The organism is Kitasatospora sp. Xyl93, from assembly GCF_055383135.1.
Window position 1 is genome coordinate 5,037,018 of sequence record NZ_AP029185.1, and the last position, 114,161, is coordinate 5,151,178.

General features: G+C 72.9%; 95 protein-coding genes, 1 tRNA gene, 1 pseudogene and 2 riboswitches (2 of these 99 cut by a window edge). Of the genes and pseudogenes, 48 read left to right on the forward strand and 49 right to left on the reverse strand.

The features are described 5' to 3' along the window. Positions 1–636: the 5' portion of a ThiF family adenylyltransferase gene (locus ACZ5GH_RS22530; protein WP_387750013.1), read on the reverse strand. Its footprint begins 453 nt before the window's first position; 636 of the gene's 1,089 nt are visible here — the first part of the coding sequence; it begins with the start codon at positions 634–636; the stop codon falls past the left edge of the window. 402 nt (positions 637–1,038) lie between these two features. Here ACZ5GH_RS22530 and ACZ5GH_RS22535 point away from each other — a divergent pair, with 402 nt between their 5' ends. Then, positions 1,039–1,623: a M48 metallopeptidase family protein gene (locus ACZ5GH_RS22535; RefSeq protein ID WP_387750016.1), complete on the forward strand. Its 585-nt coding sequence runs from the start codon at positions 1,039–1,041 to the stop codon at positions 1,621–1,623. A gap of 123 nt (positions 1,624–1,746) precedes the next feature. Here ACZ5GH_RS22535 and ACZ5GH_RS22540 read toward each other — a convergent pair whose 3' ends face one another. After that, a complete protein-coding gene (locus ACZ5GH_RS22540) occupies positions 1,747–2,364 on the reverse strand; it encodes an NUDIX hydrolase (protein WP_464335118.1) in 618 nt (205 codons plus the stop codon). Next, the gene (locus ACZ5GH_RS22545; RefSeq protein ID WP_464335119.1) at positions 2,361–3,875 is read right to left on the reverse strand and encodes a zinc-dependent metalloprotease; all 1,515 of its coding nucleotides are present in this window, start codon (positions 3,873–3,875) and stop codon (positions 2,361–2,363) included. The genes ACZ5GH_RS22540 and ACZ5GH_RS22545 overlap by 4 nt, the downstream gene beginning before the upstream one ends. Positions 3,876–4,074: 199 nt before the next feature. Here ACZ5GH_RS22545 and ACZ5GH_RS22550 point away from each other — a divergent pair, with 199 nt between their 5' ends. The 4 genes from ACZ5GH_RS22550 (at position 4,075) to ACZ5GH_RS22565 (ending at position 7,330) form a co-directional block, all read left to right on the forward strand. Further along, on the forward strand, positions 4,075–5,223 hold the full coding sequence (locus ACZ5GH_RS22550; protein ID WP_387750025.1) for an NAD-dependent epimerase/dehydratase family protein: 1,149 nt from the start codon (positions 4,075–4,077) through the stop codon (positions 5,221–5,223). A 110-nt stretch (positions 5,224–5,333) separates the two neighbouring features. Next, complete coding sequence (locus ACZ5GH_RS22555) at positions 5,334–5,774, forward strand: molybdenum cofactor biosynthesis protein MoaE (protein ID WP_387750028.1); 441 nt, start codon at positions 5,334–5,336, stop codon at positions 5,772–5,774. 212 nt (positions 5,775–5,986) lie between these two features. After that, on the forward strand, positions 5,987–6,178 hold the full coding sequence (locus ACZ5GH_RS22560; RefSeq protein ID WP_387750031.1) for a hypothetical protein: 192 nt from the start codon (positions 5,987–5,989) through the stop codon (positions 6,176–6,178). Between the two features lie 42 nt (positions 6,179–6,220). Next, positions 6,221–7,330: a YlbL family protein gene (locus ACZ5GH_RS22565; protein WP_387750034.1), complete on the forward strand. Its 1,110-nt coding sequence runs from the start codon at positions 6,221–6,223 to the stop codon at positions 7,328–7,330. A 92-nt stretch (positions 7,331–7,422) separates the two neighbouring features. Here the strand turns inward: ACZ5GH_RS22565 and ACZ5GH_RS22570 are convergent, their stop codons facing one another. Further along, positions 7,423–7,995 (reverse strand): PPA1309 family protein, encoded by a 573-nt coding sequence (locus ACZ5GH_RS22570; RefSeq protein ID WP_387750037.1) that lies wholly within the window; start codon positions 7,993–7,995, stop codon positions 7,423–7,425. A 264-nt stretch (positions 7,996–8,259) separates the two neighbouring features. On the opposite strand from ACZ5GH_RS22570, the gene ACZ5GH_RS22575 reads away from it, so the two are divergent. The 3 genes from ACZ5GH_RS22575 to ACZ5GH_RS22585 all read left to right on the forward strand — a co-directional run bounded on the left by ACZ5GH_RS22575 (position 8,260) and on the right by ACZ5GH_RS22585 (position 13,712). Continuing rightward, positions 8,260–11,217: a UPF0182 family membrane protein gene (locus ACZ5GH_RS22575; RefSeq protein WP_387750040.1), complete on the forward strand. Its 2,958-nt coding sequence runs from the start codon at positions 8,260–8,262 to the stop codon at positions 11,215–11,217. A 63-nt stretch (positions 11,218–11,280) separates the two neighbouring features. Then, positions 11,281–11,354 (forward strand) — tRNA-Met (locus tag ACZ5GH_RS22580). Between the two features lie 390 nt (positions 11,355–11,744). Beyond that, positions 11,745–13,712, forward strand: coding sequence for a tetratricopeptide repeat protein (locus ACZ5GH_RS22585; RefSeq protein WP_387750043.1), 1,968 nt, complete (start codon positions 11,745–11,747; stop codon positions 13,710–13,712). Positions 13,713–13,776: 64 nt separating this feature from the next. Here ACZ5GH_RS22585 and ACZ5GH_RS22590 read toward each other — a convergent pair whose 3' ends face one another. Beyond that, entirely contained in the window at positions 13,777–14,190 is a 414-nt protein-coding gene (locus tag ACZ5GH_RS22590; protein ID WP_464335120.1) for a Fur family transcriptional regulator, read from the reverse strand. A 104-nt stretch (positions 14,191–14,294) separates the two neighbouring features. On the opposite strand from ACZ5GH_RS22590, the gene ACZ5GH_RS22595 reads away from it, so the two are divergent. Continuing rightward, positions 14,295–15,770 (forward strand): catalase, encoded by a 1,476-nt coding sequence (locus ACZ5GH_RS22595; RefSeq protein WP_464335121.1) that lies wholly within the window; start codon positions 14,295–14,297, stop codon positions 15,768–15,770. Between the two features lie 67 nt (positions 15,771–15,837). Here ACZ5GH_RS22595 and hisN read toward each other — a convergent pair whose 3' ends face one another. The 5 genes from hisN to ACZ5GH_RS22620 form a co-directional block, all read right to left on the reverse strand. After that, entirely contained in the window at positions 15,838–16,635 is a 798-nt protein-coding gene (gene hisN / locus ACZ5GH_RS22600) for a histidinol-phosphatase (RefSeq protein WP_387750052.1), read from the reverse strand. 143 nt (positions 16,636–16,778) lie between these two features. Then, complete coding sequence (locus tag ACZ5GH_RS22605; RefSeq protein ID WP_387750055.1) at positions 16,779–17,102, reverse strand: DMT family transporter; 324 nt, start codon at positions 17,100–17,102, stop codon at positions 16,779–16,781. A gap of 128 nt (positions 17,103–17,230) precedes the next feature. Next, entirely contained in the window at positions 17,231–18,283 is a 1,053-nt protein-coding gene (rsgA, locus tag ACZ5GH_RS22610) for a ribosome small subunit-dependent GTPase A (RefSeq protein WP_387750058.1), read from the reverse strand. A 15-nt stretch (positions 18,284–18,298) separates the two neighbouring features. Beyond that, a complete protein-coding gene (gene aroA / locus ACZ5GH_RS22615; protein ID WP_464335122.1) occupies positions 18,299–19,630 on the reverse strand; it encodes a 3-phosphoshikimate 1-carboxyvinyltransferase in 1,332 nt (443 codons plus the stop codon). 164 nt (positions 19,631–19,794) lie between these two features. Next, positions 19,795–20,520, reverse strand: coding sequence for a M50 family metallopeptidase (locus tag ACZ5GH_RS22620; protein WP_387750064.1), 726 nt, complete (start codon positions 20,518–20,520; stop codon positions 19,795–19,797). Between the two features lie 151 nt (positions 20,521–20,671). On the opposite strand from ACZ5GH_RS22620, the gene ACZ5GH_RS22625 reads away from it, so the two are divergent. The 8 genes from ACZ5GH_RS22625 to def all read left to right on the forward strand — a co-directional run bounded on the left by ACZ5GH_RS22625 (position 20,672) and on the right by def (position 28,866). Continuing rightward, positions 20,672–21,424 (forward strand): SOS response-associated peptidase, encoded by a 753-nt coding sequence (locus ACZ5GH_RS22625; RefSeq protein ID WP_464335123.1) that lies wholly within the window; start codon positions 20,672–20,674, stop codon positions 21,422–21,424. Positions 21,425–21,504: 80 nt separating this feature from the next. Continuing rightward, the gene (locus ACZ5GH_RS22630) at positions 21,505–22,143 is read left to right on the forward strand and encodes an alpha/beta hydrolase family protein (protein ID WP_401110651.1); all 639 of its coding nucleotides are present in this window, start codon (positions 21,505–21,507) and stop codon (positions 22,141–22,143) included. Between the two features lie 289 nt (positions 22,144–22,432). After that, positions 22,433–23,176: a sigma-70 family RNA polymerase sigma factor gene (locus ACZ5GH_RS22635; protein WP_387750071.1), complete on the forward strand. Its 744-nt coding sequence runs from the start codon at positions 22,433–22,435 to the stop codon at positions 23,174–23,176. Beyond that, entirely contained in the window at positions 23,173–23,583 is a 411-nt protein-coding gene (gene rsrA / locus ACZ5GH_RS22640) for a mycothiol system anti-sigma-R factor (RefSeq protein WP_387750073.1), read from the forward strand. The genes ACZ5GH_RS22635 and rsrA overlap by 4 nt, the downstream gene beginning before the upstream one ends. 393 nt (positions 23,584–23,976) lie before the next feature. Further along, complete coding sequence (locus ACZ5GH_RS22645) at positions 23,977–25,410, forward strand: HD-GYP domain-containing protein (RefSeq protein ID WP_464335124.1); 1,434 nt, start codon at positions 23,977–23,979, stop codon at positions 25,408–25,410. Between the two features lie 116 nt (positions 25,411–25,526). Continuing rightward, complete coding sequence (locus ACZ5GH_RS22650; protein ID WP_464335125.1) at positions 25,527–26,900, forward strand: HD-GYP domain-containing protein; 1,374 nt, start codon at positions 25,527–25,529, stop codon at positions 26,898–26,900. A 288-nt stretch (positions 26,901–27,188) separates the two neighbouring features. Continuing rightward, the gene (locus ACZ5GH_RS22655; RefSeq protein WP_387750078.1) at positions 27,189–28,181 is read left to right on the forward strand and encodes a tetratricopeptide repeat protein; all 993 of its coding nucleotides are present in this window, start codon (positions 27,189–27,191) and stop codon (positions 28,179–28,181) included. Positions 28,182–28,224: 43 nt separating this feature from the next. After that, positions 28,225–28,866 carry a peptide deformylase gene (gene def / locus ACZ5GH_RS22660; protein WP_387750080.1) on the forward strand — a complete coding sequence of 214 codons (642 nt, stop codon included), beginning with the start codon at positions 28,225–28,227 and terminating at the stop codon, positions 28,864–28,866. A gap of 238 nt (positions 28,867–29,104) precedes the next feature. On the opposite strand, the gene ACZ5GH_RS22665 is transcribed toward def, so the two are convergent. The 5 genes from ACZ5GH_RS22665 to ACZ5GH_RS22685 form a co-directional block, all read right to left on the reverse strand. Next, the gene (locus ACZ5GH_RS22665) at positions 29,105–30,088 is read right to left on the reverse strand and encodes an NAD-dependent epimerase/dehydratase family protein (RefSeq protein ID WP_387750083.1); all 984 of its coding nucleotides are present in this window, start codon (positions 30,086–30,088) and stop codon (positions 29,105–29,107) included. Positions 30,089–30,229: 141 nt separating this feature from the next. Continuing rightward, complete coding sequence (locus ACZ5GH_RS22670) at positions 30,230–31,282, reverse strand: ferritin-like domain-containing protein (RefSeq protein WP_387750086.1); 1,053 nt, start codon at positions 31,280–31,282, stop codon at positions 30,230–30,232. Between the two features lie 157 nt (positions 31,283–31,439). Then, positions 31,440–31,577 carry a hypothetical protein gene (locus tag ACZ5GH_RS22675; protein WP_387750089.1) on the reverse strand — a complete coding sequence of 46 codons (138 nt, stop codon included), beginning with the start codon at positions 31,575–31,577 and terminating at the stop codon, positions 31,440–31,442. 76 nt (positions 31,578–31,653) lie between these two features. Beyond that, on the reverse strand, positions 31,654–32,673 hold the full coding sequence (locus ACZ5GH_RS22680) for a ribonucleotide-diphosphate reductase subunit beta (protein ID WP_387750092.1): 1,020 nt from the start codon (positions 32,671–32,673) through the stop codon (positions 31,654–31,656). Further along, positions 32,673–35,084: a ribonucleoside-diphosphate reductase subunit alpha gene (locus ACZ5GH_RS22685; protein WP_387750593.1), complete on the reverse strand. Its 2,412-nt coding sequence runs from the start codon at positions 35,082–35,084 to the stop codon at positions 32,673–32,675. Before ACZ5GH_RS22685 ends, ACZ5GH_RS22680 begins: the two co-directional genes overlap by 1 nt. A gap of 192 nt (positions 35,085–35,276) precedes the next feature. Next, positions 35,277–35,402: riboswitch (cobalamin riboswitch) on the reverse strand. A gap of 401 nt (positions 35,403–35,803) precedes the next feature. Between ACZ5GH_RS22685 and ACZ5GH_RS22690 the strand changes: the two genes are divergently transcribed. The 5 genes from ACZ5GH_RS22690 (at position 35,804) to ACZ5GH_RS22710 (ending at position 42,027) form a co-directional block, all read left to right on the forward strand. Continuing rightward, positions 35,804–36,748 carry a hypothetical protein gene (locus ACZ5GH_RS22690; protein ID WP_387750094.1) on the forward strand — a complete coding sequence of 315 codons (945 nt, stop codon included), beginning with the start codon at positions 35,804–35,806 and terminating at the stop codon, positions 36,746–36,748. A gap of 179 nt (positions 36,749–36,927) precedes the next feature. Continuing rightward, a complete protein-coding gene (locus ACZ5GH_RS22695) occupies positions 36,928–38,382 on the forward strand; it encodes a glycoside hydrolase family 26 protein (protein WP_387750097.1) in 1,455 nt (484 codons plus the stop codon). Positions 38,383–38,549: 167 nt separating this feature from the next. Continuing rightward, positions 38,550–39,284 carry a hypothetical protein gene (locus tag ACZ5GH_RS22700; RefSeq protein ID WP_464335126.1) on the forward strand — a complete coding sequence of 245 codons (735 nt, stop codon included), beginning with the start codon at positions 38,550–38,552 and terminating at the stop codon, positions 39,282–39,284. A gap of 79 nt (positions 39,285–39,363) precedes the next feature. Further along, a complete protein-coding gene (locus tag ACZ5GH_RS22705) occupies positions 39,364–40,815 on the forward strand; it encodes a glycosyltransferase family 2 protein (protein WP_387750102.1) in 1,452 nt (483 codons plus the stop codon). A 15-nt stretch (positions 40,816–40,830) separates the two neighbouring features. Next, a complete protein-coding gene (locus ACZ5GH_RS22710; protein ID WP_387750105.1) occupies positions 40,831–42,027 on the forward strand; it encodes a glycoside hydrolase family 113 in 1,197 nt (398 codons plus the stop codon). A 29-nt stretch (positions 42,028–42,056) separates the two neighbouring features. Here the strand turns inward: ACZ5GH_RS22710 and ACZ5GH_RS22715 are convergent, their stop codons facing one another. The 6 genes from ACZ5GH_RS22715 to ACZ5GH_RS22740 all read right to left on the reverse strand — a co-directional run bounded on the left by ACZ5GH_RS22715 (position 42,057) and on the right by ACZ5GH_RS22740 (position 49,178). After that, positions 42,057–44,186 carry an acyltransferase family protein gene (locus tag ACZ5GH_RS22715; protein WP_387750108.1) on the reverse strand — a complete coding sequence of 710 codons (2,130 nt, stop codon included), beginning with the start codon at positions 44,184–44,186 and terminating at the stop codon, positions 42,057–42,059. A gap of 208 nt (positions 44,187–44,394) precedes the next feature. Next, complete coding sequence (locus tag ACZ5GH_RS22720; RefSeq protein ID WP_387750111.1) at positions 44,395–44,889, reverse strand: GNAT family N-acetyltransferase; 495 nt, start codon at positions 44,887–44,889, stop codon at positions 44,395–44,397. Positions 44,890–45,007: 118 nt separating this feature from the next. Then, positions 45,008–45,907 carry a histidine phosphatase family protein gene (locus tag ACZ5GH_RS22725; RefSeq protein WP_464335127.1) on the reverse strand — a complete coding sequence of 300 codons (900 nt, stop codon included), beginning with the start codon at positions 45,905–45,907 and terminating at the stop codon, positions 45,008–45,010. Positions 45,908–46,061: 154 nt separating this feature from the next. Next, complete coding sequence (gene mctP, locus ACZ5GH_RS22730) at positions 46,062–47,672, reverse strand: monocarboxylate uptake permease MctP (protein ID WP_387750117.1); 1,611 nt, start codon at positions 47,670–47,672, stop codon at positions 46,062–46,064. Continuing rightward, positions 47,669–47,932 carry a DUF3311 domain-containing protein gene (locus ACZ5GH_RS22735; RefSeq protein WP_464335128.1) on the reverse strand — a complete coding sequence of 88 codons (264 nt, stop codon included), beginning with the start codon at positions 47,930–47,932 and terminating at the stop codon, positions 47,669–47,671. Before ACZ5GH_RS22735 ends, mctP begins: the two co-directional genes overlap by 4 nt. Before the next feature lie 454 nt (positions 47,933–48,386). After that, on the reverse strand, positions 48,387–49,178 hold the full coding sequence (locus ACZ5GH_RS22740) for a GntR family transcriptional regulator (protein WP_387750122.1): 792 nt from the start codon (positions 49,176–49,178) through the stop codon (positions 48,387–48,389). Positions 49,179–49,515: 337 nt separating this feature from the next. Between ACZ5GH_RS22740 and ACZ5GH_RS22745 the strand changes: the two genes are divergently transcribed. From ACZ5GH_RS22745 to ACZ5GH_RS22775, 7 genes are all read left to right on the forward strand, one after another. After that, complete coding sequence (locus ACZ5GH_RS22745; protein ID WP_387750124.1) at positions 49,516–50,805, forward strand: extracellular solute-binding protein; 1,290 nt, start codon at positions 49,516–49,518, stop codon at positions 50,803–50,805. 89 nt (positions 50,806–50,894) lie between these two features. Next, positions 50,895–51,923 (forward strand): carbohydrate ABC transporter permease, encoded by a 1,029-nt coding sequence (locus tag ACZ5GH_RS22750; RefSeq protein WP_464335129.1) that lies wholly within the window; start codon positions 50,895–50,897, stop codon positions 51,921–51,923. Further along, positions 51,920–52,747 (forward strand): carbohydrate ABC transporter permease, encoded by an 828-nt coding sequence (locus tag ACZ5GH_RS22755; RefSeq protein WP_387750130.1) that lies wholly within the window; start codon positions 51,920–51,922, stop codon positions 52,745–52,747. The genes ACZ5GH_RS22750 and ACZ5GH_RS22755 overlap by 4 nt, the downstream gene beginning before the upstream one ends. Positions 52,748–52,753: 6 nt before the next feature. Next, positions 52,754–54,307, forward strand: a complete 1,554-nt coding sequence (locus tag ACZ5GH_RS22760; RefSeq protein ID WP_387750134.1) for a glycoside hydrolase family 3 protein — start codon at positions 52,754–52,756, stop codon at positions 54,305–54,307. A 437-nt stretch (positions 54,308–54,744) separates the two neighbouring features. Next, positions 54,745–56,040, forward strand: coding sequence for an extracellular solute-binding protein (locus ACZ5GH_RS22765; RefSeq protein WP_387750595.1), 1,296 nt, complete (start codon positions 54,745–54,747; stop codon positions 56,038–56,040). A 277-nt stretch (positions 56,041–56,317) separates the two neighbouring features. Continuing rightward, positions 56,318–57,370, forward strand: a complete 1,053-nt coding sequence (locus ACZ5GH_RS22770) for an SIS domain-containing protein (protein WP_387750137.1) — start codon at positions 56,318–56,320, stop codon at positions 57,368–57,370. Between the two features lie 529 nt (positions 57,371–57,899). Beyond that, entirely contained in the window at positions 57,900–59,420 is a 1,521-nt protein-coding gene (locus ACZ5GH_RS22775; protein ID WP_464335130.1) for a sensor histidine kinase, read from the forward strand. Between the two features lie 437 nt (positions 59,421–59,857). Here ACZ5GH_RS22775 and ACZ5GH_RS22780 read toward each other — a convergent pair whose 3' ends face one another. Next, positions 59,858–60,109, reverse strand: coding sequence for a WhiB family transcriptional regulator (locus ACZ5GH_RS22780; RefSeq protein ID WP_014138019.1), 252 nt, complete (start codon positions 60,107–60,109; stop codon positions 59,858–59,860). Positions 60,110–60,478: 369 nt separating this feature from the next. Further along, a complete protein-coding gene (locus tag ACZ5GH_RS22785; RefSeq protein ID WP_387750143.1) occupies positions 60,479–61,450 on the reverse strand; it encodes a diacylglycerol/lipid kinase family protein in 972 nt (323 codons plus the stop codon). Between the two features lie 50 nt (positions 61,451–61,500). On the opposite strand from ACZ5GH_RS22785, the gene ACZ5GH_RS22790 reads away from it, so the two are divergent. Beyond that, positions 61,501–61,929 carry a hypothetical protein gene (locus tag ACZ5GH_RS22790; protein ID WP_387750146.1) on the forward strand — a complete coding sequence of 143 codons (429 nt, stop codon included), beginning with the start codon at positions 61,501–61,503 and terminating at the stop codon, positions 61,927–61,929. Positions 61,930–62,151: 222 nt separating this feature from the next. Here the strand turns inward: ACZ5GH_RS22790 and ACZ5GH_RS22795 are convergent, their stop codons facing one another. From ACZ5GH_RS22795 to sodN, 8 genes are all read right to left on the reverse strand, one after another. Then, positions 62,152–63,195 (reverse strand): RNA polymerase sigma factor SigF, encoded by a 1,044-nt coding sequence (locus ACZ5GH_RS22795; RefSeq protein ID WP_387750149.1) that lies wholly within the window; start codon positions 63,193–63,195, stop codon positions 62,152–62,154. A 179-nt stretch (positions 63,196–63,374) separates the two neighbouring features. Then, positions 63,375–63,785 (reverse strand): ATP-binding protein, encoded by a 411-nt coding sequence (locus tag ACZ5GH_RS22800; RefSeq protein WP_387750151.1) that lies wholly within the window; start codon positions 63,783–63,785, stop codon positions 63,375–63,377. 188 nt (positions 63,786–63,973) lie between these two features. Next, positions 63,974–64,450, reverse strand: a complete 477-nt coding sequence (locus ACZ5GH_RS22805; RefSeq protein WP_387750154.1) for a GNAT family N-acetyltransferase — start codon at positions 64,448–64,450, stop codon at positions 63,974–63,976. 10 nt (positions 64,451–64,460) lie between these two features. Next, positions 64,461–64,844: a nuclear transport factor 2 family protein gene (locus ACZ5GH_RS22810; RefSeq protein ID WP_464335131.1), complete on the reverse strand. Its 384-nt coding sequence runs from the start codon at positions 64,842–64,844 to the stop codon at positions 64,461–64,463. An 88-nt stretch (positions 64,845–64,932) separates the two neighbouring features. Continuing rightward, positions 64,933–65,925 (reverse strand): ABC transporter substrate-binding protein, encoded by a 993-nt coding sequence (locus ACZ5GH_RS22815; RefSeq protein WP_464335132.1) that lies wholly within the window; start codon positions 65,923–65,925, stop codon positions 64,933–64,935. Between the two features lie 22 nt (positions 65,926–65,947). Continuing rightward, positions 65,948–66,772: an ABC transporter ATP-binding protein gene (locus ACZ5GH_RS22820; RefSeq protein ID WP_464335133.1), complete on the reverse strand. Its 825-nt coding sequence runs from the start codon at positions 66,770–66,772 to the stop codon at positions 65,948–65,950. Then, positions 66,769–67,848, reverse strand: coding sequence for a FecCD family ABC transporter permease (locus tag ACZ5GH_RS22825; RefSeq protein WP_464335134.1), 1,080 nt, complete (start codon positions 67,846–67,848; stop codon positions 66,769–66,771). Before ACZ5GH_RS22825 ends, ACZ5GH_RS22820 begins: the two co-directional genes overlap by 4 nt. A gap of 111 nt (positions 67,849–67,959) precedes the next feature. After that, positions 67,960–68,090, reverse strand: a riboswitch (cobalamin riboswitch). Between the two features lie 90 nt (positions 68,091–68,180). Next, on the reverse strand, positions 68,181–68,576 hold the full coding sequence (gene sodN / locus ACZ5GH_RS22830) for a superoxide dismutase, Ni (RefSeq protein ID WP_045699892.1): 396 nt from the start codon (positions 68,574–68,576) through the stop codon (positions 68,181–68,183). Between the two features lie 273 nt (positions 68,577–68,849). On the opposite strand from sodN, the gene sodX reads away from it, so the two are divergent. Beyond that, on the forward strand, positions 68,850–69,212 hold the full coding sequence (sodX, locus tag ACZ5GH_RS22835) for a nickel-type superoxide dismutase maturation protease (protein ID WP_387750598.1): 363 nt from the start codon (positions 68,850–68,852) through the stop codon (positions 69,210–69,212). A 3-nt stretch (positions 69,213–69,215) separates the two neighbouring features. On the opposite strand, the gene ACZ5GH_RS22840 is transcribed toward sodX, so the two are convergent. The 5 genes from ACZ5GH_RS22840 to ACZ5GH_RS22860 all read right to left on the reverse strand — a co-directional run bounded on the left by ACZ5GH_RS22840 (position 69,216) and on the right by ACZ5GH_RS22860 (position 74,014). Continuing rightward, positions 69,216–69,797, reverse strand: coding sequence for a CGNR zinc finger domain-containing protein (locus tag ACZ5GH_RS22840; protein ID WP_387750169.1), 582 nt, complete (start codon positions 69,795–69,797; stop codon positions 69,216–69,218). A 135-nt stretch (positions 69,798–69,932) separates the two neighbouring features. Further along, entirely contained in the window at positions 69,933–70,736 is an 804-nt protein-coding gene (locus ACZ5GH_RS22845) for an amino acid ABC transporter ATP-binding protein (protein ID WP_387750171.1), read from the reverse strand. Next, the gene (locus ACZ5GH_RS22850) at positions 70,733–71,707 is read right to left on the reverse strand and encodes an amino acid ABC transporter permease (RefSeq protein ID WP_387750174.1); all 975 of its coding nucleotides are present in this window, start codon (positions 71,705–71,707) and stop codon (positions 70,733–70,735) included. Before ACZ5GH_RS22850 ends, ACZ5GH_RS22845 begins: the two co-directional genes overlap by 4 nt. A 37-nt stretch (positions 71,708–71,744) precedes the next feature. Next, a complete protein-coding gene (locus tag ACZ5GH_RS22855; protein WP_387750177.1) occupies positions 71,745–72,668 on the reverse strand; it encodes an ABC transporter substrate-binding protein in 924 nt (307 codons plus the stop codon). Between the two features lie 422 nt (positions 72,669–73,090). Continuing rightward, positions 73,091–74,014 (reverse strand): ABC transporter substrate-binding protein, encoded by a 924-nt coding sequence (locus ACZ5GH_RS22860; RefSeq protein WP_387750179.1) that lies wholly within the window; start codon positions 74,012–74,014, stop codon positions 73,091–73,093. 583 nt (positions 74,015–74,597) lie between these two features. On the opposite strand from ACZ5GH_RS22860, the gene ACZ5GH_RS22865 reads away from it, so the two are divergent. Beyond that, the gene (locus ACZ5GH_RS22865) at positions 74,598–75,791 is read left to right on the forward strand and encodes an NAD(P)-dependent malic enzyme (RefSeq protein WP_387750181.1); all 1,194 of its coding nucleotides are present in this window, start codon (positions 74,598–74,600) and stop codon (positions 75,789–75,791) included. Between the two features lie 176 nt (positions 75,792–75,967). Next, positions 75,968–76,930 carry a zinc-binding dehydrogenase gene (locus tag ACZ5GH_RS22870; protein ID WP_464335135.1) on the forward strand — a complete coding sequence of 321 codons (963 nt, stop codon included), beginning with the start codon at positions 75,968–75,970 and terminating at the stop codon, positions 76,928–76,930. A gap of 136 nt (positions 76,931–77,066) precedes the next feature. On the opposite strand, the gene ACZ5GH_RS22875 is transcribed toward ACZ5GH_RS22870, so the two are convergent. From ACZ5GH_RS22875 to ACZ5GH_RS22905, 7 genes are all read right to left on the reverse strand, one after another. Then, positions 77,067–78,101 carry a helix-turn-helix transcriptional regulator gene (locus tag ACZ5GH_RS22875; protein WP_387750186.1) on the reverse strand — a complete coding sequence of 345 codons (1,035 nt, stop codon included), beginning with the start codon at positions 78,099–78,101 and terminating at the stop codon, positions 77,067–77,069. 1 nt (position 78,102) lies between these two features. Then, entirely contained in the window at positions 78,103–79,011 is a 909-nt protein-coding gene (locus ACZ5GH_RS22880) for a DUF4097 family beta strand repeat-containing protein (protein ID WP_387750188.1), read from the reverse strand. Between the two features lie 212 nt (positions 79,012–79,223). Then, positions 79,224–79,403, reverse strand: a complete 180-nt coding sequence (locus ACZ5GH_RS22885; RefSeq protein ID WP_049649445.1) for a DUF6104 family protein — start codon at positions 79,401–79,403, stop codon at positions 79,224–79,226. Positions 79,404–79,449: 46 nt separating this feature from the next. Beyond that, a complete protein-coding gene (locus ACZ5GH_RS22890; protein WP_387750190.1) occupies positions 79,450–81,435 on the reverse strand; it encodes a protein kinase domain-containing protein in 1,986 nt (661 codons plus the stop codon). Positions 81,436–81,687: 252 nt separating this feature from the next. Next, the gene (locus ACZ5GH_RS22895) at positions 81,688–85,431 is read right to left on the reverse strand and encodes a multifunctional oxoglutarate decarboxylase/oxoglutarate dehydrogenase thiamine pyrophosphate-binding subunit/dihydrolipoyllysine-residue succinyltransferase subunit (RefSeq protein ID WP_464335136.1); all 3,744 of its coding nucleotides are present in this window, start codon (positions 85,429–85,431) and stop codon (positions 81,688–81,690) included. 233 nt (positions 85,432–85,664) lie between these two features. Further along, positions 85,665–86,852, reverse strand: coding sequence for a sensor histidine kinase (locus tag ACZ5GH_RS22900; RefSeq protein ID WP_387750194.1), 1,188 nt, complete (start codon positions 86,850–86,852; stop codon positions 85,665–85,667). A gap of 98 nt (positions 86,853–86,950) precedes the next feature. Continuing rightward, entirely contained in the window at positions 86,951–87,688 is a 738-nt protein-coding gene (locus ACZ5GH_RS22905; RefSeq protein ID WP_030057574.1) for a response regulator transcription factor, read from the reverse strand. 560 nt (positions 87,689–88,248) lie between these two features. On the opposite strand from ACZ5GH_RS22905, the gene ACZ5GH_RS22910 reads away from it, so the two are divergent. The 4 genes from ACZ5GH_RS22910 to ACZ5GH_RS22925 all read left to right on the forward strand — a co-directional run bounded on the left by ACZ5GH_RS22910 (position 88,249) and on the right by ACZ5GH_RS22925 (position 93,572). Further along, positions 88,249–89,016 (forward strand): rhomboid-like protein, encoded by a 768-nt coding sequence (locus tag ACZ5GH_RS22910; RefSeq protein ID WP_387750196.1) that lies wholly within the window; start codon positions 88,249–88,251, stop codon positions 89,014–89,016. Between the two features lie 217 nt (positions 89,017–89,233). Further along, a complete protein-coding gene (gene lon / locus ACZ5GH_RS22915; RefSeq protein ID WP_464335137.1) occupies positions 89,234–91,630 on the forward strand; it encodes an endopeptidase La in 2,397 nt (798 codons plus the stop codon). Positions 91,631–91,781: 151 nt separating this feature from the next. After that, on the forward strand, positions 91,782–92,345 hold the full coding sequence (locus ACZ5GH_RS22920) for a GtrA family protein (RefSeq protein WP_387750202.1): 564 nt from the start codon (positions 91,782–91,784) through the stop codon (positions 92,343–92,345). 18 nt (positions 92,346–92,363) lie between these two features. Continuing rightward, on the forward strand, positions 92,364–93,572 hold the full coding sequence (locus ACZ5GH_RS22925) for an ROK family transcriptional regulator (RefSeq protein WP_464335138.1): 1,209 nt from the start codon (positions 92,364–92,366) through the stop codon (positions 93,570–93,572). Between the two features lie 137 nt (positions 93,573–93,709). Here the strand turns inward: ACZ5GH_RS22925 and ACZ5GH_RS22930 are convergent, their stop codons facing one another. Beyond that, complete coding sequence (locus ACZ5GH_RS22930) at positions 93,710–94,744, reverse strand: ABC transporter permease (RefSeq protein WP_464335139.1); 1,035 nt, start codon at positions 94,742–94,744, stop codon at positions 93,710–93,712. A gap of 126 nt (positions 94,745–94,870) precedes the next feature. Between ACZ5GH_RS22930 and ACZ5GH_RS22935 the strand changes: the two genes are divergently transcribed. Further along, positions 94,871–95,320, forward strand: a complete 450-nt coding sequence (locus ACZ5GH_RS22935) for a MarR family winged helix-turn-helix transcriptional regulator (RefSeq protein WP_387750211.1) — start codon at positions 94,871–94,873, stop codon at positions 95,318–95,320. A 212-nt stretch (positions 95,321–95,532) separates the two neighbouring features. Then, the gene (locus ACZ5GH_RS22940; protein ID WP_464336853.1) at positions 95,533–97,032 is read left to right on the forward strand and encodes an MDR family MFS transporter; all 1,500 of its coding nucleotides are present in this window, start codon (positions 95,533–95,535) and stop codon (positions 97,030–97,032) included. 126 nt (positions 97,033–97,158) lie between these two features. On the opposite strand, the gene ACZ5GH_RS22945 is transcribed toward ACZ5GH_RS22940, so the two are convergent. Together ACZ5GH_RS22945 and ACZ5GH_RS22950 are read right to left on the reverse strand one after the other, a co-directional pair. Further along, positions 97,159–97,413, reverse strand: coding sequence for a hypothetical protein (locus tag ACZ5GH_RS22945; RefSeq protein ID WP_464335140.1), 255 nt, complete (start codon positions 97,411–97,413; stop codon positions 97,159–97,161). A 26-nt stretch (positions 97,414–97,439) separates the two neighbouring features. Further along, positions 97,440–98,618 (reverse strand): inorganic phosphate transporter, encoded by a 1,179-nt coding sequence (locus ACZ5GH_RS22950; protein ID WP_387750220.1) that lies wholly within the window; start codon positions 98,616–98,618, stop codon positions 97,440–97,442. A 337-nt stretch (positions 98,619–98,955) separates the two neighbouring features. Between ACZ5GH_RS22950 and ACZ5GH_RS22955 the strand changes: the two genes are divergently transcribed. Continuing rightward, the gene (locus ACZ5GH_RS22955) at positions 98,956–100,530 is read left to right on the forward strand and encodes a C40 family peptidase (protein ID WP_464335141.1); all 1,575 of its coding nucleotides are present in this window, start codon (positions 98,956–98,958) and stop codon (positions 100,528–100,530) included. An 85-nt stretch (positions 100,531–100,615) separates the two neighbouring features. Here ACZ5GH_RS22955 and ACZ5GH_RS22960 read toward each other — a convergent pair whose 3' ends face one another. The 3 genes from ACZ5GH_RS22960 to ACZ5GH_RS22970 form a co-directional block, all read right to left on the reverse strand. Further along, positions 100,616–102,895 carry an FdhF/YdeP family oxidoreductase gene (locus ACZ5GH_RS22960; RefSeq protein WP_464335142.1) on the reverse strand — a complete coding sequence of 760 codons (2,280 nt, stop codon included), beginning with the start codon at positions 102,893–102,895 and terminating at the stop codon, positions 100,616–100,618. Positions 102,896–103,145: 250 nt separating this feature from the next. Next, a complete protein-coding gene (locus ACZ5GH_RS22965; protein ID WP_464335143.1) occupies positions 103,146–105,074 on the reverse strand; it encodes an FAD/NAD(P)-binding protein in 1,929 nt (642 codons plus the stop codon). Then, complete coding sequence (locus ACZ5GH_RS22970; protein ID WP_387750231.1) at positions 105,071–106,024, reverse strand: amino acid ABC transporter permease; 954 nt, start codon at positions 106,022–106,024, stop codon at positions 105,071–105,073. Before ACZ5GH_RS22970 ends, ACZ5GH_RS22965 begins: the two co-directional genes overlap by 4 nt. Positions 106,025–106,626: 602 nt before the next feature. On the opposite strand from ACZ5GH_RS22970, the gene ACZ5GH_RS22975 reads away from it, so the two are divergent. From ACZ5GH_RS22975 to ACZ5GH_RS23010, 8 genes and pseudogenes are all read left to right on the forward strand, one after another. After that, entirely contained in the window at positions 106,627–107,787 is a 1,161-nt protein-coding gene (locus ACZ5GH_RS22975) for an LLM class flavin-dependent oxidoreductase (RefSeq protein WP_464335144.1), read from the forward strand. Beyond that, positions 107,784–108,257, forward strand: a pseudogene (locus tag ACZ5GH_RS22980) (GNAT family N-acetyltransferase); the annotation flags it as partial. The gene ACZ5GH_RS22975 and the pseudogene ACZ5GH_RS22980, both read left to right, overlap by 4 nt. A gap of 175 nt (positions 108,258–108,432) precedes the next feature. Further along, positions 108,433–109,377, forward strand: a complete 945-nt coding sequence (locus ACZ5GH_RS22985) for an ABC transporter substrate-binding protein (protein WP_387750238.1) — start codon at positions 108,433–108,435, stop codon at positions 109,375–109,377. 26 nt (positions 109,378–109,403) lie between these two features. After that, positions 109,404–110,426 carry an amino acid ABC transporter permease gene (locus ACZ5GH_RS22990; RefSeq protein ID WP_387750240.1) on the forward strand — a complete coding sequence of 341 codons (1,023 nt, stop codon included), beginning with the start codon at positions 109,404–109,406 and terminating at the stop codon, positions 110,424–110,426. A gap of 53 nt (positions 110,427–110,479) precedes the next feature. Continuing rightward, a complete protein-coding gene (locus ACZ5GH_RS22995) occupies positions 110,480–111,232 on the forward strand; it encodes an amino acid ABC transporter ATP-binding protein (RefSeq protein ID WP_387750601.1) in 753 nt (250 codons plus the stop codon). Between the two features lie 44 nt (positions 111,233–111,276). Then, positions 111,277–112,260, forward strand: a complete 984-nt coding sequence (locus ACZ5GH_RS23000) for an ABC transporter substrate-binding protein (protein ID WP_387750243.1) — start codon at positions 111,277–111,279, stop codon at positions 112,258–112,260. A gap of 112 nt (positions 112,261–112,372) precedes the next feature. Then, entirely contained in the window at positions 112,373–113,590 is a 1,218-nt protein-coding gene (locus ACZ5GH_RS23005) for a serine/threonine-protein kinase (RefSeq protein WP_464335145.1), read from the forward strand. Between the two features lie 257 nt (positions 113,591–113,847). Next, positions 113,848–114,161: the 5' portion of a fumarylacetoacetate hydrolase family protein gene (locus ACZ5GH_RS23010; protein ID WP_387750249.1), read on the forward strand. It continues 538 nt past the right edge of the window; only the first 314 of its 852 coding nucleotides appear in the window; it begins with the start codon at positions 113,848–113,850; its stop codon lies off the right edge, out of view.

A 114,161-nucleotide genomic window follows, 5' to 3' on the forward strand; every position in this document is an offset into this window, starting at 1 on the left:
GTCCGGTGGCGGGTCCCCGGGCCGGCGCCGGGGCACCGGAGCCGGAGGCCGGCCGGCGGCGCGCTGCACCGCCTCCCGGGCCGCCGTCGAGCGCAGCCGTCCGACGTCCCCGGGCGTCAGCCCGGCCGGGGAGCAGTCGCCGGGCTTCACCCGGCCGCCGTCCGCGACCGTGACCGTCCCGGTGCCGCCGGCGGCGAGCACCGCCGCCACGGCGGCGCCGACCCGGCCCGCGCCGCGCACCTCGATCCGGGTGTCGGCCCGGCGGCCCAGGACGGCCGGTGCGGCGCCCGGCCCGGAGTGGACCAGGGAGAGCGAGGCGAGGTCCGGTTCGAGGACGGCCCGCTGCTGCGAGGGGAAGCGGGCCAGTGCCCGGGCGCCAGCCTCGGCGTCGTCCAGCAGGCCGGTCTCCTCCAGCCCGGTGAGCAGGGCGTCGGCCGGTTCGCGGCCGAGCCCGATGCGTTCGCCCTCGTCGAGGAGCTCCGGTCGGTCGCGCGTCCCGTCGAGCAGCGCGAGGAAGTCGCAGAGGGTCTTGTCGGCGTTGCCGAGCACCCCGGCGAACCGGGTGACGGTGCCGAACTGCAGGGTTTCCGAGTCCCGCCAGCTGCGGGACAGCGCGGGCTTGAGGGCGAGGCGCACGACGATCTCCCTTCCGATCGTTTCCGGACGGCTGACCGCAGCTTGCCCCATCGCGGCGGTGTCGTGCGGAAAGTTATCCACAGGGGCGTGCATATGATCACGCCATCCGTTCGCACGCCCTGTGGATAACCGGCCATCCTCCCCGGCGTCGGTTTCCGGACACCCGCCGTCGACTTTTCGTTCCCGATCACTCCATGAAAGATTCCGGCCATGGCAGCGGACTTCTGTCCGTGGTACGGGGTAACGTCGTGTGCCATGGCAGCCGAGCGGGACTCCCATCCACCGGCGTCGCGTCGGCGTGCCCGTGCCGCGTCCGGGTCGCAGGTCGCGGCGCCGAACACGCGCGGGCGCCCGGACCAGCGGCAGCAGCCGAGGCCGGCCCCGCCGCCGCCCACCGGCGCCGTGCCCCCCGAGGCGCACGACCGCGGCCGGGTCGAGGTGCGGCGCAGCGCCCGCCGCAGCCGTACCGTCTCCGCCTACCGCGAGGGCGACCGCACCGTCGTGCTGATTCCGGCCCGGATGTCGCACGCCGAGGAGCAGCGCTGGGTCGCGCAGATGCTGGAGAAGCTCGCCGCCCAGGAGTCCCGGCGGATCCCCGGTGACGAGGCCCTGATGGCCCGGGCCCGCGAGCTGTCGGCGGCGTACCTGGATGACCGCGCCCGGCCCAGCCTGGTCCGCTGGGTCACCAACCAGAATTCCCGCTGGGGCTCCTGCACCCCCAGCGAGGGGACGATCCGCCTCTCCCACCGTCTCCAGGGCATGCCCGAGTACGTGCTGGACTACGTGCTGCTGCACGAGCTGGCGCACCTGCTGGTGCCGGACCACGGTCCGGCGTTCTGGGCCCTGCTGGAGGCCTACCCGCGGACCGAGCGGGCCCGCGGCTACCTGGAGGGCGTGGTCTCCGCCGCCCGGTTGCCGCACATCCCCGGCGCGCGGAACGCGGCCCCGAGTCCGACCGGGCCGGATCCGGCGGCCTCCTGCGGCTGAGGCCGCGGCGGGTTCAGGTCCGGGGCCGGAGCGGTGTGAGCCGCAGGCCGGTCGGTTCGACCGGAGGAACGACGGAAGGGGGCGCGGACCGACAAGGTCCGCGCCCCCTTCCGCTGTCGCACCTCAGCTGGTCAGCTGCCGTGCCCGCGCCACCAGGTCGCGCACCGAGTGGTCGGTGAGCTCCGGCAGCCGGTCGTAGTCGAACCAGCGCAGGTCCAGCGACTCCTCGCTGATCAGCGCCTGCGCGCCGACCGGGGCCAGCGCGATGTACTGGACGTCCAGGTGGGTGTTCTCCGGCCGGTCCTTGCCGGTGCAGCGGACCAGGTGCCGGTCCAGCTTGGCCGGCACCGGGGCGCCGCCGCTCTCCAGCAGCACCAGGTCGGGGATGCCGGACTCCTCGACGGCCTCGCGCAGCGCGGCCGAGGCGAGGTCGCGGTCGCCGGGCTCGCAGTGCCCGCCCATCTGGAGCCACATGCCGACCTTGGGGTGCAGGGTGAGCAGCACCCGCCCGGCGGCCGCGTCGACGACCGCCGCGCTCGCCGTGATGTGCGCGGGCAGGCAGGAGCGGTAGAGGCCCTCCGGCTGCGCGGCGAGGTGCTCCAGGTAGTCGAGCCGCAGCCGCTCCTGGTCCTGGTCGGCGGGCCGCCACCCGGTCAGCGTGCGGACGGCGTCCGCGTGCAGGCCGGCGGCGGGGGTTCCGGTGTCGGGGGCCCCGGTGGCGGTCGTCTCGGTGGCCGTCATGCGGTGGGCTCGCCCTTTCCGTCGGTGCCGTCCTCGTCGTCCTTCGGCTGCTCGTCCTTCTTGGTGAGGTCGGGCTTGCCGGCCGCGGCCTCGCCGAGCAGCTTGTCGAAGGCGTCGAAGTCGATGCCGCCCTCCAGGTCGTCGGCGGAGCCCCGGTGCACGAAGGCGTCCGGGTCGTCCAGGTCGGCGGCGGTGGGCAGCATGTCCGGGTGCTCCCAGAGCGCGTCGCGGCCCTCGATGCCGCGGGCGTCGGCGAGCAGCGCCCAGAGCCGGGAGGCGTCGCGCAGCCGGCGCGGGCGCAGTTCCAGGCCGACGAGGGTGGCGAAGGTCTGCTCGGCGGGCCCGCCGGCCGCGCGGCGGCGGCGGACGGTCTCGCGCAGCGCGCCGGCCTGCGGCAGGTGCGGTGCGGCGGCGGCGTGCACGACGGCGTCGACCCAGCCCTCGACCAGGGCGAGGGCGGTCTCCAGGCGGGCGAGCGCGGCCTTCTGCTCGGGGGTGTCCTCGGGCTGGAGCAGGCCGCCGGCCAGCGCCTCCTGGAGGGCCTCCGGGTTGGTCGGGTCGAGTTGGCCGACCAGTTCCTCCATCCGGGAGGTGTCGACCTTGATGCCGCGGGCGTAGGCCTCGACGGCGCCCAGCAGGTGGGCCCGCAGCCACGGCACGTGGGCGAAGAGCCGCTGGTGGGCGGCCTCGCGCAGGGCGAGGTAGAGGCGGACCTCGTCGGCGGGCACGTTCAGGCCCTCGCCGAACTCGGCGACGTTCTGCGGCAGCAGCGCGGCCTTGCCGGCCGGGGCGAGCGGCAGGCCGACGTCGGCGGAGCCGACCACCTCGCCGGCGAGCGCGCCGAGCGCCTGGCCGATCTGGGTGCCGAACATGGCGCCGCCCATCGAGCGCATCACGCCCATCAGCGGGCCGGCCATGGCCTGCATCTCCTCGGGCAGGACGCCGCCCATGGCGTTGCCGACCCGCTCGGCGACCGGGTCCACCAGGTCCTTCCAGACCGGGAGGGTGGCCTCGATCCACTCGGCGCGGCTCCAGGCGACGGCGGTGCCGGCGCCGGAGGGGAACTCGGTGGAGCCGTCGAGCCACAGGTCGGCCAGGCGGACGGCCTCGACGACGGCGGAGCGCTCGGCCGCGCTGACCGAGCGGTCCTTGCTCTTGCCCTCGGCGGGCTCGGCGACCACGGTCTGGCGGGCGATGTTGGTGGCGAGGTCCCAGTTCACCGGGCCGCCCTCGAACGAGAGCATCTGGCCGAGCTGCTGGAAGGCGGCGCCGAGGTCGCCCGGGTTCATGCCGCCGAACATCGCCGCGAAGGGGTTGTCGGCGCCGGGGCCGCCCGGGGCGCCGGGCATCCCGAACATCGCGCCGAAGGGGTTGCCGCCGCCGAAGCCGAACGGCTGCGGACCGCTGCCGGACTGCTCCTGGTCCTTCTTCTTCTGCGCGTCGTCGGGCTTGGCCTTGCCGTCCTCGGGCTCCTCGGGAGGAACGCCGAATCCGAAGGGAAGGTCGCTCACGGGGTCCTCGATCCGGTCGGCCGTCATGCGGGTGTGGCGGAAAAGTCTGCGCCCGGGGCGGCGGCGGAGTGGGGGACTCGGGGACGGCTCCCGTGCGGCAGGCCCGCGCCGGGTGCACCGCCGGGCCTTCGCCTCGGGCAGGATGGACGTACGTGACACACGTCCGTACGCACATAAAGCTAACCGTGGAGGATGGCCGGTGAGTTCCCCGCCCTCGGACGTTCGCTCTGGGCTGACCGGAGGAGAGGACGCGCCGGACACCACGGCGCCGCCGTCTCCAGCCTACGGCGGACGGCCGCTGACCGTGGCGGTCACCGGCGCCGCGGGTGTCCTCGGCGAGCGGGTGGCCGCCCGGCTGGTGGCGTCCCCGCACGTGCGCAGGGTCCTCGCGGTGGACGACCGGCGCGGCGACGTGCCGGGCGTCCAGTGGCGGGTGCTCGACGTGCGCGACCCGGCGGTGGCCGAGCGGCTGGCCGGGGTCGACGTGGTGGTGCACCTGGCGATGGACTTCGGCATGGAGTCCGACGCCCGGGCCCGCAGCGCCTACAACGTGCGCGGCGCCCAGACGGTGCTGACCGCGGCCGCGGCCGCCGGGGTGCACCGGGTGGTGCTGTGCACCTCGGCGATGGTCTACGGCGCGCTGGCCGACAACGAGGTGCCGCTGGCGGAGGACTCCGAGCTGCGGGCCACCGAGGAGGCCTCGCTGGTCGGGGACCTGCTGGAGATCGAGCGGCTGGCCCGCCGGGCGCCGCGCGCCCACCCGGGCCTCCAGGTGACGGTGCTGCGCCCGGCCGTGGTGGTGGGCCCCGGCGTGGACACCGTGCTGACCAGGCACTTCGAGGCGCCCCGGCTGCTGGTGGTGGCCGGTTCCCGGCCGTGCTGGCAGTTCTGCCACGTGGACGACCTGGCGGCGGCGCTGGAGTACGCGGCGCTGGGCCTGGTCGAGGGCGAGGTGACGGTCGGCTGCGACGGCTGGCTGGAGCAGGAGGACGTCGAGCGGCTGTCCGGGATCCGGCGGATGGAGCTGCCGGCCTCGCTGGCGCTGGGCACGGCGGCGCGGCTGCACCGGCTGGGCCTGACCCCGGCCCCGGCCGGCGACCTCGCGTACACGATGTACCCGTGGGTGGTGTCCGGCAGCCGGCTGCACGAGGCGGGCTGGCGCCCGGCGCACACCAACGAGCGGGTGCTGGCCGAGCTGCTGGAGCAGGTGTCGGGCAAGCACGCGGTGGCCGGGCGGCGGCTGGGCGGCAAGGAGGCGGCGACCAGCCTGGGGGCGGCCGGGGCGACGGTGGCGCTGGTCGGTACGGCGGCGCTGGTGCGCCGGGCCCGAAAGCGGCGGAGGTTCTGACCGGCCGCGCGAGCCGGTCGACCGACGCCGTTTCTCACGATGCGAAATCTCCCCGTCGTGATGCGGAAGGCTCTTGCCGTGGACCGTCCCGGATGGGCAATCATGGGGTCATGTCCGAGAACCACGACCCCATCCGGCTGCTCGCCGTCCGCGACACCCCGCTCTCGCTGGACGAGGTGTACGAGGCGGTCGGCGACGACGCGGCCGGCGGCACCACCGTCTTCGTCGGGACGGTCCGGGACCACGACGGCGGCAAGTCGGTCTCCGTGCTGGAGTACAGCTGCCACCCCACCGCCGAGCGGGAGATGCGCCGGATCGCCGAGAAGGTGGCCGCGGACTTCCCGGTCCGGGCGCTCGCCGCGGTCCACCGGGTGGGCCGGCTGGGGATCGGTGACAAGGCCGTGATCGTCGCCGTCTCCTGCGACCACCGCGGCGAGGCCTTCGCGGCCGCCCGCCGGCTGATCGACGACCTCAAGCACGAGGTGCCGATCTGGAAGCACCAGGTCTTCGCCGACGGCGAGGAGGAGTGGGTCGGGGCCGGCGGCTGCTGAGACCGGTCGCGGTGCGCCGGAACCGGGAGGCACGACTCGCGCGTCCGTCGGGGCAGGCGCGCCGGGCCGTCACTCCAACGGGTCCGCGGCGGCGCTGCGAATACTCCCTGGAAGTGAGCCGATCGGCCGTCCCGTAACCCGGACGGCGCCGGCCGCGTTGTCCGCCGGAGTGGTTAATCTGCTCATAGACACGACGAGCTGGGAGTACTGGTATGGGTGCGCTGGCCTGGCTGATCATTCCGGGTGTCGCCGGCATCGCCGCCGGCCTCTGGGCGGTGTGGGCCCAGCGGGAGCCGCGGGCCACCGGGGATCCGGCCTCACTCGCCGAGCACCGGCGCTTCATGGCCGCCATGGAGCGCACCACCGCGGGCACCGCCGCCCCCGGTGAGGGCTCCGGCAGGTAGCCCGGCGGGCGCCCGTCGAGGCGGGTCCCGTACTGTCGAGGCATGCCACGCCGCTCCGCGACGATGCTCGCTGCCACCCTGCTGCTCATAGCGCTGCTCTGCGTCTCGGTGCTGATGAAGGTGCCGTACACGGAGATGAGCCCGGGGCCGACGTACAACACGCTCGGCAGCCAGGGCGGCAAGCCGGTGATCAGCATCAGCGGGCACGAGTCGTACCCGACGAGCGGTCACCTCAACATGACCACCGTCCAGGTCACCGGGGCCAAGTACGAACCCAGCCTGGTCAACGCGGTGGTCGGCTGGCTGCGGGACGACGTGCTGGTGGTGCCGCACGACAACGTCTACCCCAAGGGGCAGTCGGACGCGGAGGCCAAGAAGCAGAACGCCGAGGAGTTCGCCTCCTCCGAGGACAGCGCCCGCACCGCGGCGCTCAAGCAGCTGGGCATCCCGGTCGGCAGCGAGCTGATCGTGAAGTCGGTCACCGCGGGCGCCCCGGCCGAGGGCCGGCTGCACGCGGGCGACCAGATCGTGGCCGTGGACGGCGTGCCGGCCGGCTCGGTCGAGCAGGTGGTCGCGGCCGTCACCAAGCACAAGCCGGGCGAGTCGGCGGTCTTCACCGTCGTGCCGCGGGTCAAGGACGCGAACGGCGCCGCCGCGGCGGGCGGGAGGACCGACGTCGCCGTCCCGACCGTACGGGCCAAGGACCTCGACCCCAAGGCCCCGGCCGAGCGGGCCGAGCTCGCGGTGGTGGGCATCGGCACCGGGATCCGGCACACCTACCCGTTCCAGATCGACATCGGCCTGCAGGACGTCGGCGGCCCGAGCGCCGGCCTGATGTTCTCGCTCGGCATCATCGACAAGCTCACCCCGGGCGGCGACCTCACCGGCGGCAAGTTCGTGGCCGGCACCGGGACCATCGACGACGACGGCAAGGTCGGCCCGATCGGCGGCATCTCGATGAAGCTGATCGCCGCCCGGGACGCCGGGGCCGAGTACTTCTTCACCCCGTCCTCGAACTGCGCCGAGGCGGGCAAGAACGTCCCGTCCGGGCTGACCCTGATCAGGACGGACACGCTGGACGGCGCGCTGAAGTCGCTGGAGCAGATCCGCTCCGGGCAGACCTCCGCGCTGCCGTCCTGCGCGGCCAAGTAGCGGCCGAGTAACGGCGGCCAGCGGCCGGGTGGCGGCGAAGCAGCCGCCGGACAGCGGCCGCCGGCCGCCGCCGGCAGCTGCCGGGGAAGGCGTCAGGCGAAGGTCGCCAGCAGCGCGTCGGTCAGGCCGGGCACCAGGTCGGGGCCGGTCAGCACCTCGCGGGCGACGTCCTTGGAACGCAGCCGCAGGGCGATCTCCTTCTTGCCGTCGCGGAGCACCGCGGCGGTGATCCGCACCTCCTCGCGCTTGGGGTGGTTGGCCACCCACTCGGCGAGCTGGGCGTCGCTGGCACCGCGCGGGCGGGACTGCTCGGCGCCCGGGGGCAGCATCAGGCGCTCGACGACCAGGGCGCAGCCGGCCACGGAGTCGGGCCAGGCGATGGTGCCGAGGAACTTGTCGAGCTCCATGCCGGCCGGCAGCTCGTCCTGCTCGATCGGGGTCAGGCCGGCCTGGTCGTCCTCGGCGAGGCCGAGCTGCTTGGCGATCTTCGGGTTGGCCTTGCGCAGGGCGGCGCTGTCCACCAGGGCGAACAGCCGGGCCGGGAGGTCCCAGCCGAGGGTGGCGGCGTACTCGTCGATCTCCAGCGCGGCCCGGGTCAGCGGGGTGGCGGCCGGGAGCTTGGAGACGTCGTCGGGGGAGTTGTTCAGATCAGACGCGTCGGACATGCCTCAATCCTCACACGCCGGGCGGGCCGCGCTCGCCGGGCGGTGCGCCAGGAGGGCGGCCGGCAGTGCGGTCGGCAGCGTGGTCGGGGGGGACGGCGGGGAGGCGGCCGGGGTGGCCGGAGGAGCCGGGGCGGCGACGGCCGGCCGCGGTCGGATGTCGTAACCGTCTGCTAACGGTGGGAACTCGGCCAAAGCCTGGTTAAGTTTCTCTGACGACCGGACCCATTCAGACGACACAGCCGAGGTGCCACCGTGGTCTTCCAGATGCCCGAACGCTCAGGGCCGGGTTTCCGGCGCAGGGTAGGCCCGCCCTCCCGGCGGGCGCGGGTGGCCCTGCTGACCCTGGGCGTGCTCGCGGTGCTGTTCCTGCTGTTCGTCATGTTCGCGGGCTTCTGGACGGACTGGCTGTGGTTCAGGTCGGTCCACTTCTCCTCGGTGTTCACCACCCAGCTGTGGACGAAGACCGGCCTGTTCGCGGTGTTCGGCGTGCTGATGGCGGTGATCGTCGGCCTCAACATCTGGCTGGCGCACCGGCTGCGGCCGCCGCTGTCGGCGATGTCGGTGGAGCAGCAGAGCCTCGACCGCTACCGGGCCGGGCTGGCGCCGTTCAAGCGCTGGGCGCTGATCGGGATCTCGCTGGTGATCGGCCTGGTGGCCGGGGCCGCGGCCTCCGGGCAGTGGCGGACCTGGTTGATGTGGACGAACTCGACCTCCTTCGGTGAGAAGGACTCCCAGTTCGGCATGGACGTCTCGTTCTACGCCTTCGACCTGCCGTTCTACGAGTTCGTGCTGGGTTTCGCGTTCAGCGCGGTGATCGTCTCGCTGCTGACCTCGGCGCTGGTGCACTACCTGTACGGCGGGCTGCGGCTCCAGGGCCCGGGCCGCCGGGCGAGCGCGGGCGCGCAGGGGCACCTGGCGGTGCTGCTGGGCGTGTTCGTGCTGCTGAAGGCCGTCGCGTACTGGCTGGACCGGTACGCGCTGGCGGTGAAGACCGGCGCGTACAAGGGCGTCTCCGGCTGGACCGGCCTGCGCTACGTGGACGCCAACGCGTTCCTGCCGGCCAAGACCATCCTGTTCTTCGTCGCGATCATCTGCGCGGTGCTGTTCTTCCTGACCCCGATCCGCCGCACCTGGGCCCCGGCCCTGATCGGCCTGGGGCTGATGGTGCTGTCGGCGGTGCTGATCGGCGGGCTGTACCCGGCGATCGTGCAGCAGTTCCAGGTCAAGCCGAACGAGCAGGCCAAGGAGACGCCGTACATCCAGAAGAACATCGACGCCACCCGCCAGGCGTACGGGATCGCGGACGCGCAGACCACCCAGTACACCCCGCAGGGCACCACCAACGCCGACGCGCTCAAGCCGGACGCGCAGACCGTCGCGGACATCCGGCTGCTGGACCCGAACGTGGTCTCGCCGGCGTTCCAGTCGCTGGAGCAGCAGCGCAACTACTACGCCTTCCCGAACACGCTGGACGTGGACCGCTACGGCACCGGGCAGGGCAAGCAGGACAGCGTGATCGGCCTGCGCGAGCTCGACCTGAACGGCGTGCAGCGCAACTGGATCAACGACCACTTCAAGTACACCCACGGCTACGGCGCGGTGGTCGCCAAGGGCAACCAGGTCGACGACAAGGGCCAGCCGGTGTTCACCGAGTCGGGCCTGCCGGCCACCGGGACGCTGGGCGACTACCAGCAGCGGATCTACTACGGCGAGAAGACCACCACGTACTCGATCGTGGGCGGCGCCAACAAGGAGATCGACTACACCGATCCCAAGACCGGCCAGAACGCCGAGTACACCTACTCCGGCGGCAGCGGGGTCTCGCTGGACAACCCGCTGACCCGGGCGGCGTACGCGGTGCGCTTCGCCGAGCCGCAGATCCTCTACGCGGGGGCGATCACCGACGGCGCCAAGGTGATCTACAACCGGACGCCGAAGGAGCGGGTGGAGAAGGTCGCCCCGTGGCTGTCGATCGACGCCGACCCGTACCCGGTGGTGCAGGACGGCCGGGTGCTGTGGGTGCTGGACGGCTACACCACCTCGGACGGCTTCCCGTTCTCCTCGAAGACGACGCTGGGCGCCGCCACCAAGGACTCGCTGACCAACCAGCGCGGTGAGCTGCTGACCGTCGCCAACCAGGTCAACTACATCCGCAACTCGGTGAAGGCCACGGTGGACGCCTACACCGGCGAGGTGAAGCTCTACCAGTGGGACGAGAAGGACCCGGTCCTGAAGACCTGGATGAAGGCCTTCCCGGGCACGGTCGAGCCGAAGGCGGACATCCCGCAGACGCTGCTGCCGCACCTGCGCTACCCGCAGGACATGTTCAAGGTGCAGCGCGACCTGCTCGGCCAGTACCACGTCACCGACGCCAACTCCTTCTTCAACGGCAGTGACATCTGGCAGGTCCCGGTGGACCCGACCAGCGACACCAAGCAGGTCCAGCCGCCGTACTACGTGACGGTGCGGATGCCGGACACCAACGCCGCGAGCTTCTCGCTCACCAGCACCTTCGTGCCCAACCAGCGGCCCAACCTGGCGGCGTTCATGGCCGTCAACGCGGACCCGGGCGACGACTACGGGAAGATCCGCGTCCTGAAGATGACGGGCGAGAGCGGCGCCCCCGGCCCCGGCCTGGTGCAGTCGAAGTTCAACTCCCGCCAGGAGGTGGCCTCGCAGATCTTCGCGTTGAAGAGCGGCGGGGACGCCGAGTTGGAGTACGGAAACCTGCTGACCCTGCCGGTCGGCGGCGGGCTGCTCAACATCGAGCCGGTGTACGTGCGCGGACGCGGGGCCAAGTACCCGACGATGCAGAAGGTCCTGGCGGTGTACGGGGACGACAACGTGGCGTTCGAGGACACCCTGGAGGCCGCGCTGAAGAAGGTGTTCGGCGGGGCGCCGCCGGCGACCACCCCGACCGTGCCGTCCACGCCGGGCACCCCGACCACCCCGACCACCCCGACCGCGCCCGCCACGCCGGCGCCGGGCGGGACGATCTCGCCGGAGCTGCAGAAGGCGCTCTCGGACGCGGGGAAGGCGTACAACGACAGCCAGGCCGCGTTCAAGAACGGCGACTGGGTGGCCTACGGCAACGCCCAGAAGGCGCTCGGCGACGCCCTGAAGGCCGCCGAGGCGGCCCGCGGCGGCAGCCCGGCGCCCGCCCCCACCGGCACGCCCGCCCCGGGTGCCACGGGCGGCGGCGCGCCCAGCCCGCAGCCGTAGCCGCTGAGCTGCGGCGACCGTTTTCCGTTCCACCCCGCGTCCGTGCTAGGGTTCAACCACCGACGCGGGGTGGAGCAGCTCGGTAGCTCGCTGGGCTCATAACCCAGAGGTCGCAGGTTCAAATCCTGTCCCCGCTACAAAGGCCAGAGGCCCGGAGGATCCTTCCTCCGGGCCTCTGGTGTTTCCCCCGCCGTCCGCCCGCCGCTCCCGTGGCGTTCCTCGTCCCGAAGCGGCGGGAACCGCTCCGGTACTATCGACCGTCGCCAAGGAGGACGGCAGCGGGGTTTGTGAGGTTGAAGTGTCGGGAAATCGACAAAGCGCCGAAGCAATTTCGTCGGCTTCGGGTCGGCCCCGCCGGAATTCGGCCGGGGCAGGTGTACGCGGGTACTGGGTGATGCGACGATGGGACACATGGGGGACGGTGCACGGCCGCTGACCGGCCGTCGGGTCCGGCGCCTCTCCTGGGAGTCCCCCCGGTCGCACGCCGGGGCACGATGCCGCGACACTCTGGGGGAGCGGGAGTCGGCATGAGGCTGATCGGCAAGTCAGGCGCCAGGTCCGCGGCGGCCGCCGAGGCGGACACCGACGCCTGGGCGGAGAGCACCGCCAGCCGCCCCGGAGCCCTGCCCGCCCAGCGCACCAGCGGACTGTCCGAACGCCCCCCGACCGCGGGCTACGGCCCAGACAGCCTCGTCCACGTGTCGACCCGTCAGTTCGCCTCCGCCGTGGGCGCGTACGGGGAGCGGCCCGGCGCGGAGCAGGCCGCCGGCGCCGCGCTCGACCCGGCCGGCCTCGACTCGACCAGCTTCGAGACCGCCCTCGCCGCCCGCGAGTCCGCCGCCCTGGAGGCCCGCCACCGGCAGGCCGCCGACGGCGGCGACCCGGACGCCGCCGGCCGGCTCGGCACCCTGCTGCTGCGCCGCGGCGAACTGGAGGACGCCGAGCCCTACCTGCGCGCCGCCGCGGCCGCCGGGGTGCGCGCCGCCGCCAACAACCTCGGCGTGCTGCTGCACCAGCAGGGCCACCGGGCCGAGGCCGGCCAGTGGTGGCGCCAGGCGGCCGTGGCCGGCAGCGCGCCGGCCGCGCACGCGCTCGGGCTGCAGCTGCGCGACCAGGGCGAGGAGGAGGCCGCCGAGTACTGGCTGCACTTCGCCGCCGACCACGGCCACCCGCTGGGCGCCTACGCGCTGGGCGACCTGATGGAGCACCGGCGCGACGTGCGCGCCGAGCGCTGGTTCAAGGTGTCCGCCGACGCCGGGCACCGGGAGGCCTCCTACCGGCTGGCCCGGATGCGCGAGGCCGCCGGGGACAAGGAGACCGCCGAGACCTGGTACCGCACGGCCGCCGCGCGCAGCCACGCCCGCGCCGCGCTGCGGCTGGGCGTGCTGCTGGAGGAGCGCGCCCGCACCGACCGGTCGCTGCTGGAGGAGGCGGCCCGCTGGTACCGGCAGGCCGCGCAGAACGGGGAGCCGCGCGCGGCCTGCGCGCTGGGCTTCCTGCTGCGCGACTCCGGGGACCAGGCGGCCGCCGCCGAGTGGTGGCAGGAGGCCGCCGAGGCCGGGGACGGCAACGCCGCCAACGCGCTGGGCGCGCTGCACGCGAGCCGGGGCGAGGCCGCCGAGGCCGAGCGCTGGTACCGCGTGGCGCTGGACGCCGGCGACCAGAACGGCGCCTTCAACCTCGGCCTGCTCTGCGCCGGGACCGGCCGCGAGCAGCAGGCCGAGCAGTGGTACCGCCGGGCCGCGTACGCGGGGCACCGGGAGGCCTGCAACGCGCTGGCCGTGGTGCTGCTGCAGCGCGGTGACGAGTCCGGTGCCCAGCCCTGGTTCTCCAAGGCGGCCGAGGCCGGCAGCGTGGACGGCGCGTTCAACCTCGGCGTGCTGCACGCCGGGCGCGGCGAGCACCGGCAGGCCCAGGAGTGGTACGCGCGGGCCGCGGCCGAGGGGCACGGCGAGGCGGCCCTGCAGCTCGCGGTCGTCCAGGAGCAGCGCGGCAACCTGGCCGGGGCGCTGGAGCGCTACCGGCAGGCGGCGGCCGGCGGGTCGGCGGAGGGCGCGTTCCGGCTGGCCTCGCTGCTGGACCGGCGCGGGGACGCGGACGCCGAGGCCGAGCACTGGTACGCGGTGGCGGCCGACGCCGGGCACCGCCGGGCGCAGGTGCGGATGGGCGTGCGGGCGGCCGAGCGCGGGGCGCTGGAGATCGCCGAGAGCTGGTACCGGCGGGCCGCCGAGGCGGGCAGCCGCAGCGCGGCGTTCAACCTCGGGCTGCTGCTGGCCCGGCAGGACAGCGAGGCCGAGGCGATGCTCTGGTACACCCGGGCCGCCGACGCCGGGCACGGCCGGGCGGCGCTGCGCCTGGCGCTGCTGGCGCTGCGCCGCGGGGAGCCGGTGCACGCGGAGAACTGGTGCCGGCGGGCGATCGACTCCGGGCCGGCCGAGGTGGCCGAGCGGGCGGGGCGCTTGCTGGGCGCGCTGAGCGCCGAGCTGAGCGCGTAGCCCCCCGGTCGGGCCGGGCGCCGCTGGGCGCGCCGAACGCCGCGCTGGTCGCACGACTCCGCGGTCAGGGGCGGCAGTTCGGGCACAGGCCGCGGTAGGTGACCTCGGCGGCGGTGACCGTGAAGCCGAAGCGTTCGGCGGCGGGGAGGGCGGCGAGCGGGTCGCCGTGCGGGTGGACGTCGCGGATCGCGCCGCAGTCCGAGCAGATCAGGTGCTGGTGGGCGCGGTGGGCGTTGGGGTCGTAGCGCTTGGCGCGGCCGTCGGTGGCGACCTCCAGGACCTCGCCGAGGCCGACGAGTTCGCCGAGCGTGTTGTAGACGGTGGCGCGGCTGATCTCGGGCAGTCGGGCGGTCGCCCGGGCGTGCACCTCGTCCGCGGTGAGGTGGACGTGGTCGCCGTCCAGGACCTCGGCGACGACCCGGCGTTGCGAGGTCAGTCGCCAGCCTCTTGCGCGCAGTCTCTCCAGCAGGTCGCTCATGCCATCCAGAGTAGGTCAGGCTCCGAGACTGGTTCCAGTATTGACTTGGACAAAGTCCAAGTTAGGATCGTGTCATCGAGACCGGATACCGCGGAGGCACTCCCATGACAGCCCAGGACGAGCTGCGCCCGACCCTGACCACGGAGGCGGGTGCCCCCGTCGCCGACAACCAGAACACCGAGACGGCGGGCGTCGGGGGCCCCGCGCTCATCCAGGACCAGCTCCTGTTCGAGAAGCTCGCGCACTTCAACCGCGAGCGGATCCCGGAGCGCGTGGTGCACGCCCGCGGCGCCGGCGCGTACGGCACCTTCACCGTGACCGCCGACGTGACGCCCTGGACCCGGGCGGCGTTCCTGTCCGCGGTCGGCAAGCAGACCGAGGTCTTCCTGCGCTTCTCCACCGTGGCGGGCAACCTCGGCGCGGCCGACGCGGTGCGCGACCCGCGCGGCTTCGCGCTGAAGTTCTACACCGAGGAGGGCAACTACGACCTCGTCGGCAACAACACCCCGGTGTTCTTCATCAGGGACGCCATCAAGTTCCCCGACTTCATCCACACCCAGAAGCGGGACCCGTACACCGGCTCGCAGGAGGCGGACAACGTCTGGGACTTCTGGGGCCTGTCGCCCGAGGCCACCCACCAGGTGACCTGGCTGTTCGGCGACCGCGGCATCCCGGCCTCGTACCGGCACATGAACGGCTACGGCTCGCACACCTACCAGTGGCAGAACGAGGCCGGCGAGCACTTCTGGGTCAAGTACCACTTCAAGACCGACCAGGGCATCCGCAACCTCACCCAGGCCGAGGCCAACACCCTCGCCGGCGAGGACCCGGACAGCCACCAGCGCGACCTGCGCCAGTCGATCGAGCGCGGCGAGTTCCCCAGCTGGACGGTGCAGGTCCAGATCATGCCGGCGGCCGACGCGGCGAACTACCGCTTCAACCCCTTCGACCTGACCAAGGTCTGGCCGCACGCCGACTACCCGCCGATCGAGATCGGGAAGCTGGAGCTCAACCGCAACCCCGACAACGTCTTCGCCGAGGTCGAGCAGTCGGTGTTCTCCCCGGCGCACTTCGTGCCCGGCATCGGCCCGTCCCCGGACAAGATGCTCCAGGGCCGCCTGTTCGCGTACGCCGACGCCCACCGCTACCGGGTCGGCATCAACGCCGACCACCTGCCGGTGAACCGCCCGCACGCCACCGAGGCCCGCACCAACGGCCGGGACGGCCACCTGTACGACGGCCGCCACGGCCGGCAGAAGAACTACGAGCCGAACAGCTTCGGCGGGCCGGTGCAGACCGGCCGCCCGCTGTGGGCCGCGACCGCCGTCGACGGCACCACCGGCAACCACGTCGCGCCCTCGCACGCCGAGGACGACGACTTCGTGCAGGCCGGCGCCCTGTACCGGCTGTTCTCCGAGGAGGAGAAGCAGCGGCTGATCGCCAACCTGTCGGGCTTCATCGCCAAGGTCTCCGCCGACCGCGAGGACATCGTGGAGCGGGCGGTCGACAACTTCCGCAGGGCCGACGCCGACTTCGGGCAGCGGCTGGACGCGGCGGTCCGGGAGCTGCGCAAGCAGTAGCCCGTCGGGCCGGAGAACGGCGGCCCCCGTGACCGGCTCCCACCGGTCACGGGGGCCGCGCCGGCTCTCAGACCGAGAGCCGGCGCAGGGCCTCCTCGTGCAGCAGGCCGTTCGAGGCGACGGCGTCGGCGCCGCCCGGGCCGGGGACGCCGTCCAGGCCGGTGAAGCGGCCGCCGGCCTCCTCCACGATGATGCAGTTGGCCGCCATGTCCCACAGCGACAGCTCGGGCTCGGCGGCGATGTCGACGGCGCCCTCGGCGACCATCATGTAGGACCAGAAGTCGCCGTAGGCGCGGGTGCGCCAGCAGGCGCGGGTGAGGTCCAGGAACGGGTCGAGGCGCCCGCGCTCCTCCCAGCCGGTGAGCGAGGAGTACGAGAAGGACGCGTCCTCGATCCGGGAGACGCCGGAGACGTGCAGCCGGGAGGCCTTGGCCAGGCTGCGGCCGCCGAACGCGCCCAGGCCCTTGGCGGCCCACCAGCGGCGCTGCAGCGCGGGGGCGGACACGATGCCGACCACCGGGCGTTCGACGCCGTCCGGGCCGTCCTCCAGCAGGGCGATCAGGGTGGCCCAGACCGGGACGCCGCGGATGTAGTTCTTGGTGCCGTCGATCGGGTCGATCACCCAGCGGCGCGGACCCGAGCCCTGGAGGCCGAACTCCTCGCCGAGGACGGCGTCGCGCGGGCGGGCGCGCTGCAGCACGCCGCGCACCAGCTCCTCGGCGGCCTTGTCGGCGTCGCTCACCGGGGTGAGGTCGGGCTTGGTCTCGATCTTCAGGTCGAGGGCGCGGAAGCGCTCCAGGGTGACCGAGTCGGCCGAGTCGGCGAGGACATGGGCGAGTCGGAGGTCGTCGTGGTAGTCGGCCATGCCGGAAACCCTAGCGAGCCTCCCCCGATCGGCACAGCCGGGCTCGCGGAGCGGGGCGGACCGGCCTGCGGCGCGCGGACGTCCGGCGCGGTGCCGCTCGGCGCGGTGCCGCTCGGTGGGTGCCGTTCGGGGCGCCGTGCCGCTCAGTGCGCCGTGCCGCTGAGCTGGAGGCCGATGACGCCGGCGATCACCAGCGAGATCGAGACCAGCTTGAGCACCGAACTGCTCTCGTTCAGGAAGAACATGCCGTAGATCGCGGTGCCGGCCGCGCCGATGCCCGTCCACACCGCGTAGGCGGGGCCGACCGGCAGGCTCTTCAGGGAGAGGGTGAGCAGCCCGAAGCTGCCGAGGGCGAACACGCAGAAGCTGATGGTGGGCCAGAGCTTGGTGAAGCCCTCGCTGAGCTTGAGGTTGATCGCGAAGCCGGTCTCCAGCAGGCCGGCCAGGACCACCAGGGCCCATGCCATCGCGTGCCCTCCCTGTCGATCGACGGTCGGGCCGGGGACGGGCCGACTTTCCTATGATCACCAGGTGGGGCCGCTCCGACACCTCGAACGGGCCACCAACCCCGGGAAAGGGCGCGGCGCCCGCGGGCTCAGTCGGCCTCGCCCTCCTTGCTGGCCAGCAGCCGGCGCAGCGAGTAGAGCCGGGCGGCCTCGGCGTGGCCGTCCTCGACCCAGGCGTCCAGCGCGCAGTCCGGCTCGTCGTGGCTGCACGCGCGCGGGCAGTCGACGGTGCCGGGCTCCAGGTCGGGGAAGGCGTGGATGACCCGGGACGGGTCGATGTGCGAGAGGCCGAAGGAACGGAAGCCGGGGGTGTCGATCACCCAGCCGGGATCCAGCGCCTTCTTCGAGCCCGGCTTGGCGCCGGGCGGCGGCGGCAGCCGCAGCGCCAGGGCGGAGACGGTGGTGTGCCGGCCGCGGCCGGTGACCGCGTTGACCCGCCCGGTCTGCCGCTGGCGGTCCGGGACCAGCGCGTTGACCAGGGTGGTCTTGCCGACGCCCGAGTGGCCGATGAACACCGTGGACAGGCCGCGCAGGTGCGCGCGGACGGCCTCGGCGCCGGTGGTCTCCAGCTCGTCGCGGCGGGTGACCACGTAGGTGATGCCCAGCGGGGCGTAGGAGTCCAGCAGCGACGAGGCCGGGGCGAGGTCCGACTTGGTGAGCACCAGCAGCGGCTCCATGCCCGCGTCGTAGGCCGCCACCAGGCAGCGGTCGATCAGCCGGGGCCGCGGCTCCGGGTCCGCCAGGGCGGTGACGATGGCCAGCTGCTCGGCGTTGGCGACCACGATCCGCTCGTACGGGTCGTCGTCGTCGGCGGTGCGCCGCAGCACCGAGCTGCGCTCCTCGACCCGGACGATCCGGGCCAGGGTGTCGGCGTCCCCGGAGAGGTCGCCGACCAGGTTGACCATGTCGCCGACGACGACGCCCTTGCGGCCCAGCTCGCGGGCCTTCATGGCGACGACCTCGCGCTCCTGCTTCGTCCCCGGGTCGACCAGGCAGGTGATCCGGCCGCGGTCGACGGTCAGCACCATCGCCTCGGCCGCGTCCTCGTGCTTGGGCCGGATCCTGGTCCGCGGCCGGGAGCCCCGGCGGGCCGGGCGGTTGCGGATGTCGTCCTCGTCGGCGTCCTTGCCGTAGCGGCGCATGTGCTCAGTCTCCGCTCAGAGGTCCGCCGCCGCTTCGCCGAGCAGTTCGGCCCACATCCCGGGGAAGTCCGGAAGGGTCTTGGCGGTGGTGGCCACGTTCTCGACCTCCACGCCGGGCACGGCGAGGCCGAGCACGGCCGCGGCGGTGGCGAGGCGGTGGTCCTCGTAGGTGTGGAAGATGCCGCCCCGCAGCGGGCGGGGACGGATCCGCAGGCCGTCCTCGGTCTCGGTGACGTCGCCGCCCAGGTCGTTGATCTCCTTGGCGAGCGCGGCGAGCCGGTCGGTCTCGTGCAGGCGCAGGTGGGCGATGCCGTACAGGTGGGACTCGGAGTCGGCCAGCGCGGCGACGGCGGCGATCACCGGGGTGAGCTCGCCGACGTCGTGCAGGTCCGCCTCGATGCCGTGGATCCGGCCGGTGCCGGTGAACTGGAGGCCCTCGTCGGTGAACTCGCAGGCGCCACCCATCCGGGTGTAGATCTCGCGCAGCTGGTCACCGGGCTGGGTGGTGTGCCGGGGCCAGTCCCGCACGGTGACCCGGCCGCCGGTCACCAGGGCGGCGGCGAAGAACGGCGCGGCGTTGGAGAGGTCCGGCTCGACCACCAGGTCGCGGCCGATCAGGGCGCCGGGGGTGACCCGCCAGACGTCCTTCTCGCCGCCGTCCTCGGGGGCGTCGACCTGGGCGCCGGCGAGGCGCAGCATCTCGACGGTCATCCGGATGTGCGGCAGCGACGGGACCGGGCCGCCGACGTGGCGGACCTCGATGCCGTGGTTGTAGCGGGCGCCGGAGAGCAGCAGGGCGGAGACGAACTGGGACGAGGAGGAGGCGTCCAGCTCGACCGGGCCGCCGTCCAGCGAGCCGGTGCCGTGCACGGTGAGCGGGAAGGCGCCGCGGCCGTCGTCCTCGATCCGGGCGCCGAGCGCGCGCAGGGCGTCGATCACGCCGTGCTGGGGGCGCTCGTAGCAGCGCGGGTCGCCGTCGAAGTGCACCGGGCCGTCGGCGAGGACGGCGAGCGGGGGCAGGAAGCGCATCACGGTGCCGGCGTTGCCGACGTCGACCGAGGCGGGGCCGAGTAGCGCGGGGGCGGGGATGACCCGCCAGGCCTCGCCGCCGCCGGTGCCGCCGGAGTCGTTGTTGACCTTCTCCTCGATGGTGACCCCGAGGGCGCGCAGGCCGTCGGCCATCAGCTGGGAGTCGCGGCTGCGCAGCGGGCGGCGCACCCAGCCCGGCCCGTCGGCGAGTGCCGCCAGCACCAGGGCCCGGTTGGTGACCGACTTGGAGCCGGGGATGGTGACGGTGGCGTCGACGGGGCTGGTCGCGACGGGGGCGGGCCACAGGGTCTCGGTCATGGGGCAAGTCTAGGGGCCGTACGGGAACGGAACGTGACCCGCCCGCTCGCCCGACTACAGCTCGGGGCGGGGCTCGCCCGCTCGCCGCCGGGCGCTAGGACGCGGTGCCGGCGGTCGGCGCTCCGGCGCTCGTGCGGGGCCGGCCGTTCCTCCGGCGGGCCGGGTCAGGAGAGCGGCTGGAGCAGCCAGGCGGCGCCGAGGGCGAGGCAGGCGAGGGCGACGAGCAGGAAGACGGTGACCCAGGCGAGGGCGGGGACGTGGGTGAGGCGGGCGAGCTGGTCGGCGTCGGAGTCGCGGGCCCAGCCGATCCGGCGCTGGTGCTGGAGCTCCAGGACGGGGCGGACGGCGCCGAGGAGGAGGAACCAGCAGCCGAGGTAGGCGAAGCCGGCCTGGACCTCGGCGCTGCCGAACCAGGAGACCAGGAAGAAGGCGCCGCCGGCGACCAGCACGGTGAGGAAGCCGAAGGCGTTGCGGATGCGCAGCAGCAGGGCGAGCAGCAGCACGATCGCCAGCCAGAGCAGCAGAGTGATCCGGTCGGCGGCGAGCAGGGCGGCGCAGCCGAGGCCGAGCAGGGCGGGGGCGGTGTAGCCGGCGGCGGCGGTGAGGACCATGCCGGGGCCGGTGGGGCGGCCGTAGGAGAGGGTGAGCCCGGAGGTGTCGGAGTGCAGCCGGATGCCGGCCAGCTTGCGGCCGGTGGCCAGGGCGATCAGGCCGTGGCCGCCCTCGTGGGCGATGGTCACGGCGTTGCGGGCGACGTGCCACAGCGGCCGGGCCAGGACGGTGAGCAGGGCGGCGGCGCCGGTGGCCAGCACCAGCCAGCCGGGTGGGGCGGTCTGGGTGCCGGTCACCTGGTTCCACAGGTCGCCGAAGGTGTGGTGGTTCGCGTTCATCGGTGTCTCTCCGCCTCCGTCCGCCGCACTGGGCCGTCGCGTTGGGCCGTTCGGGGCAGCCTCCCATGCGGGGGGACGGGCGGGAGGGGGCGGGCGGTTCTGGCCCGGGAGGGCGGGTCCGGCGGACCGGCGGCATGGCAAGCTGGCCCGCATGTGCGGTCGGTTCGCAGCCAGCAGCAAGCCCGAGGACGTCGTCGAGCTGTTCGACGTCGAGCACTGGGATCCCACGGAGACCCTGGACCCGAACTGGAACGTCGCGCCGACGAACAGCGCCTTCGTGGTGCTGGAGCGGCTGGGCCGGGAGCGGCCGCGGCCGCTGCGGCAGCTGCGGGTGCTGCGCTGGGGGCTGGTGCCGCAGTGGTCGAACTCCGCCGAGACGGCGGTGAAGATGATCAACGCCCGGTCGGACACGGTGCACGAGAAGCCCTCGTACCGGCAGGCCTTCGCCGCGCGCCGGTGCATCCTGCCGGTGGACGGCTACTACGAGTGGCAGACGGTGCCGGGGGAGCGCGGCAAGGCGCGCAAGAAGCCGTACTTCGTCTCCCGGGCGGACGGCACCCCGCTGGCGCTGGCCGGGCTGTACGAGTTCTGGCGCAACCGGGCGGTGCCGCCGGGGCACCCGGAGGCCTGGCTGGTGACGTTCACCATCGTCACCACGGACGCCGAGGAGGCGCTGGCGCCGATCCACGAGCGGATGCCGCTGTTCCTGGACCGGCGGGACTGGGACGAGTGGCTGGACCCGCGGCTGACCGATCCGGACGCGCTGCGCCGGCTGCTGATACCCCCGCCGCCGGGCGCGCTGCTGGCCACCCCGGTGTCGCCGGCGGTCGGCAGCATCCGCAACAACGGTCCGGAGCTCAAGGAGCCGTGGGCGGAGGCCGAGTACGAGACCACCCTGTTCTGATCCCACCCGACCTGGCCTGGAACTTCCCGACCGGTCCCGAACTGTTCCGATCCGTTGTGAACACCCCTGGAGTCACCGCGATGAGCACCACCGAACTGGTCCCCACCGAGGCCGGGGAGGCCCGGGTCAGCTACCACCGGGCCGCGCGGCCGCGGGCCGTGCTGGCGCTCGGCCACGGTGCGGGCGGCGGGATCGAGGCCCGGGACCTGGTGGCGCTGGCCGGGCGGCTGCCGGCCCGGGGGATCACCGTGGCGCTGGTCGAGCAGCCCTGGCGGGTGGCGGGCCGCAGGCTCGCCCCGGCGCCGAGGACGCTGGACCTCGGCTGGCGGCCGGTGGCGGAGCGGCTGGCCGGGCAGGGGCTGCCGCTGGTGGTGGGCGGGCGCAGCGCCGGGGCGCGGGTGGCCTGCCGGACGGGCGCGGCGACCGGGGCGGTCGGGGTGGTGGCGCTGGCGTTCCCGCTGCACCCGCCGGGCAAGCCGGAGAAGAGCCGGGCCGGGGAGCTGCTGGAGTCCGGGCTGCCGACGCTGGTGGTGCAGAGCGCGGCGGACCCCTTCGGCGGGCCGGCGGAGTTCCCCGGGCTGCCGGCCGGGCACGAGCTGGTGGCGGTGCCGTACGGCAGCCACGGCTTCGAGGTGCCGAAGCGGGCGCCGGTCGGGCAGCAGGAGGTGCTGGACCTGATCTGTTCGTCGGTGGGGGACTGGGTGCTGGGGCTGCTGTGAGGCCGTGAGCGGGGAGTTTCCACTCGATCACTCGTGCGAGTGAATGCCTGGTGCGACCGGGAATGCGGGCGGGGCCCGCGTGGTTGTCGTCTCCGTCAGCAGGAGTCACCGGTGAGAGGCAGGGCAGATGGGTTCGATCGCGTGCCCGGAACGGCCTGAGGAGCGCGAGGCCACCACGGCGTTCGCACCCTCCTGGTCGGAGTGGCTTGACGCGGGCGAGAAGCCCGTCAGCCCGATATCCTCCATTTCTGGGCGGCCCGCCGTGGGCCGTACCCGTCATGCCGAGGAGGTGGGTCCGGTCGTCGGGACCGAGCACGAGGCCGAGCCGGGCCGTGGCCCGGACGAGGCCCTGCCTGCGGGCGAGGCGCTCACCGGTGAGGAGCTGGCCGAGGCGATCGGTGAGGACACCTACCGGGTGTCGGCGGAGGAGAGCGAGGAGGCCCGGCGGGAGCGCTTCGAGCGCGACGCCCTGGGCTACCTGGATCCGATGTACTCGGCGGCGCTGCGCATGACGCGCAACCCCGCCGACGCGGAGGACCTGCTCCAGGAGGCGTTCGCCAAGGCGTACGCGTCCTTCCACCAGTTCCGTGAGGGCACGAACCTCAAGGCCTGGCTGTACCGCATCCTCACCAACACGTTCATCAACTCGTACCGCAAGAAGCAGCGGGAGCCCCAGCGCACCGCGGCGGAGGAGATCGAGGACTGGCAGCTGGCCCGGGCCGAGTCGCACATGTCGACCGGTCTGCGCTCGGCCGAGACCCAGGCGCTCGACCACCTCCCCGACAGCGATGTGAAGGACGCGCTCCAGGCCATCCCGGAGGAATTCCGGATCGCCGTCTATCTCGCGGACGTAGAAGGCTTTGCGTACAAGGAGATCGCGGACATCATGGGTACTCCCATCGGTACGGTGATGTCCCGGCTGCACCGCGGCCGCCGTCAGCTGCGCGGCATGCTGGAGGATTACGCCCGTGAGCGCGGGCTGGTCCCGGCCGGCAGCGGGGCAGGGCAGGAAGCGAAGGGCTCGGGCTCATGAGCTGCGGCGATCCGCACGAAACCGAGTGTGGCGAGGTCCTCGACCACCTCTACGAATTCCTCGACAACGAGATGCCCGAGGGCGACTGCGCGAAGTTGCGGGTGCACTTCGAGGAGTGCTCGCCCTGCCTGAAGCAGTACGGGCTGGAGCAGGCGATCAAGGCGCTGATCAAGCGCTCCTGCGGGTGCGACGACACCCCGACCGACCTGCGGAGCAAGGTGCTGGCCAGGATCGACTCGATCCGGGCCGGGCAGCGTTCGGGCGAGCAGGTGGTGGTCGCGGTGGAGACCACCGTCGAGCTGCACGCCGAGTCGGCCCGGCCGGCGCCCAAGCCGGGCGGGGCCGCCGAGGCGAAGCCGGCCGGGCGTTCCGGCGCTCCGGTGGAGGCCGGCGCCCAGGTGGAGTGACGGCCCGTCGGCGAACGTCCGTACGGCGAACGCCCGTGCGGTGGTCGCTCGGGTGGTCGACCACCGGATGCGGTGGTCCGCCGGCCCGCCGGTGAGGGCGGGCCGGACGGTTCGGGCAAGGAGGGCAGCGGCCCCGGGAGTGCGAGCTCCCGGGGCCGCTCCCGTTCCGCCCGGATGCGCCCTCACTCGATCGAGTGAGTTGGCGGTGCGCCAACTGCGCCGTTGCGCCATCATGCGTCCCCATGCGGGGGGCGGCGGCCTATTCTCCTGACGGACACTCACCGTCGGTCCGCCCGACGTGTCGAGGCAACACGGGGTCCGTACGGCGGGGAGGTCGAGATCGCTACCGACTGTGGAGGACCGACCCTGCCGCGGGGGGCGGCGCGCTACCTGGTGGCCGTCCCGGTGGCGGCGCTGTGCTGCCTGGTGCCGCTGCTGCCGGCCGCGGCCGCCCCCGGGGTGCCGCACTGGCTCGGCGCGCCGGTGGACTGGCCCAAGGTCGGCCTGCTGGCCTTCCTGCACGGCTGCTGGGAGTCCCTGGCCCAGGGCCTGCCCACGCCCTGCCTGGTGATGGTGCGCCGACTGCTGCGCCGGTCGGCGCCGCCCGAGCGCGCGCCCGCCCGGCCCGGGGTCCACGCCTTCTTCCCGGTGCTGTTCGCCGGGGTGCTGATGCTCCCGCCGGCCGCCGCCGCCCTGGTCGCCGTCCCGGCCGCGCTGCTCGGCGGACCGAGCGGGCCCGGCTGCCGCCCGCGCCGGCTGTTCAACGGCTCCCAGCTCGCGCTGTGCACCTTCGCCTCCTCGGCCGCCTTCCACCTGCTGCACGGCCCGCAGCTGCTGCTCGGCTCCCGCTTTCCGGCCGCGCTGCTGCCCGCAATCGCCGCCGTCGCGGTGTTCTGCCTGGTCAACGGGGCGGTGGTGGGCGTGATGCTGGTGCTCAGCGAAGGCCGCCGGCCCCGGGTGCTGCTGCGCGGGGCGCACTCGGCGTGCGGACTGCCGGTGCTGGTGCACGCGGCCGGCGGGCTGATGGTCGCGGTGCTCTGGCAGGGCCCGTACGGCGCGTTCGCGGCGCTGCTCACGCTGCTGCCGCTGTCCATCTCGGCCTGGGTGTTCGCCCAGGGCCAGCGCGAGCGGGACGCCCACCAGGCCACCGTGCAGTCGCTGGTGCAGGCCGTGGAGATCAAGGACTCCTACACCCGGGGCCACAGCGAGCGGGTCGGGCGGGCGTCGGTGCTGATCGCCACTCAGCTCGGCATGGAGGACGAGCGGCTGCGCACCCTGCGCTTCGCCGGCATCCTGCACGACGTCGGCAAGCTCGGGGTGGCCACCGAGCTGCTGCGCAGAAACGGTCCCCTCACCGAGGAGGAGCGCCGGGCGGTGGAGATCCACCCCGTGTACGGGTACGAGCTGGTGCGCGGGATCGACTTCCTCGGCGAGGCGCACGCCGGGATCCTGCACCACCACGAGCGGATGGACGGCCGGGGCTACCCGAGCGGGCTGGCCGGCGAGCAGATCCCCGAGTTCGCCCGGATCATCTCGGTCGCCGACGCCTTCGACTCGATGACCTCCACCCGCTCCTACCGGCGCGGGCGCCCGGTCGGCGAGGCGGTCGCGGAGCTGGAGCGCTGCTCGGGCAGCCAGTTCGACCCGGTGATGGTGCGGGCGCTGATCGACGCGCTGGCCGGGCACGACTGGCAGCCGGTGGTGCACCCCGAGGACTGCATCCAGGCGGTGCCGGACATCCCGCTCGGGGTGCCCGAGCCGGTCCGGGCGGCGCCGGGCCGGGTGCCGACCCAGGGCGGGAACGTTCCCGCGGCCGGGCAGCCGTGAGGCCCCCCGGGCGCGCGGCCCGGGGACGTCAGGGCCTCGGGCGCTCGGCCGACGGGCGTCGGGCCGCCGGTCGGGCGGTCGACCGGGCGGCCGCCGGTGCCGCCGACGGGCGGGCGGTGCCCGGGTCCGGGGCGTTCGCGCCCCGGGTGCTGCGGCGCGCGGTCCTGGGCCGCGCGCCCTGCGGACGCACCGCGCGCGCCGTACATGCGGCGGCCGCCGCCCTGCTGGCGCTCGCGCTGGGCGCGGTCGCGGTGCGCGGAGTCGCCGAGCCCGGGGTGGCGCTGGCGTTCACCACCCTGATCGCGCTCGGCGAGTGCGTCCGGATCACCCTTCCGGGGGATCGGGAGCAGGCGCCCATCGGCGCGGCCGGCGCGCTGGCGTACGCCCTGCTCGGGCCGCTGCGCGGGGTGCCGACCGCGCACGGCACGCTCCAGGTGGTCGCGGTGACCGGGACCGGCCTGGTGCTGGCCTGGCTGGCGGGCCTCGTCCTGCCGCGCCGCGTCCTGCCGGACGGCCCCGGGCGCCCCGACCGCCGTCCGGCCTGGGCCGACCCGGCCCGCCGCGACGGCGCCGCGCGCCGGCTGCTCGCCGTCGGCTTCGCCGCCGCCGTCTTCCAGCCGCTCTACAACGGCGGCGCGGTCGACCGCTTCTCGCCCGCGGGCCCGGCGTACGGGGCGTTCCTGACCACCGTCGCCGCGCTGGCCGCGCTCTGCGACGCCACCCTGGCGGCGCTGCAGCGCCGCTCCGGCGGCGGGCCGCGCTTCCCGGCGGCGCTGGAGGACGAGCTGCGCTCGCTGTTCGGCATCGGCTCGGCGATCGTCGCCACCGGGATGCTGGTCAGCCTCGCGGCCGGCGAGGTGGGGCTCTGGGCGCTGCCGCTGTTCTGCAGCCCGCTGCTGCTCGCCCAGGTGTCCTTCCGGCGCGCCGCCGCCGTGCGGGCCACCACCGGGCAGACCATCGCCAGCCTCGCCCGGGCCACCGAGGTGGCCGGCTACACCCCGCACGGGCACGCGCGCAGGGTTGCGGACACGGCGTGCGCGCTGGGCCGCGAGCTGGGTCTGGGCACCCGCGAGCTCGCCCTGTTGGAGTACGCCGCGCTGATGCACGACGTCGGCCAGCTGTCCCTGGTCGAACCGGTGCCGGACGGCGCCACCGCGCTGCTGCCCTGCGCCGAGCAGCAGCGGATCGCCCGGCTCGGCAGCGAGGTGATCAGCCGCACCGGGGTGCCCCGGCAGGTCGCCGAGCAGGTCGCCCGGCTGGCCGACCCGTGCACCGGGCCGGCCGCCGAGGGCCCGGTGCCGCTCGCGTCCCGGATCATCCGGGTCGCCAACGCCCACGACGACCTGCTCACGGCGGCCCGCAGCCGGGGCGTCGGCGAGGCGGTCGGGCGGCTGGAGGCGCTGGAGGCGCTGCGGCTGGGCCGCGGCCGGGTCTACGACGCCCGCGTGGTGGACGCCCTGGTCCGGGTGGGCGGGCAGGCCCGGCGCTGAGGGGCGGTCCGGGGGGGCGGGGCCCGGACGGCCCGGGCCGCCCGCCTCCGCCGCGGGCCCCGGGGAACCGGGCTGGGGGCCCCAGGGGTTGAGCGGGCGGGATCGGGCAGGCAGGCTGGGGAGGGGCGGGCCCCAACCTCGGCGGTGGGGAGCGCGGGCGGGGGCGGGCGTGGTTGGATGCGGTCGTAGCGTGGAACACCGACCCGGGGCACCGGGCCCGCACGCCGTCCGAGGCGGTACGGGCACGGTGGCACGGGACTTGAGCGGACGACGACGGCAGGGACGAACGTGAGGATCTTCCACCGGGCACGGCACCGGCCGTCCGCCACCTGGCGGCAGACGACCGACCGGGCCTTCACGCTGATCGGCGACGGCCGCTACGAGGACGCCGGCGCGCTGCTGGTGATGGCCGCCGACCTGGAGCCGTGGCTCTCCGACTCCTGGTTCAACCTCGCCCTGCTGCACAAGTTCCGCCGGGACTGGGAGCAGGCCCGCTCGGCCGGCCTGCGCGCCGTCGCCCTGCTGGACCGCGAGCACGGCGCCCCGGACTGGTGGAACCTCGGCATCACCGCCACCGCCCTCCAGGACTGGCCGCTGGCCCGCCGCGCCTGGCAGGCGTACGGGCTGAAGCTGCCCGGCGGCCCCGGCGGGCAGCAGGACGGCCCGGTCAGCCTGGACCTCGGCACCACCCCGGTGCGGCTCTCCCCGGACGGCGAGTCCGAGGTGGTCTGGGGCCGCCGGCTGGACCCGGCCCGGATCGAGGTGCTGTCCATCCCGCTGCCGTCCTCCGGCCGCCGCTGGGGCGAGGTGGTGCTGCACGACGGCGCCCCGCACGGCGAGCGGGTCACCGACGGCGTCGCCTACCCGGTGTTCGACGAGATCGAGCTGTGGGCGCCGTCGCCGGTGCCGACCTACGTGGTGCTGCTGCAGGCCGCCACCGCCGGGGACCGGGACGCGCTGGAGCGGCTGGTCGCCGACGCCGGCTACGCGGCCGAGGACTGGACGTCCTCGGTGCGGCTGCTGTGCCGCGCCTGCTCGGAGAGCCGGATGGCCTCCGACGACGGCGTCGCCGCCCACCACGACCCGCACGACGACGGCGACGCCGCCCACCCCGGCCACCTCAGCCACCTCAGCCAGGGCGGCGCGGCCGGGATGTCCTGGCTGGTCGAGCGCGAGTGCGGGATCGCCGCGCCGGCCCACCTGGTGCGCACCCTGCTGGACCGCTGGGTCGCGGCCGCCCCGGCAAGCCGGGCTTACCGGGATCTCGAAGAAGTGTGCTGAGTACCCTGGTGAGGTAACGCGTACACCGACGGAAGCGGAAGACATGGCGGAGCAGGCCGAGCAGCACGAGCACGAGCACGACGTGGAGGGGGCGGCGCCCGAGACGCCCGTGAAGGTGATCGGTGAGGAGCCCGACCTCGGCAAGGGCACCGCGCGCCCGATCACCGTCGTCGGCAATCCGGTGCTGCACCGCGAGGTCAAGGACGTCACCGCGTTCGACGACGAGCTGTCCGCGCTGGTCGACGACATGTTCCAGTCCATGTACGCCGCCGAGGGCGTCGGCCTCGCCGCCAACCAGATCGGCGTCGACCTCAAGGTCTTCGTCTACGACTGCCCGGACGACGAGGGCGTGCGCCACATCGGCCACGTGATCAACCCGAAGCTGGAGGAGTACCCGGCGGATCGCCGCCGCGGCCTGGACGACGGCAACGAGGGCTGCCTCTCCGTCCCCGGCGCCTACGCCGAGCTGCCCCGCCCGGACTTCGCCGCGGTCACCGGCGTCGACAAGGACGGCAAGCCGATCCGGGTCGAGGGCACCGGCTTCTTCGCCCGCTGCCTCCAGCACGAGACCGATCACCTCTACGGCACCCTCTACATCGACAAGCTGTCGAAGCGGGACCGCAAGGACGCCCTGCGGCAGATGGCCGAGGGCACCCCGAAGTACGCGACCGTGCCGAACGAGTAACTCGCCGAGGCCGGTTGGGGGCCGGTCCGGGGATTCCCGGACCGGCCCCGTCCTTTCGTATGGCCGAGGCCGTCCTGGTCGGGCCGGCGGTGTCGGCTGCCGGGTGCGCGCTCGGGCTCGGCATCGCGACCGTCCTGCCCGGCCTGCTGAGCACCGACGGCAGCCGGCTCCGGGCGGGCCCGGCGGCCGTGCCCGCGCCGGCCGTCGTGGCCGCCCGGCCGTCGGCCGGGTGCGCGGATCAGGACTCGCCGTGCTGGCCGCGGGAGAAGATGGTCGGGCTGCCGGGGAGTTCCGGGTTCGCACCGAGGTGGTCGGCCAGGTCGCGCACACCCTCGGCGAGCGTGACCGCCGGTCGGTACCCCAGGCCCGTGAGCTTGGAGATGTCGCCGACCAGCCGGTAGGTGTCGTCCTCGATCTCCGGGATCACGCTGACCTCGGGCGGGACGCCGGTGGCCTCCCCGATCACGTTGACGAGGTCGCGCATCGACACCTCGGTGCCGGAGCCGATGTTGAACACCTCGCCCGGTTCGGCCCGGTCGGCGATCGTCAGCAGCCCCTGGACCAGGTCGGTGACGTGGACGAAGTCGCGGGTCTTGCGGTCGATGTCGCCCACGATCTGGATGGGCCGGTGGTTGAGGTGCCAGCGCAGGAAGCGTCCGACCTCGACCATCGCCTCGTGCGGGTTCTCCCCGGGGCCGTAGACGCAGAACGGTCGGCCGACCACCACGGGCAGCCCGCAGGCGCGGTGGAGGGCCAGGCAGGTGATCTCACCGCTGAGCTTGGACGCCCCGTACGGCACGAAGGGGCGGGTCGGGTGGTCCTCGTCCATCGGGAACCGCCGGGGTATGCCGTAGACGGACGCGGACGAGACGTAGACGACCCGGCGTACGGACGCCTTGAGGAGGGCCTCGGCGAAGGAGAGCGTGCCGAGCGCGTTGATCTCGAAGTCCAGGCGGGGCTGGGTCACCGACAGGGTGCCGTTCGCGTTGGCGGCGACGTGGAAGGCCAGGTCGGCGTCGTCCACGGCCTCGGCGATGGCGTCGACCTCGCGGATGTCCAGCATGTGCAGGGTGGCCCCGGACGGCGCCGAGATGCTCGTCGCGGTCCGGGCGTTGTCGATGATCGCCACTTCCTTGCCCAGGAAGAGCAGGGCGTTGGTCAGGTGCCGGCCGACGAAACCCAGTCCGCCCGACACCAATACCTTGTCGTATTCTTCGAGCATATATTCGATATATCAGCCGTTGAACACGCCCGCGCTCCAGGCCTGCGGAACCGCGTCCGTCCGGGTGAAATATCGGGCGGACAGGAATGGGGCCGGTGCGGACCACCGTCCGCACCGGCCCTCGGCCTCGGTTCGGGTCCCCTACGGGATGAAGAGCCACTCCGGACCGTAGGTCGAGTGGGGGTCGCTGGGGAGCTTGACGGCGTTGATCCGCTCTGCGGTGTCGCCCAGGTCGCCCATGTCGCTGATCGCGTCGAACAGCCGGTCCGGGGTTCCGCGCCAGGCGTCGTGGAGGGCCTTCAGCATGTCGGTGTAGGTGGCGTTGAACTCCTGCAGCACGGCGGCGGTGGCCGCGTCGGGTGCGTTGGCGGGGTCGTTCGCCCAGCCGCCGGCGGGGACGCGGGCGACCGGTGCGGTGGGCGGGAGCGGAACGTCGGGGCCGGTGAACTCGAACTTCCCGGTGGCGGGGTTCTTCACCAGCTTCTTGCCGACGGCGATCTCCTTGAAGGCGTAGTAGTGGGCGAGTTCGTCCGTGGGCCCGGGGAAGGGATTGGCCGGGGAAGCCGTGGTGCCCTCGCCCTGGGTCTGGATGATGTCGATCGCCTTCAGGACGTCGTCGATGGTGTTCATCGCGACGATGTCGTTGCCCGCGCCGTGGCCCGACCCGAGCGGGAAGGTCACCTGGTTCTGCCCGGTCAGCAGGTGCGCGAAGTTCGGGAAGACATCGGCGATGCGCTGGTAGAAGGCGCCGATCGTGTTGCCGTCCGCGGCGAAGGCCAGCGGGTTCTCGGGCTTCTCGATGTCGGAGAAGAGGGTGGCGGACTCGCGGGTCAGCCCGCTGAGGAAGACCTCCAGCCCCGGGTTGACGCCACCCGGCAGCTCGCCGGGGTACTTGGGGACGGTGAGCGGGTCGATGAGGGCCACGGTGCCGCCGATGCTGGTGAGCATGTTGCAGACCAGGCCGAAGTGCGACATCTCGTCGAAGACGATCTCGCGGATGGTGCGGCGGACGGGCTGGGTCTTGTCGGTGATCGACCAGAGCGCGGTGGCGTAGGGCGGGATGGTGGAGAGCTCCAGCATGATCGCCCGCTGGAGCGCGTCCTTGAGCTCCTGCTCGGTCCAGTCCTCCTCGGCGATGTTCATGAGCTGGACGATCGCGTCGCTCTCGTAGTCCAGGATGCCGGTCGTCGCCACGGTGTACCCCTTTCGTTCGGCTGTGCGCCGGACCGTAGCCGGGGCTCGGTCGTCCGCGGGCGTGGAATGCCGGTGCGGCCCGGGAGTTCATCCGGACGGGCGCGCGTGGACCTGCGGCCGCCCCGCCCGGCGTGAACGCCGGGCGGGGCGGGGGACTTCAGGGCCGGGAGGTGACGGTGATCGGGCGGGCGGTCCAGTCGGTCATGTCGCCGACGTGGAGGGTGACGCTCCAGCTGTCGTCGTTCTCGCCGGAGAGTGCCGCAGGACCTGAGTGGCACAAGTCGCCGACGGACATGACAGCGGTGCCCCGCACGGGCCGTTGGCCGTGCGGGGCACCGCTGTCGTTCGTTCTTCTCGTCCTAGAAGTCGTCCTAGAAGTCGTCGTCGAAGGCGACGGTGCCCTCGACGGCGACCTGGTACGCCGACACCCGGCGCTCGAAGAAGTTGGTCAGCTCCTGGACGTTCTGGAGCTCCATGAAGCCGAACGGGTTCGTCGACCCGTAGCGGATCGGCAGGCCGAGGCGCGCGAGGCGCTGGTCCGCCACCGCCTGCAGGTACTCCCGCATCGACGCGGTGTTCATGCCGGGCAGGCCGTCACCGCACAGGTCCTGGGCGAACTGGAGCTCGGCCTCGACGGCCTCCTCCAGCATCTCCGTCACCTGCTTGGCCATCTCGTCGTCGAAGAGGTCGGGCTCCTCCTCGCGGACGGTGTCGACGACCGACATCGCGAAGTCCATGTGCATGGACTCGTCGCGGAACACCCAGTTGGTGCCGGTGGCCAGGCCGTGCAGCAGGCCCCGGCTGCGGAACCAGTACACGTAGGCGAACGCGCCATAGAAGAACAGGCCTTCCACACACGCCGCGAAGCAGATCAGGTTGAGCAGGAACGCCCGCCTGTCCTCCTTCGTCTGCAGCGACTCGATGTGGTCGACCGCGTTCATGTACTTGAAGCAGAACTGGGCCTTCTGGCGGATGGAGGGGATGTTCTCCACCGCGGCGAAGGCCGCGTTGCGGTCCTCCGGGTCGGGCAGGTAGGTGTCGAGCAGCGTCAGGTAGAACTGGACGTGCACGGCCTCCTCGAACAGCTGGCGCGACAGGTACAGCCGCGCCTCCGGGGAGTTGATGTGCTTGTAGAGGCTCAGCACCACGTTGTTGGAGACGATCGAGTCACCGGTGGCGAAGAACGCGACCAGTCGCCCGATGAGGTGGCGCTCGCCCTCGCTGAGCTTCGCCAGGTCCGCGACGTCCGAGTGCAGGTCCACCTCCTCCACCGTCCAGGTGTTCTTGATGGCGTCCCGGTACCGGTCGTAGAACGACGGGTAGCGCATCGGACGCAGGGTCAGCTCGAAGCCGGGGTCGAGCAGCATCTTGCGGTCTTCGGACGGGGACATCACTGGCAGGCCTCGCAGGACTCGGGGTTCTCCAGGGAGCAGGCGATGGCGGCTTCCTGCTCCGGGGTGAGGGTCGGGCTGTTCACGGGCACGGGCGCCGGCGCGGCGGCGCGGGCGGTGCCGGACGCGGCCTGGGCGATCCGGGTGGCCGGGCGTGAACGCAGGTAGTAGGTGGTCTTCAGGCCGACCTTCCACGCGTAGGCGTACATCGAGCTGAGCTTGCCGATGGTCGGCGCCGCCATGAACAGGTTCAGGGACTGGCTCTGGTCCAGGTACGGCATGCGGGCCGCCGCCAGGTCGATCAGCGCGCGCTGCGGCAGCTCCCAGGCCGTCCGGTACAGCGAACGGACCTCGGCGGGCAGCCAGTTCAGCTCCTGCACCGAGCCGTTGGCGTCGCGCAGGGCGTCCCGGGTCTGCTGGTCCCAGACGCCCAGCTCCTTGAGCTCGCGCACCAGGTACGGGTTGACCTGGAGGAACTCGCCGCTCAGCGTCTCGCGCTTGAACAGGTTGGACACCTGCGGCTCGATGCACTCGTACACGCCGGCGATGGAGGCGATGGTCGCGGTCGGCGCGATGGCCAGCAGCAGCGAGTTGCGCAGGCCGGTCTCGGCGATCCGGGCGCGCAGCGCCGTCCAGCGGTCGGCCCACTGCGGGGCGGCGCTCGGGAAGTGGTCGATGTGCAGCTCGCCCCGGGCGGCGCGGGTCTCGCCGTACGCCTCGTGGCGGCCCAGCTGCTCGGCCAGGTCGGCGGAGCGCTCGTAGGCGGTGAGCATGATGCGCTCGGCGATCAGCGTGGACAGCTGCTTCGCCTCGGCGGAGTCGAAGTCGATCCGCAGCTTGAAGAAGACGTCCTGGAGGCCCATCACGCCCAGGCCGACCGGCCGCCAGCGGGAGTTGGACGTCCCGGCCTCGGTGGTCGGGTAGAAGTTGATGTCCACCACGCGGTCGAGGAAGGTGACGGCGGTGCGCACGGTGGCGTCCAGCCGCTCCCAGTCCATGGCGCCGAGCAGGTCGGCGGCCGAGGCGCCGGAGGCCACGTGGGCGCCCAGGTTGACCGAGCCCAGGTTGCAGACGGCGGTCTCGGAGTCGTCCGTGACCTCCAGGATCTCGGTGCACAGGTTGGAGGAGTGCACCGTGCGGCCCGGCAGCGCGGTCTGGTTGGCGGCGCGGTTGGAGGCGTCCTTGAAGGTCATCCAGCCGTTGCCGGTCTGCGCCAGGGTGCGCATCATGCGGGCGTACAGGGTCTGCGCCGGGATGGTGCGCACGGCCTTGCCGGCCAGCTCGGCCTTGCGGTACGCCTCGTCGAAGTCGGCGCCCCACAGGTCGACCAGCTCGGGCACGTCGGCCGGCGAGAACAGCGACCAGTCCTCGTTGGCGTTGACCCGGCGCATGAACTCGTCCGGGATCCAGTGCGCCAGGTTGAGGTTGTGGGTGCGGCGGGCCTCTTCGCCGGTGTTGTCGCGGAGCTCCAGGAACTCCTCGATGTCGGCGTGCCAGGTCTCCAGGTAGACGCAGGCCGCGCCCTTGCGGCGGCCGCCCTGGTTGACGGCGGCGACCGAGGAGTCGAGGGTGCGCAGGAACGGCACGATGCCGTTGGACTTGCCGTTGGTGCCGCGGATCAGGCTGCCGCGCGAGCGGATGCGCGAGTAGGACAGGCCGATGCCGCCGGCGTGCTTGGAGAGGCGGGCGATCTGCGCGTAGCGGTTGTAGATCGAGTCCAGGTTGTCCAGCGGCGAGTCGAGCAGGTAGCAGCTCGACATCTGCGGGTGCCGGGTGCCGGAGTTGAAGAGCGTCGGCGAGGAGGTCAGGTACTCCAGGCGGCTCATCAGGCCGTACAGCTCGGCCACCTCGCGCACCGACTGCTCGCTGTCGCCGACCGCCAGGCCGCAGGCGACGCGGAGCAGGAAGTGCTGCGGGGTCTCGATCACCTTGCGGGTGATCGGGTGGCGCAGCAGGTAGCGGGACTGCACGGTGCGCAGGCCGAAGTATTCGAAGCGGTCGTCGCCCGCGGTGTCGACCAGCGCGTCCAGGGCGGCGGCGTGCTTGGCGACGAAGGCCGCGGTGGTGTCGCCGATCAGGCCCTCGGCGTGGCCGACGGCGATCGAGGCGGAGAAGGACGTCGAGCCCTGGCTGTTCGCCTCGTCGACGATCTCCAGGGCGAGCAGGCGGGCGGCCAGCTTCGAGTACTGGGGGTCCTCGGCGATCATCGACGCGGCGGCGTCCACGGCCAGCCCGCGGAGTTCGGCGAAGTCCGAGCCGGCGTGGCGGCCGCGCAGCGCGGCGGCGGCGACGTGGCCGGGGTCGACCTCGGTGAGGTCGGTGCTGCGGTCGGTGAGCAGCCGCAGCAGGGCGCCGCCGGGGTCGGAGACCGTCGGGTCGGTGAAGGCGGTACCGGAGCCCTGGGCGGGCAGGGTGGCTGAGGCAGCGGTGGTCAAGGCGCTCTCTCCTGGCGGCGATCGGCGGCGGTGATCGGGGGCCACCGGGCCGATCGGGGCAGGGGAGCACGGCACGAACGCAGACGGCGTCGCGCGACGGTGACTCCCCGGCCCGCCCGCGAGGCCCGGAGGGGTACTGCTCGTGCCGGCGCGGCCTCTGCGGGAGGGCCGTGGCGCACGCCGTCGGCAGGTACTCGGACTCGCGGGCACGGCTGCTGGAGCCGCCCGCACACCGCTGCGGGGCAGTCCCGGATTCGCACCGGGTTCCCCTGCATCGACAGCAGGAGTGAGCATACATGTAGTGGTGTCTCCCTGAAGCGGCCCCAGATGTAGTGCGGCGCCGCGTGTCTGGGCGATAACCGGTCGTGCCGGAACCATGGCGGACGATGGCCCTCGGCGACTCCGGAAGCCGGGCCGGGGCGTCCTGGTTTCGATACGGAATGGCCACCGGGAGGACCGGTGGTCATGCGGATGCCCTACGATCTGGGCGCATGAGCGACGGAACTGGCGTACCTGGGCAGGGGCCGCAGGGAACGCCTCCCGCCGGGCCGGGGGGCGCACAGAGTCAGCAGCCGGTGGTACCTGGTCCGGTACCGCCGCCGAGTGGAGGTTTCGGGCCGCCGCCCGCCTCGTACGGGCCGGTCGTGCCGTCGGCGCAGCCGGTCGCACAGCCCATCCCTCCGGTGCCGCATCCGGTGGCGCCTGCGCCGCAGCCGGCCCCGCCGGTCGGTCAGCCGCAGCCCCAGCCGCACCCGGTCGGTCAGCCGCACCCGGTCGCGCAGCCGCAGCCGAACCCCCAGCCGCAGTGGCACCTGCAGCAGCAGCCCCAGCAGCCCGTCCCGCCGCAGCGGGTCGAGCCGGACTGGGACGCGCTGGCGGACCGCAACGAGGCCGACGGCAAGCGCCGTCGCCGGATGAGGGTCATCGGCGTGGTGGCCGCGGTCGCCGTGGTCGGCGGCCTGGCCGCCGGCGGCGTGCTGCTGTTCAAGGGCAAGAAGGACAACGGCCCCACGACGGCCACCACCACCCCGCCGACGGCCAACCCGAGCGCCTCCGGCACGCCCGGCCAGCCGGACGACCCGTCGAAGCCGATCTGGGAGGTCGCCACCGACCCGGCGCCGCAGGACGCGGGAGCGCTCTTCTCCTCGCTCCAGGTGACGATCAACGGTGCCACCTGGAACCGGACCGTGGTGGCTCTGGACTCGCCCTGCTGGGACGGGAACTCCACGACCGGCGGGCTGGGCAAGGTGCTCGGCGACCAGGGGTGCCAGCAGGTGCTCCGGGCGACGTACGTGTCCGGTGAGAGCGCGGTCACCGTCGGGGTGGCGGTCTTCGACCACAAGATCCAGGCCGAGACCGCGACGAAGAACTTCGCCGGTCAGCTCAAGGGCGCGCCCGCGGCCGGATCGCCGGCGTTCTGCGCCGCCGCCGGCTGCACGGGCACCCACAACAGCCTGGGCCGGTACGCGTACTTCACCGTCGAGGGATCGGCGAAGGGCGGCAACGCCCCGGACGCCACGGCGACCGCGGCGGCCTCCGGGTTCGCCGAGCACGTGAAGGGGCAGCTGCTCAAGCGTGCCAAGGCCGCGTCCTCGGCCGCGCCCGGTGTTCAGGGGACCCCGCCGGCTCCGGCGGGCTGACCTGCCGGGACGCCGCCGCCGGTGACCCCGGCGGGTCGGCCCGCCGGGACACTCCGGCCCCGGTGGACCGTTCGCGGGGGCCGGGGGAGTGTGGCAGGCTCTCGGGACAGTCATTTCGCATGCGTGTTCCGGTTGCGTCCGTGGGGGGCGGCGCCGGCGAGCAACCGGAGGAGCGGTCCGTGGCCCTGCCCAGAGCCCTGCGCGGCAAGCCCGCCGTCCTGGCCGCGGCCGGGGCCCTCGTCGCCGCGGGAGCGGTCTTCCTGCTCGACCACGACGGCAGGGCCGACGGCGAACAGCCCCCGAGGGTCCCGGTGTCGGTCGGCCTTCCCGGACGCACCCTGCCGCCGGAGGTCGGCCGGGACCTGCTCGCCCGGGACCCGCAGGCCTCGCCGAACGCCCGCGCGGTCCAGCAGTTCCTCGCCGACCTGGAGGCCCAGGCCCGTACCGGGCAGAGCGGCGGCACGGTGATCGGCCAGCACGTCGAGGCGCACAACGAGCGCAACAACCCCGAGTACGGGGACTACCGGGGCACCAAGCAGGTCGGCTACTACTACAAGAAGGCCGCCGACATCACCGGCAAGCTGCCCGGCTTCGTGGAGACCGACCTCGGCCCCGGCTACGGCCAGAACGGCTGGGGCGTCGGCAACCCGCGCTCCTACTCGGCCGGCCGCTGGCCCACCTGCCGGGCCGGCTGGCAGTACACCGACGACGCCGTCGACCTGCTGTCCGCCGTCTGGAGCGGCCACCCGCGCGCCGAGGACGGCGGCTACGGCGCGGCGGGCGTGCAGCAGAACTGCGACGGCAGCAGCACCGAACTGCCCGACAACGGCGGCGGCCCGGCCGGGATCGTCGGCATGTCCTTCCACCAGCCGTACCCCGGCTCGGAGGTCAAGTCCTTCGACCGGGTGCTCTGTTCGAACTCGCCGGCGGCCAAGGACCCCGACTGGTTCGGGCGGGTCGTGGACGCGGCGCACGACACCCCCGAGTACCGCGCGCTGATCACCGACCTCTCCTACCTGGCCGACCACCTGGAGTACCTGGCCGCCCACGACGTGCCGGTGCTGCTGCGCCCGTACCACGAGATGAACGTGCTGGACTGCTCCCGCCGGTTCTGGTGGGCGGGCCAGAAGCCGGCCGAGTACCAGGCGCTGTGGAAGATCACCTACCGGTACCTGGTGGAGACCCGGGGGCTGCACAACCTGCTGTTCGTCTGGACGCCGGTGTCCTGGGACGGCGCCCCGGGCGTGGACCCCTGGGACTACTACCCGGGCGCCCGGTTCGTCGACGTGGTCGGGGTGGACGACTACAGCGGCAGCCCGGCGCACCCGATCGGCACCGGCGAGGTGTGGACCAAGCGGTACTACGACGGGCTGTCCGCCTACGGCAAGCCGCGGATGCTGGCCGAGTCCTTCGCCGTCCCGGTCAACTCCCGCCAGCCGGAGACCCTGCGGCGCACGCCCTGGACGATCTGGACGGTCTGGGGGCAGTCGCTCACCGCGAACAACCTGCTGCCGGACCAGCCGCGCAACTCGGCCGCGGACGTCACCGCGACGTACCGCAGTCCGCTGGCGCTCACCGGCGGCTCCGGCACCTTCGGCGCGAACGTCGACTGGAGTGGTCTGCACGTGCGTTGAGCCGCCCGCACCGTCGGCCCGGTGGTCGGCGGTGTGAGGTGGGCCGCACCGCGCGCTCCGCCGAACGGGTGGAATTCCGGCTCCGTTGCGGCGTGTGGCATCCTGTGGCGGCGAAGCCGAGGGCGGGCGAACGGCCGGGACGGGCCCAAAGGGGCGGGGGATACGGGATGACAGGGACGGGTCCGATGCGCGTGGCCGGCGGCGTGGCCGTCGGCTGGGGCGCGGTGCTGCTCGGCTGGGCCGGGTACAACTGCTTCGGCCAGGTCGGCGTCGCCACGTACCTCAAGGGCGTCTTCTACTACGGCGGCTCCTCGGTGAACGCCGAGACCGGCAGCCTCAACTACGGCCTGCTGTACCTGGTTGCGGGCATCCTGCTGCTGCGCGGGCGCAACTGGGCGCTCGGGGTGGCGGCCGGTGTCGCGCTGGTCGAGGGGTACAACCGGGTGCGCAGCCTGGTCGGGGCGCTGCTGGACGCGCCGCAGCGGGAGTGGTTCACCGGTACCACCGAGGGCTGGCTCAAGCTCGCGACCTTCGGGATCGGGGTGGTGGTCACCGCGGTGCTGATCGCGCTGCTGGGCCGTTCGGTCTGGCGGGAGCAGCCGGGCGGCGCAGCGGCCCAGGCGCCGCCGCCGTTCCAGTCCCAGCCCGCCGCCTGGGGGCAGCCGCAGCCTCAGCCGTACCCGCAGCCCGGCTGGCCGCAGCCCTTGCCCGGACAGCACCAGCCCGGCTGGGGCCAGCCGCCGGCGCCGCTGCCGTACCCGCAGCACCAGCAGCAGCCCGCCCAGCCGTGGCCCGGCGTCCAGCCGCAGCCCGGCGCGCCGGCCCCCGGTCCGGTGACTCCGGGCCAGGTGCCGACCGGCCCGGTCGCGCCGCCGCCCGCGGACCGTCCGCCGCAGGGCTGACCCACCGGGCTGACCGATCACGAACGACCCCTGCCCCGCCCGGGGCCGAGCCGACACCAGACGAGGAACCACTTTCGCCATGTCATCGACAACCGCCGAGCGGACGGTGCTGACCACGTCCCGCGAGGCCGCCCGGCTCGCCGAGCGACAGATGTCGTGGAAGCCCCGGGTGGCGCCGTTCTACATATCCTTCGTGATCATCTTCGCGTTCTCGGTGTGGGCGTACGTGCCCAACCCCACGCCGCTAGGCTGGGCGATCACCATCCTGTGGGGCATGCCGGTGTTCGGCGTGCTGATCGGCTTCCAGGGTGTGCTGATGGTCCGCCGCCGGCTGCGCCAGGTCAGCCGGATGACGCCGGCCGCACCCGTCGAGGACGACTTCCTGATCGTGCTGGTGCCGACCATCGGCCGCCACGACACCTACCCGGCGCTGGAGCGCTCGGTGCTCTCGTACGTCGAGCACCTGCCGCCGTACTTCCCGTGGATGCGGGTGGACATCCTCACCGAGGAGGGCTGCGCCGCCGCGGAGAAGATCGACGAGCTGGCCGAGCGCCACCCGCTGATCCGGGTGGTGACCGTGCCGAAGGCGTACGAGACGCCCAACGGCACCAAGTTCAAGGCCCGCGCCAACCACTACTCGCACGAGCTGCGGATCGAGGAGGGCGAGGCCGAGGACGACGTCTGGGTGCTGCACATGGACGACGACACCGGCGTCGGCCCGGACACCGCCGCCGCCGTCGCCCAGTTCGTCAACCGGCAGCGCCGGGCCGGGGACGACGCCAAGCACATGGCGCAGGGCATCCTGACGTACCCGCGCGAGAACGCCGTCTCCACCTTCACCTGGCTCGCCGACGCGATCCGCCCGGCCGACGACATCGCCCGCTTCCGCGCGATGACCGGCACCGGCACCCCGATCGCGGGCGTGCACGGCGAGCTGCTGATCGTGCGCTCGTCGGTGGAGGCCACCATCGGCTGGGACTTCGGACCGAAGACCATCGTCGAGGACGCCCAGATGGCGCTCAACTTCTGCCAGCGCTACCCCGGCCGCAGCGACTGGTTCAACGGCCGCTGCTACGGCGCCTCGCCGGCCGGCGTCAAGGACTTCCTCAAGCAGCGCGAGCGCTGGGCCTGGGGCCTGGTCGCGCTCTGCTTCAACAAGACCATCCCGCTGCGGTACCGGCTGTTCATCGGGATGGGCATGGTCAGCTGGGTGCTGGGCCCGCTGCAGCACGTCGGACTGGTGCTGCTGGTGGCGTGGTTCACCGGCACCTGGAACACCTCGCCGGTCACCCAGTCCGTGGTGCTGGTCTGGGCGATCAACTTCGCCTACGTCATCTGGACGTACTGGGAGGGCCTGCGGCTGAACGTGGTGGCCTCGGCCAACCACCGGCGCAAGTGGTGGGAGCCGATCGTGGTGGTGGCGGGCATTCCGCTCTTCTCCTTCCTGGAGGGCTGGGGAGGGCTGAGGGGACTGATCAAGTTCCTGAAGCGCGAGGAGAACAAGTTCGTCGTCATCGCCAAGCCGGCCTGATCGGAAGTCACGACAGTGAAGCGCCCCGTCATCTTCATCCTCCCGACCGTGGTGGTCGCCCTCACCGTCGGCATCCCGCTGGTCTGGGGAGACCACCCGATCAAGTTCGACCACCAGCGTCCCACCACGGTGCGCTGGGCCGGCGCACCGACCGAGCAGGGCCGGGTCTGGGGCTTCGGCAAGGACGCGCCGCCGGTGGAGGACACCGGCCCCAAGGTGGCCCGCCCGTGGACCAAGGGCAGCCCGGAGTGGGGCGTCCAGGTGTACTGGCTGGACGACCCGGCGGACCCGGACAGCTTCGTCCAGGGCAAGGTCGACCGCATCGTGAAGTACGTGGTCGGGCTGAACGCCAACTCCCTCTCAGTGACGTTCCCGTACTACACGACCGGGCCGAAGTCGAACGCCGTCGCCGCCCGGCCGACCACCCCTTCCCCGGAGCGGCTGGCGCTGCTGCTGGACGCCGCCCACCGGGCCGGTCTGCGCACCACCGTACGGCCGATCCTGGACGAGGAGGTGTTCAACTACTCCGCCACCGGTGTGTGGCGCGGCAACATCGCGCCCGCCGACAAGGAGGCCTGGTTCGGCAGCTACGCCACCTTCCTGGCGCCGTACCTGAAGACCGCCCAGGAGCACTCCGCGACCGAGTTCACCATCGGCACCGAGTTCAACTCGCTGGAGAACGACCCGCACTGGCCCGGCCTGATCGAGCAGGCCCGGAAGACCTTCCGGGGCCAGCTGGTGTACGACGCCAACTGGGACAACTGGTCCAAGGGGCCGCTCCCGCTGCCGACCGACGGCACCGGTGTGGACGCCTACTTCCCCGCCAAGGCGGCGGGCGACGACGCCCCGGTGGCCGACCTGGTGGCCAGCTGGCAGGGCTGGCTCGACAAGCGCGGCGCGGGTCCGCAGCCGGCCACCAAGCTCACCGAGGTGGGCATCCCGGCGCAGAAGGGCGCCTACAAGACGCCCGGCGACTTCTACACCAAGCGCGAGCTGAACGAGGCCGTCCAGGCAGCCTGGTTCACCGCGGTCTGCCAGGTGGCGCAGGAGCGCAAGCTGGGCGGGGTGTACTTCTGGTCGCTCTACTTCGGCATCGACCCGACCCTGCCGACCAACCAGGACACCCCGCGGATGGACTTCGCCGGGCGCCCCGCCTCCGAGCAGGCGATCCGCAGCTGCTTCGCGCAGACCTACGAGCTGCCGCCCTCCTGAGCCGCGCCGCCCCACGGGGGGCAGCGCCGCTAGCGCCCGTCGCCCTGGGGCCCGGTCGCCTTGGCGGTCGGGGTCCGGGTGGGCTTCGCCGGGGGGTGGCTGCTCGGCTTGCCGGTCGACGTCGGGGTGGGCGTCGGAGTCGGCGTCGGTGTCGGCGTGGCCGTCGGGGTCGGAGTGGGCGTGGGAGACGGCGTCGGCGTCACGGCGGGCTGACCCGGCGTCGCGCCGGCCAGGGCGCCCGCGATCTCCTTCTCCAGCCAGGGGGTGACGAACCGCATGCCGGCCGAGGTGAGGTGCACCCCGTCGTTGGCCGGGGAGACCAGGTGGCCCGCCTTGTCCTTCCAGGCGCAGGTCTCGTACGGGCAGTAGAAGGTGTTGAGGTCGAGCAGCCGGACGGTTCCTCCGGAGGCCTTCACGAAGTCGCCGACCTGCTGGTTGTAACAGGTGCCCCAGGTCTTGTTGATGGCGCCGTTCTCGACCCGCTCGTTCATCAGCAGCACCTGGGCGCCCTGCGCGCGGCGGCGGATCTGCTCCACGGCCTGGGAGAGCTGGGTGCCGTACCGGGTCCGGTAGTCCTCGTCGCACGGGTTGAGCCAGCTGCCGTCGAGGTACTGCTCGGCGGCGTCCCAGCCGAGGTGGACCACGACGGCCTGCGGCCCGGTGCCCAGCTGCCGGTCCCAGGCGGCGGCCCGGTCGCGGCACTCCCGGCTGGTCTCGAACTCCTCCTGGGAGGTGGTGCGGACCTTCTCCGAGCCGAACACCCCGCAGCCGCTGATGCCGCCGTCGACGACGCGGTAGCGGTCGCCGTGCCGGTACAGGCCGGTGGAGAGGTCCTGGGAGAAGGAGTCACCGAGGAGCAGGACCATCGGCCGGCCCGGCCCGGACTTCATGTCGTGCGTCACCCAGGCGGGCAGGTACCAGGCGCCGGTGGTGGCCACCGCGGCGGTGACGGCCACCAGCGGGACGGCCGGGAAGGCCCGCCAGCGCAGCACCCGGAGCTTCTCCGTGCCGGTGTGCAGCAGCCAGGCCAGGACCCAGGAGACCGGCGCGCCGATGAGCAGCAGCCGCTTCGGCGAGATGTCGTCGACGTAGTGCTGGAGCAGCCAGTACACCGGCAGGTGGAGCAGGTAGAGGCTGTAGGAGATGGTGCCGGTGAGCCGCAGCGGGGGCAGCGACATCAGCCACACCAGCGGGCCCCGCTCCTGGCAGAGCGAGACGGTGAGGACGGCGGCGAGGGCCGCGACCACGGCCAGCCCGCCCTGGTAGAGCCACGGCTCGTGGTAGTTGCCGACGGAGAGGCTGGCCCAGACCAGGCCGCCGAGGGCCGCGGTGCCCACCAGGGTGGGCAGGACGGGTCCGGCCGGCCCGCGCGAGCGGGAGCGCGATCCGCCGGAGGACCCGGCGCGGACCTTGCGGCGCAGCCACAGGTAGACCCCGAAGGCGGCGGTGGCGCCGGCCGCGAAGCCGACCGCACGGGTCTCGGTGCCGAGGTAGAGGCGGTCGCTGTTGTCGCCGTTCCACATCAGCGGGGCGATCAGCGCGGCGACGACGAACAGTCCGGCGGTGACGAAGCCGGCCGCGCGGACGGAACGTCGGCAGATCCCGTAGACCATGAGCAGCAGCAGCGGCCAGAGCGCGTAGAACTGCTCGGTGATGCTGAGCGACCACATGGCCGCGAGCGGGTCGATCGAGGAGAAGTGCTGCCAGTAGGCGTCACCGCGCGACAGCTGGGCCCAGTTGGCGATCTGGGCGAGCGCGGCCAGCGCCTGCGGACGGAGGTCCCTGACGTCCCGTAGCGGACTGACCAGGGCGGACAGCCCCACCACCAGGATGATGGTGGCGAACAGGCCGGGCAACAGCCGCTTGGCCCGGCGGCGGTAGAAGACGCCGAGCCGGATGCCGTCGGTGCGGTCCAGCTCGCGGACCAGCACCAGGGTGACCAGGAAGCCGGAGAGGACGAAGAAGACGTCCACGCCGAACAGACCGTTCTGGAACCAGTTGGTGTGGTACAGCAGCACCGACGCGATGGCGAGGCCGCGCAGACCGTCGACCGCCTTGAAGCGGACGGAGGGCGGCAGCGGACCGCGGGGTACCGGGGTCGGTGCGGGGATCGCGTAGCGGCTGGTGGCGGGGGCTTCGTAGCCCCTGCTCCTGCGCATGTCCTGGAGCGTGGGTCCGCTCGAGGGCGCGCCGAGGCCGGGCCCGTCGTCCATGTGGTCTGTTCCCCCGGGGTCGATCGACTGTCGCGACATGCTCAGAGGGCATGACTTGATCTGTGGTTTATATCAAAAGACGTCTGTTGATCGTCTGTCGGTCACCGGCCGGTGGGACGGCCGGCGACGTCCTACGGGTGCTCAGGCCCGTTCGTCAGAACGCCATGGTGTAGACCATCAGGTCCATCCCCGGGTACGGCGCCCAGTCGCGTTCGGGCGTGCGCAGGAAGCCGATGCGTTCGTAGACCCGGTGGGCGGTGGTCATCTCCGGGCGGGTGGAGAAGGCCATGCCGGCCAGGCCGAGTTCGCGGCTGCGGGCGACGGTGGCGCGGACCAGGGCCTCGCCGACGCCGCGGCCGCGGGAGGCGGCGGCGGTGGCGAGCATCCGGATCTCGCCCTCCCGGGGGGAGGCGATGTCCGCCCACTCGGTGCCGCCGACCGCGAAGGTCACGCAGCCGAGGACGCCGGCTCCGGCCGCGTCGACGGCGACCAGGAGTTCGGCCTCGCGGGCCCGCCGGGCGGCGTCGCGCAGCTGCTCGACGTAGCCGCTCGTGGGCTTGGTGTAGCCGTCGCCGACGAAGGCCTCGACGGTGATCCGGCCCGCGTCGTGGAGGTCCTCCGGGAGGGCCTGGCGGATGAGGAAGTCCATCGGGCCAGTGTGCCGGAGCCCCCTGCCGGGCGGTGCTCCGGGGTCGAACGGACCGGCGGGCAGCCCGGACCCGGCCCCGACTGCCGGAGCCCCCTGCCGGACGGGGGCCGGGGAGCGGTCAGCCCGCCTCGACCGCCAGGTGCCCGACCCCGTTCCAGCCGTCCGGCCGCAGCCGCCCGTCCTGGGCCCGCCAGAGGCTGGTGGAGCAGTTGTGCACCGGCCCGAGCGCGGTGAGCTGTTCCTCGGTGAGCCGGTCCAGCGCGTAGCGGAGCATCAGCACCGTGCAGTCGTGGGCGACCAGCAGGACGGGCCGACCGGCCTCCTCCTCGCAGAGGTCGCGCAGCAGGCTGCGCACCCGCAGGGCGACGTCGGTCCAGGACTCGCCGCCGGGCGGGCGGTAGTACAGCTCGCCCATCTTGCGCCGCCGGGCCGCCTCCTCGGGGTGCTTGGCCTCGATCGCGGCCTTCGGCAGCATCTCCAGGACGCCGAGCTCGCGGTCGCGCAGCCGCTCGTCGTACCGGACGGGCAGGGTGACCGGGACGGCGCCCAGTCCGGCGGCCTGGGCGAGCGCGATGCGGGCGGTCTCGGCGGTGCGCACGTACGGCGAGCACCAGACGCTGCGCGGGCGGTCGGCGCTGGGCAGGCCGGCCCACCAGTGGCCGAGGGCCTGGGCCTGCCGGCGGCCGTGCAGGGACAGCGGGATGTCGGCGTCACGGCAGCTGATCGGGACACTGAGCGCTCCGGCGGCCTCGGCCAGCTGGAACTCGACGTTGGCGGTGGACTCCCCGTGCCGGGTGGCGATCAGCACGGACGGCAGCCGGCCGGCCGCCGCCGGGCGGTGGGCGGTGCCGTGCTGGCCGTGGCCGCCGGGGTGCTGGGCGTGGCCGGCGCCGTGCTGCCCCGGGCCGCCGGGGTGCTGGGCCTGGGTGGTGCCGGGCTGGCCCTGCGCGGTGCCGTGGTGGTGCTGGCTCTGGGTGGACTGGTGCTGGCCGTTGAGGGTGGTGCCGAGTTCTGCCATGGCCGCGAGCTCCCCGTGGTCGATCAGGTTCCGGCCGGATGCCGGTCCGGTCTGGTGGTGCCCGGCGTGCACGCCTGTTCATACATATGATCGCGCCGCCTTCTCCAGTGTTCACGGAGAAGGCGGCGCGATCACAGGGCGCGTACGGCGCGAATCAGTGCGCCGCTACGGGCTCCGGCGCGTTCTTCAGCTCGTCGTCGCCGGCTTCGGCGCTGTAGTCGGACGGCTTGGTCTCGTCCGGGAGCACCGGCGCCTTGACCGCCCGCAGCACCAGGGTGAGCGCCACCGCGACGATCAGGTTGAGCGCGAAGGCGGTCACCCCGATGTAGCCGATCTCGCCGATGCCGGGGATCTCGGCCGCGTTGCCGCCGAAGTGCTTGGTGGCCTTGCTGGAGATCCCGTACGCCTCCCAGGTGCCGTAGACCATGCCGGCCGCCCAGCCGGCGAACAGCGCCCAGTGGTGGAACCAGCGGGTGAACAGGCCGCCGACGATCGCCACGAAGGTCTGCAGGATCCACAGGCCGCCCAGCAGCTGGAGGTTGATGGCGGCCTGCTTGTCCATGCCCAGCACGAAGACCAGCGCGCCGACCTTCACCAGCAGCGAGACCAGCTTGGCGACCCTGGTCTCGTCGGCGGGGGTGGCGGCGGGCTTGAGCCAGTCCTTGTAGACGTTGCGGGTGAACAGGTTGGCCGCCGCGATGGACATGATGGCGGCCGGCACCAGCGCGCCGATGCCGATCGCGGCGAAGGCCACGCCGGTGAACCAGTCCGGGAACATGTCGGCGAACAGCTGGGGCACCGACAGCTGGGCGTTGTAGCCCTTGACGCCCTTGCCGACGCCCGCCGCCAGCGCCATGAAGCCGAGCAGCGCCAGCAGGCCCAGCATCAGCGAGTAGGCGGGCATGATCGCCATGTTGCGGCGCACGGTCTTGCGGGACTTGGAGGCCAGCACGCCGGTCACCGAGTGCGGGTACATGAACAGCGCCATCGCCGAGCCGAGCGCGAGCGTGGCGTACGTCCACTGCTTGTTCTCGGGGATGGTCAGCGAGCCGGCCTTGGTCTCCTTGAAGTGCTGCGCGGCCGTGTCGAAGATGTGCCCGTAGCCGCCGAGCCGGATCGGGATGTAGATCACCGCGACGATGATCACGATGTAGACCAGGGCGTCCTTGACGAAGGCGATCAGCGCCGGGGCGCGCAGGCCGGAGGAGTAGGTGTAGGCGGCCAGCACACCGAAGGCGATGAACAGCGGCAGGTCCTTGACGAACCAGTTGGCGTTCTCCCCGCCGCCGACCCCCAGCACGTCCAGGACGGCCTGGATACCGACGAGTTGCAGGGCGATGTACGGCATGGTGGCCAGGATGCCGGTGAGCGCGACCACCAGCGACAGCGGCCGCGAGCCGTACCGGCCGCGCACGAAGTCGGCCGGGGTCACGTAGCCGTGCACCCGGGAGACCGACCAGAGCCGGGGCAGGAAGAGGAAGACCAGCGGGTAGGCGATGATCGTGTACGGCACCGCGAAGAAGCCCGCCGCGCCGGTCGCGTACACGGCCGCCGGGACGGCGACGAACGTGTACGCGGTGTAGAGGTCGCCGCCGAGCAGGAACCAGGTCACCCAGGTTCCGAAGCTGCGGCCGCCCAGGCCCCACTCGTCCAGGTGCGCAGCGTCGCCCGCGCGGCGCCAGCGCGAGGCGAGGAAGCCCATCACCGTGACCAGGGCGAAGAACAGCACGAAGACCACGAGGGCCGGCACGTTGACGTCCTTCATCGGGCACCGCCCTTCCGGGCCGCCGCGCGGGCCTTCTCGTCCCGGGTGATCAGCAGGTAGGCGGCGACCGTGAACACGGCCGACACCGGCACCCAGAGCAGCTGGTACCAGTAGAAGAACGGCATCCCGGCGACCGCCGGGTCGCCCTTGTCGTACGAGGACACCCAGAGCATCGCGACGATCGGCACGAGCAGGGCGAGCGCGGCCAGCACCCGCTCGGGCGTCACGGCCGGGACGGGATCCCCGGCTGGCTCGGGCATGACATCTTCGACGAAGGGTCGATCAGAGGGCATCTTCGGCTCCGCTCCGGAGGGTTCCCCGTCGGCGCCGCAGCCCGGCCGGCGCCGAGCGCCGTACGGACCCGCCGAGCAGCACCATCGGTGATCGGCAGTCAGATCATTACGGCTGCGCAATCTAGAGCATGGGGTGATCCATGTCACCGGGATTGACGGAAGTTCCCACCAGTCGGACGGAACCGGCCGGTGTCCACCGCCGCGGGACCGGAAACGGGTGGCCGCCGCAGGCCGCCGCCGTGGTGTCGTGGGAACGCGAACAGAACGCGGAGCAGTGCGCGGAGCAGTGCGCGGAGCAGAACGCCGAGAGCAGAACGCCGAGAGCAGAACACCGAAAGCGGAACGCAGAGAGTGGAACGCGAAAGGGCACCGGCGCGCAGGTCGCGCGCGCCGGTGCCCGAAGTGCGGTGGGGGAGTGCGGCTACTCCGGACGCTTCAGCCGGGTGATGAACTTGTAGCGGTCGCCCCGGTAGATCGAGCGGACCCACTCGACCGGGTCCCCCTCGGCGTCGAAGGAGTGCCGGGAGAGCTGGAGCATCGGCAGGCCGAGGTCGGAGCCGAGCAGCCCGGCCTCGCGCGGGTTGGCGAGGGTGGTCTCGATGGTCTCCTCGGCCTCGGCCACGGTGACCCCGTACACCTCGCGCAGCGCCGCGTACAGCGAGTTGTGCTTGGCCAGGTTGCGGCGCAGGGCCGGGAAGCGCTTGGCGGACAGGTGGGCGACCTCGATCGCCATCGGGTCGCCGTTGGCCAGCCGCAGGCGCTCGATCCGCAGCACCCGGCCGCCGGGCTTGATGTCGAGCAGCGGGGCGAGCCGGTCGTCGGCGGTGATGTAGCCGATCTCGATCAGCCGGGAGGCGGGCTCCAGCCCCTGGGCCCGCATGTCCTCGGTGTAGGAGGTCAGTTGGAGGGCCTGGGCGACCTTGGGCTTGGCGACGAAGGTGCCCTTGCCCTGGATGCGCTCCAGCCGGCCCTCGACGACCAGCTCCTGGAGGGCCTGGCGCACGGTGGTGCGCGAGGTGTCGAACTGGGCGGCCAGGGCGCGCTCGGGCGGTACCGGGGTGCCGGCCGGCTGGGTCTCGGTGAGCTGCAGCAGGTGCCGCTTCAGGCCGTAGTACTTGGGGACGCGCGCGGTCGGGTCGGTGCCGGCCTGCGTCGGGAGGTTGTTCACCTCGGGGTCGTCGACCTGGGCGGTGGATCCCCCGTCGCTGCTCATCGGACCTGTTCTCCCGCTTCTCGCGGGGCCTTCAGCGACCCCGCCACATCGTTAACGGATCACATCGTTGCATGTATGGCTACGGAACGAATACCTCATCACGCGATGAACGATGTGCGGTGTCGGCTTGATAACGGGTGGTCGAGATCGGTCGGACAGCCGTTGACAGGCCCATTGGTCTAGGCCAAGCTCCAGGCAGCTGGTCTACACCACTAGACCGGTAACTATGAATCCCCCCACCCGTTCGAAGGGGTCCGCGGCACCTTTCCCCCCGCTTTGTGTGGGTCTGCCGCTGCCGCCCGACGGGGGCAACCCAGGCATCCCTCAGGAGGATGGCGTGAAGCGTCAGCTCATCGCGGCGGTCGGCGTCGCAGCAATGGTCGTCGGCCTGGCGGCTTGCAGCTCGGACGGCAAGAAGAGCGAGGGTGACTCGAAGTCGTCCTCCGCCTCCGCGGCCGACAAGTACAAGGGCAAGACGCTGAAGGTCTGGACCATGAGCGGCTCGGCCCCGAAGGGCTGGACCGACGGGGTCAAGACCGAGTTCGAGACCACCTACCCGGGTTCGAAGGTCGAGTTCGCGACCCAGGAGTGGGGCGGCATCGGCGCCAAGGTCACCGCCGCGCTGTCGGAGGGCTCGGTCGACGTCCTGGAGGTCGGCAACACCCAGACCGCCGGCTACGCCGCCTCGGGCGGTCTGCTCGACATCACCAAGGACAAGGCCGCGCTGGGCGGCGAGGCCTGGGCCGCCAACCAGAACGAGTCCACGATCCTGGACGGCAAGCAGTACGCCGCCCCGTGGTACGTCACCAACCGCGTGGTCGCCTACAACAAGGACCTGTGGGCCAAGGCCGGTCTGACCGACACGCCGAAGACCCTGGACGAGTTCTACACCGCCCTGGAGAAGCTGAAGACCGCTCCGGGCGTCGTCGACCCGATCTACATGCCCGGCCAGGAGTGGTACGTCTACTTCGGTCTGCTCACCAGCGAGGGTGGCAAGATCGCCAAGAAGGACGGCGACAAGTGGGTCGGCGGCCTGGGCTCGCCCGAGAGCCAGAAGGCCTTCGAGACCTACAAGAAGCTCCAGGGCTACTCGGCCACCGGTCCGAAGGACAAGGACGAGGCCACCCCGCAGCAGAAGGACGTCTTCGGCCAGGGCAACGTCGGCACCATGATCGGCCTCGGCTGGGAGCTCCCGGACGAGAAGGCCATCCCGAAGGACAAGATCGGCTTCTTCCCGCTCCCGGGCAAGACCGCCGACAAGCCCTCCGGCGTGTTCCTCGGTGGCTCGAACCTCGCGATCGCCTCGCAGAGCAAGAACACCGACATGGCGAAGGACTTCCTGAAGATCGCCCTCAACGACAAGAACGAGGGCGTCGTCGCCGCGGCGGGCAACATCCCGAACAAGGCCTCGCTGAACAGCCAGATCACCGGCGACTTCGCCAAGGCCGCCCAGTCGGCCGCCGCGGTCGGCGCGATCACCCCGAACACCCCGAACTGGGCGAGCGTCGAGGACAACCCGAACCCGATCAAGGAGTTCCTGACCGCTGCCCTCCAGGGCGGCGACTTCGCCTCCACGGCCAAGAAGTACGACGACGAGATCGCCAAGAAGCTCAACCAGAAGCAGTAAGCACTGAGCGGCGTCGCTCACCGACCCCCGGCGGGGGGCCGGTGGGCGACGCCTGTCCGTCGTGGCCAGGTTGTGAGGAAGTGAGAACGATGGCTGTGCATTCGGAGCGGGTGCAGACACAGTCCCCGGAGCCGGGGGAGGCTGCTGTGGCCAGTAGGGAGACGAGCGCCCCGGGCGGCGGCTCGAAGGCTTCGGCGCCGAAGGGCGCGAGATCCGCGGGCGGCCCCAGCCTGGGCTCACGCCTCGCGCCGTACCTGCTGCTGCTGCCGGCCACCGTGGCGACCCTGGCCCTGCTCGGCTGGCCGCTGCTGAAGACCGTCCTGCTGTCGTTCCAGAACCTCAACAGGCGCCAGCTCGTCCTGCACCTGACCGAGTGGACCGGCTTCGACAACTACAAGGAGCAGCTGACCGACCCGCACTTCTGGGCGGTCACCGGCCGGACCGTCGCCTTCACCGCGATCAACGTGGTGCTGATCATGATCGGCGGCACCCTGATCGGCCTGCTGCTGAACCAGCTCGGCAAGAAGATGCGGCTGGTGCTCCAGATCGCGCTGCTGCTGGCCTGGGCCATGCCGGTGGTCGCCGCGACCACCGTCTACACCTGGCTGTTCGACTCCCAGTGGGGTGTCGTCAACTGGATCCTGGACCAGCTGGGTTGGCACTCGATGCGCGACTACAACTGGCTCAGCGACCCGTACTCGACGTTCTTCATCATCATCCTGCTGATCGTCTGGATGTCGATCCCGTTCGTCGCGTTCAACATGTACGCCGGTCTGACCACCATCCCGAAGGAGCTCTACGAGGCGGCCCGGATGGACGGCGCCGGCGCCGTCAAGATCTTCACCGCGGTGATCTTCCCCAACCTGAAGCCGTTCTTCCTGGCCACGACCTTCCTCGAGGTCATCTGGGTGTTCAAGGCCTTCACCCAGGTCTACGCGGTCAACGCCGGCGGTCCGGAGAAGCTGACCCGGACCCTCCCGGTGCACGCCTTCCTGGAGGGCTCGGCCGGCCAGCACTACGGCATCGGCTCCGCGATCGCGGTGCTCACCATCCTGATGCTGGGCGTGCTGATGGCGTACTACTTCCGCATCATGATCAAGCAGGAGGACGAGCTGTGAGGCGCTCTCTCTTCGGACGTACCTGGCTGAACGTGACCGCGGCCGTCCTCGCCGTCTTCTTCGTCTTCCCCGTCTACTGGATGTTCGCGACCGCGTTCAAGCAGAACAGCGACATCATCAGCCCGACGCCGGTGTTCATCCCGCTCGACGCGACCTTCGAGCACTTCTCCACCGCGGTCAACGCGCCGAACTTCTGGACGTACGTCCTCAACAGCGTCACCGTCACCGTCGGCGCGGTGCTCGGGTCGCTGGTGATCGCGACCCTGGCGTCCTTCGCCGTCGCCCGGATGAAGTTCCGCGGCCGCAAGGCCTTCGTGCTGGTCATCATGATGGCCCAGATGGCGCCCTGGGAGGTCATGACCATCGCGGTCTACATCATCTCCCGCGACAACGACATGCTGAACAGCCTGGTGCCGCTGACCCTCTTCTACATGATGATGGTCCTGCCCTTCACCATCTGGACGCTGCGCAGCTTCATCGCCGCGGTGCCGAAGGAGCTGGAGGAGTCGGCCATGGTGGACGGCTGCACCCGCTCCCAGGCCTTCGTGAAGGTGATCTTCCCACTGCTGGCCCCGGGCCTGATGTCGACCTCGCTGTTCGGCTTCATCACGGCGTGGAACGAGTTCCCGCTCGTCCTGATCCTCAACAAGGACGAGGGCAAGACCCTGCCGCTGTGGCTGTCGTCCTTCAAGACGGCCTTCGGCAACGACTGGGGCGCCACCATGGCCGCGTCCACGATGTTCGCCATCCCCGTGCTGATCCTGTTCGTCTTCCTCCAGCGCAAGGCGGTCGGCGGTCTGACCGACGGCGCCGTGAAGGGCTGAGTCCACGTGAGCATCCTCGTTCCCACCGTGCCGGACAGCGACCAGCTGCACCGCGACGCCCTGACCGTCCTCCAGCCCGGCTTCGTCGGCACCGAGCCGCCGGAGTGGCTGCGCCGCCACCTCGCCGCGGGCCTCGGCTCGGTCGCGCTGTTCGACCGCAACGTGGTCGACCTCGACCAGCTGTCCGCGCTCACCCGGGCGCTGCGCGCCGAGAACCCCGACCTGCTGATCGCGATCGACGAGGAGAGCGGCGACGTCACCCGGCTGGAGGCGGGCTCCGGCTCGTCCTGGCCCGGCAACCTCGCGCTCGGCGCGATCGACGACCCGGCGCTGACCCGGGACGTCGCCCGCGAGCTGGGCCGGGCGCTGGCCGCGGCCGGCGTCAACTACAACTGGGCGCCCACCGCGGACGTCAACTCCAACCCGCGCAACCCGGTCATCGGGGTCCGCTCCTTCGGCGCCGACCCCGAGCTGTGCGCCCGGCACACCGCCGCCTGGGTGGAGGGCCTGCAGTCGGCCGGCGTGGCCGCCTGCTCCAAGCACTTCCCCGGCCACGGCGACACCGCGGTGGACTCGCACCACGGCCTGCCGGTCATCGACGTCGACCTGGACGTGCTGCGGGCCCGCGACCTGATCCCGTTCCAGGCGGCGATCGCGGCCGGCACCAAGGCCGTGATGACCGCCCACATCATGATCCCGGCGCTGGACCCGAAGCTGCCGGCGACCCTGAGCCCGACCGTGCTGCGCGACCTGCTGCGCGCCGCCCCGGCCGACGGCGGGCTCGGCTACCAGGGCCTGATCGTCAGCGACGCGATCGAGATGGGGGCCATCGCCGACACCTTCGGGATGGGCGAGGGCACCGTGCTGGCCCTGGCGGCCGGCGCGGACGCGATCTGCGTCGGCGGCGGGCTCGCCGACGAGGAGACCGTGCTGATGCTGCGCGACGCCATCGTGGCGGGCGTGCGCTCCGGCCGGCTCGCCGAGGAGCGGCTGGCGGACGCCGCCGCGCGGGTCCGGTCGCTGGGCAGCTGGGGCCGGATCGCGGCCCAGGGCGAGCGGATCGAGCCGGACCTGGCAGTCGGCCTGCGGGCCGCGCGCCGGGCGCTCAAGGTGGTCCGGGCGCCGGGCCTGGTGGTGCCGCCGGTGAGCGAGCGCCCGTACGTGGCCTCGTTCTCGGACGAGCCGAACATCGCCGTCGGCGACGTCACCCCCTGGGGCGTGGCCGGCATGCTGGCCGACCGCTTCCCCGGCACCCGCACCCGCGAGGTGTCGGCGCCCGAGGCCGCGCCGGAGCTGCTGGACGCCCTGGTCGGCGAGCTGGTGGCCGGCGCCGAGGGCCGCCGCCTGGTGCTGGTGGTCCGGGACGCCCACCGGCACGCGTGGATGTCGGCCGCGCTGAGCCGCCTGGTGGCGGCCCGGCCGGACGCCGCCGTGGTCGAGATGGGCCTGCCCCAGTCCGAGCCGGTCGGCGCGCTCCACATCGCCACCCACGGCGCCGCCCGGGTCTGCGGACTGGCGGCCGTGGAGGTCCTCACCGGACAGCCGGGAGCGGTCGGCTGACCCTTCGCCGAGACGTCACCGGCCGTGTCCGGCGGACGTCGGCCCGCGGGCCCGTCATGCGCATGCCGCATGGCGGGCCCGTTCCGTTTCCCCGGTGTTGACCTGCGGATTCACGGGATGACCGTGTTCCCTCAAGTAGGCCTTAAATCCACCTTAAGATCTACTGAGGGTGACAGTGCGACGACTGGCCGCCACGCGGTACAACAGCTCTGCAACGGCCGCCCCGAGTAAGGCTTTTGATCGTTGACACCACCTATGGTCTAGGCCAGAGTCCAAGCATCCGGTTCGAGATTCAACCTCGCCGGATGTGGTATCGGCCCTCCCTGAAGCTCTTCGCCGCCCCCTGTCCGGACTCTCCGCCGCGGGCGCCAATCACGCTGCCGGCGGGCAACACGGCTCTACACCCCTCGGAGGATGGCGTGAAGAAGCGTCAGCTCATGTCGACGCTCGGGACCATGGCCCTGGCGGTCGGTCTGACGGCCTGTTCCTCGTCCGCGAAGCCCGCGGGCGACGGCGCGGGCGGCTCCGCGGACGGGAAGGCGGCCGGCGGCTCCGTCACCGTCTGGCTGATGGACGACGCCCAGAAGAACTGGCCGGACCTCGTCCAGCGGGTCAACGACGAGTTCGCGGCGAAGTACCCCAACGTCAGCCTCAAGCTGGTCTACCAGGGTTGGGCCGACAAGGTGGGCAGGCTCGACAGGGCCATCGCCGAGGGCAACGCCCCCGACGTGGTCGAGCTGGGCAACACCGAGACCATGAAGTACGTGCTCTCCGGCGCGCTGGCCCCGGTGGACCGCAGCACCTTCGACAACTCCGACAGCTGGATCAAGGCGCTCGCCAACACCTGCACCTATCAGGACAAGCTCTGGTGCGTGCCCTACTACGCCGGCTCCCGAGTGGCCATCTACAACTCCGCGACCTTCCAGCAGGCCACCGGCAGCGCCGACTTCCCGAAGACCGAGGCCGACCTGCTGGCCGCGCTGGACAGGATCGCGGACAAGAACAAGGCGGACAAGGCCTTCTCCCCGCTCTACCTGCCCGGCCCGTACTGGTACGCCGCGATGAGCTACGTGGCCGCGTACGGCGGCAGCATCGCCAAGTTCGACAGCTCCGGCAACTGGCACGGCACCCTGCACGACCCCAAGTCCCAGCAGGGCGTCAGCCACTTCGTCGACCTGGTGCGCAAGTACAACAAGGGCGACCTGGCGGTGAACGAGCAGAACCAGTTCGAGGCGATGGCCCGCGGGCGCGCCGCGTCCTTCTACGGCAACGGCTACGAGGCGGCCAGCGTCACCGCGCCGGTCACCGGGGACCCGAGCATCAAGGACGCCGTCAAGCTGGCCACCATGCCCGGCCCGGACGGCAAGCCGCTGCCGACCTTCATCGGCGGCTCCGACCTCGCCGTCACCGCCAAGTCCCAGCAGGTGGCGCTGGCCACCGACTGGATCCGGATGTTCACCAGCACCAAGTCCGAGCAGGCACTGGCCGACAAGGACATCCTGCCGAACAACCTGACCCAGCTGAACCCGCTGAAGAACAAGCCGACCACCGCCGCCGCGGCCAACGCCGTCCCGGACGCCTGGTTCACCCCGCTGGCCCCGGGCTGGGGCGCGGTCGAGAAGCAGAAGATCATCCCGGACATGCTGGTCTCGATCCTCAAGGGCAAGTCGGTGGACCAGGCCACCAAGGAGGCCGACGCGGCGATCGACCAGCTGATCAACAAGGCGTCCTGACCTTCCGCCGCCGCCCGTCCCGGTGCGCCCCTCCCGTCTCGGCAGGGGCGCACCGGAGGGCGCGGGGCCGGGGATGCGCTGAGGGCGCGCCGACGGGCGCGGTGTGAGGGCGCGCCGAGGGGCGCGAGGGCGTGCGGACGGAGGTGCCCGGCGACAGGCGCGCCCGTAGGATTGCGGAACGCAGAACCGCAGCGAGTGTGCGGACTCGCCGCCGTGGAGGTCCCCGCCGGGCAGCCGCCCGCGCGGGGTCGAACCGTCCCATCGGAGGCAGACCCAGATGTCCGACCCGCAGACCGTTCCCGGCCGGATCATGGCGGCGGAGATGGCCGAGCAGCCGGCCGTCCTCCAGCGCATCCTCGACGAGGGTGCCCCGAAGATCCGCGAGGTCGCCGCGCAGATCGCCGCCCGCGGCCCGCGCTTCGTCCTGCTCACCGCGCGCGGCACGTCCGACAACGCCGCGCTGTACGCCAAGTACCTGATCGAGATCCTGCTCGGCAAGCCGGCCGGCCTGACCTCGATGTCCACCACCACCGCGTACGGCGCCAAGCCCGACCTCACCGACGTCCTGGTCGTCACCGTCAGCCAGTCCGGCGGCTCGCCCGACCTGGTCGCCTCCACCAAGGCCGCCCGCGAGGCCGGTGCCATCACCCTCGCGGTGACCAACAACGCCGCCTCGCCGCTCGCCGAGGTCTCCGAGTTCCACATCGACGTGCTGGCCGGCGCGGAGAAGGCGCTGCCGGCCACCAAGACCTACACCGCCGAGCTGCTGGCGCTCTACCTGCTGGTCGAGGGGCTGCGCGGGGGAGACGGCTCGGCCGCCGAGGAGCTGCCGGGGCTGGCCGCCGGGGTGCTGGCCCGCAAGGCCGAGGTGAAGGCGCTCGCCGAGCGCTACCGCTTCGCCCAGCGCCTGGTCATCACCTCGCGCGGCTACGGCTACCCGACCGCCCGCGAGGCGGCGCTCAAGCTGATGGAGACCACCTACATCCCGGCCACCCCGTTCTCCGGCGCCGACCTGCTGCACGGCCCGCTGGCGATGGTGGACAACGTCTCGCCGGTCATCGCGATCGTCCCGGACGGCAAGGGCGGCGAGGCCCTCCAGCCGGTGCTGGACCGCCTGCGCGGGCGCGGCGCGGACCTGGTGGTGGTCGGCCAGCAGGCGCAGGTCGAGGCCGCCTCGGCGGGGTTCGCGCTGCCGGCCGGCGTGCCCGAGGAGCTGCAGCCGATCCTGGAGATCCTGCCGCTGCAGCTGCTGGCCCACGAGGTCACCATCGCCCGCGGCCAGGACCCGGACGCCCCGCGCGCGCTGGCCAAGGTCACCGAGACGCGGTAACCCGCCCCGCGCGCGAGCCGGCCCCCGGTCCACAGGCTGTGGACCGGGGGCCGGTTCTCTGAGCGGCGGAGACGTGGTTCCGGGGGCCTTGAGGAGGCCGGGGAGGGGCGGAGCGGGAGGGCGCCGCCGGCGGGCCGGAGGAGGCCGGAAACACTACGGGCCACGGCGCCGACACGGGACCCTCAACCCATGCGGCACCGCAGCCCGGAGCTGTCGTCGGGCACCGGCTCCGATCGAGAACTGTGCGGGGTCCTCGTTCGGCGGCGTCCGACCGAGGAGGGGCCGCGCGCGGTCAGGGCAGTTGCGCGGGGGCCTCTCCTTGGTGCCCTTCCATTGTGGACTAGACCAATCTCGGTTGTCCAGGCCTCTCGGCAAATTGGTCTAAACAACTCCGGCGGGGCGGGCAGGGCCGGCGCCCTCCCGCCGGCGCCCCCACCGGCCCCAAGGGCAGACCCCCGCGGGGCCCGCCCGCCGGTTCGCCCGCCGGTCCGCCGCGCCCCGCCCGGACCGGCGGCGCTACCCTCGCCATGTGCCCTCGCTGAACGAACTCGTCCGCCGCCACACCACCCTGACCGGGGCCGACGTGGAATGGCTCCACCACCTGGTCGCGGAGTGGCAGCTGCTCTCCGACCTCTCCTTCGCCGACCTGGTGCTGTGGATCCCCACCTGGGACGGCATCCGCTACGTCTCGGTGGCGCAGATGCGGCCCAACACCGGGCCCACCTCGTACCAGGACGACATGGTCGGCCACCTCGTCCCGCGCGGCCGCCGCCCGCTGCTGGACGCCGCCTTCGACGAGGGCCGGATCGTGCGCGAGGGCGACCCGGAGTGGCGCGAGGAGGTCCCGGTCCGGGTCGAGTCGATCCCGGTCCGGCGCGAGGGCAAGGTGCTGGGCGTGATCGCCCGCAACACCAACCTGCTGACCGTGCGCACCCCGAGCCGGCTGGAGCTCACCTACCTCCAGAGCGCCTCCGACCTGGCCCAGATGATCGCGGCCGGCTCCTTCCCCTTCCCCGGCGTCGAGCAGGCCGACATGGACGCCGCGCCCCGGGTCGGCGACGGCCTGATCCGGCTGGACGCGGACGGCATAGTCACCTACGCCAGCCCCAACGCGCTCTCCGCGTACCACCGTCTCGGCCTCACCACCGACCTGGTCGGCAGCCACCTCGGCCGGGCCACCGCCGACCTCGCCCCGCCGTCCCGCTCGGCCGTCCACGAGGCGCTGGTGAAGCTGGCGAGCGGCTGGGCGCCCCGGCAGACCGAGGTGGAGGCGCAGGGGGGAGTGGTGACCCTGCGGGCGATCCCGCTCAAGCCCAAGGGCACCCTGACAGGTTCGCTGGTGCTCTGCCGGGACGTCACCGAGCTGCGCCGCCGCGACCGCGAGCTGATGACCAAGGACGCCACCATCCGGGAGATCCACCACCGGGTGAAGAACAACCTGCAGACCGTCGCGGCCCTGCTGCGGCTGCAGTCCCGCCGGATGGACTCGGAGTCCGGGCGGGCGGCGCTGGACGAGGCGGTGCGCCGGGTCGGCTCGATCGCGATCGTGCACGAGACGCTCTCCCAGGCGCTGGACGAGCAGGTGGCCTTCGACGAGATCGCCGACCGGGTGCTGGCGATGGTGATGGAGCTGTCCCAGGACGGCCGGGTGGCGACCCGCCGCACCGGCAGCTTCGGCATCCTGTCCGCCGAGGTGGCCACCCCGCTGTCGATGGTGCTGACCGAACTGCTCCAGAACGCCCTGGAGCACGCGTTCGGTCCGACCGCCTCCGGGAACCTGGAGGTCAGCGCGCTGCGCGGGCGCGCCCCGGCGACCGGGATGGGCTGGTCGGACAGTTGGAACGGCGGCGCCCGGCCGGAGGAGTACCTGCTGATCACGGTGCAGGACGACGGCCGCGGCATGCCGGAGGGGTTCGACCCCCAGACGGCGGGCAACCTCGGGCTGCAGATCGTCCGGACGCTGGCGACCGGTGAGCTGGGCGGCACCTTCGACATGGTGGCGGGCCCCGACGGCGGAACGAAGGTGGTCCTGGAGATCCCGGTCCGCTGAGGCTCCGGTCCGCTGAGGCCCCGGTCCGTCGGGGAACCCGTCGCACGAAGGCGCGGTGGGGGCGTGCGCCCGCTGGAAGCGCCGGGTGCGTGCTCCGCGCGCTGGCTGCGGAAACAGAAACGAGGCCCTGTCGACCGGGGGGGGTGGGTCGACAGGGCCTCTCAACCCGTTCCGGCCGTCGGGGGGAGTCGGCCGGAACGGGGGCTCTGGGTGGTGCGACACCCCGCCGGTGCGTTGCACACGGTGAGCGCCACAGCTCCACAATATTGCTCTAAGTGAACAGTATCAAGTGCCTGGGGCGGGTCGGTGTCGCGGGACCCGGCTGGGCGAGGTCCTTGGTGCGGAAGGCTTCACCAGGAGGAGCAGGGAAGCCTTTGATCATGTGTCGATCGGTACGGCGGTTACTGCGGGTGCTACGGCGTGTGATCGCGACGCGATCAGGCGGTGCGGGCGCGGTTGCGGGCGGCGCGGCGCTTCATCGCGCGACGCTCGTCCTCGCTCATGCCGCCCCAGACGCCGGCGTCCTGACCGGTCTCGAGCGCCCACTGGAGGCACTGCTCCATCACCGGACAGCGGCGGCACACGGCCTTGGCTTCCTCGATCTGCAGCAGAGCAGGACCGGTGTTCCCGATCGGGAAGAACAGCTCCGGGTCCTCTTCGCGGCAGACAGCGCGGTGGCGCCAGTCCATGGTCGTCCAACTCCTCCTGCCGCGGGGGGTGGCCCGATCGGCATAATCGAATGGCTTGTGAATGTGAACGCTTTCACGAATCCCGCAACAGCAAAAGAGACCAAAGGCCCGTCGGGCCCGGGTGGTCTGTGCTGAGGGGGATTCGGCGATTCGAGGGACGCCCCGCGGTCGGTGCTCCTGTGGTTCCGGAGTCGCCGTCGCTGCGATGTGTCCCGATCGCCATGTAGAGGTTCGCAAACCTCGGGCTCGGATACAACCCCCTTCGGGGAGGAATTTTGGATTCTTCGGTGTCGCCTAGCTCACAGCCAGTACTTCTATGGAGTGAAGGGGGCTTGTGCGTTCGAGAAGAAGGAGGAACCCCCCTTCCGGTCACACAATCACACGCAGTGCCCGCCGTACGCCTGTGAAACTGACGCGACTCCTGTCTCCAAGATGGTCCCCGTCGACCTGGAACGGCGCCGCTTCCTCCGAAACCAAGGTGAAGTGTCTGACGTCGTGATAGGAGACGACGTGCTTCCCGGAGGGGCCGGCCGGAGGGGTGCCGTCGCTCGAAGGCGTGTACGACCGCAGGATCTGACGGACCGTTCGAGCCGTGCCGAACGCCGTCATCCGGGTGATGCCGAAGACGTCCAGGTCCGTGTCGAAGGAGGCGAGCGGTGAGGGGTAGACCGGGCGGTTGCCGAGGAAGGTCCAGGGCGAGGTGTTGCTGACTATCGACAGGACCAGGCCCGGAACCCGCTCGTGGCCCGGCAGCTCCAGGGAGACCGGGCCGGAACGGCGCTGCTCACGCTGGGTGAAGTAGTGCCGGAGCGCCTGGCCGACGTACAGGGCGTGGGTGGACTTGCGCCCGGCCCTGCGCTGCTCCTCGACCCGGCCGACCACGCCGGCGTCGAAGCCGAGGCCGGCGGTGAAGGTGAACCAGCGGTCCGGCAGCCCCTCGGTCATCGCCTTGCCCAGCCCGATCGGCCGCTCCCGGCCGTGCTCCAGGGCGTCCAGCAGGGCGCCGGTGGCCTCCACCGGGTCGTTGGGCAGGCCCAGCGCGCGGGCGAACACGTTGGTCGAACCGCCCGGCACCACGGCCAGTCGCGGGACCTTCTCGCCCGGGCCGTGCGCCAGCAGCCCGTTCACCACCTCGTTGACCGTGCCGTCCCCGCCCAGCGCCACCACCAGGTCGACCGTGCCGTCCTCCGCCGCCTCGCGGGCCAGGTCGCGCGCGTGGCCCCGGTACTGGGTCTCGGCGACCTCCAACTTGAGATCGCTGCGCAGGGCGTGGATCAGCACGTCCCTGGTCCGGCCACTGGTGGTGGTGGCCTTGTGGTTCACGACCAGGAGAGCGCGCATGGGGAAAGCCTACGGGTCGGTACGGACCGACCGGCGGCTACCCTGCTGGAGTGACCGCAGAAACCTCCGCACCCGCACCCTCGGCCGGCTCCGGCCGTCCGGCCTCCCTGACCCTGGGCGCCGCCATCACGGCCCTGGAGGGCGCGGCCCTGGCCGTCGTCGGCGTCTGGGACATGGTGTCCGCGCTGTCCGGCCAGGCCAAGCAGCTGGCCCTGAACGAGTTCGGCGGCGCGGTCATCGTGCTGCTCGGCGTGCTGCCGGTGCTCGCCGCCCTCGCACTGCTCAAGGAGCGCCGCTGGGGCCGCAGCCCGGCGGTGCTGACCAACTCGATCTGCCTGCCGGTCGCCTACTACATGTTCCAGAGCGGCGGCGCGATGGTCGCGGTCGGCGTCCTGGTCGGCGTGCTCGGCCTGGTGGGCATCGGCTGCCTGCTGAACCCGAAGTCGACGGCGGCCCTGTACGCCCAGCAGGAGAGCTGAGCGCGCAGGGCCGCCGGCCGGTCGTGCGGCCGCCCCGCCGGAGCTGAGCGGCCGTCAGTCCTAGGGCGTGTCTGACAATTCCAGTCGGGCTCGCGACGCCGGGGCACGCACCTCGCCGCGTTGTCGTCGGTCGCCAATGCTCCGCAGTGGCTCCCTCCTCCGCCTTGCGATGCACGCACCCCAACGCCGCGCGCTGATCCAACGCGAATTGTCAGACACGCCCTACTCCTCCACCAGGAGCTTCTCCCGCAGCTGGGCCAGCGTCCGGGCGAGCAGCCGGGACACGTGCATCTGGGAGATCCCCACCTCGGCGGCGATCTGCGACTGGGTCATGTTCCGGAAGAACCGCAGCACCAGGATCTTCTGCTCCCGGGGCGGCAGTTGGGCCAGCAGCGGCTTGAGCGACTCGCGGTACTCGACGCCCTCCAGCGCCTCGTCGGTCGCGCCCAGGGTGTCCGCGACGGCCGGCGACTCGTCGTCGCTGTCCGGCACGTCCAGGGACAGCGTGGAGTACGCGTTGGCGGACTCCAGGCCCTCCAGGACGTCCTCCTCGGAGATCCCCAGGTGCTCGGCCAGCTCGTGCACCGTGGGGGAGCGGCCGTGCCGCTGGGAGAGCTCGCTGGTCGCCGTGGTGAGCGACAGCCGCAGCTCCTGGAGCCGGCGCGGGACGCGCACCGCCCAGCCCTTGTCACGGAAGTGCCGCTTGATCTCGCCGACGATGGTCGGCGTCGCGTAGGTGGAGAACTCGACCCCGCGCTCGTGGTCGAAGCGGTCCACCGACTTGATCAGGCCGATGGTGGCGACCTGGGTCAGGTCGTCCAGCGGCTCGCCCCGGTTGCGGAAGCGCCGGGCCAGGTGCTCGACCAGCGGGATGTGCATCCGCACCAGCTGGTTGCGCAGCTCGACCCGCTCCGGGGAGCCCTCGGGCAGTGCGGACAGGCGGACGAACAGCGCGCGGGCGGCCTCCCGGTCCGGGGCGCCGGTGCGCGGCGAGCCCTGGGCGGGCACGGCGCCGTGCAGCTCGGTCTCGGCCGCCGCGTCCGTCTCGGCCGGCGCCTCCGTCCCGGCCGCCGGGGCCGCCGGGTCCACCGGGTCCGGCGGGGGCGCGGCGGCAGGCGTCGGCTCGGACGTCGGCTCGGTGGGGTGGCTCATCCGCTGGGCGTCCTTCGGGTGCGCTTCGTCGTTGGCGGCGAGGCCGGGAACGCTCGCCTGGGTCGGTACGGCAGGTCCCGCCGTCGCGAGGCCGGTACGGTCCAGATCACTCACGGCCATTCCCCCGTTCCGTTCCGGGAGCACCGGGGCCGGCTGGCCCCGGAATCGTCTCGTTGGTCGTACCGCGTGGGTGGCGGTACCGGGAACCGTCCGTCGGGCCCCGGGGCGGGGAGCGGCGGACGGCCCTTGCGCGGGTGCTGCTCGGTGCTGCTCGGTGGTGCGGTCCGGCCCGGCTAGTGGGCGGAGGAGCCGCCGCGCTTCTTGTGCAGGCTGATCGACACGGTCTTGTCCTCACCGACCGAGGAGTCGACCTCGCCGGCCAGGGCGGAGAGCACCGTCCAGGCGAAGGTGTCCCGCTCGGGGGCCTTGCCGTCGGTGGTCGGGGCGGAGACGGTGACCTTCAACGAGTCGCCGACCAGCCGGAACTCGCAGGACAGCACGGAGCCCGGCACCGCCTGCTGGAGCAGGATGGCGCAGGCCTCGTCGACCGCGATCCGCAGATCCTCGATCTCGTCGAGCGTGAAGTCCAACCGGGCGGCCAGCCCGGCCGTCGCTGTTCGCAGGACGGAGAGGTAGGCCCCCGCTGCGGGCAGCCGGACCTCCACGAAGTCCTGAACACCGAGATCGCCGTCGATCTGGGACACCCTTGCCTCCTGGGTGACGCGCTGTACTTTCTTGGTACCCCGCTTGTTACCGCTTGCTACCCCTGGAGGGGGTCCGGCGTCGCGGATCCGCCATCGTTCTGCCTTCCGCACCCCGGTTCGGGAGTTACTCATGGTAAGGCATTGCGACGCAGGGTGGCAGACCCTTTCTCCGGACTGCGCAGGGCCGTTCAGCGCCGTCCGGCGGCGGCCAGGGCCTCGTCGGTGAGCCGGTACACCGTCCACTCGTCCATCGGCACCGCGCCGATCGACTTGTAGAAGTCGATCGAGGGCTGGTTCCAGTCCAGGACCGACCACTCGACCCGGGAGTAGCCGCGCTCGACGGCGATCCGGGCGAGTTCCAGCAGCAGCGCCTTGCCGTGGCCGCCGCCGCGCGCCTGGGGGCGGACGTACAGGTCCTCCAGGTAGATCCCGTGGGTGCCGCGCCAGGTCGAGAAGTTGCGGAACCAGAGCGCGAAGCCGACCGGTTCGCCGGTGGCGTCGTCCTCGGCGATCAGCCCGAACACGGCCGGCTCCGCGCCGAACAGGGCCTCGTGCAGCTGCTCCTCGGTGGCCTTCGCCTCGTGCAGGGCCTGCTCGTAGTCCGCGAGTTCGCGGATCATGGCGTGGACGACGGGGACGTCGGTGGCGACGGCGGTGCGGATCATGCCTGTGAGCCTACTGCTCGGGACCGGTCTCGTCCCAGGCCTGGACGGAGGTCTGGTCGACGATCCGGCCGTCCCGCAGACCGGCCATCGAGGACACCAGCACCCGGACGCCGTCCGGGTAGCGGCAGGACTCCAGGAACGCGACGTGGTCGCCCTGGACCACCACCTGTTCCAGTTTGTGGCTCATCTCGCGGCCGTAGACGTCGTCCAGCATGGCGCCGATCTCCTCCCGCCCGTGCATCACCAGGGGGTGGCTGGGCTGGGTCTTGCGATCGACCACGCGCAGTTCGGCGTCCTCGGCGTAGAGCGCCAGGAGGACCTCGGCGTCGCAGCGCTCGATGCCCTCGCGCAGTGCACGGGTGTCGAAGGCGGCGGGGGTCGCCGTGGTGGTCATGGTCTCGCTCCTCCGGTCGGGTTCCGTCGGCTCGTACCTTGAGCGTACGCCCGGCGGTCCGTGCCCGGGGGAGCGGGATCCGGGCCGGTCAGCGGGCCGGTACGGTGCGCAGGTAGCCGGCCAGCGAGCTGATCGCGGCCGGGTTGCGCGGGCTCTCCACCAGGTCCACGTAGTCCATCACGAAGATCCGGTCGTTCCTGATCGCGGCCACGTTCGCCAGCGGCGGGAAGGACGTGAGGAACCGCCGCTTCTCCTCGGCGCCGGTGTCGCCGTAGTCGTTGATCACGATCACCTCCGGGTCGCGCTGCACCACGCTCTCCCAGCCGGCCGTGACCCAGCTGTCGGTGAGGTCGCCCATCACGTTGGTCCCGCCCGCCTTGGCGATGATCTCGTTCGCGGCGGCGAACTTCCCGGCGGTGTACGGCTTGTCCTGCCCGCTGTCGTACAGGAAGACGGACGGGCGGCGCTCGGGCCGGGGGACGGCGGCGATCTGCGCCTTGAAGTCGGCGACCAGCCGGTCGGCGCGGTCCCTGACGTCGAAGATCTCGCCGAGGTTGGCCAGGTCGGTGTAGAGCGCCTCCAGCGGGTCCATCACGCCGCGTTCGGTGCCCTTGCCGCTGCGGCAGGACTCGCTGAGGACGTACGAGTCGATGCCCAGCGTCCGGAAGGCCCGCGGGGTGACGCCCCGGCCCTCGTCGAAGCCGTAGTGCCAGCCGGCGAAGACCAGGTCGGCCTCGGCGTCCAGCGCGATCTCCTTGGTGATCTGCTGCTTGGAGAGCCACTTCGTCCGCTGGTAGCCGTCCTTCCAGGCGACCTGGTCGATCCTCCCCTTGTCGTCGGGCATCACGTAGCCGGCCATCCGGTCGGCGAGGCCGAGCGAGAGCATCAGCTCGGTGATGCCGACGTCGTTGGTCACCGCCCGGGCGGGCTTGCGGTCGAAGGTGAGCTCGTCTCCGCAGTTCCGCACCGTCACCGGGTAGTGGGCGGAGGCGGTGGCGGCCTCCTTCGGGGCGATCTCGGCGCCGCAGCCGGCGAGTCCGAGGGCGAGCAGGGTGGTGACGGCAACGGCCTTGGTGCGCACGGTGGTTCCTCCGGGGGACGGATCAGGCGGAGTGGTCGAGGCGGTCGAACAGCAGCTGGAGGGCGCCGGTCCCGGGGTGCCGCACCGGGGTGGCCCGGACGCCGAACACCTCGGCCAGCAGGGCGGGTCGGAGCACCTCGTGGGGCGGGCCGGAGGCGACGATCCGGCCGGCCCGCAGCACGTACAGCAGGTCGCAGTGGCCCGCCGCGAGGTTGAGGTCGTGCAGTGCGGTGAGCACCGTCGGCCCGGCCTCGCGGGCGAGGGCCAGCACCTCCAACTGGTGGGCGATGTCGAGGTGGTTGGTGGGTTCGTCCAGCACCAGCAGGCGCGGCTCCTGGACCAGCGCGCGGGCGAACAGCACCCGCTGCTTCTCGCCCCCGGACAGGCTCAGGAAGCCCCGGTCGGCGAGGTGTCCGGCGCGCACCTTGCGCAGCGCCTCGGCGCAGCGCTGCGCGTCCCCCGCGGCCGGGCCGCCGAAGCCGCGGCGGTGCGGCAGCCGGCCCATGGCGACCACCTCGGCGACGGTGAAGTCGAACTCGGCGGAGTGCTCCTGGGTCAGCGCGGCCACCCGGCGGGCGCTCTCCCGGGCGGTGAGGGCGTGCAGGTCGTCCCCGGCCAGCCGGACCACGCCGCCGGTCGGCTCCAGCACCCGGTAGACGCAGCGCAGCAGGGTCGACTTGCCGCTGCCGTTCGGGCCGATCAGGCCGACCACCTGCCCGGCGGCGGCCGCCAGGCTCACCTCGTGGACCAGCCGGGTGCCGGCCAGTTCCACCGAGACGGCGTCGACGGCGAGGTCCTGGGCCCGCGTCGGCCCGGTCCCGGCCGCCGCCTCGATCACGTCGGTCACCGGTTGCCTCCGAAGGCCTGGCCGCGGCGGCGCATCATCACGAGGAAGGCGGGCACGCCGAGGACCGCGGTGAACACCCCGACGGGCAGTTCGGCGGGCGCCAGCAGGGTGCGCGAGGCGATGTCCACCCAGACCAGCAGCAGCGCCCCGGCGAGCGGCGCGACCACCAGCACCCGGCGGTGCCCGGCGCCGACCAGCATCCGCGACAGGTGCGGCATCAGCAGCCCGACGAAGCCGATCGCCCCGCTGACGGCGACCACGGTGCCGGTGACGGCGGCGGTCACCACGAACAGCTCGCGGCGCAGCCGGTCCGGGTCCACGCCGAGCGAGGCGGAGGTCTCGTCGCCCATCGCGAGCGCGTCCAGCCGCCCGGCGGCGCCGGTCAGGTAGGCGAGGCCGGCCAGCACCGTGGCGGCGGCGACCGGCACCTTGCCCCAGGTGGCGCCGCCGAGGCTGCCGAGCAGCCACATCATGGCGTCCCGGGCGGCTTCGCCGCGGTCGGCGGCGAAGACCATCAGGGTGGTGGTGGCCGAGAAGCCGTAGGACAGGGCGGTGCCGGTGAGCACCAGGCGCAGCGGGGTGAGCCCGTACGCGGTGCGGGCGGCGAGGTAGACCAGCGTCATGGCGGCCAGGGCGGAGCCGAAGGCGGACGCGGAGACGGCCCACACCCCGAGCGAGGCGAAGGCCCCGAACAGCAGGACGGCGTTGGCGCCGACGGCCGCGCCGGAGGAGACGCCGAGCACGAAGGGGTCGGCCAGCGCGTTGCGCACCAGCGCCTGGACGGCGACCCCGCACGCGGCCAGCCCGGCGCCGACGACGGCGGCCAGCACGGTGCGCGGCAGCCGGATCTCCCAGACGATCGCGTACGCGGCCGCCTCGCCCGCGTCCAGCCGACCGCCCGTCAGCCCGGCGCCCAGCAGTCGCAGCACCCGGGGCAGGCCGAGGCCGGAGGAGCCCAGCGCGACTCCGCAGACCAGCGAGAGCAGCAGCGCGACGGCGAGGCCGGCGGCGAGCGGGGCGACGGGTGTGCGCCGGGCGGGCGGGCCGGCTGCACGGTCTGCGGGTGCGCGGTTCACGGGGACGCCTTGCCTCGGGCCGCGGGTGCGCCGGGGCGGGCGCGGGCCGCAGGTGTGCCGGGGCGCCGTTCCCCTCGCAGTCCGCGGCGAGTTGTCGGGAGGTCAGCGGCCGAGGGCGATCGGGCTGGCGCGGTCGTACGGGCTGGTACGGGCCGCGCTCACCGTTGCGGGTCAGCGCCGGATTCACACCGGACTTCCCCCTCGGACGCCCTGGCAGCATAACAGCCACTCAGGGCAGGCAACCCTTACCGGGGGTGGGGCCGGGCGGTGAACGCACGACCGCCCCCGTCCGGCTGCGCGGACGGGGGCGGTCGGGTGGCGACGCGTCAGGCTCAGGCCTGCTTGGTCTCCCAGAAGATCTTGTCGACCTCGGCGATCAGGTCCAGCAGGGCCTGGCCGGTGGCCGGGTCGGTGGACGCCTTGGCGGCCGAGGCGGCCTTCAGGGTGTCGTTGATCAGCTGGTGCAGCTGCGGGTACTTCTCGAAGTGCGGGGCCTTGAAGTAGTCGCTCCACAGCACCGAGATGTGGTGCTTGACGGCCTCGGCGCGCTGCTCCTTGATGATGATGGCGCGGGCGCGGAAGTGCGGGTCCTCGTTGGCCTGGTACTTCTCCTGGGTGGCCTTGACCGACTCGGCCTCGAGCTTGGCCTGCGCCGGGTCGTACACGCCGCAGGGCAGGTCGCAGTGGGCGTGGGCGGTGGCGCGCGGTGCAAACAGACGAGAGAACATGGGAGTCCTTCCTTAGATCGTCTTCCCGCGCCCGAGATTACCCCGCCGTCCTCGCGGTTTCGCGGTCGGGCGGCGGGCCTAGGGCAAAAGACGGACCCGGAACCGGGGTAATCCGGACATCGGGCCGGTGACGGTCCGTACGGCAGACTGGGGGCGGGCGGAGCGGGAGGAGGAGTCGTGGCGCGGAGCACGCGACCGGAGGGCGCCGGAGCCGGCGGACGGGACCGGGGCGGCGCGCTGCCGTTCGGACTGGTCGACGTGGCCGGGCCGTCGATGGTCCCGACCCTGCGCGAGGGCGACCAGCTGCTGGTCCGCTACGGCGCGCCGATCCGGCCGGGGGCGGTGGTGCTCTTCCGGCACCCCTTCCAGCAGGACCTGCTGGTGGTGAAACGGGCCGCCGAGCGCCGGTCCAAGGGCTGGTGGCTGCTCTCCGACAACCGTCCGGTGGACAGCGACAGCCGCAGCTACGGCGCCGTCCCGGACGAACTGGTGCTCGGCCGGGTGCTGCTGCGGCTGCGGCCGAGCCCGGCCTGGCTGGCGCCGGGGCGCCGGCTGGAGCGGCTGCTGCTCACCCCGCGGCTGGCCCGGGTGCCGGGCCTGGCCCGCCGGCTGGGCGCCTGGGTGGACGGGGTCTAGGACCTACTCGCGGGCCGCCGCCTCCGCCTCCTGGCGCTTGCGGGCCCGGTAGGCGGCCACGTTGGCGCGGGTCGCGCAGCGGTCCGAGCAGTAGCGGCGGGAGCGGTTGGTCGAGGTGTCCAGGTAGGCGTTGCGGCAGGGCGCGGCCTGGCAGATGCCGAGCCGGTCGGCGCCCAGCTCGGTCAGGTGGACGGCCAGGCCCATGCAGGCGACCGCGCTGAAGTGCGCGGTGGCGGTCGGCGAGTTGTCGGCCAGGTGCAGGTGCCAGCGCGGCCGTCCGGCGTCGTCCAGGTAGTCGTGCCCGGAGATCAGCGGGCTGACCGGGTACTCCATGAGCAGGCTGTTCAGCAGGTCGACGCCGCGGATCTCGTCGCCGTCGGCGGCGGCCTCGAAGACCCCGCGCAGCCGGGTCCGCACCGCCCGCAGCCGGGGCAGGTCGGACTCGTCGGCGAGGGCGGCGGCCCGCGAGGAGTCGGAGAACAGGGCGCGCACCGCCTCCACGGAGGTCAGCGCGTCGGTGCCGCGCTCGGGCTCCTCGGTGTTCACCAGCCGGACGGCGAGGTCGGCGTAGGCGGCGAGCTCCACAGGGGTCCTTCCAGAATTCGGTAACGGGCTGACTGCCTCCAGCCTATTACCCGGTGGCGATTCCAGCCTATTACCCGGGCGCGGAAAGGGACGGCGCCCGGCAGGACGGGTCTGCCGGGCGCCGTGGTACGGGCTTCAGAGCACCTTGGACAGGAAGGCCCTGGTGCGCTCGTGCCGGGGGTCGGTGAGCACCTCGCGGGGGTTGCCGGACTCGACCACCACACCGCCGTCCATGAACACCAGCGCGTCGCCGACCTCGCGGGCGAAGCCCATCTCGTGGGTGACGACCACCATGGTCATGCCCTCCTCGGCGAGGCCGCGCATGACGTCGAGGACGTCGCCGACCAGCTCCGGGTCGAGCGCCGAGGTGGGCTCGTCGAAGAGCATCAGCTTGGGCTTCATGGCCAGCGCGCGGGCGATCGCCACGCGCTGCTGCTGGCCGCCGGAGAGCTGCGAGGGGTAGTTCTTCGCCTTGTCGGCGAGGCCGACCCGCTGCAGCAGGGCCATGCCGCGCTCGCGGGCCTCGGCCTTGCTCTCGCCCTTGACCTGGACCGGCGCCTCCATGACGTTCTCGATGGCGGTCATGTGCGGGAACAGGTTGAAGCGCTGGAAGACCATGCCGATGTCGCGCCGCTTGAGGGCGACCTCGCGGTCCTTGAGCTCGTGCAGCCGGTCGCCCTTCTGGCGGTAGCCGACCAGCTCGCCGTCCACCCAGAGGCGGCCGCCGTTGATCTTCTCCAGGTGGTTGATGCACCGCAGGAAGGTCGACTTGCCGGAGCCCGAGGGGCCGATCAGGCAGAACACCTCGCCCTGCTTGACCTCCAGGTCGATGCCCTTGAGCACCTCGACCAGGCCGTAGGACTTGTGCACGTTCTCGGCGCGCACCATGGGCTCGGCGGCCGCCGTGGCGCCGGCGGGGGACTTGGTCAGATCGGTCATGCGTGACCACCTCCCTCGAGCCCCGGGACGACGTCGGCGTTCGTCCTGGGGGCGGGCTTCCCGGCGAACAGGCCCCGCAGCCGCTGCAGCGGGGTGGGCGGGAGGGTGCGGTTGGAGCCTCGGGCGTAGTGGCGCTCGATGTAGTACTGGCCGATGGTCAGCACCGAGGTGAAGAACAGGTACCAGAGGCTCACCACGATGAGCAGCGGGATGTTCTGGTAGTTCCGGGAGTAGATGACCTGGCCGGCCCGGAAGATCTCCTCCAGGGAGATCACGGAGACCAGCGAGGTGGTCTTGAGCATCGAGATGGTCTCGTTGCCGGTCGGCGGGATGATCACCCGCATGGCCTGCGGCAGGACGATCCGGCGCATGGTCTGGAACCGGCTCATGCCGAGCGCGTGCGAGGCCTCGCTCTGGCCCTCGTCCACCGACTGGATGCCGCCGCGGACGATCTCCGCCATGTAGGCGGCCTCGTTGAGGCCGAGGCCCAGCAGCGCGGCGACGAAGGTCGGGATCAGCACGTTGGTCTGCTCGGACCAGAACTCCGGCCCCCACGGGACGCCGATCGACAGCTTGGCCCAGATCAGGCCGAGGAAGTTCCAGAACACCAGCTGCACCAGCACCGGGGTGCCGCGGAAGATCCAGATGTAGACCCACGCGACGCCGGCCAGCAGCGGGTTCGGGGACAGGCGCATCACCGCGAGGACGATGCCGCCGACCACACCCATGAGCATGGCGAGCACGGTCAGTTCCAGCGTCACCAGCAGGCCGTGCATGATGCTGTCGTGGAACAGGTACTTCCCGACGATGTCCCACTTGAAGGCGGGGTTGGTGAAGAGGGCGCTCAGCAGCATCGCCGCGAGCAGGGCGATGACGACGGCGCCCGCCCAGCGTCCGGGGTGGCGGACGGGGACGGCCTTGATGGTCTCAGGCCGCCCCTTCTGCGCCGTCCCCTTGTCCAAAGAGTTCACGGTGTGGCCTCGGGGGAGAAGATGAAGCGTACGAGGGTCAGCTGACGGCGCCGTTGACGGCCGACTTTTCGATCGCGCCGGCCTCGACACCCCACTTGGTGAGGATCTGCTTGTAGGTGCCGTCGTCGATCAGCGACTGGACGGCGCCCTGGACGGCCGGGGTGAGCTTGGAGCCCTTGGCCAGGGCGACCCCGTAGGGGGCGGTGCCGTAGGTCTCGCCGACCTTCTCCAGCTGGCCGCCGGACTGCTTGATCGCGTAGTCGACGACCTGGGAGTCGGCCATCAGGGCCTGGTCGCGCCCGGAGACCACGGCGTTGGTGACGTCCGTCTGGAGGTCGAACTTGTCGCCCCCGTTCTGGACGCCCGGCTTGCCGGCCTTGGCGCAGTCCGGGTCGCGGGTGTCCTTGATCTCGTCGGCCTGGGTGGTGCCGGTCTGGACGGCGACCTTCTTGCCGCAGAGGTCCTTCGGGTCGATCTTCTCCGGGTTGCCCTTCTTCACCGCGACGGCGCTGCCGGAGTTGAAGTAGGTGACCATGTCGACGATCTGCTCGCGCTCCTTGTTGTCCGTGAAGGACGACATGCCGAGCTGGAACTTGTTCGACTGGATGCCGGGGATGATCGCGGTGAAGCCGGAGTCCTGGACCTCGGCCTTCAGCCCGAGCTTGGCGGCGATGGCGTTGGCCAGGTCGACGTCCATGCCGATGACCTTGCCGCTGTCGTCCTTGAACTCGTCCGGCGCGTAGGAGGCGTCCGCGCCGACCACGAGCTTGCCGGCCGCCTTGACGTCGTCCGGGACGAGCGCGGCCAGCTTGGGGTCGGCCTTGACCTCGTTGACGGTGGCGGAGGCGTTGGGGGCACCGCTCTCGCTCTTGCTGCTGCTGCAGCCGGCCAGCACGAGGGAGACGGAGGCGGCGACCACACCGGCTGCGAAGAGCCGGTTGCGCTGCGTACGGGTGGTCATGAGGGGGATCTCCATCCTGGGGGAGAGAGGTCGGGCGGAGCGCGCCGCGGGAGCGGCGCACCGGAACGGCGAGCCGCGCGGCTCGGTACGGGTGCGTGTCGCCGTACGTCGTCGTACGTGCAGGCCGGGTCGTGCAGTGGCCCGGGCGCGGGGGTGAGCCGCCCGGGGTTCTACGAGGTACTGCTTCCGCCACCCTCCGCCGAGGTGGACGTTGACCGAACGACCTCGACCTGTGGCCGGCTCGATCCGAGATGGGGGGAATCCTGCCATCTGATGACGGTCAGATGGCCCTCATCCAGATCAAAATCGGATAACGAGGGGTCGCGCTGTCCGCTATTCGGACTTATCCCGTGCCCCTGTCACTCTGCGCATAAGTATGCAGATCCCTCTGTGCCGGTCCCGGAGGCCCGCCGCCCCGCCGCTCAGATGCCCCCGTTGACCACCGCGTTCTGCGCCGCGCCGGCGTTGACGTTCCACTTGGCCAGGATCTTGTCGTACTCGCCGCTGCGGATCAGCTGGTCGATCGCCTTGGCCAGCGCGTCGCGCAGCTGCTCGTCGTCCTTGCGCAGGGCGATCCCGTACGGGTTGGAGGTGGACTGCCCGCCGGTCACCTCGAAGCGGGCGCCGCCGTCGGTGGTCTTCGCCGCGTAGGCGGCCACCGGGAAGTCGTTCAGCCCGGCCGCGGCCGCGCCGGAGGCGACCTCGGCCAGCGCCTTGGCGTCGGAGTCCAGCTTGTGGGGGGTCAGCGGGCGGCCGGCCCGGGTGCAGACGGCCACCTGGCGGGTGACGACCTCGTCCTGGGTGGTGCCCTGCTGGAGCGCGACGGTCTTGCCGCAGAGGTCGTCCAGGGTCTTGATCCCCTTCGGGTTGCCCTTCGGGACGACGATCGAGGTGCCGGCGATGAAGTAGTCCACGAAGTCCACGCCCGGGCCGGTCTTCTTGCCGGCCTCGTCCAGGGCGTCCCGGCGCTGGCGGGTGTCGCTGAGCGCGGACATCGCCACGTCGTACTGCTTGGCCTGGAGGTTCGGTATCAGCTTGTCGAAGGGGGTGTCGACGAACTCGACCCGCACGTCGAGGATCCGGCCCAGGGCGGCGGCGAGGTCCGGGTCCAGGCCGGTCGGCTTGCCGTCCGGGCCGCGGAACTCCACCGGGGCGTAGTTGACGTCCATGCCGATCCGCAGCGCGCCGGCCGACCGCTGGGCCTTCGGCAGCTTGTCGCGGAGGTCCTTGACCGGGTCGTCCGAGGCGGCCTGCCCGCCGCCGCAGCCGGTCAGCAGCAGGGCTCCGGCGGTGGCCAGGGCGGCGCCGGCCGGGATCGGGCGACGGGCGTGGCGGACGTGAGGCATGAGGGCGACTCCTGTGGGACGGGCGTGCGGCCGCCATGGTGTCGCGCGGGTGTACGCGGCATGGCGGACAAGCGATCCTGCCATCCCGGCCTGCCGGGCCCGGCGGCGGGTGTGTCAGAATTCGTCACCGGGTGACCCCCGAACGCTCGAACCAGACCGACGAGCCCCGACAGGCTCGGGGTGCTCGGGAACGGAAGTCCTCACGCGGCTCCGTATCCGGGGCACCGATTCCCCTTCGATCTGCGTTCACTCCTGTGGGTGCGCGTGCGCTCACGCCGTTGCCGTCGCCGGAGCCCGGTGCTTCCGACGCCGGGCCCTGTGACCCGACAGCGCGGCGATGAACCGTACGTGACGAGGACGAAAAGGCATAGGTGCGATGCCTTTGTCCCACCTACGCTCGGCCCCGAAGCACAACGCGGACAACACAAGACCCCATAAAACCCTCATCCGAGGGCGCCGCCCGACGGCAGCGCCCCGACCCTGACCCCGGGTCCGCTTCGGCGTACCCGGTTTCCGGTTTCCGGCCGGGTCGCCCTGTCCGTCGGCCGCGCGTCCTCGCCAGATCAATGACGAAGAGGTCATCGTGGCAGCGGAGATCATCAGCAGCACCCAGGACACCGACGATCCGGTCGACGCGGTTTTCGCGCTGCACCGCGGCGGCAAGATGGAGATCCGGGCGACCGTCCCGGTGCGCGACGCGGACGACCTGTCCCTCGCCTACACCCCCGGTGTCGCCCGGGTCTGCACGGCCATCGCCGAGCAGCCGGAGCTGGTCAACGACTACACCTGGAAGTCCAACACCGTCGCGGTCGTCACCGACGGCACCGCCGTGCTGGGCCTCGGCGACATCGGCCCGCAGGCCTCGCTGCCCGTCATGGAGGGCAAGGCCATCCTGTTCAAGCAGTTCGGCGGCGTGGACGCGGTGCCGATCGCGCTCGCCTGCACCGGGGTCGACGAGATCGTCGAGACCGTGGTCCGGCTGGCGCCCTCCTTCGGCGGGGTCAACCTGGAGGACATCTCCGCGCCGCGCTGCTTCGAGATCGAGCGCCGGCTCCAGGAGGCCCTGGACATCCCGGTCTTCCACGACGACCAGCACGGCACCGCGATCGTCACCACCGCCGCCCTGTGGAACGCCGCCAAGGTGACCGGCCGTGAGATCGGCTCGCTGCGGGCCGTCATCTCCGGCGCCGGCGCGGCCGGCATCGCCATCGCCAAGATGCTGGTCGCGGCCGGCATCGGCGACGTGGCCGTCTGCGACCGCAAGGGCGTGGTGCACGAGGGCCGCGGCGACCTCACCGACGTCAAGGCCGAGATCGCCGGGCAGACCAACCGCACCGGCCTCAAGGGCTCGCTGGCCGACGCGCTGGCCGGCGCCGACGTGTTCATCGGCGTCTCCGGCGGCACCGTGCCGGAGGAGGTCGTCGCGACCATGGCCGAGGGCGCGTTCGTCTTCGCGATGGCCAACCCCAACCCGGAGATCCACCCCGAGGTCGCGCACAAGTACGCCGCCGTGGTCGCCACCGGCCGCAGCGACTTCCCGAACCAGATCAACAACGTGCTGGCCTTCCCGGGCATCTTCGCGGGCGCCCTGCAGGTCCGCGCCTCCCGGATCACCGAGGGCATGAAGCTGGCCGCCGCCAAGGCGCTGGCCGGCGTCGTGGCCGACGAGCTGACGCCGCAGAAGGTCATCCCTTCGCCGTTCGACGAGCGGGTCGCGCCGGCGGTCACCAAGGCCGTCGCCGAGGCCGCCCGGGCCGAGGGCGTGGCGCGGATCTGACGGTCCGACGGGGGAGCGCGCCGACCACGCGGCCGCTCCCCCGCGCCCCCCGGCTCCCCCGAGCGCCGGCGACGACGCTCGGCAGCGGGTCGCGGCGAGCGGGGACCCGCGGCCGGGACACGCGTCACACCTTGGCGTGGTTCCCGGTTCCGGCCGTCGCGGCTATCGTCCGGGGCATGTTCGCTGCCTACGCCGCACGTATCGACGCCGCCGACCCGCTGAGCGGGCTGGAGCTGGGCGACCTCCCCGAGCCGCAGGCCCGTCCCGGGTGGAGCGTGGTCACGGTCCGGGCCGCCAGCCTCAACCACCACGACCTCTGGTCGCTGCGCGGGGTCGGCCTGCCCGCCGAGAAGCTGCCGATGATCCTCGGCTGCGACGCCGCCGGCGTCGACGAGCACGGCAACGAGGTGGTGCTGCACTCGGTGATCGGCCAGAGCGGCCACGGGGTCGGCCCGGACGAGCCGCGGTCCATCCTGACCGAGCGCTACCAGGGCACCTTCGCCCAGCGGGTCGCGGTGCCCACCTGGAACCTGCTCCCCAAGCCCGCCGAACTGAGCTTCGAGCAGGCCGCCTGCCTGCCCACCGCCTGGCTGACGGCCTACCGGATGCTGTTCACCAACGCCGGGGTCAAGCCCGGTGACACCGTCCTGGTGCAGGGCGCGGGCGGCGGGGTGGTGACGGCGCTGATCGTCCTCGGCAAGGCGGCCGGCCTGCGGGTCTGGGTCACCGGACGGGACGAGGCCAAGCGCGCCCGGGCGGTGGAGCTCGGCGCCGACGCGGCCTTCGAGAGCGGTGCCCGGCTGCCCGAGCGGGTGGACGCGGTGCTGGAGACGGTCGGCGCCGCGACCTGGTCGCACTCGGTGAAGTCGCTGCGCCCGGGCGGCACCATCGTCATCTCCGGGGCCACCTCCGGCGCCAACCCGAGCTCCGTCGAGCTGAACCGGATCTTCTTCCTGGAGCTGAAGGTGGTCGGCTCGACCATGGGCACCAAGGAGGAGCTGGCCGGGCTGCTCGCGTTCTGCGCCAACACCGGCGTCCGGCCGGTGATCGACTCGGTGCTGCCGCTGGCCGAGGCGCGGGACGGCTTCGCCCGGCTCGCCAAGGGCGACGTCTTCGGCAAGATCGTCCTCCAGCCCTGACGCCCCGGCACCCCGGCGCCCCGGCACCGCGGCGCGCTGACGTCCCGGCGAGCTGAGGCCCCGACGCGGTCGCACGCGCGGCGGCCCGGCGCCTCCCCCACGGGGGCGCCGGGCCGTCACCCGCCGGACCGCCGGTTCAGCCGAGCAGCCGCTTCAGCCGCTCGCCCGCGGCGCCCAGCACCGCGCGGGACTCGGCCAGCTTGTCCGCGCTCACCCCGCCGTCCCGGGCCGCGTCGCGGACCTGGTCGCGGAAGCGGTCGAGCAGCCGCTCCAGCTCGCGGGATGGGTCCCCGGCCGGGTCGGTGCGGGCCCAGGACGGCAGGTCGGCCGGGGTGCCGGTCGCGTCCTCGTCCAGGTCGATCCGGGTCACGGTGACCCGCTCGGCGTTCCCGGCGGGCGGCTCCTGCGCGCCGTGGCCCCAGCGGGCCGCGTCGGCCAGCCCGGCCAGGCCCTTGGTCAGCTCGGACAGGCCCTCGGCCAGCCCGGTCGGCCAGTCGCCCTTCGCGGCGTGCTCGCGCACCTGCTGCTCGACCCGGCGCTTGATCCGCAGCGCCTCCTGCTGGGCGGCGGTGCGGGAGGCCTTGGCCTGCTCGCGCAGCCGGCGGGCCTCCGCCTCGGCGGCCTTCGCCTTGGCCTTGGCGGCCTTCTCCTGCTCCCGGGCGCGCTTGGCCTGCTCCTTGGCCTGCTGCTTGAACTGGGCGAACTCCTCCTTGGCGCGCTGCCAGGACTCGTTGTCCCCCCAGGGCCCGGCCCACGGGTCGCCGCCCTCGGCGCGCTCCGGCCGGGGCGCCTGCCGGGCGGCCTGCCACAGCTCCTCGCGCAGGTCCTTGGCGCTGTCCCGGACGTCCTCGCGGATCGCCCCGGCGAGCTGCGCCACGGAGTCGTGGATCTCCACCTCCAGCTCGTCCAACTCGCCCTGCCGGGCTTCGAGTTCGGCGCGCCCGGCGTCGGTCAGCCGGTACACCTTGCGGCCGCCCTCGGTGCTGTGGGTGACCAGGCCCTCCTGCTCCAGCTTGGCCAGCCGGGGGTAGACCGTCCCGGCCGAGGGGGCGTACAGGCCCTGGAACCGCTCCTCCAGCAGCCGGATCACCTCGTAGCCGTGCCGCGGCGCCTCGTCCAGCAGCTTCAGCAGGTACAGGCGGAGCCGGCCGTGGCCGAACACGGGGGTCATCTCAGGCCTCCTTGCTGAGGTTCGGCGTGCCGGGACCGGCCGGGAGCTCCTTGACCACCACCGGGCCCTCCTCCTCCGAGTCGGGGCGGCGCAGCACGGTGACCGCGCCGGAGACGGTGGTGACGTTGAGGCTGCCGCGGCCCTCGCCGAGCCGGCCGGAGATCTTCTTGGCGCCCCAGGTGCTGCTCATCTGCAGCTCCTCGAAGGTGCTGGAGACGTCGCCGCTGGTGGAGCCGGCCTCGACGGTGGCGTCGGCCAGGGACGGGATCCGGACCACGACCGCGCCGCTGACGGTGTTGACCTTGACGTCGGTCTCGCCGGCCACGTCGAGGTCCAGGGTGACGGCGCCGGTGACGGTGTTGGCCTGGATCCGGTCGGCGGTGCCGGCGATCACGGTGAGCTGCCCGGAGACGGTGTTGACCTTCAGCCGGCCGCCGACGGCCTGGGCGTCCACGTCGCCGGTGACGGTGCTCGCCTCGATCCGGCCGGTCACCCCGGCGAGGGTGGTGTCGCCGTTGGCGCTCTGCACCGAGACGTGCCCGTCGACCCCGCTGACGGTGGCGTCGGCGGACACGGTGCCGACCTTGACCTCGACCGCGGCCGGGACGGTGACCGTCACGCCGGCGATCCGCTTGCGCTTGAAGGAGCCGAAGAGGTCCTTCACCGAGCCGACCGACTTCAGCCGGTCGCCGAACTCGCCCCAGCTGTTGATGTCCTTGTAGGTGACCGTCAGGACGCCGTCCACCAGCGTCACGTGCAGGGGCTCGCCGACCAGTTCGGTGACCTCCAGGCGGGCCGGGCCCTCGGCCGCCACCACGTTCACGGTGCCCTCGATGGTCCGCACGTGCAGCGCGCGCACCGGCTCGTCGAAGGTGATCCTCTCGGTGCCCTCGACCGTCCACTGGCTCATCTCTGCCGCCTCCCTCGCCGATCGCGATGTATCGCGTTCTCTTCTGAAGACGATATATCGCGTGCTGGCAGAGTCAAGCGTGCCGGCCCCCGATCCCGACCCCGATCCGTCCCCGAGGTGTCCCCTACGGGGCTGGGCGGGATCCCGTGCCCGGACACGCGCGAGGCCCGGGAGGCGGTTGCCTCCCGGGCCTCGCGACGGCCGTCACCGGGTCACTCGTCGTCCTCGTCGTCGAGCCGCGCCAGCCAGGTGGCCAGCCGCTCGACCGGGACCTCGAAGTCCGGGTTGAGGTCGACGAACGTGCGCAGCTGCTCGGCCAGCCACCCCAGGGTGACCTCCTCCTCGCCGCGCCGGTTCTCCAGCTCCTCGATGCCTCGGTCGGTGAAGTACACGGTTCGCTCCGGTCCGATGGGGATTGACCTGGTCAGGATAGTCCGGTCAGCTGGCCCGCCAGGTGCTGACGGTGACCTTGGCGGCCCCGGTGGTCGGGTCGGCCTGCTCGATCACCAGGACGGCGATGTTGCGGGTGACCCGGTCGCGGACGCACAGCAGGCGGCCGGGCGCGACCCGGTTGTACGAGAGGTCGGTGTCCGGCCGGGAGTCGATCGCGGCGGTGCACTGCTCGGCGGTGACGGACGGCTCGGTGATCACCGCGAAGTCCGACTTGTTGTCGCCGTAGCTGGAGAAGGCGTTGGCCTTGCTGCCGCTGCTGTTGTTGGTGACCCCGAAGCCCCACTTGAGGTCGGTGGAGCGGGGCACCACGGTGCCCGAGTCCAGGTCGATCCGGTAGGCGTCGGAGGAGTACTCGGCGCTGGGGATCGCCAGCGACTTCTTGTCCAGCATCGGGGAGTAGCCGGTCGGCCGGGCCGGGGCCGAGACGGTGCTCTGGCCGGGCTTCGGGGTGGAGGCCGACACCGAGCCCGAGGTGGCGGAGGCGGTGGGACCGGCCGGGGTCTGGGTCGGGGTGGGCGTCGGGGCCGCCGGGCCGCCGGTCGCGGCGTTGTTCTGCGCGGAGGAGTGCCCCTTCTTGTCGCCGTCGTCCAGCTTCTTCATCAGCACCACGCCGCCCGCGGTGCCGCCGACCGCCATCACCAGGGCGACGGTGAGCAGGACCTTCCAGGACACCCCGCCCTTGCGCTTGGGCTCCGGCGCGGGCGCCGGGTCGGCGGTCACCACCGGGCCGGGCGGCGGGGTGTCGTAGGACGGCGGCTCCGGCTGGACCCGGACGGTCGGCGGGGCGGGCAGCACCGGCGCGGTCGGCGACTCGGTGGGCGGCTGCGGGGCGCCGTACGAGCCCACCGGCGGCGGGGTGAAGCCGAGCGGCGGCGCCGGCGGCTGCACCGCGGTGGCCGGGTGGGTCGGATGGGTCGGGTGAGTCGGATGGGTCGGGTGGGTCGGCGCGCCGGTCGGCGGCGGGGGAGTGGCCGGCATCGCGGGCAGCGGGGTCGGCGGGGTGGCCGGCGCGGCCGGCAGCGGGGTGGGCGGCGTCCTGGGCAGGTCGGAGCGCCGGGTGATCTCGGTGTTGACCTCGCGCGGCAGCCAGTCGTCGCCGAACCGCAGCTGGCCGTCGACCTCCGGGTGGTTGCGGGCGATCCGGATGATCTCGGCGGGCGTGGGCCGGTCCTCCGGCGACTTGGCCAGGCAGCGCTGGATCAGCTCGCGCAGGTCCGCCGGGACGGCCGTGAGGTCCGCCTCCTCGTGCACCACCCGGTAGAGCACCGCGGTGTCCGGGCCGTCGCCGAACGGCGCGGTGCCGCCGGCCACGTACGCGGCCAGGGCGCCGAGCGCGAAGACGTCGGTGGCCGGGGAGACCGGGCGGCCCTGGGCCTGCTCGGGGGACATGAAGGCGGGGGAGCCGATCCGGTAGCCGGTGCCGGTCAGCGCGGTGGCGTCGGCGGCCCGGGCGATGCCGAAGTCGATCACCCGCGGGCCGTCCCCGGCGACCAGCACGTTGGCGGGCTTGAGGTCGCGGTGGACCACCTCGACGCTGTGGATGGCCTGGAGGGCCTCGGCGATGCCGCCCATCAGCAGCAGCACGGTGCGCACCGGCAGCGCGCCGTTCTCGCGCACCACCTGCTGCAGGGACGGGCCGGGGACGTACGCGGTGACCAGCCAGGGGGCGTCGCTGTCCAGGCCGCCGGAGTCGATCACCTGCGCGGTGTAGAGCCCGTGGATGCGCTGGGCGTTGCTGACCTCCTGGGCGAAGCGCCGGCGGAACTCGCCGTCCTCGGCGAACTCCGGGCGCACCACCTTGAGCGCGACCGGGCGCCCGCCCGGGGTGTAGGAGAGGTAGACCCGGCCCATGCCGCCGGCGCCCAGCCGGGCGAACAGCCGGTAGCCGCCGACCTCCCGGGGGTCGTCCGGGAGGAGCGGCTGGAAGACCGGTGGGAGCTTGCCGGCGTCCCTAGGCGTGTCGGCGGTCATGTGGTGATCCCCCTGGGAGTGCGGTGAGGTGGTACGGCCGTGGCGGCCGGGCGCGTCGACGGGCGCCGGGCTGCCGGGCGGCGAGGCATAACCTATCGACCCGTCAGGGCCTCGCGCACAGCGGTTCCGGTTTGGTTGCAGAGCTGCGACCTTGGCATGGCAGCGCCGTGGAGCGCGAAACGCCCGCGGCCCCGCCCTCCCGGTGGGGGAGGACGGGGCCGCGGGCGTTGCGGGCGGTGGGCCTTCGGCGCGTCAGAGCGCGAAGACCTCCTCGACCAGGGCCTGCTGCTCGGCGGCGTGCCGCTTGGCCGAGCCGACCGCCGGGGACGACGCCGCCGTGCGGGCGACCCGGCGCAGACGGGCGTCGCCGCCGCTGCGGCCGATGACGACCTGGAGGTGGTCGACCAGGTTCATCGCGATGAACGGCCAGGCGCCCTGGTTGGCCGGCTCCTCCTGCGCCCAGACGAACTGGACATCGTCGCCGTAGCGGGCCAGCTCCTCCTGGAGCTCGGCCACCGGCAGCGGGTAGAGCCGCTCGACCCGGACGATCGCGGTGTCGGTGACGCCGCGCTCGGTGCGGGCCGCGTCCAGGTCGTAGTAGAACTTGCCGGCGGTGATGACCACCTTGCGGACCTGCGCCGGGTCGACGGTGGTGTCGCCGATGACCGGGCGGAACGAGCCGGACAGGAACTCCTCGGTCGCACTCGCCGCGGCCTTCAGACGCAGCATCGACTTCGGGGTGAAGACGACCAGCGGCTTGTGGTGCGGGTTGTGCGCCTGCCAGCGCAGCAGGTGGAAGTAGTTCGACGGCAGGGTCGGCATGGCGACCGTCATGTTGTTCTGCGCGCACAGCTGGAGGAAGCGCTCCGGGCGGGCGGACGAGTGGTCCGGGCCCTGGCCCTCGTAGCCGTGCGGCAGCAGCAGGGTGACGCCGGAGTGCTGGCCCCACTTCTGCTCGGCGGAGGCGATGTACTCGTCCACCATGGTCTGCGCGCCGTTGACGAAGTCGCCGAACTGCGCCTCCCACATGACCAGCGCGTTCGGGCGGGTCAGCGAGTAGCCGTACTCGAAGCCCATGGCCGCGTACTCCGACAGCAGGCTGTCGTAGACGGTGTAGCGGGCCTGGTCCTCGGTCAGGTACTGCAGCGGGGTGTAGTCCTCGCCGGTCTTGCGGTCGATCAGGACGGCGTGCCGCTGGCCGAAGGTGCCGCGGCGGCTGTCCTGGCCGGCCAGGCGGACCGGGTGGCCCTCCATGAGCAGCGAGCCGATGGCGAGGGTCTCGCCCATCGCCCAGTCGATGGTGTTGTCCTCGACGGAGGCGGCGCGGCGCTGCAGCTGCGGCAGCAGGCGCGGGTGGACGGTCAGCCAGTCCGGCAGGTTGACCTGGGAGGCGGCGATCCGCTTGACCATCTCCTGGGAGATGCCGGTCTGGATGTTGACCGGGAAGTCGGCGACCGGCTTGCCGTTGGTGCCGACGGTCTGCGTCTGGGCCGCGTCGCGGACCTCGGCGAAGACCTTCTCCAGCTGGCCCTGGAAGTCCTGGAGCGCCTGCTCCGCCTCTTCCATGGTGATGTCGCCGCGACCGATCAGGCCCTCGGTGTACAGCTTGCGCACCGAGCGCTTCTTGTCGATCAGGTCGTACATCAGCGGCTGGGTGAACGACGGGTTGTCGGCCTCGTTGTGACCGCGGCGGCGGTAGCAGATGAGGTCGATCACCACGTCCTTGTGGAACTCCTGGCGGAACTCGAAGGCGAGCCGCGCGACGCGGACCACGGCCTCCGGGTCGTCGCCGTTCACGTGGAAGATCGGGGCCTCGATCATGCGGGCCACGTCGGTGCAGTACATCGAGGAGCGCGAGGACGCCGGGGCGGCGGTGAAGCCGACCTGGTTGTTCACCACGACGTGCACGGTGCCGCCGGTGCGGTAGCCGCGCAGCTGCGACATGTTCAGGGTCTCCGCGACGACGCCCTGGCCGGCGAAGGCCGCGTCGCCGTGGATCTGGATCGGCAGCACCGGGAAGGTGGTGCCGCCCTGGTCCAGGATGTCCTGCTTGGCGCGGGCGATGCCCTCGACGACCGGGTCCACGGCCTCCAGGTGGGAGGGGTTCGCGGCGAGCGAGACCTTGATGGTCTCGCCGTCCAGGCCGGTGAAGGTGCCCTCGGCGCCCAGGTGGTACTTGACGTCGCCGGAGCCGTGCATCGACTTCGGGTCGAGGTTGCCCTCGAACTCGCCGAAGATCTTGCCGTACGGCTTGCCGACGATGTTGGCCAGCACGTTCAGGCGGCCGCGGTGGGCCATGCCGATGACGGCCTCGTCGATGCGGTGCTCGGCGGCGGCGTCGATGGTCGCGTCCAGCAGCGCGATCAGCGACTCACCGCCCTCCAGCGAGAAGCGCTTCTGCCCGACGTACTTGGTCTGCAGGAAGGTCTCGAACGCCTCGGCCGAGTTCAGCCGGCGCAGGATCCGCAGCTGCTCCTCGCGCTCGGGCTTCGAGTACGGCTTCTCCAGGCGCTCCTGCAGCCACTTGCGCTGCTTCGGGTCCTGGATGTGCATGTACTCGATGCCGACGGTGCGGCAGTACGTGTTGCGCAGCAGGCCGAGGATGTCGCGGAGCTTCATCATCTTCTGGCCGCCGAAGCCGCCGACCGCGAACTCGCGCTCCAGGTCCCACAGGGTGAGGCCGTGGGTGGTGACGTCCAGGTCGGGGTGCTTGCGCTGCTTGTACTCCAGCGGGTCGGTGTCGGCCATCAGGTGACCGCGGACCCGGTAGGAGTGGATCAGCTCCATGACGCGCGCGGTCTTGTTGACCTCGTCGTCGTGGGTGGTGGCGACGTCGGTGGCCCAGCGGACCGGCTCGTACGGGATCCGCAGCGACTCGAAGATCTCGTCGTAGAAGCCGTTCTCGCCGAGCAGCAGGCGGTGGATCTCGCGCAGGAACTCGCCGGACGCCGCGCCCTGGATGACGCGGTGGTCGTAGGTCGAGGTCAGCGTCATGATCTTGGAGACGCCCAGGCGGGACAGGGTCTCCGGGGCGGAGCCCTGGAACTCGGCCGGGTACTCCATGGCGCCGACGCCGACGATGGTGCCCTGGTTCTGCATCAGGCGCGGCACGGAGTGCACGGTGCCGATGCCGCCGGGGTTGGTCAGCGAGACCGTGACGCCGGTGAAGTCGTCCATGGTCAGCTTGTTCGCGCGGGCCCGGCGGACGATGTCCTCGTAGGCCTGCCAGAAGCCGAAGAAGTCGAGCGTCTCGGCCTTCTTGATGGCCGCGACGACCAGCTGGCGGTCGCCGTTCGGCTTGACCAGGTCGATGGCCAGGCCGAGGTTGACGTGCTCCGGCTTGACCAGGAAGGCCTTGCCGTCCTCCACCTTGTAGCTGTAGTTCATGCCCGGGGCGGCCTTGATGGCCTGGACCAGGGCGTAGCCGATCAGGTGGGTGAAGGAGACCTTGCCACCGCGGGCGCGCTGCAGGTGGTTGTTGATGACGATGCGGTTGTCGATCAACAGCTTCGCCGGCACGGCGCGGACCGAGGTCGCGGTCGGCACCTCCAGCGAGGCGTCCATGTTGGTGGCGACGGCCTTCGCCGGGCCGCGCAGCTGGACCAGCTCGGGGCCGGCGGCGGCGGGCGCGGCCGGCGCCGGGGCGGCGGCCTTGGGGGCCGGAGGCGCGGCGGGCGCGGCGGCGAGCGGAGCCGGAGCGGCAGCCGGGGCCGGGGCCGGAGCGGCCGGGGCGGCGGCGGACGCGGCCGGAGCGGCAGCGGCGGGCGCGGGGGCAGCGGCAGGGGTCGGCGCGGGGCCGGCCTGGGTCGCGGCCTGGGTCACTGGGGTCACCTCGGTACCGGGCTTGTAGTCGGCGAAAAAGTCCCACCAGGCTCGGTCGACCGAGTTCGGGTCCTGGAGGTACTGCTGGTAGATCTCGTCGACGAGCCACTCATTGGGGCCGAAGCCAGTGGAACTTGCCGAGCTGTTGGGGGTTTCAGGGGACTGTGGCGACACGGCGGCAACCGCCCTCTTCCGCTTCCTTTTGGGATGTTTGGACAGCGGGGATTAAGGCTACGCCCCTGACCAGTGATCGCGCAGTCCCCGGGGCCCAGGCGTCGCCCAGATCACAGTGCTGACCTGCACTTTGGCTGAAAAAGTGCGTTAGAAAGCCGTATCTGAGGGGAACCGATCGACGCCGAACAGGGTCCATACCGGGATCAAACCGGACAAAAGATCGGCCGAATCCTCTAGCGATCTTCGTAGGCCGTTGTGTCGGATCTGTGACAAATGTCCTGACCGTCGCCCTGGCGCCGCCCGGGCAGCCGGACCTCGATCCGGCAGCCGCGCGGGGACTCGGCCACCGCGATCCGTCCGCCGTGCAGGTCCACCGCCCAGCGGGCGATGGCCAGGCCCAGCCCGGTGCCGCCGTCCGCGCCCGGCCCGGCGGCGGTCGCGGTGCCGCTGCGGCTGAACCGCTCGAAGACCCGGGTGCGGTCGGCCGGCGGGATGCCGGGGCCCTCGTCCTCGACCTCCAGCAGCAGGCCGCCGTCCGCGCCCTCCGGTCTCGCCCGCACCGTCACGGTGCCGCCGGGCGGGGAGTGCTTGCAGGCGTTGTCCACCAGGTTGGCGACCACCTGGTGGAGCCGTTCCGGGTCCGCCACGCCGGTCAGGCCGGTCGGGCTGACCTCCAGGGCCAGTCGGACGTCCCCGCGCCGGGAGAAGGCGCCGCCGGCCGTCGCGCCGTCCACGGTGACCCCGCGCAGCACGCCGTCCAGGAACTCGCGCACCTCGAAGGGGCGGGCGTCCAGGTCGACCACGCCGTCGTCGATCTTGGAGAGGTCGAGCAGGTGGGTGACCAGGCGGCCGAGCCGCTCGGTCTGCTCCAGCGCCGCCCCCAGGGTGGCCGGGTTCGGCTGGACCACGCCGTCCACCACGTTCTCCAGCACGGCGCGCAGCGCGGCGATCGGCGTGCGCAGCTCGTGCGAGACGTTGGCGACCAGCTCGCGGCGGTGCCGGTCGGCGGCCTGGAGGTCGGCGGCCATGGCGTTGAAGGCGGCGGCCAGCTCGCCGATCTCGTCGCGCGAGTTCGCCTCGACCCGGCGGCTGTAGTCGCCGGAGGCCATCGCGCGGGCGGCGGCCGTCATCTCGCGCAGCGGGGCGGTCAGCCCGTGCGCGAGGAACTGCATGAAGAGCAGCGAGGCGATCATGGAGAAGACCATGATGATCCGGATCTGGGTCTCGGACCGGATCGCCACGACCACCATCCCGGTGGCCAGGAAAACGGAGACGATCACGAGCAGGGCGAGTTTGCCCTTGATCGAGCGGACCGGGTCGAGCGGCCGGATGTCGGCCCAGACCCGGCGGGCGGCACGGGTGGCCAGGTTCTGCGGCCGCGCGCCGTCGGATTCCCCGTTGCGTTGCTGTGGAAAGGTCATTGTCCCCTGTGGTCCCCGCGTTGTCCCCCCGCGTGGTGGCACGGCGTCGTCCCGGACACGGGCCCCCCGGTGGCCCGTCGCCCGTGCGGAGCCGGGCCCTAGGAGAGCGGAGCTTCCAGCGCGTAGCCGACACCGTGGACGGTGCGGATCCAGCTGGCACCGATCTTCCGGCGCAGCGCCTTGACGTGGCTGTCCACGGTGCGGGTGCCGGAGGCATCGGTCCAGTCCCAGACCTCGGCCAGCAGCTGCTCGCGGGTGAGCACGGCGCGCGGCTGGGCGGCCAGGCAGGCGAGCAGGTCGAACTCGGTCGGCGTCAGGTGGACGTCGCCCGAGGCCAGCCGGACCCGGCGCTGCACGTGGTCGATCTCCAGCTCGCCGAACCGCAGGCTGCCCAGCGCGGGCGTGCGGGCGGCCTGCTGGGCGCGCTCGACGCGGCGCAGCAGGACGTTGACGCGGGCGGCCAGTTCGCGCATCGAGAACGGCTTGGTCATGTAGTCGTCGGCGCCCACGCCGAGGCCGACCAGCAGGTCCGTCTCGTCGTCGCGGGCGGTCAGCATCAGCACCGGCACCGGGCGCTGGGCCTGGATCCGGCGGCACACCTCCAGCCCGTCGAAGCCGGGCAGCATGATGTCGAGGACCACCAGGTCCGGCTGCCAGGTGTGGAAGCCGTCGACCGCGCCGGGGCCGTCGTGGGCCACGGCGACCTTGAAGCCCTCGGCGCCCAGCCGGGCGGCGATCGACTCGGCGATCGTGGGCTCGTCCTCCACCACCAGGACTCTGCGCTGGCTGCTCACAGTGCCACCGGTGTTGTGGTTGTCCTGCTGAATTTCTGTCACGGTCACGCCACCGCCCCCAGGGCTGCGGGCCGGCCATCTGTGGGGATGGCGGGCTCCGCTCGTAGTCTTGTTCCGTCGTGGACTGTGCCGGGTCCGCCGTCCCGTCGCGCGATCGGGAGCCGAGGACGGATGGTCGGCCGCCCACTTCTCCCGCGCACTTCGCAGCGTACGGACAGCGGATGCTTTCCGGCAGGTGGACCGGACGTTTCCGGCCCGTGGGCCGGCTTTCGGGCCGCCCTCGGACCCACTGCACGAGTGGGCACGGGCCGATACCTTACCCGGCGAATTTTCACTGCGTAACGGTACGTATGCAGTCCAGTTCGCACCAAGTCGCCGGTCAGAGGCCCTGCTGCGGCCCTGCCGGGGAGAAGGTCTGGACCAATCCGGGGAATCCGGCAGTCCGCTACGGCGACGGTCTTCACGGGCTTTTCCCAGGTGCCTCCCAGAACCTCGACGTACCGTGGCCACGACAACACCCGACCGGGCGGAATCCGCGGCGCGCGCCGGTACGTTGGGCACCTGGCGGGGAGCCGGTGGCTGCGGCGTGGAGCGGAGGCGGCATGGCGGGACGCGGGCGGGGCGCCGACGGGTTCGGGACCGCGGGGGCGCCGTACGGAATGCTCCGCCTCGGGCTGCGCACCGGGGTCCTGGAGTGGCTGCTGGAACGGGTGCCGACGCCCCGCAGGACGCCCTTCACGCTCGGGTACCTGGCCGTCGTGGGAGCCACCACGACCTTCGCGAGGATCGCCGATCCGGAACTCGTCCAGCGCCTGCAGGAGGCCTCCAGCTCGGACGGGCACAACCTGCTCCAGCACCCTTTGCGCGCCCTTGTGCTGAGCGGGTTCTGGGTGGCCGGCGAGGCGTGGATGCCGTACCTGTGGGGATTCGCCCTCACCATCGCCCCGCTGGAGCGCAGGGTCGGTCCGGCCCGGGCGGCGGCGGTGTTCGCGGCCGGGCACGTCGCGGCGACCCTGCTCTCCCAGGGGGTGGTGATCACCGCGGTGGAGACCGGGCGGATGGCGCCCGAGGTGATGGACCACCTGGACATCGGGGTCAGCTACGGCGTGCTCGCCTGCCTGGGCGCGGTGGCCGGGCTGCTCTCCTGGCGCGGGCGGCTGCTCGCGCTGGGCGGCGCCGGGCTGATGATCGCCGAGCAGATCGCCACCGACAGGGACGTGGTCACCGGGGTGGGGCACCCGGCCGCGGTGCTGGCCGGGGTCGCCCTGTGGCGCTGGCTGCGCCGGGCCGAGCGGCGCCCGCCCCGGCCGCGTCCGGCTGCCGTGACGGCCTCCGGCGGTGCGCCCGCGCGGGTGTGGACGGCGCGTTGACGGCCTCGCCCGGTCGGGGGTGTCCCCGGTCCGGCGATGGTTCGCTCAGGAATCTTTAAGGCGCGCTTGGTGTGCCGTTAGGACTCTTTTGACGGGGTCGGTCGAGGCGTCCTTCCGGCGGATTCCTGTTCGCTCACAGCGAACTGAGCGTCGGGAACATCCGGCGGCCGTCAGGCCTTAGTCAGGTCGACTCAAGTTCACTGACTAGGGAGAGATCATGGCATCGTCGTCCACACCGCTCACCCTGCCCGTGCTGCCGCTCGACGACGAGGTCGTCCTGCCGGGCATGGTGGTCCCGCTGGACCTGAAGGACAGCGAGGTGCGCGCCGCGGTCGAGGCCGCCCGGGCCGCCGCCGGCACCGGCAAGCCGCAGGTCCTGCTGGTTCCGCGGGTGGACGGCTCGTACGCGGCGGCCGGCACGCTGGCCACCGTCGAGCAGGTCGGCCGACTGGCCGACGGCGACCCGGCCGCGCTGGTGCGCGCCGTGCGCCGGGCCCGGATCGGGGTCGGTACCACCGGCCCCGGCGCCGCCCTCTGGGTGGAGACCACGCCGTTCCGGGAGTCCTCGGTGGGCACCCCGGTGGCCGGCCGGGCCGCCGAGCTGGTCAAGGAGTACAAGGCGCTGTCCACCCAGTGGCTGCGCAGGCGCGGCGCCTGGCAGATCGTCGACCGGGTGGCGCAGATCGAGGGCGTCGGCGAGCTCGCCGACAACATCGGCTACGCGCCCTTCGTCACCGCCGAGCAGAAGCTCAAGGTGCTGCTGGAGGCCGACCAGGTCGCCCGACTGGAGTACGCGCTCACCCTGCTGCGCGACCACCTCGCCGAGGAGGAGGTCAACGACACCATCCGCAAGGACGTCGAGGAGGGCGTGGCCAAGCAGCAGAAGGAGTTCCTGCTCCGCCGCCAGCTGGAGGCCGTCCGCAAGGAGCTGGCCGAGCTGAACGGCGAGGCGGCCGACGAGGAGGGCGACTACCGCGCCCGGGTCGAGGCCGCCGACCTCCCCGAGAAGGTGCGCGAGGCCGCGCTCAAGGAGGTCGACAAGCTGGAGCGCGCCTCCGACCAGTCGCCCGAGGGCTCCTGGATCCGCACCTGGCTGGACACCGTCCTGGAGCTGCCCTGGAACGAGCGCACCGAGGACGAGTACGACATCGCCGGCGCCCGCGCGGTGCTGGACGCCGACCACGCCGGGCTCGCCGACGTGAAGGAGCGGATAGTCGAGTACCTGGCCGTCCGCAAGCGCCGGGCCGAGCAGGGGCTCGGGCTGGTCGGCGGCCGCCGGGGCGGCGCGGTGCTGGCCCTGGTCGGCCCGCCCGGCGTCGGCAAGACCTCGCTCGGCGAGTCGGTGGCCCGCGCCATGGGCCGGAAGTTCGTCCGGGTCGCGCTCGGCGGCGTCCGGGACGAGGCGGAGATCCGCGGCCACCGGCGCACCTACGTCGGCGCGCTGCCCGGCCGGCTGGTGCGGGCGGTCAAGGAGGCCGGCTCGATGAACCCCGTCGTCCTGCTGGACGAGATCGACAAGGTCGGCTCCGACTACCGGGGGGACCCGGCCGCCGCCCTGCTGGAGGTGCTGGACCCGGCGCAGAACCACACCTTCCGGGACCACTACCTGGAGGTCGAGCTGGACCTCTCCGACGTCGTCTTCCTCGCCACCGCCAACGTGCTGGAGGCCATCCCCGAGCCGCTGCTCGACCGGATGGAGCTGGTCCGGCTGGACGGCTACACCGAGGACGAGAAGGTCGTCATCGCCCGCGACCACCTGCTCCCGCGCCAGCTGGAGAAGGCCGGCCTGGCCGGTGGAGAGGTCACCGTGGACGAGCCGGCGCTGCGCAGGCTCGCCGGGGAGTACACCCGGGAGGCGGGCGTGCGCACCCTGGAGCGCTCGATCGCCCGGGTGCTGCGCAAGATCGCCGCACAGGCCGAGCTGGGCGAGCGCGAGCTGCCCGCCGCGGTCGGCGCGGACGACCTGCGCGCCCTGATCGGCCGCCCGCACCACGTGCCGGAGTCCGCCCAGGAGCCGGCCGAGCGCCGCACCGCCGTCCCCGGCGTGGCCACCGGCCTCGCGGTGACGGGCGCCGGCGGCGACGTCCTCTACATCGAGGCCTCGCTGGCCGACGCCGAGACCGGCGGCACCGGGCTGACCCTCACCGGGCAGCTGGGCGACGTGATGAAGGAGTCCGCGCACATCGCGCTCTCCTACCTGCGCTCGCGTGGGGCCGAGCTGGAGCTGCCGGTCACCTCGCTGCGCGACCGCGGCGTGCACCTGCACATCCCGGCCGGGGCCATTCCCAAGGACGGGCCGAGCGCCGGCATCACCATGACCACCGCGCTGGCCTCGCTGCTCTCCGGCCGCAAGGTGCGCACCGACGTGGCGATGACCGGCGAGGTGTCGCTGACCGGGCGGGTGCTGCCGATCGGCGGGGTGAAGCAGAAGCTGCTCGCCGCCGACCGGGCCGGGATCACCACGGTGATCATCCCCAGGCGCAACGAGGCCGATCTGGACGACGTCCCGGCCGAGGTGCTGGAGCGGCTCACCGTCCACCCGGTGGCGGACGTGCGGGAGGTGCTGGAGCTGGCGCTGGAGCCGGCCGCGGCCTCGGTGCTGGTGGCCGCCTGACCGCCGGTCCGACCGGTTGCCCGGGCCGCCCGCGTGGCGGTCCGGGCGATCCGGCGGCGGTCCGCGGCGCCGGCCCCGGGGCCGGCGACGACCCGCGGGGCCACCGGCGGTCCGAAGGGCCGGCGGCACCCCCGCGTGCGAGACTGCGGAGATGCCGTCCCCCACGCAGCGCGCCCTGGCGCGGGTGCCCGACCGGCTGCGGCCCTTCCTGGTGCGGCACCGCCGACTGGTGAAGTTCCTGCTGGTCGGGACGGGCTGCTTCGTGCTCACCACCGTGGTCGACTTCGAGCTCAAGTTCACCGTGCTGGAGCACAAACCGGTGGTCGCGCTGACCGTCGCCACCGTGATCGGCACCGCCGTCTCGTACGTGCTGAACCGGCACTGGGCCTTCCGGGCCGCCGGCCGGCAGCGCGAGGCGCTGATGTTCGTCCTGGTCAGCGCGATGGCGATCGGCGTCAACGACGTACCGCTGGTGGTCTCCCGGTACCTGCTGGACCTGCGCGAGCCGTACGTCGGCGCCTTCCAGCAGGAGGTCGCGGACTTCCTCAGCGGGATGGTCGTCGGCACCTTCACGGCGATGCTGTTCCGCTACTGGGCGATGCGGCGGTGGGTCTTCGCCCCGTCCGCCGGGACGGCCCCGGCCGTCCCGGCACCGACGGCGGCGCCCCCGGAAGCCGGTTACGCTGCACCCGAGATGCCACGGGACGTGCCGTAAAGGGGCGAGGTGAGCCTTATGCACGAGCCGGACCCCGTCCGGACCGGGCCCGCCAGCCAGCAGGGGATGCGCCGGGCCAACCTGGCCCTGGTGCTCGGGACGATCGCCGACGGACCGCGCTCGCGCGCCGAGGTCGCCGCCGGGACCGGACTGACCAGGGCCGCCGTCTCCTCGCTCGCCGAACAGCTGATCGCCGCCGGCCTGGTGGTCGAGGAGGGCCCCACCGCGCCCAGCGGCAAGGTCGGCCGTCCCGGCACCGCGCTCGGCCTCAACCCGGCCGGGCCCGGCGGCCTCGGCGCCGAGATCGGGGTGCGGCACCTGGGCGCCTGCGTGGTCGACCTGCGCGGGGAGGTCCGCGCCTGGCGCCGCCGCGAGGTCTCCAACCACGGGCGCGAGCCCGCCGCCGTGCTGGCCGAGCTCGCCGACCTGCTGCACGGGGCCGTCACCGAGTCGGGGCTGCGCCCGGCCGGCCTCACCCTGGCCGTGCCCGGGCTGGTCGGCGCCTCCGGCGGGGTGCTCCAGCGGGCCGCCAACCTGGGCTGGCGGGACGTCCCGCTGGCCGCCGTCCTGCGCCCGGCGCTGCGGGCGGCCGGGGGAGGCCTGGGCGAGCTGCCGATCGAGGCGGACAACGAGGCCAACCTCGGCGGACTGGCCGAGCGCTGGGTGGGCGAGGGCCCGGAGGACTTCCTGTACGTCTCCGCCGAGGCCGGGGTCGGCGCCGCGATCGTGGTCGGCGGCCGGCTGCTGCGCGGGGCGGGCGGTTTCGCCGGGGAGTTCGGCCACGTGCCCGTCCACCCCGACGGACCCGGCTGCGCCTGCGGGGCGCGCGGCTGCCTGGAGCAGTACGCGGGCGAGGCGGCGGTGCTGCGGGCGGCCGGCCTGGCCGGCGTTCCGGGCGACTGGGTGACGCTGCTCGCCGAGCGCGCCGGGGCCGGGGACGCGGACGTCCTTTCGGCCCTGGCCGGGGCCGGTGCGGCGCTCGGCACCGCGGCCGCCGGCGCGGTCAACCTGCTGGACCCGGCCCAGGTGGTGCTGGGCGGCGGCTACGCCCGGCTGGCGCCCTGGCTGCTGCCCGCGATGCGGGCCGAGCTGGCCGCCCGGGTGGCGGTGCGGCCGTGGGCCGAGGACCGGCTGACGGTCTCCCGGCTGGGCCGCCGGGGCCCGCTGCTGGGCGCGGCGGTGCGGGTCGTCCGGGCCATCGTGGCCGACCCGGGGCCGCTCGGATAGGGCGTTCCCCCGCCCGTGCGGCCCCCGGCCGTCCCGGCCCGTGCGGCCCCGGGCCGTTCCCACCCGAGCGGCCCCGGGACGCGACCGAGCCCCCGGCCGTGGGGCCGGGGGCTCGGTGACGGTCGGCCGCGGTCGGCTCAGGCCTCCACGGCGACCGGCTCGCGGTTCTCGGAGCGCCGCATGACGGCCAGCAGGGCGACACCGATGCCGATCAGCGCCCAGACCACCATGACCAGGATCGGCAGCCCCAGGTTGGTGGAGCCGAAGTAGGCGACCGACTTGGCCGCGCTGGTGCCGGCGCCGTTCGGGATCCAGGAGCTGATCGCCCGCCAGAACGGCGGCATCATCGGCGCCGGGTAGACCCCGCCCGCGCTCGGGTTGCCGAGCACGACGAAGACCAGCACCGCGATGCCGATGCCGATGACGTCGAACAGGCACTGGAGCGCCATGGTGAAGGCGCCGACCGAGAACACCACCAGCGCGCCGACGGCGCTCAGGCCCACGATCGAGCCCGGCAGCGCGTCCAGTACCGGCCCGGCGATCAGCGTGCCGAGCAGGCCGGCGCCGATCGAGTACACCGCGAGCACGCCGAGGCGGATCAGCAGGCGGTGGACGTTGGCCGGCTTGGAGCCCGCGCTGATGCCCAGGATGGAGGCGACCAGGTAGCCGCCGACGCACCAGCCGATGACCAGGTAGAACGCGGACAGGCCGTTGGTGTCGCCCTGGGCGAGCGGCACCACGTCCTGGACCTTCACGGTGCGGCCCTGGCTCTGGTCGATCGCGGTGGTGATGGACTCGGCGGCCTTGGCCGCGGACGGGCCGCGGGCGCCCCCGACCAGCAGGGTGTCCTGGGTACCGGTCGGGTCCACGACCAGCGCCGCGTAGATCTTCTGGTCCTTGATCTGCCGGGTCGCCGTCTCGGCGTCCGGCGCGGTGACGGCCTTGACGGCGTCCTTCGGCACCGACTCCAGCGCGCCGACCAGCTTGGGGGCGACCTGCGGCGGGGCGACCACCGCGATGGAGAGGTTCTGCGGCGCCGGCTTGTGCAGCGCACCGATGTAGGAGGCGATGAAACCGAGCTGGAGCAGCAGCACGCCGATCACGAGCAGTGCCGCGCGCGGGGTGACCGCGGTCTTCAGTTCGGCGAGGAAACCCTGCTCTGGGGCTGGCATCCACATCTCCTTGCGTATCGGGGAAAAACGGTCCTTCCAGAACCGATACTTCATACCATGAAGTAGTTGGCTTGTCGCACCTTCCGGCAGGGGCTGCGCCGCGTGTCGCTGCGCGATACTGGCGCGGTGAGTGACGAGGAAGCCCTGGTGGCGGTGGAGCGCGAGGTCGCGCTGATGTTCCGGCGGGGCCGGGCCAGAGTGGCGGAACTCTCACGGCGGGTGCACCCCGGGCTGGAGGGGATGGCGTACAGCCTGCTCGGCTACATCGAGCAGGCCGGGCCGGTACGGGTGACCGACGTCGGCGTGCACTTCTCGGTCGGCAAGGCGACGGTGAGCCGGCAGATCCGGACGCTGGAGGAGCTGGGCCTGGTGGCCCGGGAGACCGACCCGCTGGACCGCCGGGCCGCGCTGGTCTCGCTCACCGAGGACGGCCGGCGCCGCTACCTGGGCGCGCACCATGCCCGGATGCGGCGGGTGCGCGAGGTGATGGGCGGCTGGTCGCCGGACGACGTGACCCGCTTCGCCGAGCTGCTGCACCGCTTCAACGACGTGCTGGAGGAGCCGCCGGCCGAGTGATCCGGGGGGCGTCGGCGGGGTGGGCGCGGTCCGCGGGGGCGGGCTTTACTTTCCCTTGAAGAAAGTTGCCTAATTCAACCATCTGGTCTTATGGTTGCTTACGGCAACGAACTTTCATGATCCGCGTATCCCGCACGCCTCGCCGAAGGACCCAGATGACCGTGACCACCGAGGCCGCGAGCGGAACCGCCGCCGCGACCGACAGTCAACAGATGACGCACCGGCAGGTGATGGAGGCGCTCTCCGGCCTGCTGCTCGGCCTCTTCGTGGCCGTGCTCTCCTCGACCGTCGTCTCCAACGCCCTCCCGCACATCCTGGCCGACCTGCACGGCGGCCAGTCCGCGTACACCTGGGTGATCACCGCCGCCCTGCTCAGCCTCACCGCCTCCACCCCGATCTGGGGCAAGCTCTCCGACCTCGTCAGCAAGAAGCTGCTGCTCCAGATCGCCCTGGTGATCTACATCGGCACCTCGGCGCTGGCCGGCCTCTCGCAGAACACCGGCGAGCTGATCGCCTGCCGCGCGCTCCAGGGCATCGGCGCCGGCGGCGTCGTGGCGCTGGGCCAGATCTGCCTGGCCGCGATGGTCCCGGCGCGTGAGCGCGGCCGGTACAGCGGCTACTTCGGCGCCGTCTTCGCGCTCGCCACCATCGGCGGACCGCTGATCGGCGGCGTCATCGTGGACACCCCCTGGCTGGGCTGGCGCTGGTGCTTCTACGTCGGCATCCCGTTCGCGCTGATCGCGATCCTGGTGGTGCAGCGCACCCTCAAGCTGCCGGTGGTCAAGCGCCGGGCGAAGATCGACTACCTGGGCGCGGTGGTCATCACCGCCTCGGTCAGCCTGCTGATGATCTGGATCACCCTGGCCGGCAAGAACTACGCCTGGCTGTCCTGGCAGACCGCGGCGATGGTCGGCGGCGGCCTGCTGCTGGGCGCCCTGGCCGTCGTGATCGAGCACCGCGCCGCCGAGCCGATCATCCCGCCGGGCCTCTTCAGGTACCGCACCGTCACCCTGGCCGCGCTGGCCAGCGTGCTGGTCGGCGTCGGGATGTACGGCGCGACCACCTTCCTCAGCCAGTACTTCCAGCTGGCCCGCGCCAAGTCCCCGACCGTGGCCGGCCTGATGACCCTGCCGATGATCCTCGGCCTGGCGGTCTCCTCCGCGGTGGCCGGCCGGCTGATCACCAAGTACGGCAAGTGGAAGGCCTACCTGGTCTCCGGCACCGCGCTGCTCGCCGTCGGCTTCGGCCTGCTCGGCACCGCCCGGGCCGACACCGACTACGTGCTGCTCTCCGTCTACATGGCGATCACCGGCGTCGGCCTCGGCCTGACCAGCCAGAACCTGGTGCTCGCCGTGCAGAACACGGTGCCCCGGCACGAGCTCGGCGCGGCCAGCTCGGTGGTCACCTTCTTCCGCACCATGGGCGGCGCGATGGGCGTCTCCGCGCTCGGCGCGCTGATGACCAACAAGGTCGGCCACTACCTGGCCGAGAACCTGGCGGCGGCGCACGTCCCGGCGTCGCCCGCGGCGTCCGGCGGCGGCATCCCGGACCTGTCGAAGCTGCCGGCCCCGATCGTGCCGCTGGTGACGGACGCCTTCGGCCACGGCGTCGGCACCGTCTTCCTGTGGGCCGCCCCGTTCGCGGCGCTGGCCTTCGTCACCGTGCTCTTCATCCGGGAGACCGCGCTGAAGACCACCACCCAGGAGGGCTGACCGGACGGCGGGACCGGCGGCCGCCGGGATACGCGGAACGGGCCGGGGAGTGTCTCGACACTCCCCGGCCCGTTGCCGTGTGCGCGGTGCGCGGTGCGCGTGTGGTGCGTGTGGCGTGCGCGGCGGCTACTTGCCGGCGATCAGCGACAGCCCGTAGAGGACGGCCCCGCCGCACAGCGCGAAGCAGACGCAGGCGCCGGCCAGGGCGAGCCTGCCGCCGCCCGCGGTGCCGGTGGCGGCCCCGCCCTCGGCGGCGGCGCTCACCGCGGCCTCGCGGCGGGACAGCGCCAGGATGCCGAGCGCGAAGACGGCGACCACGGCGACGGTGACGCCGAAGCTGAGCCCGGCGGTCTGGGCCAGGGCGTTCCACTTGATGTGCATGGTGAGTGCTCCTCAGCCCGCGGTGCTCAGGCCGCGACCGTGGTCGAGGCGGGGGTGGGGGTGTTCGCGGTCCCGGTCGGTGCGACCTCGACCGGGGTGATGTCGACGTCGTTGACGTTGTCCGCGCCGACCGGCTGGCGGCGGGAGATCAGCCACATCGCGGTCGCGCCGGCCACCAGCAGGGCGCCGACCAGGGCGACGCCCCAGCTGCCCTGCTCGGCCAGCAGGGCGGCGCCGCCGGAGACCACCGCGGCGGCCGGCAGGGTCAGGCCCCAGGTGTAGACCATGCGGCGGACCAGGCTCCAGCGCAGCTCGCCCTTCGGGCCGCCGAGGCCGGCGCCCATGATGCCGCCGGAGCAGACCTGGGTGGTGGAGAGGCCGAAGCCCATGTGCGAGGACGTCAGGATGACGGTGGCGGCGGCCGACTCGGAGGCGAAGCCCTGCGGCGGGCGGATGTCCGCCAAGCCCTTGCCCATCGAGCGGATGATCCGCCAGCCGCCCATGTAGGTGCCGAGCGCGATCGCGGCACCCGCGGAGACGATCACCCAGGTGGGGGGCAGCGCGCCGTGCGGCAGGGCGCCGACCGAGACCAGGGTCAGGGTGATGATGCCCATCGTCTTCTGGGCGTCGTTGGTGCCGTGCGCGAGCGAGATCAGCGAGGAGGAGAAGACCTGGCCGGTCTTGAAGCCCTTCTCGGTGGTCGCGGCGTCGCCCTTGCGGGTGATCGCGTAGGCCAGCTTGGTGGCGCCCCAGGAGGCCAGGCCGGCGACGAAGGGGGAGGCGACGGCCGGGATGAGGATCTTGGTGACCACGGTGTCGAAGTTGACGCCGTTCATGCCGACGCCGACGATCGTGGCGCCGATCAGGCCGCCGTACAGCGCGTGCGAGGAGCTGGACGGCAGGCCGCGCAGCCAGGTCAGCAGGTTCCAGAGGATCGCTCCGGCCAGGGCGGCGAAGATGATCTCGGGATGGACGCCGGCCTTCTCGTTGACGATGCCGCCGGAGATGGTGGTGGCGACCTTCACGGACAGGAACGCGCCCGCGAAGTTGAGCAGGGCCGCGATGGTGACCGCGACCTTCGGACGAAGGGCCCCGGTCGCGATCGCGGTGGCGGCCGCGTTGGCGGTGTCGTGGAACCCGTTGGTGAAGTCGAAGGCGAGCGCCGTGATGATCACAACGGCCACCAGGAACGAGATGTGTTCCATACCCAAACAATCGTCGTAGTTGTCGCACGGACGTTGATGACTGTCGCGACCGTAGGTCCGCTTGGTAAACGGAAGGTGAACTGGGCCGGGAATCGTGGTTCCGTCGGTTTACTCGCGGTGACCGTTGTCTTTCATCGGGGTGACTTCGGGCGCGCCGAACTGGACATTAGCGAAGAAGACGGCGGTTCGTCCGGGTTTGCTGAGAGCTGTCTCACAGGTCCGTCGAGAATTAACCTCCCGGTCCGCCCGCGCCCTGTTTCCGGCGAGTAACCCGTGGGAGGATCTGCGGGATCCGGGAAGCCGGGACAGGGGCAGTGCGCGGCGGGGAGGACCAGCCATGGGCGGGGCGGTACAGGGAACGGAGACGGCCCGCATACGGCCCTGGGTGCGGGCGGCGCTGCGCTGCGGAGCCGTCCTCGCGGCCGCGGCCCTCGCGCTGCCGGCGGGTGCCCAGGCCGCCTGGGCCGCACCCGACCCGGGCACCGGCCAGGTTGTCGCGGACCCGCTCGCCGCCGCCAAGGCCACCCTCGGCCCGCTGCTGGACCAGCTGCACGCGCTCTACCAGAGCGCCGAGGCCGCCACCGAGCAGTACAACGGCGCCGTCGCCAAGGCGGCGGACCAGCAGACCTCGCTCACCGACCTCCAGGGCCGGCTGGAGCGCCAGCAGAAGCAGGTCGACGCCGGCACCGACGTCGCCTCGCAGCTCGCTGCCGCGCAGTACCGCAACGGCGCCGCCTCGGCCTACGCCGAGCTGCTGCTCTCCAAGGACCCGTACGAGGCGGTCGTCATCGCCGAGCTGCTCGCCTCGGCCAGTCGCTCGCAGTCGGAGTTCCTGGACAAGCTGAAGAGCGACCGGGACGCGCTGGACGGGCTGAAGAAGCAGACCGAGGAGGCGCTGAACACGTCCCGGGCGCTGGTCGCCCAGCAGGACGCGGCCAAGGCCAAGGCGGCCGCCGACCTCGCCGCCGTCGAGCAGGTGGTCTCCTCGCTGACCGGCGCCCAGCGGGCCGAGCTGGAGCAGCTGGAGAAGGCCAAGGCGGACGAGGCGCAGCTCGCGTTCCTCGCCTCCGGAGCGCTCGGCAAGGGGGAGCGCACGCCCTCCCTGCAGGGGCGCGCGGCCATCACCTTCGCGTTGGCGCAGGTGGGCAAGCCGTACCTGTGGGGCGGCACCGGCCCGGACGCCTACGACTGCTCGGGCCTCACCTCCCAGGCCTGGCTGCACGCCGGCAAGCCGATCCCGCGCACCAGCCAGGAGCAGTGGGCGCAGCTGCCGCACGTGGCGCTCGACCAGCTGCGGCCCGGCGACCTGGTGGTGTACTTCCAGGACGCCTCGCACATCGGGATGTACATCGGCGGCGGGCTGATCGTGCAGGCGCCGCGGCCCGGCGCCTTCGTCAAGATCTCGCCGATCGGCTCGATGCCGATCCTCGGGGCCGTCCGGCCGGATCCGTCCGGCGCGGCGGACGAGGCGGGCGGCACCTGGAGGGTGCCCGACCTCCCGGCGGGCTGGGACTCCGTCACGCCGATCGCGCCGAGCCCCGCCGGCCAGGTGCCGGCCGCGCCGGCCCCGGGCGGCGCGGTGACGCCGCCGACCGCGCCGGGCACCCCGGCCGGGACGCCGGGCACCCCGGACGGGACCGGCACGCCGACCGCGCCGGGCACGCCGACCGACCCCGGTACGCCGTCCGGCGGCACGCCGAACCCCACGCCGAACCCCACGCCGACCGGGACGCCGACCGGGACGGGCACCCCGACCCCGACCGGCACGCCGGGCACCCCGAGCGGGACCGGCACGCCCGCCCCGACCGGGACGGGCACCCCGACGCAGCGCCCGAGCGGCACCGGCTCGGCGAGCGCCCCGGCCCCGGGCAGCGCCACGGCCACGCTGCCGCTGGGCACGCCGACGCACTGACCGGGCCCCGCGGAGAACGGGAGGAGGCCGCCCGGCGTCCGGTGACGCGGGGCGGCCTCCGTGCTGCCCGGGGGCGGCCGGTCGGCTATTCGCCGCTGTCGGGGGCGAAGCGGATCACCACGGCCTTGGAGGTGGGGGTGTTGCTGATGTCGGCGGTGGAGTCCAGCGGCACCAGGACGTTGGTCTCCGGGTAGTAGGCCGCCGCGCCGCCGCGGGCGACGGGGTAGTGGACGACCCGGAAGTGCGGGGCGCGGCGCTCCACGCCGTCGCTCCACTCGCTGACCAGGTCGACGTACCGGCCGTCGGCGAGCCCGAGCTCGTCGGCGTCCGCGGGGTTGACCAGGACCACCCGGCGCCCGCCCTTGATGCCCCGGTAGCGGTCGTCGAGGCCGTAGACGGTGGTGTTGTACTGGTCGTGCGAGCGCAGGGTCTGCAGCAGCAGCCGGCCCGGCGGGACGTCCGGGGCGGTCAGCGGGTTGACGGTGAAGTTGGCCCGGCCGGTCGCGGTCGGGAAGGTGCGGGTGTCCCGGGGGCCGTGTGGCAGGGTGAAGCCGCCGGGGCGGCGGACCTTCTCGTTGTAGTCCTCGAAGCCCGGGACGACCCGGGCGATCCGGTCCCGCAGGGTGTCGTAGTCGGTGGCGAAGTCCTCCCACGGCACGGTGTCCTGCGGCCCGAGCACGCTGCGGGCGAGCCGGCAGACGATCGCGGTCTCGGAGAGCAGGCCGGGCGCGGGCGGGCGCAGGCCGCCGCGCGAGGCGTGCACCTGCCCCATCGAGTCCTCGACGCTGACGAACTGGGCGCCGCGCGCGGTGACGTCCCGGTCGGTGCGGCCCAGCGTCGGCAGGATCAGGGCGCGGGCGCCGGTGACCACGTGCGAGCGGTTGAGCTTGGTGGAGACGTGGACGGTCAGCCGGCAGCGGCGCATCGCGGCCTCGGTCACCTCGGTGTCCGGGGTGGCGGCGACGAAGTTGCCGCCCATCGCGAAGAACACCCCGATCCTGCCGTCGCGCATCGCGCGGATGGTGTCCACCGAGTCGAGGCCGTGCTCGCGCGGCGGCTCGAAGCCGAACTCCTTGCCCAGCGCGTCCAGGAAGGCGGTGGTGGGGCGCTCGAAGATGCCCATCGTCCGGTCGCCCTGGACGTTGCTGTGCCCGCGCACCGGGCAGACGCCGGCGCCGGGGCGGCCGACGTTGCCGCGCAGCAGCAGGAAGTTGACCACCTCGCGGATGGTCGGCACGGCGTGCTTGTGCTGGGTGAGGCCCATCGCCCAGCAGACGATGATCTTCCTGGAGGCCAGCACCAGCCGGCCGAGCTCCTCGATCTGCTCCCAGGGCAGGCCGGTCGCGGCGAGCACCTCGTCGCGGTCGGTCGCGCGCGCCTGGGCCTCGAACTCCTCGAAGCCGTGGCAGTGTTCGGCGACGAACTCGTGGTCGACGCCGTCCCGCTCCAGGACGATCCGGTTCAGCGCGCGGAACAGCGCGAGGTCGCCGCCGAGCCGGATCTGCAGGAAGAGGTCGGTCAGCTTGGTGCCGTGGCCGACCAGGCCGCGGGCGTGCTGGGGGTTCTTGAACCGCTCCAGGCCCGCCTCCGGCAGCGGGTTGACGCTCACGATGGTGGCGCCGGCCCGCTTGGCGCGCTCCAGCGCGGAGAGCATCCGGGGGTGGTTGGTGCCCGGGTTCTGGCCCGCCACGATGATCAGGTCGGCCTGGTAGAGGTCCTTCAGACTGACGCTGCCCTTGCCGACGCCGAGCGTCTCGGTGAGCGCCGAGCCCGAGGACTCGTGGCACATGTTGGAGCAGTCCGGCAGGTTGTTGGTGCCGAGCCGGCGGGCGAACAGCTGGTACGCGAAGGCGGCCTCGTTGCTGGTCCGGCCGGAGGTGTAGAAGGCGGCGCCGTCCGGGGTGTCCAGGGCCTTCAGCTCCTCGGCGATCAGCGCGAAGGCGTCCTCCCAGGAGACCGGCGTGTAGTGGGTGGCGCCCTCGTCGAGCAGCATCGGCTGGGTGAGCCGGCCCTGCTGGCCCAGCCAGTAGCCGGAGCGTCCGGCCAGGTCGGCGACCGGGTGGGCGGCGAAGAACTCGGCGCGGACGCGGCGCTCGGTGGCCTCCTCGGCGACGGCCTTGGCGCCGTTCTCGCAGAACTCGGCGGTGTGCGGCCTGTCCGGCTCGGGCCAGGCGCAGCCCGGGCAGTCGAAGCCGTTCTGCTGGTTGACCTTGAGCAGGGTGGCCAGGGTGCGGCGCGCGCCCATCTGCTCGGCGGCCATCCGCAGGCTGTGGCCAACGGCGGGCAGCCCGGCGGCCGCGTGCTGGGGCGCGGACACCTCGGGGGCGTCCTGGGCCGGGTCGCTCTGCGGGGCCTGCTTGGCCATGACCGCTCTCCTCGGGCTCTGCTGGTCCGGGCCGCCGCACCGTCGCGGGGGCCCACCCGCCCATCCTTCCACCTGCTCCGTGACGGGGGGAGGGCCGTACCGCGGACGACGGGGAGGCCGGCTCCGCGGCGGGCAGGACCGTCTCCACGACGAGGAGCGGAGAGGTCTTCGGAGCCTGAGCGCCCCCGCCGCGACGCCCCCGCCGCGACGCCCCCGCCCCGGCGGTCCCGGCGGTCCCGGCCCCCGGCGCTCACGCCGCGAGCGCCGGGACGGCCGGGAGCGCGGCCAGCGCCCGGAGCAGGGCGCGGGCGGCGGCGTCGTTCTGCCGGAAGCCCGGGGCGTCGGTGCGCGGACGGGCGAAGGCGGCGGCCGCGCGCAGGCTGGTGTGCGGGCCGAGGGCGGTGCGGCGCGGGTGCGGGGCGCCGCCGAGGGCCGGGTCGAGCAGCCGGCCGTCGGCGGGGGCGATGGTGACCAGGCCGGAGCGGTGGGTGTAGTCCGGGTCGGCGACCACCTCCTCGACGACCCGTCCGGTGCGGTACAGCTCGCGCAGCACCGGGTCCAGGGTGCGGGCCAGCGCGTGCGCCGGCTGGTACGCCTCGATCAGCGCCGTCGCGGTGACGCGGTGGCCGGGCACGGTGGCGCCGGAGGCCCGCCAGGTGCCGCTCGCCTCGTCCCGTTCGATCCGTACGTCCGCGCCGAGGAAGCGCACCACCCCGGCCTCGGAGAGGGCGAGCAGCTGGCGCAGCCGGAAGCCGGGCGGGCCGGAGGCGAGGAAGCCGAAGTACCCGAAGAACCACCCGTCCACCTCCTCGGCGGTCGAGCGGGCGGTGAGCCGGCCGCTCGACATCACCCGGGGGAGCTGGCCGAACAGCGAGAGCAGGGCGAGGAAGGCGCCGAGGTCGGCGCTGTGCGCGGGGTCGGCGCGGCGGTCGGCGTCGGCGGCGACGTACGCGCGCAGGTGCGCCTGGAGCTCCTCGTCGGTGCCGAGTTCGAGCCCGGCCAGCGGGCGGTCGAGCCGTTCGAAGTCGAGCCGGTCGGCCGGGTCGGGGACGGCCTCGGCGACCAGGGCGGCGAGTCCGGGGCTGTACCAGCCGTGCCGGTCGTAGCGGGCGAGGAACTCCGGCCAGGGCAGGGCGGTGCGTTCGGGGTGGGCGTGGAACAGCTCGTGGTAGTGCCCGAAGCCGACTTCCTTGGCCATCAACGGCCAGAAGTCGCGCCGTAGTTCGAGCGGGCCGGGGGTGGCGAGCACGGCGTCCACGGCGGCCTGGTCGAAGTACCGGGGGAGCGGCGCGGGCGGCCCCTGGAGGCGGTAGCCGGTCTTGGAGTGGTACGGGACGCCGCGCCGGGAGCCGAGGTGGAGCACCGGTTCGCGGCCGGACGGGAGGTAGCGCAGCGCGGGCCCGTCGCCGGTGGGTTCGAAGCGGCCGCCGCGGCCCTCGGTGAGCAGCGCGACCAGGTCCACCGCGGCGAGGCCGAGGCCGCGCAGCACCACCGGCTCGCCGGGGGCCGGCCTTGCCAACTCCGCCGCCACGTCGGCGGAGTAGGCGGGCGGCAGGTGGAAGCGGCCGTGCCGGGCGGCGAAGGCGGCGTCGGCGGCGAAGCGCGGGTGCGGGGCGGAGTCGAGGTGGCCGAGGGCGAGCACCACGTGGTCGGCGGTGAGCGTCCGGTCGGTCAGGTGGACGGTCTGCGGGCCGTCGGCCGGGCCCTCGATCCGCCGGACGGTGTCGCGGTGGACGGTGACCGAGACGTGCGGGGGCAGTTCGGCGACGGCGCGGCGGAACACCCAGTCCAGATAGGCGCTCTGGGCCCGGCGGGTGGGGAAGTCGGTGGGCGCGAGGGTGCGCAGCTCGGCCCGGACGGCCGGGTCGGCGACCTCCCGGTACGGCGCGAACTCCTCCTGCCGCGGCGCCCATTCGGCGAGTGAGGGGCCGGGGCGGACCGGCCCTTCGAGGGTGGAGCGCTCGTCGGTGAACATGGTGACGTCCTCGGCCATCGAGTTCATCCGCAGCAGCGGGGACTGGTCGTGTCGCCAGATCCGGCCCGCGCCCGGCGGGTACGGGTCGACCAGATGGACCGCCAACGGCCGGTCGGCGGGCAGGAGTTCGGCGGCGTTGGCGGCGATCCGCTCCAGCAGTCCGGTGCCTCGCGGGCCGGCGCCGACGATGACCAGGCGCGTCATGCCCGTACCACCCTGGCGAAGGCCGCGCGGGCCCGTTGCAGCGGGGTGGGCGGCAGGCCGTCGCGGGTGGCGCCCCGGGCGAAGTGCCGTTCCACGTAGTACTGGCCGACGGACAGCAGGGTGGTGACCACCAGGTACCAGAGGGTGGCGACCATCAGCATCGGGATGACCTGGTACGACTGGAGGTAGACCAGCTGCACCGAGTAGAGCAGGTCGGAGACGGCCAGCACGCTGACGATGCTGGTGCCCTTGAGCGCGCCGATCAGCATGTTCCCGGCGGTCGGCACGATCGCCCGCATCGCCTGCGGCACCACGATCCGGCGCAGCACCCGCCACCGGCCGAGCCCGAGCGCGGACGCCGCCTCCAGCTGGCCGCGGTCCACGGAGAGGATGCCGCCGCGGATCACCTCGGCGGCGTACGCGGTCTCCAGCAGGGTGAGGCCGACGACGGCGGTCAGGGTGGGACCCATCAGGTTGACGGTCCTGACCGTGACGAACTCGGGGCCGAACGGGATGCCCAGGCCGAGGGTCGGGTAGAGCGCGCCGATGTTGAAGAAGAACAGCAGCTGCACCAGCGGCGGGGTGGAGCGGAACACCCAGACGTAGGCCCAGCCGAGGGTGCGCAGCACCGGGTTGGCGGACAGCCGCATGGTGGCGAGGAGGGTGCCGAACAGGAAGCCGAGGGCGAGGGTGACGGCGGTCAGCCAGAGGGTCAGGGTGAGCCCTTCGAGCACGGACCGGGCGGTGAACCAGTCGGCGACGACGCTCCACTGGAAGGCCCTGTTGCGGACCACCGAGTTGACCGCCATCGCGGCCAGCAGCAGGGCGACGGCGGCGGCCGCCCACTGGCCGGGCTTGCGGCGGGCGACGATCCGGGCCTCGGGATCGGGTGGCGCGGTGGGCCGGTCGAGTGCGGAGGGGGCGGGCAGGACGTCCTGCGGGGTGGCCATGGCGGCGGCTCCTGGGCGGAGTGCGGGCGGGGAGGGGTACGGCGGTGGTCACGTACGCGGGGCGCGGCCCGTGTCCCTCAACACGGCCGGCGCAGGCACTGCACTCCGCGTCGATCGTACGCACGCGCGATCGACGGCTGTCAAGGGTGGTCGGGAGGGCCGGAGCGGTCCTCCGGCGGCCGTCGGAGAAGTGACAGGAGATCGCAACAGTGCGGCAATGATGGATGGTTGACGTACCGATCGGCCGACTGCTCAACTTGAGGCCATGTACGCCGAGCAGCCCCTGGTCAGCCGTGACCACATCGACTTCGGTCGGGTGTGGTCCGCGGCGTGTCGCGGCTGACCCGGCAGCGGGCCGCCCGTCCGGCCTGATCTCCCCGCGGGGAGCCTCCCTCGGTTCGCCCCGTCGCGGCCCGGTCCCGTCCGTCGACCTCCGACGGCACGCCGGGCGTCCGCTGCCGCCGATGACCTCGCACTGCGCTCCGGCAGTCCCTCCCGCACTCCCCGCGTCCTCACCCTGCTCGACGGCCGCCCCGCCGCGGCCGCCTCCGGGCTGCCCGCCCGCGGCCCGTCGGACTTCCGCCCACCCGAAAGGTTCCGCCATGCCCGTCGAATTCCTCGGCATCGCCGCCACCGGCGACGGTTCGGAGACCACCGCCCGCACCACCGCCGCCTTCGACCGCGACTACACCCTGCGGCTGGCCCGGGCGCACGAGGACCACGGCTGGGACCGGGTGCTCTTCGCGTACGCGGCCGGCGCCCCGGAGCCGGCGGCCGCGGCGGCCTTCCTCGCCTCCCACCTGGACCGGCTGCGGATCCTGCTGGCGCACCGGCCCAACGTCTCCTACCCGACCTTCGCGGCGAAGACCTTCGCGACCCTCGACCGGATCAGCGACGGCCGGCTGACCGTGCACTTCATCACCGGCGGCAACGACCACGAGCAGCAGCGCGAGGGCGACTTCCTGACCAAGGACCAGCGCTACGAGCGCACCCGCGAGTACATCGGCATCGTCAAGAAGGCCTGGACGAGCCGGGAGCCCTTCGACCACGAGGGCCCGTACTACCGCTTCAACGACTTCGTCTCGGACGTCTTCCCGGTCCAGCAGCCGCGTCCGGCGGTGTCCTTCGGCGGCTCCTCGGAGGCGGCGTACGCGGCCGGCGGCGCCGAGGCCGACATCTACTGCCTGTGGGGCGAGCCGCTGGCCCGCACCGCCGAGCAGATCGAGCGGGTGAAGGAGGCGGCCCGGGCCGCCGGGCGCACCGACGTGCCGCGGATCCAGGTGGCGTTCCGGCCGATCATCGCGCCGACCGAGGAGCTGGCCTGGGAGAAGGCGCACCGGACGGTGGCCGCGATCCGGGCCCGCCGGGGCGCCGGCCGGCCGGGAGCCGCGCCCGGGGCCGCGCCGCGGACGGCGGCGCCCGAGAACGCCGGCTCCCGGCGGCTGATCGAGATCGCCGAGGCCGGCGAGCGCTACGACCGCGCGCTGTGGACCCCGACCGCCGCGGCCACCGGCGGGGCGGGCAACTCCAACGCGCTGGTCGGCACCCCGGAGACGGTCGCCCAGGCGCTGCTCGACTACTACGACCTCGGCGTGGACATCCTCTCCGCGCGCGGCTACCACCTGCTGGACGACGCGATCGACTTCGGCCGGTACGTCATCCCGATCGTCCGCGAGGAGGTCGCCAAGCGGGACGCCGCCGCGGCCGCCCGGGCCGAGCGGGCCGAGCGCGACCGCCACCAGCTGATCGCGGCGCAGGCGTGAGCGCGGCCGACCGCTCCGGGTTCCGCACGGTGGCCGCCGACGATCCGCTGGTCGAACCGCTGCTGCGCGAGCTCACCCACGAGTACGTCACCCGGTACGGCCCCGAGGGCCGCCAGGAGATGACCCGCTACCCGGCCGAGGCCTTCGCCGAGCCGCACGGAGTGCTGCTGCTCCTGCTGGAGGACGGCGAACCGGTGGCCGGCGGCGCGTACAAGCGCTACGACGGGCACACCGCCGAGGTGAAGCGGATGTGGACCCACTCCGCCCACCGCCGCCGCGGCCTGGCCCGCCGGGTGCTGGCCGAGCTGGAGCGGACGGCGGCCGCGGCCGGCTACACCCGGTTGTACCTCACCACCGGCCCGCGCCAGCCCGAGGCCAGGGGCCTCTACCTGGCGTCCGGCTACACCCCGCTGTTCGACGTCTCGGCCGACCCGCTGACCATCGGCCCGCTCCCGTTCGAGAAGCGGCTGCCCGTGTCCGAGCAGCGCTTGCCCGTGTCCGAGCAGCGTCCGCCCGTGTCCGAGCAGCGTCCGCCCGTGCCCGCGGAGCGGCCGCCCGTGCCCGCGGAGCGCCGCCCCGCGAAGCGACCGGCCGCCGGCGGACGGCAGTCGTCCGTTCCGGCCCCGACCTCCTGAAAGGCTCCCCGTGAGAACCAGCACCGCCCGCCGCCTGCTCGCGACCGCCGCCCTGCTGCCGGTCCTGGCCCTGGCCGCCTGCGGCTCGGACCCGAAGATCGCGGGCGCGGCGGGGCCGGTCGGTCCGGCCGCCACCGCCACCGAGGACGTCGTCTCCGGCCTCACCCGCTCGGAGGCCGCCGCCGCACTGCTGCCCGAGGACGTCCGCCGGGCCGGCACGCTGAAGTTCGGCTCGGCCGTCGGCTCGCCGCCCGCCGCGTTCCACGCCGACCAGGCGGGCGGGAAGCCGGCCGGGATCGACGTGGACTTCACCGACGCGGTCGCCAGGCTGCTGGGCCTCACCGTGCAGCGCGAGGAGGCCGCCTTCGAGACCATCCTGCCCGCCCTGGACAGCGGGAAGTACGACGTCGGCACCGGCAACTTCGGGGTCACCACGGCCCGGCTGAGGACCATCGACTTCGTCACCTACATCGACGACGGCCAGGGCTTCGCCGTGAAGAAGGACAACACCGCGATCCAGCCGGTCACCGACCTGCTCCAGCTCTGCGGACTGACCATCGGCACCGGCGCCGGCACCACCTTCGAGACCACCCTCAACAGCCGTCGGAACGCCTGCTCCGACGCCGGGCGCAAGCCGTACGAGGTCAAGGCGTTCAGCGAGAGCGGCGCCCTGCTGACCAGCCTCCAGCAGGGCCGGGTGGACGTCGAGATGTCCACCATCAACGGCCTGCGCCACCAAGCCGCGCAGGAGGCCTCCGGCACCCGCTTCCTCGGCGAGTTCCACCGCCTCGACGTCGGCTTCGCCCTGAAGAAGGGCTCCAAGCTCGCCCCGGCCCTCCAGGCGGCGGTCAACCAGCTGATCAAGGACGGGACGTACGAGCGGATCCTGCGCAAGTGGGGGGTCGCCGAGTCGGCGATCAAGGAGTCGCAGATCAGCCCGCCCGAGCACGGCTGAGCGCCGGCCCCTGTGAGGAGACCCCGATGACCGTCACCACCGAGACCCCCGCGGCCCCGGCCCGCCGCCCGGCGGCCGCCCCCGATCTCGACCTCGACGCCCTGGACGGCCTGCGGACCGTCCCCGCCCGGCACCCCTGGCGCTGGGCCGCCGGGATCGCCGCCCTGGTCGTGCTCGCCCAGTTCGCCCACGGCCTGGCCACCAACCCCGGCTGGGACTGGGCCACCTTCCGGCTCTACTTCACCGCCGACACCATCCTCCGGGCGATCGGACGGACCCTCCAACTCACCGTCTACGGCACGGTCCTGGGCTTCCTGCTGGGCACCGTGGTGGCCGCGATGCGGCTGTCCCGCAGCGCGGTCCTGCGGTCCGTCGCCTGGGCCTACGTGTGGGTGTTCCGCTCGATCCCGCTGATCGTCCAGCTGGTGTTCTGGTTCAACCTCTCCTACCTGTACAAGCGGTTCGGGATCGGCGTCCCGTTCGGCCCGACCTTCGGCGACGTCGAGACCGTCGGGGTGCTCGGCGCGCTCGGCGCGGCGGTGCTCGGCCTCGGGCTGCACCAGGCCGCGTTCGCCGCCGAGATCATCCGCGGCGGCGTCATCGCGGTGGACGCCGGCCAGCGGGAGGCCGCCGCCGCGCTCGGCATCCCGCGCTGGCGCCAGGGCTGGCGGATCGTGCTGCCGCAGGCCATGCGGGGCATCCTGCCGGCCGCCGCCAACGAGGTGATCTCGCTGCTCAAGGGCACCTCGGTGGTCTACGTGATGGCCATCGGCGAGCTCTTCTACCAGGCCCAGGTGATCTACGGCCGCACCGGCCGGGTGGTGCCGCTGCTGATGGTCGCCACCGTCTGGTACGTGCTGCTGACCACCCTGCTCTCGATCGGCCAGTACTACGTCGAGCGCCACTTCGCCCGCGGCGCGGAGCGCACCCCGCCGCCCACCCCGTGGCAGCGCGTCCGGGCCTTCGCCCGGAGCCTGCCGGACCGCACCCGGCCGGCCGCCGCCCGTATCCGGCCCGCCGCCGCCCGTACCCCCGGAGGACAGTCGTGACCACCCTGACGAAGCCCGACCCGGCGCCGGCCGGTCCGGCCCCGGCCGCCCCGATGGTGCGGGTCCGCGGCCTGCACAAGAGCTTCGGCCGGCTGGAGGTGCTGCGCGGCGTCGACCTGGACGTCCCGGCCGGCTCGGTGACCGTGGTGCTCGGGCCGTCCGGCTCCGGCAAGTCCACCCTGCTGCGCGCGATCAACCACCTGGAGAAGCTGGACCGCGGCCACGTCGCCATCGACGGCGAGCTGATCGGCTACCGGCGCTCCGGCGACAAGCTGTACGAGCTCAGGGAGCGCGAGGTGCTGCGCCAGCGCACCGGCATCGGCTTCGTGTTCCAGAACTTCAACCTGTTCCCGCACCTCACCGTGCTGGAGAACCTGGTCGAGGCGCCGGTCGCCGCGCTGCGCCGCCCCAGGGCCGAGGCCAGGGCGGCGGCGCTGGCGCTGCTGGAGCGGGTCGGGCTGGCCGACAAGGCCGCCGCCTACCCCCGGCAGCTGTCCGGCGGGCAGCAGCAGCGGGTGGCGATCGCCCGGGCGCTGGCGCTGGAGCCCAAGGTGCTGCTGTTCGACGAGCCCACCTCGGCGCTCGACCCGGAGCTGGTCGGCGAGGTGCTGGACGTCATCAAGGACCTGGCCCGCAGCGGCACCACGATGATCGTCGTCACCCACGAGATCGGCTTCGCCCGCGAGGTCGCCGACACCGTGGTCTTCATGGACGGCGGCGTGGTGGTCGAGCAGGGGCCGCCCGCCGAGGTCCTGGACCGGCCGCGGCACGAGCGCACCCGGGCCTTCCTGGCCAAGGTCCTCTGACCGCCCGTCTCTCCGAACCCCCTTCACCGAGCAGGAGTTCCGCCATGTCCCTACCCCGTCGCGCCGTCCTGACCGCCACCGGAGCGCTCGCCGCCGCCCTCGTCCTGGCCGGCTGCGGCAGCGGTGCCACGGGCGCGGCGGCGGAACCCGGCCCGGCCGGGGGCAGCACCGCGCCGGACGGCACGGTGGTGAACCTGTCACCGAACCAGCACCGGGTCACCACGCCCAAAGTCGACGCGATCGCCGCGCTGGTCCCGGAGGAGATCAGGAGGAAGGGGACGCTGAGCGTGGTCGACTCCATCGGCACCACCCCGCCGCTGGACTTCTACGCCGACGACGACCGGACCGTCATCGGCGTCGAACCGGACCTCGCCTCGCTGATCGGCGACGTGCTGGGCCTCAAGGTCGAGTTCCACCCGGTCTCCTGGGAGAACATCTTCGTCGGCCTGGACAGCGGCAAGTACGACGTGGGCGTCTCCAACATCACCGTCACCGAGGCGCGCAAGGAGAAGTACGACTTCGCCACCTACCGGCTGGACGTCCTGGGCTTCGAGGCCAGGAAGGGCAGCGGCCTCAAGGTCACCGGCGCCGGGGACCTCGCGGGCCGGTCGGTCGGCGTCGCCACCGGCACCAACCAGGAGAAGCTGCTGGTCTCCTGGAGCGAGGAGAACGTCAGGAACGGCCTCAAGCCGATCGACATCAAGTACTTCCAGGGCACCGAGTACTACCTGGCGCTCTCCTCCGGCCGGATCGATGTCTACACCGGCCCCAACCCCAGCGTCGCCTTCCACGCCGTGCGGACCGGCGAGACCGAGGTCGTCGGCACCTACTCGGGCGGCGGCGCGGACGTCCTCGGCAAGATCGCGGCGACCACCAGGAAGGACAACGGGCTGGTCAAGGCGCTGAACGGGGCGATCGACGAGGTGATCCGGAACGGCACGTACGGGCAGGTGCTCAAGCGCTGGGGCCTGGACGGCGAGGCCGTGCGCGGCTCCGAGATCAACCCGCCCGGGCTGCCCAAGCCGTGACGGCACCGGAGCGCACCGGGCCGGGCCCGTTCACCTGTTCGTTCCCGCCCGCCGCTATGGTGACCCGTCCGGCGGCGAACGCCGGGCGGTCGCGGTCGAGTTGGGGGACGGCATGGAGAAGGGCGAGGTGCTCGGCGGTCGCTTCCGGCTGGAGCAGAAGCTGGGCAGGGGCGGTTTCGGCGTGGTCTGGCGGGCGACCGACACGACCATCGACCGGGAGGTCGCGGTCAAGGTGCTGCTCGCGGAGCACGCCACCGACCGGGAGGCGGTCAGCCGGTTCGTGCGCGAGGCCCGGACGGCCGGCGGCCTCAACAACCCGCACATCGTGACCGTGTACGACTACGGCTGGACCGAGACCGGCTCCGGGAGGATCCCGTACCTGGTGATGGAACTGGTCCGCGGCCGGGCGCTGTCCGAGGTGCTCAAGGACAGCGCCCGGCCGGACCACGGGCAGGCGCTGCGCTGGATGCGGCACGTGTGCAAGGCGCTGGAGGCCGCGCACCGCTCGGGGATCGTCCACCGGGACATCAAGCCCGAGAACGTGATGATCGCGGACGAGGGCGAGCGGGCCAAGGTCCTGGACTTCGGCATCGCCCGGCTGGTCACCCAGACCGTCCGGCTCACCTCCACCGGCAACGTGGTCGGCACCGTCCCGTACCTGGCGCCCGAGTGCTGGTCCGGCGGCGCGGTGGACGGCCGGGCCGACCTCTACGCGCTCGGCATCATGCTGTACGAGGTCTGCACCGGCGCGCGCCCGTTCCGCGCCGCCTCGGCCGCCGAGTACATGTACAAGCACCTGGAGGAGGTCCCGTCCCGGGTGCGCAGCAAGGACCCGGCGCTGGCCGGGCTGATCGCCGAACTGCTCGCCAAGCGGCCCGACCGGCGGCCGGCCGGCGCCGCCGAGGTGCTGGAGCGGCTGCGCGGCGTCCGGCCCGGGATGCTGCGCCCGGACGACCCCAGCCCGGAGCAGCTGCGCCGACGGGCCGACCGCGCCTGGCGGCACGGCGAGGCCGGGGAGGCGGCCGAGGCGGTGGAGATCCTCACCGCGCTCGTCCCCGACTTCGCCCGGATCTGCGGCCCGGAGGACCCGCGGACCCTGCGCACCTGCCACGACCTGGCCCTGTGGCTGGCCCGGGACGGCAGCCCGGGCGCGGCCGTCGCCCTGCTGGACGAGCTGGTCCAGGCGCCCGGCGCCACCCCGGAGGCCCGGGCGGACGCGCGGCGCGACCTCGCGCACTGGCAGCGGGAGGCCGCCCGGCTCGGCCCGGGGCGGGCCCGTGGGGGGCCGACCCTGGCGGTGCTGCTCGGCGGCGGGGCGCAGGACGACTGAGGGGTCCTCGGTGCCCGGGTGCGGGGCCGTACCGCCGTGGACCCGCGCCGCCGTCGGCCCGCGACGGCGGACGTCCGCCGGGTGTCAACCGTGCGGGCCGCCGAGCCGGCGCCGCGGCCGGCCCGGCAACCGGGAGGATTTCGCCCATCGGAACGGTCTGGTCCGCCGCCCGGCGCGTTGGTATACCTCGTTGCCGGACTCGGGAGCGGCGTCCGCGCCGCCCCGGTGAGCTGCGACGAAAGGCTGGTGACGGATCGATGAAGCTCCTGCGCGTCGGACCCCGGGGCGCCGAGCGCCCGGTCGTCCTGGGCGAGGACGGCACCGCGTACGACCTCTCGGGGCGGGCCCGCGACCTCGACGGGGCCTTCCTGGCCGGGCTGGACCCGGCCGCGCTGGCCCGGGACGCGGCCGCCGGGCTCCTGCCGGTGGTGGACCTCGACGGCCTGCGGGTCGGCGCACCGGTGCCCCGGCCGGGCAAGGTGGTCGGCATCGGGCTCAACTACCGCGACCACGCGGCCGAGGCCGGGGCCGCGATCCCGGCCGAGCCGGTGATCTTCCTCAAGCCGGGCTC

Coding starts and splice junctions, on each gene's coding strand:
- ACZ5GH_RS22855 (WP_387750177.1), bottom strand. CDS start 72,668: ATGACCACCCGTACGCAGCGCAACCGGCTCTTCGCAGCCGGTGTGGTC.
- ACZ5GH_RS22965 (WP_464335143.1), bottom strand. CDS start 105,074: ATGACGCGCCTGGTCATCGTCGGCGCCGGCCCGCGAGGCACCGGACTG.
- ACZ5GH_RS22735 (WP_464335128.1), bottom strand. CDS start 47,932: ATGCCCGAGCCAGCCGGGGATCCCGTCCCGGCCGTGACGCCCGAGCGG.
- rsrA (WP_387750073.1), top strand. CDS start 23,173: ATGAGCTGCGGCGATCCGCACGAAACCGAGTGTGGCGAGGTCCTCGAC.
- ACZ5GH_RS22945 (WP_464335140.1), bottom strand. CDS start 97,413: ATGCACATCAAGTGGAACGCCCTGGCCCAGACCGCCGGGCTCAGCTTC.
- hisN (WP_387750052.1), bottom strand. CDS start 16,635: ATGGCCGACTACCACGACGACCTCCGACTCGCCCATGTCCTCGCCGAC.
- ACZ5GH_RS22540 (WP_464335118.1), bottom strand. CDS start 2,364: ATGACGGCCACCGAGACGACCGCCACCGGGGCCCCCGACACCGGAACC.
- ACZ5GH_RS22805 (WP_387750154.1), bottom strand. CDS start 64,450: ATGATCCGCACCGCCGTCGCCACCGACGTCCCCGTCGTCCACGCCATG.
- ACZ5GH_RS22845 (WP_387750171.1), bottom strand. CDS start 70,736: ATGACCGATCTGACCAAGTCCCCCGCCGGCGCCACGGCGGCCGCCGAG.
- ACZ5GH_RS22970 (WP_387750231.1), bottom strand. CDS start 106,024: ATGGCCACCCCGCAGGACGTCCTGCCCGCCCCCTCCGCACTCGACCGG.
- ACZ5GH_RS22720 (WP_387750111.1), bottom strand. CDS start 44,889: ATGGACTTCCTCATCCGCCAGGCCCTCCCGGAGGACCTCCACGACGCG.
- ACZ5GH_RS22715 (WP_387750108.1), bottom strand. CDS start 44,186: ATGCGCAGGAGCAGGGGCTACGAAGCCCCCGCCACCAGCCGCTACGCG.
- ACZ5GH_RS22705 (WP_387750102.1), top strand. CDS start 39,364: ATGTCATCGACAACCGCCGAGCGGACGGTGCTGACCACGTCCCGCGAG.
- ACZ5GH_RS22560 (WP_387750031.1), top strand. CDS start 5,987: ATGGGTGCGCTGGCCTGGCTGATCATTCCGGGTGTCGCCGGCATCGCC.
- ACZ5GH_RS22630 (WP_401110651.1), top strand. CDS start 21,505: ATGAGCACCACCGAACTGGTCCCCACCGAGGCCGGGGAGGCCCGGGTC.
- ACZ5GH_RS22665 (WP_387750083.1), bottom strand. CDS start 30,088: ATGCTCGAAGAATACGACAAGGTATTGGTGTCGGGCGGACTGGGTTTC.
- ACZ5GH_RS22625 (WP_464335123.1), top strand. CDS start 20,672: ATGTGCGGTCGGTTCGCAGCCAGCAGCAAGCCCGAGGACGTCGTCGAG.
- ACZ5GH_RS22605 (WP_387750055.1), bottom strand. CDS start 17,102: ATGGCATGGGCCCTGGTGGTCCTGGCCGGCCTGCTGGAGACCGGCTTC.
- ACZ5GH_RS22575 (WP_387750040.1), top strand. CDS start 8,260: ATGCCCGAACGCTCAGGGCCGGGTTTCCGGCGCAGGGTAGGCCCGCCC.
- ACZ5GH_RS22570 (WP_387750037.1), bottom strand. CDS start 7,995: ATGTCCGACGCGTCTGATCTGAACAACTCCCCCGACGACGTCTCCAAG.
- ACZ5GH_RS22700 (WP_464335126.1), top strand. CDS start 38,550: ATGACAGGGACGGGTCCGATGCGCGTGGCCGGCGGCGTGGCCGTCGGC.
- aroA (WP_464335122.1), bottom strand. CDS start 19,630: ATGACCGAGACCCTGTGGCCCGCCCCCGTCGCGACCAGCCCCGTCGAC.
- ACZ5GH_RS22975 (WP_464335144.1), top strand. CDS start 106,627: ATGCCCGTCGAATTCCTCGGCATCGCCGCCACCGGCGACGGTTCGGAG.
- ACZ5GH_RS22765 (WP_387750595.1), top strand. CDS start 54,745: ATGTCGACGCTCGGGACCATGGCCCTGGCGGTCGGTCTGACGGCCTGT.
- ACZ5GH_RS22890 (WP_387750190.1), bottom strand. CDS start 81,435: ATGACCGCCGACACGCCTAGGGACGCCGGCAAGCTCCCACCGGTCTTC.
- ACZ5GH_RS22940 (WP_464336853.1), top strand. CDS start 95,533: ATGACGCACCGGCAGGTGATGGAGGCGCTCTCCGGCCTGCTGCTCGGC.
- rsgA (WP_387750058.1), bottom strand. CDS start 18,283: ATGCGCCGCTACGGCAAGGACGCCGACGAGGACGACATCCGCAACCGC.
- ACZ5GH_RS22810 (WP_464335131.1), bottom strand. CDS start 64,844: ATGACCACCACGGCGACCCCCGCCGCCTTCGACACCCGTGCACTGCGC.
- ACZ5GH_RS23005 (WP_464335145.1), top strand. CDS start 112,373: ATGGAGAAGGGCGAGGTGCTCGGCGGTCGCTTCCGGCTGGAGCAGAAG.
- ACZ5GH_RS22960 (WP_464335142.1), bottom strand. CDS start 102,895: ATGGCCAAGCAGGCCCCGCAGAGCGACCCGGCCCAGGACGCCCCCGAG.
- ACZ5GH_RS22750 (WP_464335129.1), top strand. CDS start 50,895: ATGGCTGTGCATTCGGAGCGGGTGCAGACACAGTCCCCGGAGCCGGGG.
- ACZ5GH_RS22740 (WP_387750122.1), bottom strand. CDS start 49,178: ATGAGCAGCGACGGGGGATCCACCGCCCAGGTCGACGACCCCGAGGTG.
- def (WP_387750080.1), top strand. CDS start 28,225: ATGGCGGAGCAGGCCGAGCAGCACGAGCACGAGCACGACGTGGAGGGG.
- ACZ5GH_RS22565 (WP_387750034.1), top strand. CDS start 6,221: ATGCCACGCCGCTCCGCGACGATGCTCGCTGCCACCCTGCTGCTCATA.
- mctP (WP_387750117.1), bottom strand. CDS start 47,672: ATGAAGGACGTCAACGTGCCGGCCCTCGTGGTCTTCGTGCTGTTCTTC.
- ACZ5GH_RS22875 (WP_387750186.1), bottom strand. CDS start 78,101: ATGACCCCCGTGTTCGGCCACGGCCGGCTCCGCCTGTACCTGCTGAAG.
- ACZ5GH_RS22780 (WP_014138019.1), bottom strand. CDS start 60,109: ATGGACTGGCGCCACCGCGCTGTCTGCCGCGAAGAGGACCCGGAGCTG.
- sodX (WP_387750598.1), top strand. CDS start 68,850: ATGGTCCCGACCCTGCGCGAGGGCGACCAGCTGCTGGTCCGCTACGGC.
- ACZ5GH_RS22880 (WP_387750188.1), bottom strand. CDS start 79,011: ATGAGCCAGTGGACGGTCGAGGGCACCGAGAGGATCACCTTCGACGAG.
- ACZ5GH_RS22925 (WP_464335138.1), top strand. CDS start 92,364: ATGCACGAGCCGGACCCCGTCCGGACCGGGCCCGCCAGCCAGCAGGGG.
- ACZ5GH_RS22990 (WP_387750240.1), top strand. CDS start 109,404: ATGACCGTCACCACCGAGACCCCCGCGGCCCCGGCCCGCCGCCCGGCG.
- ACZ5GH_RS22555 (WP_387750028.1), top strand. CDS start 5,334: ATGTCCGAGAACCACGACCCCATCCGGCTGCTCGCCGTCCGCGACACC.
- ACZ5GH_RS22680 (WP_387750092.1), bottom strand. CDS start 32,673: ATGTCCCCGTCCGAAGACCGCAAGATGCTGCTCGACCCCGGCTTCGAG.
- ACZ5GH_RS22920 (WP_387750202.1), top strand. CDS start 91,782: ATGCCGTCCCCCACGCAGCGCGCCCTGGCGCGGGTGCCCGACCGGCTG.
- ACZ5GH_RS22910 (WP_387750196.1), top strand. CDS start 88,249: ATGGCGGGACGCGGGCGGGGCGCCGACGGGTTCGGGACCGCGGGGGCG.
- ACZ5GH_RS22590 (WP_464335120.1), bottom strand. CDS start 14,190: ATGAGCGACCTGCTGGAGAGACTGCGCGCAAGAGGCTGGCGACTGACC.
- ACZ5GH_RS22900 (WP_387750194.1), bottom strand. CDS start 86,852: ATGACCTTTCCACAGCAACGCAACGGGGAATCCGACGGCGCGCGGCCG.
- lon (WP_464335137.1), top strand. CDS start 89,234: ATGGCATCGTCGTCCACACCGCTCACCCTGCCCGTGCTGCCGCTCGAC.
- ACZ5GH_RS22595 (WP_464335121.1), top strand. CDS start 14,295: ATGACAGCCCAGGACGAGCTGCGCCCGACCCTGACCACGGAGGCGGGT.
- ACZ5GH_RS22860 (WP_387750179.1), bottom strand. CDS start 74,014: ATGCCTCACGTCCGCCACGCCCGTCGCCCGATCCCGGCCGGCGCCGCC.
- ACZ5GH_RS22930 (WP_464335139.1), bottom strand. CDS start 94,744: ATGCCAGCCCCAGAGCAGGGTTTCCTCGCCGAACTGAAGACCGCGGTC.
- ACZ5GH_RS22675 (WP_387750089.1), bottom strand. CDS start 31,577: ATGTCCGTCGGCGACTTGTGCCACTCAGGTCCTGCGGCACTCTCCGGC.
- ACZ5GH_RS22785 (WP_387750143.1), bottom strand. CDS start 61,450: ATGCGCGCTCTCCTGGTCGTGAACCACAAGGCCACCACCACCAGTGGC.
- ACZ5GH_RS23000 (WP_387750243.1), top strand. CDS start 111,277: ATGTCCCTACCCCGTCGCGCCGTCCTGACCGCCACCGGAGCGCTCGCC.
- ACZ5GH_RS22870 (WP_464335135.1), top strand. CDS start 75,968: ATGTTCGCTGCCTACGCCGCACGTATCGACGCCGCCGACCCGCTGAGC.
- sodN (WP_045699892.1), bottom strand. CDS start 68,576: ATGTTCTCTCGTCTGTTTGCACCGCGCGCCACCGCCCACGCCCACTGC.
- ACZ5GH_RS22620 (WP_387750064.1), bottom strand. CDS start 20,520: ATGAACGCGAACCACCACACCTTCGGCGACCTGTGGAACCAGGTGACC.
- ACZ5GH_RS22955 (WP_464335141.1), top strand. CDS start 98,956: ATGGGCGGGGCGGTACAGGGAACGGAGACGGCCCGCATACGGCCCTGG.
- ACZ5GH_RS22725 (WP_464335127.1), bottom strand. CDS start 45,907: ATGGCAGAACTCGGCACCACCCTCAACGGCCAGCACCAGTCCACCCAG.
- ACZ5GH_RS22995 (WP_387750601.1), top strand. CDS start 110,480: ATGGTGCGGGTCCGCGGCCTGCACAAGAGCTTCGGCCGGCTGGAGGTG.
- ACZ5GH_RS22950 (WP_387750220.1), bottom strand. CDS start 98,618: ATGGAACACATCTCGTTCCTGGTGGCCGTTGTGATCATCACGGCGCTC.
- ACZ5GH_RS22585 (WP_387750043.1), top strand. CDS start 11,745: ATGAGGCTGATCGGCAAGTCAGGCGCCAGGTCCGCGGCGGCCGCCGAG.
- ACZ5GH_RS22770 (WP_387750137.1), top strand. CDS start 56,318: ATGTCCGACCCGCAGACCGTTCCCGGCCGGATCATGGCGGCGGAGATG.